Genomic DNA, 113,675 nt, shown 5'->3' on the forward strand with positions numbered 1-113,675 from the left:
CAGGGAGGTGTGCCGCCGTCTTGTGTCAACCGTCGCTCCTGAATGGGAGGAGACGAAGCGCCAGTCTGGATCGGACCTCGGGCCTATTGGGAGGAGGAGCCCTCGATCCGGTTATCCCGGCCGCAATGGGAGGAGAGCGGCGGGAATTCTGTCTTTGCCGGCGTCACGCATGAGGCGTGGCGGCGGGCCGGAGCCCTGAAACTCGTGCCCTCGGGGGGTAAGACGGCGGCACAGGGAGGTGTGCCGCCGTCTTATCACCACCGGCGCTCCTGAATGGGAGGAGACGAAGCGCCAGCAAGGGTCGGACCTCAGGCGATTTGGGAGGAGGTGCCTTCGGTCCTGGTATTCCCGGCCGCAAAAGGGAGGAGAAACGGCGGGAATTCTGTAAGGGCCAATCGTGGGGCCCGGAATAAAAGGCGGCGACATCAGGGAGGAGGAGAGATGTCGCCGCTGAGACACAGAAGACTCAGGGAGGAGGAGAGAGCCTTCTGATTCCTGATCAGTTGTAGGCTGCGTGATAGGCCACGCGGCGGATTTCGCTGCGGCTCAGGCCGAGATCGGCGAGCTCGCGGTTCGAGAGGCCTTGCAACTCGTTCATGGTTTCCCGATACACGCGATACTGTGCAAAACGTGCGGAAAGGGACTTCAGCGCAGCCTGAATGCGGTTGTTCGGTCCAGCCTGAACGGGAGTGTTCGTGGTGATGTCTGCCATGGCGTTGAGCCTTTGTTGTCGTCGGTGTGTATGTTCGTTTCGTTGACCTCAATCTAGTCGAATGCTGCGTGTGCACAATCCCCGGCATGGGCAATGCTGCTATGCAGCAAATGCAAGGCGTCTGGCATTGACGCGAGGATTTTACGACCAAGGTCGCAAGAATTCACCCGAGGGTTGCAAATAGCCGCTTGCAGTCTGTCTGTGGTTCGCGATGTGAAAGGAAAGAGCAGGGCTCCGATGCAGGAAAAAATCCGAAAACTATTGGCAACATTCGAGATTCCCGGCGGTGGCGACCTTGTCTCGCGGGATTTGATTCGAGCGCTGAGCGTCGAGGGCGGCATTGTGCGCTATGTGATCGAGGCGCCCACGCCCGAGATCGCGCGCCAGATGGAGCCCTTGCGCGCCGCCACCGAGCGCGCCGTGGCGAGCCTCGAGGGGGTGCGCGAGGTGCATGCCGTGCTGACCGCGCATGAGGCCAAGGCGCCGCCGAGCCTCAAGATCGGCGGTCATCCCAAGGCCCAGGCCGGTCCGATGAAGCCCGCCGGCGTCAAACGCATCATTGCCATTGGCTCCGGCAAGGGCGGGGTGGGCAAATCCACCGTCTCCTCGAACCTCGCCGTGGCGCTGGCGCGCGCCGGCAAGAAGGTCGGACTGCTGGATGCCGACATATACGGTCCGTCGCAGCCGCGGATGATGGGGGTCAGCCAGCGCCCGGCCAGCCCAGACGGCAAGACGATCGAGCCGCTGGTGGCGCATGGCGTCACGCTGATGTCGATCGGGCTGATGCTTGACCCGGCCAAGGCGGTGGTCTGGCGCGGGCCGATGCTGATGGGCGCGCTGCAGCAGATGCTCGGGCAGGTGGCATGGGGTGAGCTTGACGTGCTGCTGGTCGATCTGCCGCCCGGCACCGGCGACGTGCAACTGACGCTGTGCCAGAAATCCGAGCTTTCCGGGGCCATCGTGGTCTCGACGCCGCAGGACGTGGCGCTGCTCGATGCGCGCAAGGCAGTGGACATGTTCCATACGCTGAAGACGCCGATCCTCGGGATGATCGAGAACATGTCGCTGTTCCATTGCCCGAGCTGTGGCTTCGAGGCGCATATCTTTGGTCATGGCGGCGCGGCGAAAGAGGCGCAGGACATGGGCGTGCCACTGCTGGCGCAGCTGCCGATCGATCTCGACACGCGGCTGGGCGGCGACAATGGCACGCCGGTGGCCGCTGGCGAAGGACCGATGGCCGCGGCTTACGGCCAGCTTGCACAAGGCATGATCCGCGGCGGGCTGGTCTGAGACCGGCGCAGCGCTGACATGATATACCTGACCCTGCGCGCCCGATGCGCGCGGGGCCCGTCCGGTGCCTCCTATATGTGAGGGACCTGCGCGCCTGACGGGCACAGGCCTCGCGCCGCGCCTCGGAGCGCCGGCGCGGCTTCTTGGACCGCCTCTCTTCTCTCTCCTTCGATCAACCGCCGAGCCCGGGGCCGTCACCTGGCGGGAAACCGTGGGCGCGGCGGGAATTCATGGGACCTACGGGAAATCGTGGGACGGATGGGAATTCATGGTCCGGCCGGTCCCGACTGTGGCGGCGACTCGTGGCGAAACCCTCTCGATTCCGTGATTCGGATGTGATTCATTGGGTGTGACAGGGAATTTCTGCCGCCACCCCGGTGCGGTTGACTGGGAAACTGCGGGCAGATTGCGGCACGCCTGAAAATGTTCCGGGATTTCGTGGGAAAAAAGCCACAGCGCTTAGATCACTATATATAGTGTAGGCAAATTCCCGCTTCCGCTACAATTTCCAAAAACATGACAAATTTACCCCCAAGATGTTGTTTTCCACAGGGGGTGTGGACAATATGATGTGGGTGTTTCCCAATTTTGCCTGTTGATTTCCATAAATTCCCATGGCATCCCTTATACCACGATGAGGGACGGAGACAGGGGCACCAAACGACCCCGCAACCAACTCCGAACAAAAGCAAAAACAAGGTTTCATACAGGCATCCGCCTTTCATCGTGAACAAGAGATCCGGCGCGCGGGCGAGCAGACATCCCCCCAGGTGGCGCGCGCAGCTGGACATCCCGCAAGAGCGGGACAGGCGGCGGGTTGATCAGTGGCAGCAGATCAACCCGCCGTTTTTACATCCAAAATCCGGGGGGTTTCGCGGGGGCGCGAGCAAAGGACGGCAGGACAGTGAGCCGCAGGTTCAGAGGCGAGAGCCACCACAAGGTGGATACGAAGGGCAGGGTGTCTATCCCGGCCTCGTTTCGCCGTGTGCTGGAAGCCGCCGACCCGAACTGGAAATCCGGTGAAAATCCCGAGCTCGTAATCGTCTATGGCGATCACCGCCGCAATTACCTCGAATGCTACACGATGGAGGCGATCGACGAGGTCGACGCCAAGATCGATGCCCTGCCGCGCGGCTCGATGCAGCGCAAGATGCTGCAGCGGCTGTTTCACGGCCAATCCTATCCCACCAATGTCGACGAGACCGGCCGCCTCGTGCTGCCGGCCAAGCTGCGCGAGAAGATCGGCCTCCAGAAAGAAGCCTTCTTCATCGCCGCCGGCGACACCTTTCAAATCTGGCACCCGGACACCTACGAGAAGGAAGAGCTGGCCAAGACCGAGGAATGGCTCGACGAGCTGCCTGAGGACTTCGATCCGCTCTCCTTCCTCGACGCTCCGGCAGAGGGAGCCTGACCGATGGCCGCCGCTCAGACCACACCCCCCGCGGCCCCGCATATCCCCGTACTGATCCGGCCGCTGATCGCAGCGGTCGCGCCGGTGGAAGGCACCTGGATCGATGGCACCTTCGGCGCCGGCGGCTATACCCGTGCATTGCTCGAGGCCGGTGCGGGCGAGGTGGTGGCGATCGACCGCGACCCGCTGGCCTTTGAACTGGCCGCCGACTGGATGCGCGACTACGGCGACCGAATCCGCCCCGAGCAGACCGTGTTTTCCAAGATGGACGAGGTCGCCAGCGCGGTCGAGGGCGTGGTGCTCGATCTCGGGGTCTCCTCCATGCAGCTCGACCGCGCCGAGCGCGGCTTTTCCTTCATGAAGGACGGCCCGCTCGACATGCGGATGAGCCAGGACGGCCCCAGCGCCGCCGATCTGGTCAATTCCGCCTCAGAGCAGGAACTGGCCGAGATCCTCTTTGTCTTTGGCGAGGAACGCGCCTCGCGGCGGATCGCCAAGAACATCGTTCGCGCGCGCGCCGAGGCGCCCTTCGAGACCACGCTGCAACTGGCAGGGGTGATCGAACGCTCTTTGCCGCGCTCGAAGCCCGGTCAGAGCCATCCCGCCACGCGCTCGTTCCAGGCGCTGCGAATCGCCGTCAACGACGAATATACCGAGCTTTTCGAGGGGCTGATGGCCGCAGAACGGGTGCTGAAACCCGGCGGTCTGCTGGCGGTGGTGACCTTTCATTCCATCGAGGACCGGATGGTCAAACGCTTCCTGCAGGCCCGCGCCGGCCATTCCGGCAACTTCAACCGCTATGCGCCGCAGGTCGCGGCGGTGCCGGCGCAATTCGAGATTGTCACCCGCAAGGCCGCCGGCCCCGACAAGCAGGAATTGGCGGAAAACCCGCGCTCGCGCTCGGCCCGGCTGCGGGTGGCCCGGCGCACCGAGGTGCCGGCCGGCGAGGTCGACGCCAAATCCATCGCCATGCCGCAACTCAAGGGGACAAGGTAATGCGGTCCATTCTCTATGTCATGACAGCGCTCACCGTGATCGGACTGGCCTTCTGGGCCTACCACGAGAACTACAAGACTCAGGAAGCGATTGAAAAGACGTCGAAACTGCAGCGAGAGATTGGCGCGGCGCGGGTCCGCCTCTCGGTGCTGCGGGCAGAATGGGCTTATCTCAACCGCCCCGACCGGCTGCGCGACCTGGCCGAGTTGAACTTTGACCGGCTGGGTCTGTTGCCGCTCAGGCCGCGGCATTTCGGCAATGTCGATCAGGTCGCCTTTCCGCTGCCGGTGTTCGATGATCTCGAGCCGATTACCAACCCGATCGCCACCTCGTCGCAGGGCGCAGACCAGGAGCAACAGCCATGATCCGCACCCCGCTGCGCCCGCTGGCCCGCATCCTCGACGCCCGTCAGAGGGGCGAAAACCCCGACGCCATCGAACGCGAGAACATCCGCCTGCGGCACGAAGAAATGCGCGACCGGCTGCGGCTGCGCGCCGAGCAGCGGCTGTTGCTGCTGGGGATCATGTATTTCTGCGCCTTCCTCGTGATTGCCGTGCGCATGGGCGGTCTGGCCGCCTCTGAGGCGACCGAGCCGCGCGCCGCCACCAATGGCGCCTCGATTGTCGCCCAACGCGCCGATATCGTTGACCGCAAGGGCCGGATCCTCGCCACCAACATGGAGGTGCACAGCCTCTACGCCCACCCGCACCAGATGATCGAACCGCTGCGTGCGGCCGAGGAACTGGGCAAGATCTTCCCCGAGCTCGACGTCGCCGACCTCAAGAAGCGCTTCACCTCTGATCGCAAGTTCATGTGGATTCGCAAGAAGCTGAGCCCCGAACAGAAGCAGGCGGTGCATGACATCGGCGAGCCCGGCCTGTTGTTCGGCCCGCGCGAGATGCGGCTCTATCCCAATGGTGCGCTGGCGGCGCATGTGCTGGGCGGCTACGGTTTTGGCCGTGAGGGCGTGCATTCGGCCGAGGTGCTGGGCACCGCCGGCATCGAGAAGTTCCACGACGATCTGCTGCGCGACCCGGCCCGCGAAGGCGCGCCGCTCGAGCTGTCGATTGACCTGACGTTGCAGGCGGCGGCGGAAAAGGTGCTCTACGGCGGCATGAAGATCATGGGGGCCAAGGGCGCCACCGCGATCCTGATGGATGCCAACAGCGGCGAGATCCTGTCGCTGGCCAGCCTGCCGGACTTCGACCCCAACGACCGGCCGCTGCCGGCGCTCGGCGACGATCCCTCGATCAGCCCGCTGTTCAACCGCGCGGTGCAGGGGGTCTACGAGCTGGGCTCGACCTTCAAGATTTTTGCCGCGGCGCAGGCGATGGACCTCGGCATCGTCAACCCGAACACCATGGTCGACATTCGCGGCCCGCTCACCTGGGGCCGCCACCGCATCCGCGATTTCCACAACTACGGCAAGGAGTTGTCGGTCACCAAGGTGATCGTCAAATCCTCCAACATCGGCACCGCGCGGCTGGCACAGATGATCGGCGCCGACCGGCAGAAGACCTTCCTCGAAAAGCTGGGCTTTTTTGATGTGACCCCGGTCGAGCTGCAGGAGGCCAAGCGCGCCAAGCCGCTACTGCCGCCGAACTGGTCCGAGCTCTCGACCATGACGATCTCCTACGGCCACGGTCTCTCGGCTTCGCCGTTGCACCTGGCCACCGCCTATGCCGCCGTCGCCAACGGCGGCCGCATGGTGACGCCGACGCTGCTGCGCCAGAACGGCCCGAACCTGGGCGAGCGGGTGATGTCGGAGAGCGCTGCAGCGGCCTCGCGTGCCATGTTGCGGCTGGTGGTCAGCCACGACGAGGGCACTGCGAGCTTTGGCGACGTGCGCGGCTATGCGGTGGGCGGCAAGACCGGCACCGCCGACAAGCCCATGCCCAAGGGCGGCTATTACAAGGACAAGGTGATCGCCACCTTCGCCTCGATCTTTCCGATCCACGATCCGAAGTACGTGCTGGTCGTCACCCTCGACGAGCCCGAGATCCACGCCGCCGGCGAGCTGCGCCGCACCGCCGGCTGGACCGCGGTGCCGGTGGCCGCCGAGATGATCGAACGCCTCGCGCCGCTGCTGGGCCTCAGACCCACGATTGAACCCGACACGCTGGCTGGTATAACGCTCACCAGTCAGTAGACGGGGTCCTTCATGAGCAGAACGAAATCGCTTGCCGATCTGGGCCTCAGCGCCCGGGGCGGCGCAGAGACGCGGATCACCGGCATCACGGTCGACAGCCGCGAGGTCAGGGAGGGCGCCCTCTTTGCCGCGCTGCCGGGCAGCCGGGTGCATGGCGCGGAATTCATCCAGTACGCCCTGCGCATGGGCGCCGGCGCGGTGCTCACCGATGCCGAGGGTGCGCGGATCGCCGCCGATGTGCTCGACGCCAGCCACGCTGCGCTGATCGTCGCCGAGGACCCGCGACAGGTGCTGGCCTATACCTCGGCGCTGTGGTTCGGCAGCCAGCCCGAGACCGTGGTCGCGGTGACCGGCACCAACGGCAAGACCTCGGTCTCGACCTTCTGCCGGCAGATCTGGCGGGCGCTCGACATCCCGGCGGTCAACCTTGGCACCACCGGCGTTGAAGGCGCCTGGGAGGCGCCGCTCGCCCATACCACACCAGAGCCGGTTACCCTGCACCGCACCCTGTCGGCCGCGGCCGAGGCCGGCATCACCCATGCCGCGATGGAGGCCTCCTCGCACGGGCTGGCGCAGCGGCGGCTCGACGGCGTCCACCTCAAGGCCGCGGGCTTCACCAACTTCACCCAGGACCACCTGGATTATCACCATTCCTTCGAGGCCTATTTCGAGGCCAAGGCCGGTCTCTTCCTGCGGGTTCTGCCCGAGGATGGCACCGCCGTGCTCAACATGGACGACCCCAAGGTTGCCGATCTCGAGCCGGTCTGCGCCGCCCGCGGCCAGTCGGTGCTGACCGTCGGTCGGGGCCAGGGCTGCGACCTGCGGCTGGTGGCGCAACGGTTCGATGCCACCGGGCAGGACCTGCGATTCGACTGGCTGGGGCAGACCTACCAGACCCGGCTCAAGCTGATCGGCGGTTTCCAGGCGGCCAACGTGCTGCTTGCCACCGGATTGGTGATCGCCGCCGGCCAAGCGCCCGAGCGCGTCTTCGAGGTGATGAGCGATCTTGGCACCGTGCGCGGCCGCATGCAGCTCGCCGCGACCCGCGCCAATGGCGCCGCCGCCTTTGTCGATTACGCTCATACCCCCGACGCGGTGAAGACCGCCCTTTCGGCCCTGCGCCCGCATGTCATGGGCCGGTTGATTGCCGTGGTCGGCGCCGGCGGCGACCGCGACACCGCCAAACGCCCGCTTATGGGGCAGGCCGCGCGCGAGAATGCCGATATCGTCATCGTCACCGACGACAACCCCCGCACCGAGGACCCGGCCGCGATCCGCGCCGCGGTGCTGCAGGGCGCCGGTCCCGAGGCCATCGAAGTGGGCGACCGCGCCGAGGCGATCCTGCGCGGCGTCGACATGCTGCAACCGGGCGATGCGCTGCTGATCTGCGGCAAGGGTCACGAGAGCGGCCAGGTGGTCGGCGACACCACCTATCCTTTCGACGATGTGGAACAGGCCAGCGTCGCGGTCTCGGCGCTTGACGGGGTCAACCCGTGAGCCTCTGGACCGCGGCCGAGGCCGCAGCGGCCACCGGCGGGCGCAGCACGACCGACTGGCAGGCCGGCGGCGTCTCGATCGACACCCGCACGCTGCAGCCCGGCGATCTCTTCGTCGCGCTCAAGGCCGCCCGCGACGGTCATGACTTCGTGGCCCAGGCGCTGGAGAAGGGTGCGGCGGCCGCGCTCGTCACCCACCGCCCCGAAGGCGTGGCCGAGGATGCCCCACTGCTGATCGTCGAGGAGATCATGCCGGCGCTCGAGGCGTTGGGCCGCTCCGGTCGCGCCCGCACCGCCGCCCGGGTCGTCGCCGTCACCGGTTCGGTCGGCAAGACCTCGACCAAGGAGATGCTGCGCGAGACGCTGCAGGCCTTTGGCCGCACCCATGCCTCGGTGGCGAGCTACAACAACCATTGGGGCGTGCCGCTCACGCTGGCGCGGATGCCCGCCGACACCGAATTCGCGGTGATCGAGATCGGCATGAACCACCCCGGCGAAATCGCGCCCCTGTCGGCCATCGCCCGGCCGCATGTGGCGATGATCACCACCGTCGCCCCGGCGCATCTCGAGGCCTTCGGAAAGATCGAGGGCATCGCCGCGGAAAAGGCCAGCATCCTCGCCGGGCTCGAAGCCGGCGGCACCGCGGTCTTCAATGCCGAAGTCGGCACCGCCGATCTTCTGCGCGACGCCGCCCGCGCGGCGGGGGCCGCCTATGTCGGGTTCGGCGAGGCGCCGCAGGCGCAGTACCGTCTGACCGGCGTCGAGATGGCCCATGGCGTGACCGTCGCCCATGCCCGCGTCCGCCACGCCGACCGGCATTTCAAGATCGCAGCCACCGGGCGGCATTTCGCGATGAACGGTCTCGGCGTTCTGGCGGTCACCGATGCGCTGGGGCTCGATCCGGCGCTGGCGGCGGCGGCGCTGTCGCGCTGGGCCCCGGTCAAGGGCCGCGGCGCGCGCCAGAGCATCGCCCTCGATCCGGCCGATCCGGCCAAGACGCTGGAAGTGATCGACGACAGCTACAACGCCAACCCGGCCTCGATGGAGGCCGCGCTCACGGTGCTGGCCGCCACCCCCAAGGCCCAGCGCGGCCGCCGCATCGCCTGTCTCGGCGACATGGCCGAACTGGGCGAGACCGCCCCCGAGCTGCATGCCGCGCTGGCCCGCCTGCCGGCGATGGAGGCGATCGACCGGGTGCATTGCGTCGGCCCGCTGAGCCGTCACCTCTGGCAGGCGCTGCCGGCCGACCGGCGCGGCAACTGGCAGCCCCGGGTCTCCGACATCCTGCCGGAGGTCCGCCACGAGCTGCGCCCCGGCGATGTTCTGCTGATCAAGGGATCGAATTCCATCGGCCTCTCGGCGCTGGTTGACGCGATCCGCAAAATGGGCGATGGCGACCCCCAATAAGTAGCAGGCCACTAAAAGGCGGGAAGGGGCATGAGATGCTCTACTGGTTGACAGCTTTGTCCGATGGCGGGGATTTTTTCAATCTTTTCCGCTATATAACCTTCCGGGCAGGCGGCGCCTTCATGACGGCGCTGATCTTCGGCTTTCTCTTCGGCAAGCCGTTGATCAACGTGCTGCGGCGCAGCCAGGGCAAGGGCCAGCCGATCCGCGACGATGGTCCGGAGGGCCATGTCGCCAAGGCCGGCACCCCCACCATGGGCGGTCTGCTGATCCTCAGCGCGCTGCTGACCTCGACCCTGCTCTGGGCGCGGCTCGACAACCCTTATGTGCTGATGGTGCTCTTCGTCACCTTCGCCTTCGGGCTGATCGGCTTTGCCGACGACTATGCCAAGGTCTCGAAACAGAACACCAAGGGCGTGCCGGGCCGGGTGCGGCTGTTGCTGGGCTTCTTGATCGCCGGCATCGCCGCCTATTGGGCCGCGATCTACCACCCGGACGATCTGCAGTTCCGCCTCGCGCTGCCGGTGCTCAAGGACACCCTGCTGAACCTCGGCTGGCTGTTCCTGCCGTTTTGCATGTTCGTCATCGTCGGTGCTGCCAATGCGGTCAACCTGACCGACGGGCTTGACGGGCTGGCGATCATGCCGGTGATGATCGCCGCCGGCACGCTCGGCGTCATCGCCTACGCGGTGGGCCGGGTCGACTTCACCGAATACCTCGACGTGCACTACGTCCCCGGCACCGGCGAGATCCTGATTTTCACCGCAGGCCTCTTCGGCGGGGGCTTGGGCTTTCTGTGGTACAACGCGCCGCCGGCGGCGGTCTTCATGGGCGACACCGGCAGCCTCGCACTCGGCGGCGCGCTCGGCGCCATCGCCGTGGCCACCAAGCACGAGATCGTGCTCGGCGTGGTCGGCGGGCTCTTTGTGGTCGAGGCGCTCTCGGTGATCATCCAGGTGCTCTACTTCAAACGCACCGGCAAGCGGGTCTTCCTGATGGCGCCGATCCACCACCATTACGAAAAGAAGGGCTGGGCCGAGCCCACCATCGTGATCCGCTTCTGGATAATCTCGCTGATCCTCGCCATCATCGGCCTCGCCACCCTGAAGGTCCGCTGAGGGCAAGCGCGTCCAGGGCTCCTTCTGGCCGAACATATTCCCGGGCGTCCGGGGGCAGCGCCCCCGATCCTGACCGCCCCACGAGGAGCGACCCATGATCCCAGTCACCGGTTTCGAATCCCATCGCATCGCTATCCTCGGCCTCGGCCGCTCGGGCCTCTCGGCCGCCCGCGCCCTGCGCGAGGGTGGCGCCATCCCGGTCTGCTGGGATGACAACCCCCAGGCCCGTGAGCGCGCCGAGGACGCGGGCTTTGAGGTCAGCGACCTGATGAGCCCCGGCATCTTCGCCGAGATCGCCACGCTGATCGTCTCGCCCGGCATCCCGCATCTCTATCCAACGCCCAACCCGGTGGTGGCCGCGGCACAGGCGGCTGGCGTGCCGGTCGACAATGACATCGGCCTGTTCTTCCGCTCGCTGGCCCAGACCGGATGGGAGATGCATGACAGCCCGCCGCGGGTGGTGGCGGTGACAGGCTCGAACGGCAAATCCACCACCTCGGCGCTGATCCACCACATCCTCGAGGCCTCTGGCCGTGAGGCGCAGCTCGCCGGCAACATCGGTCGCGGCGTGCTCGACATCGACCCGCCGGGCGATGGCGGCGTGGTGGTGCTCGAGCTCTCGTCCTACCAGACCGAACTGGCCCGGGCGCTGACCCCCGACGTGGCGGTGTTCACCAACCTCAGCCCCGACCACCTCGACCGTCACGGCGGCATGGGCGGCTATTTCGCCGCCAAGCGCCGGCTGTTCGCCGAAGGCGGGCCGGACCGCGCGGTGATCGGTGTCGATGAGGCCGAGGGCCGCTTCCTTGCCGGCCAGCTCAGCGAGGGGCCGGGCGACGACCGGGTGATCCGCATCTCGGTGACCGGCAAGCTCACCGGGCCGGGTTGGCACGTGTTTGCCCGCAAGGGGTTCCTCTCGGAGTATCGCAAGGGGCGGCAGGCCGGCTCGATCGACTTGCGGGCGGTCAAGGGGCTGCCCGGCGCGCACAATCACCAGAATGCCTGTGCCGCCTATGCCGCCTGCCGGACCCTGGGGCTGGCGCCGCGGGTGATCGAACAGGCGTTCCACAGCTTTGCCGGTCTGCCGCACCGGTCGCAGCTGATCGCCGAGGCGGGCGGGGTCACGTATGTCAACGACAGCAAGGCCACCAATGTCGACAGCGCCGCCAAGGCGCTCGCGGCTTTCGGCAAGATCCGCTGGATCTGCGGCGGGTTGCAGAAGGACGGCGGGCTCGGGGGCTTGGCCGAAGGGCTGGCCAATGTGGTCAAGGCCTATGTGATCGGCCGCGAGGCGGCGGGCTTTGCGCTGGGGCTTCCCGGCGTCGAGGCCGAGGTCTGCACCGAGATGTCGGCCGCGGTGGAACGCGCCATGGCCGAGGCGCAGCCCGGCGAGACGGTGCTGCTGGCGCCGGCGGCAGCGAGTTTCGACCAGTATGACAATTTCGAGCAGCGCGGGGTGGATTTCACCCAGAACGTGCTGGCGCGTCTGACCGAGAGCTAAGGGATGGGGGCTCTGCCCCCGTCGCCTTTGGCGACTCCCCCGAGGGTATTTTCGAACAGAAGAAGGGCTGGACCCGCGCGTTTGCTTCAGCCGTGGATCGAGTGGCGCAGACGGTCAAGGTGGCCGTTCCTGAGGGCGTCGATGTGGATCACCCCGGGCTGCACCGGGATTTCCGGCAGGTCGAGGATGCGGGCGATGGCGTAGCGGTGTTCGCCGCCGCCGCGACGCAGGGCGCGTCCGTTGCGGTCGATATGGACGAAGATGCCGCCGTGTTCGCGGCGGAAATAGCCCGGCACCTCCTTGCGCGGGCGCAGGCGGCGGGTGCGGCTGACCTCGTCGTAGAGCGCGTCGATGCGGGCATAGCGGCGCTTGAGGTCGTCGAGGGTGCGGCAGCCGTCGGACTGGCCGTGCCGGGCGATGTTCTGCAGGTGGCGCTCGTAGACGCCGGTCTCTTCCCAGGGCAGACCGTCGACGAAATGCAGGCGGATGGCCGCATGCTTGAAGGACTCCTCGAGCGGCCTTGTCGAGAGGTCCCAGTTGCCGCCGCGCACCAGCCCGCTGTGACGGCGGCGGAAAGCCGGGGCGCCCTGTTTGGGATCGGGGGCATAGGCCGCGTGGACGTCGGCCAGCGGCACGAAGAGCGCCTCGTCAGACAGCGGCGCCTGGCCGCGGAAGCGCAGGCGGTTGAGGATGTCGCGGGCAAACTTCTGCGGCACCTTGGCCTCGAGCGCGCGAAGCAGGTTGGCGGGCTTCAGAGGCGGATATTCGATCAGGGCCATCCGGCACTCCGTTCAACGTGACGATTGTGTAACGGATATGTGGCGGCGCTGTAAATATTCCAGTGGCGCTCAGCCGCGCGCCGCGAGCGCCGTGCCCGCGGCATGGCCCGAGGCCCAGGCCCACTGGAAGTTGTAGCCGCCGAGCCAGCCGGTGACATCCACCGCCTCGCCGATGGCATAAAGACCGGGCACGTCCCTGGCCTGCATGTCGCGCGAGTTCAGCCCGTCGGTGTCGATGCCGCCCAAGGTGACCTCGGCGGTGCGATAGCCCTCTGACCCGGTGGGCTTGTGGCGCCAGTCCGACAGCGTCTCGCAAAGTGCGCGCAGCCGGGCGTCGGACTGGTCGGCGAGGTTGCCGGTGAGTTGCAGGGGGCCCGCGAGATGCTCGACCAGCCGCGCCGGCAGGTGGCGCGCCAGCGCGGTGGTGAGGTTGACGCGGCCGGCCTCTTGCCGGGCCGCACGCAGATCGTCGTAGAGCGTGGGCGGCGCGAGGCGCAGGGCGATCTCGTCGCCTTCGCGCCAGAACGACGAGACCTGCAGGATCGCCGGGCCCGAGAGCCCGCGGTGGGTAAACAGCAGCGCCTCGTCGAAACTGGTGCCATTGGTGCGGGCCGTGGCCGGCAGCGAGACGCCGGAAAGCGGCGCGAAGCGCTGGTCGGAAAAGGTCAGCGGCACCAGGGCAGGGCGGGTCTCGGTGACCGCGAGCCCGAATTGCCGGGCGATGTCATAGGAGAGCCCGGTGGCGCCCATCTTGGGGATCGACTTGCCGCCGGTGGCGAGCACCAGGTTGCTGGCGGTGACGACTGTGCGGCGGCCCTCGCGGTCGAGGATCACGGAAAACCGGCTGCCGTCATGGCTGACGCCGACCACGCTGGTCTGCAGCCAGAGATCGGCGCCGGCCGCGCGCATCTCGGCGGTCAGCATCTCGACCACCTGGGTGGATTTGCCATCGCAGAACAGCTGGCCCAGGGTCTTTTCGTGCCAGGCGATGCCGTGGCGGTCGACCAGCGCGATGAAATCCCACTGGGTATAGCGTTTCAGCGCCGATTTGCAGAAATGCGGGTTCTGCGACAGGAAGTTCCCGGGCGCGGTGTACAGGTTGGTGAAATTGCAGCGACCGCCGCCGGAAATGCGGATCTTTTCGCCCGGGGCCTTGGCATGATCGATGACCAGCGTGCCGGGGCCGGCATGGGCCGCGCACATCAGGCCGGCGGCGCCGGCGCCGAGGATGAGGGTGGTGACATTCATCCGCCAGCGGTGCCCCGAAATGCCGGCAAGCGCAAGGGGCGGGCGGGGGCGTTTTCCCTAGCCTTGTCACGGGGTTTGCGGTAAACTTCTGGCCAGACCCCGAAAAACGGGGCACCCGAGGCAGATTGAGTGGCAGATTCCCATGACTGAAATGGTCTATGGCGCGGCCCCCGTGAGGGACGTCGAGCCTGTGCTCCCGAAATGGTGGCGCACGATCGACAAGATGTCGATGTCCTTTATCCTGATCCTGTTCACCATCGGCATCTTGCTGGGGCTTGCCGCCTCGCCGCCGCTGGCGGCCAAGAACGGGTTCGAACCTTTTCACTATGTCACCCGGCAGGCGATCTTTGGCGGTGCGGCTCTGGTGGCGATGCTGGTCACCTCGATGATGACGCCGGTGCTGGTGCGCCGTCTGGCGGTGGTGGGCTTTGCGCTGGCCTTCGTGGCGCTGGCGCTGCTGCCGGCCTTCGGCACCGATTTCGGCAAGGGCGCGGTGCGCTGGTACAGCCTGGGCTTCGCCTCGGTGCAGCCGTCGGAGTTTCTCAAGCCCGGGTTCGTGGTGATCGCCGCCTGGATGCTGGCCGCCAACCAGGAGATCAACGGCCCGCCGGGGCGGCTGTGGTCGTTCGGGCTTTGCGTGACCATCGTGCTGATGCTGGCCCTGCAGCCCGACTTCGGCCAGGCCTGCCTGGTGCTGTTTGGCTGGGGGGTGATGTATTTCGTCGCCGGTGCGCCGATGCTCCTGCTGGTGGGCATCGCGCTCCTGGTGGTGCTGGCCGGCACGCTGGCCTATTCCAGTTCAGAGCACTTCGCCCGCCGCATCGACGGCTTTCTGACCGCGGACGTCGATCCGACCACCCAGCTGGGCTATGCCACCAACGCGATCCGCGAGGGCGGGTTCGTCGGCGTTGGCGTCGGCGAGGGGCAGGTGAAATGGTCGCTGCCGGACGCCCACACCGATTTCATCATCGCCGTGGCGGCCGAGGAATACGGGCTGATCCTTGTGCTGGCGATCATCGCGCTCTATGCGGGGGTGGTGCTGTCGTCTCTGCTGCGCCTGATGCGCGAACGCGATCCCTTTATCCGGCTGGCCGGAACCGGGCTTGCCTGCATGTTCGGCGTTCAGGCGATGATCAACATGGGTGTCGCGGTGCGGCTCTTGCCCGCCAAGGGCATGACGCTGCCCTTCGTCAGCTACGGCGGCTCCTCGCTGATTGCCACCGGCATCGCGGTGGGCATGCTGCTGTCGTTCACCCGGACACGGCCGCAGGGCGAGATCGGAGACATTCTGCGGGGCCGCGTCAGGTGAGCCCCGCCGCAAGGCATAAGGGCACGGACTGATGGAGCGGCAGAGGCTACTCGTCATTGCGGCAGGCGGCACCGGGGGGCATATGTTCCCCGCGCAAGCCCTTGCGGAAGAGATGCTGGCGCGCGGCTGGCGGGTCAAGCTCTCGACCGATGCCCGCGGCGCGCGCTATACGCAGGGCTTTCCCCATACCGTCGAGATCGACCAGATCAGCTCGGCCACCTTTGCCCGTGGCGGCATCGCCGGCAAGGTGGTGGCGCCGTTCCGCATTCTTGGCGGGGTCTGCTCGGCGGTCTTCGGCTTTCTGCGCGACCGGCCTGACGCGGTGGTGGGCTTTGGCGGCTACCCGTCGATCCCGGCGCTCTCGGCGGCCTGGCTGATGCGCCGGCCGCGGATGATCCATGAACAAAACGGCATCCTCGGCAAGGTCAACACGCTCTTTGCCAGGCGCGTCGACGCCATGGCCTGCGGCACCTGGCCCACCGAGCTGCCCGAGGGGGTCGACGGCCATCACACCGGCAACCCGGTGCGCGCTGCCGTCCTCGAACGCGCCGGGGCCAGCTATATCACGCCGGGCGACTACCCGATGTCGATCCTGGTGATGGGCGGCAGCCAGGGCGCGCGCATCCTGTCGGACGTGGTGCCGCCGGCGATTGCCGGCCTGCCGATGCGGGTGCTCGAGAACATCCGCGTCAGCCACCAGGCCCGCGGAGAAGATCACGAGCGGGTGGCGAAATACTACGAAGAACACAATATCGACGCCGATGTGCAGCCGTTCTTTCAGGACGTGCCGCGGCGGATGTCCGAGGCGCAGCTGGTGATCAGCCGCGCCGGCGCCTCCTCGATCGCCGATCTCGCCGTGATCGGCCGGCCGGCGATCCTGGTGCCCTATGCGGCCGCCACCGGCGACCACCAGAGCGCCAATGCCCGCGGCCTGTCAGAGGCCGGCGCGGCGGTGGTGGTGCCCGAGACCGACCTGCACGTAGAACCGCTGACCGCGGCGATCCACGATATTCTCAGCCAGCCCGAAGAGGCGCGCCGCATGTCGCAGGCCGCGCTGGCGCTAGGCAAACCCGATGCGGCCCGCGAACTGGCCGCCATGGTCGAGACGCTGGCCGAAGGCCAGAGGCCACAGCCCGGAAAGGACCCCGAATGAACGCTGCCGCCGTCACCAAACTGCCCACCGATGTCGGGCCGATCCACTTTGTCGGCATCGGCGGCATCGGCATGTCGGGCATCGCCGAGGTGCTGCTCAACCTGGGCTACCGGGTGCAGGGGAGCGACCTCAAGGGCTCGAAGATCACCGACCGGCTCGAGCGCCTCGGCGCCAGGATCTTCGTCGGCCAGAAGGCCGAGAACCTGGCCGAGGCCGAGGTCGTCGTGATCTCGACCGCGATCAAGCCGGGCAACCCCGAGCTTGACGAGGCGCGCGCCCGGGGCCTGCCGGTGGTGCGCCGGGCCGAGATGCTGGCCGAGCTGATGCGGCTGAAATCCAACATCGCCATTGCCGGCACCCACGGCAAGACCACCACCACCACGATGATGGCCGAGCTGATGGTCGCCGGCGGGTTCGATCCGACGGTGGTCAACGGCGGCATTATCCACGCCTATGGCTCGAACGCCCGCATGGGGCAGGGCGAATGGATGGTGGTCGAAGCCGACGAAAGTGACGGCACCTTCAACCGCCTGCCCGCCACCATCGGCGTGGTCACCAATATCGACCCCGAGCACATGGAGCACTGGGGCGATTTCGACCGGCTGCGGCAGGGCTTTCTCGATTTCGTCTCGAACATCCCGTTCTACGGGCTGGCGGTCTGCTGCACCGACCACGAAGAGGTGCAGCGGCTGGTCGGCAAGGTCACCGACCGCCGCGTGGTGACCTATGGCTTCAACTCGCAGGCCGATGTGCGCGCGGTCAACCTGCATTACGAGGCCGGGGTGGCGAAGTTCGACATCGCGCTGCAGGCCGAGGGCCGGATGATCGAGGGCTGCGCCCTGCCGATGCCGGGCGATCACAACGTCTCGAATGCGCTGAGCGCCGTGGCGGTCTGCCGTCATCTCGGGATGAAGATCGACGAGATCCGGGCTGCATTGGCGAATTTCGGCGGTGTTAACCGCCGGTTCACGAAAGTCGGCGAAGTTGACGGCGTGACGATCATCGATGACTACGGCCACCACCCGGTAGAGATTGCCGCCGTGCTGCGCGCGGCGCGGCAGGCCTCTGAGGGGCGGGTGATCGCGGTGCACCAGCCGCACCGCTATTCGCGGCTGTCGAACCTGTTCGAGGATTTCTGCGCCTGCTTCAACGAGGCCGATGTGGTCGCCATTGCCGATGTCTTTGCCGCCGGCGAGGACCCGATCGAAGGCGCGTCGCGCGACGACCTGGTCGACGGGCTGCGCCGCCATGGCCACCGCCACGCCACCGCGCTGTCCGGCGAAGAGGCGCTGGCCGATTTCGTGCGCGAGAATGCGGGGCCGGGCGACATCGTGGTCTGCCTCGGTGCCGGCACGATCAGCGCCTGGGCCAATGCCCTGCCGGAGCAGTTGACGGCATGACCCTGTCGCTGATCCTTGCCTGCCTCTGGGCGCTGGCGGCCAATGTGCTGGCGGCGATGCCCTCGCGCGACAATCACTGGCGCCGCGCCTATGTGCTGATCGCCCTCGGCGTGCCGCTCCTGGGGTTCGTGACCTATCAGAACGGCCCCTGGGTCGGTCTGCTGGTGCTGATCGCCGGGATGAGCGTGCTGCGCTGGCCGGTGATCTACCTCAGCCGCTGGCTGCGGCAGCGGGTCCAGGGCAGCGCCGGGTCCGAGAGCGAGGCACAGGGCTGACGACCGCTTGCCCGGGGCCGGGTCCGGGCGATAGGCTCTGCCTGAACACACCCGGGCGGGAGCGCGGCGGATGGAGCCGTCACAGATCAGAGTCCTCCTCATCATGGCCGCCGTCCTTCTGGGCGCGGCTCTGCTGGGGTATGTCCTCATTCGGCAAGATGCGCGCCGGTGGTTTTTCGGGCTGATCGCCGCCGGTCTGGCCTGTGGCGCCTGGCTCATGGTCAAGGCGCAGACGGCTCAGGGCTGGGATGCGCTGGCCTATTTCATCATCGTGCTGATCTTTGTGGCGCCGTCTGTGGTGGGCCTGGGGATCGGTGGCGGGCTGGCTTGGTGGCGCCGGCGCAGAGGGCGGTGATCGGGCCTTTTCGTTGGCCGCGTTCCGTCCTATGACGGGGAAAACCGAGGCGAGGCAGGCAATGGACGATCACTTTCACATGCCACAGGTGCGCGGGCGGCTGACCGAAGGCCGCGCGCTTGCCGATCTCACCTGGCTGCGCGTTGGCGGGCCGGCGGACTGGCTGTTCCAGCCGGCCGATACTGCCGACCTCGCCGATTTCCTGCGCGTGCTGCCGCAGGAGGTGGCGGTCTTTCCCATGGGCGTCGGCTCCAACCTGATCGTGCGCGATGGCGGGCTGCGGGCGGTGGTGATCCGCATGGGCCGCGGCTTCAACACCATCACGAGCGAGGGCAACCGGGTCACCGCGGGCGCCGCAGCGCTTGATGCCCATGTGGCGCGCAAGGCGGCCGAGGCCGGTATCGACCTGACCTTCCTGCGCACCATCCCCGGCGCCGTGGGCGGCGCGGTCAGGATGAACGCCGGCTGCTATGGCTCTTATGTCGCCGATCATTTCGTTTCGGCCGAGGTGGTCACCCGGGAGGGTGAGGTGGTCACCCTGAGCGCCGGGGACCTGAACTTCCGCTACCGTCAGACCGATCTGCCGGAGGGCTGGGTGATCACCGGTGCCACTTTCGAGGGCACGCCCGGCGATCCCGAGGCGCTTGCACAGAAAATGGCCGACCAGCTGGCCAAGCGCGATGCCACGCAGCCCACCAAGGACCGCACCGCCGGCTCCACTTTCCGCAATCCGGCCGGGTTTTCCAGCACCGGTCGCGCCGACGATACCCATGATCTAAAGGCCTGGAAGCTGATCGATGACGCCGGAATGCGCGGTTTTACCATCGGTGGCGCGCAGATGAGCGAGAAGCATTCCAACTTTCTGATCAATACCGGGGCAGCGACGGCGGAAGATCTCGAATCCCTTGGCGAGGAAGTGCGAAAAAGGGTTTTTAATACCAGTGGAATAGAGTTACACTGGGAAATCATGCGGGTCGGCGAAAAAGCCTGATCCGCCAAGGCCGAATTGGCCAGTTTTCGCACCCAAGCTCGATCGGGCCGGGGCGAAGGCGACAGGAACCGGCAGGTTCAGCATAAAAACGCGCCGCAAAAGGCGCGAGAACGTAAGAGGGACCGGGCAGGTCCAGACAAGTTGAGGCACGAGTGGGCATGTCGAGCAGGGCAGGCTCCCGAGTAGCGATGTTGATGGGTGGCCCCTCCGCCGAGCGCGAGGTGTCACTGTCTTCGGGGCGCGAATGCGCCGCGGCGCTCAGGGGCGAAGGCTTTGAAGTCATTGAAATAGACGCCGCGGAGGACCTCTCTGCACGGCTCGCGGACGTTCAGCCCGACGTGGTGTTCAACGCGCTGCACGGCCGCTGGGGCGAGGATGGCTGCGTTCAGGGCCTGCTCGAATGGCTGCGCCTGCCTTACACCCATTCCGGCGTTCTGGCATCGGCCCTGGCGATGGACAAGCAGCGCTCGAAAGAGGTCTACCGCGCCGCTGGTCTGCCGGTGGTCGAGAGCGTGATCGCCAAGGCCTCAGAGGTGCGCGAGCGCCACGTGCTGGCGCCACCCTATGTGGTCAAGCCCAACAACGAAGGCTCCTCGGTCGGGGTCTACCTTGTGGACGCGGAGAACAACGGCCCGCCGCAGCTGTCAGATGACATGCCCGACGAGGTGATGGTCGAGACCTTCGCGCCGGGCCGCGAGCTGACCACCACGGTGATGGGCGACCGTGCGCTGACCGTGACCGACATCCTCACCACCGGCTGGTACGACTACGATGCCAAGTACAAGGCCGGCGGCTCGCGCCACGTGGTGCCCGCCGAGGTGCCGGCCGAGATCTTCGACGCCTGCCTCGACTATGCCCTGCGCGCCCACCGGGCGCTCGGCTGTCGCGGGGTGAGCCGTACCGATTTTCGCTGGGACGAGGGCAGGGGCCTCGACGGGCTGATCCTGCTCGAGACCAACACCCAGCCCGGCATGACGCCGACCTCTCTGGCGCCGGAACAGGCTGCGCAGGCCGGCATCTCCTTCGGCAAGCTCTGCGCCTGGATGGTGGAGGACGCCTCATGCCATCGCTGACCGGCGTCACCCGCGGCCGTATCCAGCGCGCCTACCATCCCGCCCACGGCGGCGCCGAGCTGCCGCCGGGCACCCGCGTCAAGGCCGATCCCGCGCCCTCGCGCTGGGCCTACCGGATGCAGCGCCTGATGCTGACGCCGCTGTTCCGCCACGGGCTGCGGCTCGGCCTGCCGCTCGCCGCGGCTTTTTTGATCGGCAGCATCTATTTCGCCAGCGACGCCCGCCGTACCGCCTTCAACCAGACCCTGAGCGACATGCGCGATGCCATCGAGCAGCGCGAGGAATTCATGGTCAAGCTGATGAAGGTCGACGGCGCCGGCGAAGAGGTGGCGCAGGACATCCGCGAGATCCTGCCGGTGGAATTCCCGGTCTCCTCCTTCCATCTTGAGCTCGACCACATGCGCGACACCATTGCCGGCCTCGACGCGGTCGAAAAGGTCAGCCTGCGGATCAAGCCCGGCGGCGTGCTTCAGGTCGACGTGACCGAGCGCATTCCGACGGTGGTCTGGCGCTCGGCGCGCGGGCTCGAACTGCTTGACGAGGGCGGCTACCGGGTGGCGCCGATTGCCAGCCGCTACGACCGGCTCGACTTGCCGGTGATCGCCGGCGAGGGCGCTGACAAACACGTGGCACAGGCGCTGCGGCTGATCGCTGCGGCGGCGCCAGTGGCGCCCCGGCTGCGCGGTCTGGAATGGGTCGGCCAGCGGCGCTGGGACGTGGTGCTCGATCGCGGGCTGCGCATCCTGCTGCCAGAGGACAAGCCGGTGCAGACGCTGGAGCGGGTGCTGGCGCTCGATACTATCACGCCCAACGGCATGCTGGAACGCGACCTCGCGGTCGTCGACATGCGCCTGCCGCAGCGGCCCACCATCAGATTGAATACCAACGCAGTCGAAGAGCTGCGGAAAATCAAGGCAGACGAGCTTGGAGTGACGTCACGATGATCGAGCTGTACGAATCCCAACGCGCGATGCGCAACATGCGCAAGGCGGCGATGCAACGTGGCGTGATCGCCGTCCTGGACGTCGGCAGCGCCAAGATCGCCTGCCTCGTCCTGCGGTTCGACGGGACCGAAAAGGTCTCTGACGCCGGTGTCGGCTCGCTTGCCGGCCAGTCGGGCTTTCGCGTCATCGGTGCCGCCACCACCCGCTCTCGCGGCGTCCGCTTCGGCGAGATCGCGGCGATGGGCGAGACCGAGCGCGCCATCCGCACCGCGCTGCAATCGGCGCAGAAGATGGCGGGCATCCGCGTCGACCACGTGATCGCCTGTTTCTCGGGCGCCGAGCCGCGCTCCTACGGGCTGGCCGGTCAGGTCGAGGTGCATGCCCAGACGGTGGACGAACAGGACGTGGCCCGCGTGCTCTCGGCCTGCGACGTGCCGGACTTCGGCCATGGCCGCGAGGTGCTGCATGCCCAGCCGGTGAACTTCGCGCTCGATCACCGCTCGGGCCTGTCCGATCCGCGCGGCCAGATCGGCCACACGCTGTCGACCGACATGCACATGCTGACGGTCGACAGTCAGGCGATCCAGAACCTCGCCCATTGCGTCAAGCGCTGCGATCTCGAACTCGCGGGCCTGGCCTCTTCGGCCTACGTCGGCGGCATTGCCGCGCTGGTCGAGGACGAACAGCAGCTCGGCGCCGCCTGCATCGACATGGGCGGCGGCTCGACCGGCATCTCGATTTTCATGAAGAAGCACATGATCTATTCCGATGCGGTGCGCATGGGCGGCGATCACGTCACTTCCGACATCTCGATGGGCCTGCAGGTGCCGATGACCATGGCCGAGCGCATCAAGACGGTGCACGGCGGGCTGGTCGCCACCGGCATGGACGACCGCGAGATGATCGGCATCGGCGGCGAAACCGGCGATTGGGAACACGACCGCCGCACCGCAAGCCGCGCCGAGCTGATCGGCATCATGCGGCCGCGGGTCGAGGAAATTCTCGAAGAGGTACGCGTGCGCCTCGATGCCGCCGGCTTCGAGCACCTGCCAAGCCAGCAGATCGTGCTGACCGGCGGTGCCAGCCAGATCCCCGGGCTTGATGCCCTGGCCAGCCGCATCCTCGGCCATCAGGTGCGTCTGGGCCGGCCTCTGCGCGTCCATGGCCTGCCCCAGGCCGTCACCGGGCCGGGCTTTTCGGCGGCGGTGGGGCTCTGCCTGTTTGCCGCCCATCCGCAGGACGAGTGGTGGGATTTCGACCTGCCGGTCGATCGCTATCCGGCGCGCTCTCTGAAACGCGCGGTGAAGTGGTTCCGCGACAACTGGTAAGCGCCGGAGCGGCGCAGCCTGTGGACGATTCGGTGGATAAGGTGGTCGTTTTTCGGGCCGCCTAGTGGCCATTGCACTGCATTCCCGCCATATCTGGCAGGCGCTTCGATATCGGGGCGGATGTGGCAAGAAATTGCCCACATTTTGCGGCGATTTCTGGTTTTTTACGTGACGCCCGGGTATCGCTTCGGCATAATGAAGGATAATAGGCAGCAAAATGCCCGGTCAGGGCGTGTAAAGCAGGCGGACAAGGCGGACAGCATGACATTGAATCTTTCGGTACCCGGACACGATGAACTGCGCCCCCGGATCACGGTATTCGGCGTGGGCGGTGCAGGCGGCAACGCGGTCAACAACATGATCGAGAAGCAGCTTGAGGGCGTCGAGTTCGTGGTGGCCAACACCGATGCGCAGGCATTGCAGCAATCCAACGCCGAGGCCCGCGTGCAGCTGGGCGTCAAGGTGACCGAGGGTCTGGGCGCCGGCGCCAAGGCCTCGATCGGCGCCGCCGCTGCCGAAGAGAGCATCGAGCAGATCGTCGATCACCTGGCCGGCGCGCATATGTGCTTTATCACCGCCGGCATGGGCGGCGGCACCGGCACCGGCGCGGCGCCGATCATTGCCCAGGCCGCGCGTGAGCTTGGCGTTCTGACCGTCGGCGTGGTGACCAAGCCGTTCCAGTTCGAGGGCGGCAAGCGGATGAAACAGGCCGAGGACGGCGTCGAGGCGCTGCAGAAGGTCGTCGACACGCTGATCATCATTCCCAACCAGAACCTGTTCCGGCTGGCGAATGAAAAGACCACCTTCACCGATGCGTTCAGCATGGCCGACGACGTTCTGTATCAGGGCGTCAAGGGCGTGACCGACCTGATGGTGCGTCCGGGCCTGATCAACCTCGACTTCGCCGACGTGCGCGCGGTGATGGACGAGATGGGCAAGGCGATGATGGGCACCGGCGAAGCCGATGGCGAGGATCGCGCAATCCAGGCGGCCGAGAAGGCGATCGCGAACCCGCTGCTCGACGAGATCTCGCTGCGCGGCGCCAAGGGCGTGCTGATCAACATCACCGGCGGCACCGACCTGACGCTGTTCGAACTCGACGAAGCGGCCAACCGCATCCGCGAGGAAGTGGACGCCGACGCCAACATCATCGTCGGCTCGACCCTCGACGAAGCCATGGGGGGCCAGATGCGCGTCAGCGTCGTCGCGACCGGCATCGACGCCTCGGGCGTGCAGCATGACATTCCCGTGCCGCGCCGCTCGCTGGCCGAGCCGCTCAAGCAGGTGCAGGCTCCGGCCGAAGAGCCGATCGAAGAGCAGGTCACCGCCCGCGTCGAAGAGCACCAGGAGCCGGCCTACGAAGAGGTCCAGCCGCAGGTGGCCGAAGCCGAGGAGCCCTCGCTCTTCGAGGGCTTCGACCAGCGCGCCGATGCTGTGGTCGAGGACGACGTGCCGCCGCCCGCCTACCAGCCTGAGCCGCAGCAGTACGACGCCCGCGCCCAGGCCTACGAGGAAGACGAGGCCGAGAGCTTCGTTGCCCCCAAGGCGCCGGCAACCGGCACCCCGTCGCCCGAGGCAATGGCGCGTCTTCAGGCCGCCGCAGCCCGCGCCGGCGGTGGCTTCCCCAAGGAGCAGCAGGCCGCCCCGCAAGAGCCGGCAGAGGTCGAGCGCCCGCGCTTTGGCATCAACTCGCTGATCGGCCGCATGACCGGCAACGGCCAGGACAACCAGGGCCAGGCCCGTCGCCAGCAGCCGCCGGTGCAGTCGCCAGCGACCAACTATGCGCCGGAACCGCAGGCCGACCCCGAACAGGAGCGGATCGAGATCCCCGCTTTCCTGCGTCGCCAGGCCAACTGATCTCAGCCCGTCCCGACGCGCGCTGATCCATGTGACTTGCAAGGGGCTCCCGTACGGGGGCCCCTTCGCTGTTTCGCGCCGCCCCCGCAGCGGCGCCTGTTCGGAATCTGCCCTGACAGGTGTTAACATTCCGTTACGACAGGGCAGGGGGCATCTGGCGAAACGCTGTCACACAGGCCGAAAACGCGGGTGTTACCGGTCACATTCGGGCCTGAAACACCCTGTCGCAGGCTCAGGAAAGTGACACGATTACAGTGTCTTGACCGAAAGATGCGGGTTCTCGCCGATACTGTGACGGTTATGTTTCATAGCGTTGCAATACGTTATTTGAGGATATCCCCCCGAGATCCTAATTCACTCTCATCGCCGGACCGCAGTGGACCCTTGCCGGCTTGTCACACCAGCCACCCACTGCAGCTTCGGGCACAGGGCCCGGACACGACGATGAAGCCGAAAGGAAGACCCATGCAGGCCACGATCAAGAATACAGTCCGTTTCGATGGCATCGGCCTGCACTCCGGCCGCCCGGTCCGCATGGTGATCCTCCCCGCCTCGGCCGGCTACGGCATCTGGTTCAAGCGCACCGACATCCGCTTCGGCGATGCCATGGTTCCGGCCCGCTGGGACGCGGTCGAACGCTCGCCGCTCTGCACCCGCATCCGCAACGCCGCCGGTGTCGAGGTGAGCACCATCGAGCACGTCATGGCGGCGCTGGCCGGCTGCGGCATCCACAATGCACTGATCGAGATCGACGGCCCCGAAGTGCCGATCCTCGACGGCTCGTCCGCGCCCTTCGTCGATGCCATCCTTGCCCGCGGCATCCGCCATCTCGACACCCCGGTGATGGCGATCAAGATCGACCGCAGCGTCACCGTCGAGACCGACAGCGGCTGGGCCCGCCTGTCGCCGGCCGAGACCTTTACCATGTCGTTCCACATCGATTTCGCCGATGCCGCGATTGGCAGCCAGGACAAGCGTCTGGTGCTGTCGAACGGCACCTTCGTGCGCGAGCTCTGCGACAGCCGCACGTTCTGCCGCCAGTCCGACGTCGACACCATGCGCGCCCACGGCCTGGCCCTCGGCGGCACGCTCGACAACGCGGTGGTGGTCGATGGCGACCGGGTGCTGAGCCCCGGCGGTCTGCGTCACCGCGACGAGCCGGTGCGCCACAAGATGCTCGACGCGCTCGGCGACCTGGCGCTGGCAGGCGCGCCGATCCTTGGCCATTACACCGGCCACCGCGCCGGCCACGCGATGACCAACATGCTGCTGCACGCGCTCTACAACACCCCCGGCGCCTTCCGCCTGGTCGAGGTCGAGGGCATGGATGCGGCGCGTCTGCCCGGTGTCGGCGTGGTGCCGCAGGACATGCCCGCCGTGGCGTGAAATCCGCGTTCACCGGTTTTTGCGCCCGCCCGGCCCCGGCGGGCGTTTCCATCTTTGGCGATGTGTCGTATGCCCTTTCAGAGGCTTGACGCTTCGTGTTAGGACGTGACGCAACCCGGGACCGCACACCCCGCGAGACTGAACCGGGACATTGGGTGAGGAAGTGACAGGCATGACGGGCGACAGACCGCTGAGAGGCAGGACATCGCAGGCCATCGTTGTTGCGCTGGTGGCCGGTCTCACGCTGGCGAGCTGTTCCGGCGGCACCTTTCGCAACGCGCGCGGCAACATCGGCTTCTCCAACACGCCGATCGAATCCTATACCGCCAAACAGATCTTCGAACGCGGCGAATACGAGATCGCCCGCAACGATTACAGCGAGGCGGCGCGGTTCTTTTCCGAGATCGAGCGACTCTATCCCTATTCCGAATGGGCCAAGCGGGCGCTGATCATGCAGGCCTTTGCTCATCACAAGGACAAGGAATACGAAGATGCCCGCTCGGCGGCGCAGCGGTATGTCGATTTCTATCCGGCCGATGACGACGCCGCCTATGCCCAGTACCTGCTGGCGCTCAGCTATTACGACCAGATCGACGAGGTCGGCCGCGACCAGGGGCTGACCTTCCAGGCGCTGCAGGCGTTGCGCACGGTGATCGAGCGCTACCCTGACAGCGAATACGCCCGCTCCGCGATCCTGAAATTCGACCTCGCCTTCGATCATCTCGCCGGCAAGGAGATGGAGATCGGGCGCTACTATCTCAAGCGCAAGCATTTCACCGCGGCGATCAACCGGTTCCGCGTGGTGGTCGAGGATTTCCAGACCACGACCCACACCGCCGAGGCGCTGCACCGCCTCGTCGAGAGCTATCTGTCGCTGGGTCTCACCCAAGAGGCACAGACCGCGGCGGCGATCCTCGGCTACAACTACCAATCGACCGAATGGTACGAGGACAGCTATCGTCTGCTCACCGGGCAGGGGCTGGAACCCGAGGTCTTTGACGGCACCTGGCTGGGGGCGATCTATCGCCAGATGGTCAAGGGCGAATGGCTATAGGTCAGCGGTGGGCAGGCTGCCCACCCCACGGGGCATCTGATGCTGCGCACGCTTGATATCCGCGACATGCTGATCATCGATCACCTCGAGCTGGCCTTCCAGCCGGGGTTGAACGTGCTCACCGGCGAGACCGGCGCCGGCAAGTCGATCCTGCTCGACTCGCTGGGCTTCGTGCTGGGCTGGCGCGGCCGGGCCGAGCTGGTGCGGGCGGGCGCGCCACAGGGCGAGGTGGTGGCCGAGTTCGACCTGCCGCCGGGCCACGCCGCCTTTGCCGTGCTCGAGGAGGCCGGGCTGCCGGCCACCGACGAGCTGATCCTGCGCCGGGTCAACACCGCCGAGGGGCGCAAGACCGCCTGGGTCAACGACCGCCGCTGCTCGGGCGAGGTGCTGCGTCGGCTCTCCGAGACGCTGGTGGAACTGCACGGTCAGCATGACGACCGCGGGCTGCTCAACCCGCGTGGCCACCGTCGCATTCTCGATGCCTTTGCCGGGGTCGAGGCCGAGCTTGCGGCGACGCGCACGGCCTGGAAGGCGCTGTCACAGGCGCGCAAGGCGCTGGCCGAGGCCGAGGCGGGGCTGGCGGCGATGCGCGAGGAAGAGGACTTCCTGCGTCATGCGGTGGGTGAGCTCGAGGCGCTTTCGCCGCAACCTGGCGAGGATGCCGAGCTCGACGCGAAACGCCGGATGATGCAGCAGTCCGAACGCATCCGCGAAGACATCCAGCGCGCCGGCCAGGCGCTTGGCACCGACGGGGCCGAGGGCGCCATGGGCGACGCCATGCGCTGGCTCGACGGCGTGGCCGACCGTGCCGAGGGCCAGCTCGACGCGCCGCTGGCGGCGCTGGCGCGCGCCATGGAAGAGCTCGACCAGGCCGCACGCGGGGTCGAGGACACGCTGGAGGCGCTGGCCTTCAACCCGCATGAGCTGGAAGAGGCCGAGGAGCGTCTCTTCGCGATCCGCGGCCTCGCCCGCAAGCATCAGGTGACGCCCGAGGAGCTGCCCGAGCTGGCCGAGACCCTGTCGAAAAAGCTCGCCCGCCTCGACGCCGGTGACGCCGGCATCGCCGATCTGCGCAAAGCCTCCGCCGCAGCCGAGACCGCCTATGACGCCGCCGCCGGCGCGCTCAGCGAGGCCCGCGCGGCCGCCGCCCGGAGGCTCGACGCGGCGGTGACCGCCGAGCTGGCGCCGCTCAAGATGGAGCGCGCGGTCTTTGCCACCAAGATCACCGCAGAGGCGCCGGGCCCCGAGGGCCGCGACGCGGTGGCCTTCACCGTCGCCACCAACCCCGGCGCCCCCGCCGGCCCGATCGGCAAGATCGCCTCAGGCGGCGAGCTCAGCCGCTTCCTGCTGGCGCTCAAGGTCTGCCTCGCCGAGGGCAATTCCGGCATCACCCTGATCTTCGACGAGATCGACCGCGGCGTCGGCGGCGCCACCGCCGATGCGGTCGGCCGCCGGCTGGCGGCGCTGGCGCGCGAGGGGCAGGTGCTCGTGGTCACCCATTCGCCGCAGGTCGCCGCCTTGGGCGCGCATCACTGGCGGGTCGAGAAACGCGTGGCCGACGAGCAGACGCTGTCCAGCGTGGTGCCGCTCGACGCCGGCGACCGCGTCGACGAGATCGCCCGCATGGTGGCCGGCGACACTGTCACCGACGAGGCCCGCGCCGCCGCCCGCGCGCTGCTGGCCGGCTGAGCTGGCCCTTCTGAGCCAGGCCGCCACACTCTCTCCAACAGCGCGACGCCGCCGATCGCATCACCAAGACCAGCGCCCGTCACGGCCGGCCCGCCCCGAAACCACCGCTCCTGTCTTCATCTTGCCAGATAAACCTCCGGGGGTGAGGCCGCAGGCCGAGGGGGCTGGCCCCCTTATCCCCCGTTGCCAAAAGCGCACGCGCCCGAGATCACCCGAGCGGCGGCACCACCTTGCCCGGATTGAGGATGTTCTTCGGATCAAGCGCCCGCTTGATATCGCCCATCACCTGCCAGCCCGCGCCATGTTCGCCCGCCATGAACCCGAGCTTGCCCATCCCGACCCCATGCTCGCCGGTCGAGGAGCCGCCAAGCGCCAGCGCCCGCCGCACCATCCGGTCCGACAACGCCTTGGCCTCTGCCAACTCCGCCGGGTTGGCGTCGTCGATCAGCAGGATGGCGTGGAAATTGCCGTCGCCCACGTGGCCGAGGATCGGGCCGGGGATCGAGGCGGCGGCGATATCGGCCTGGGTCGCCTCCACCGCCTCGGCCAGCCGAGAGATCGGCACGCAGATGTCGGTGACCAGCGCCCGCGCGCCGCGCCGCGAGGCGAGGATGGCGTAATAGGCGTTGTGCCTCATCGACCAGAGCGCCTTGCGGTCCTCGGGTTTCACCGACCACTCGAACCCCAGCGAACCGTGATCTGCGGCAATCTCGCCGAACTGCTGCGCCTGTTCCGCCACCGCGGCCTCCGAGCCGTGAAACTCCAGCAGCAGATGCGGCAGGAGCGGCAAGCTCATCCCGGCATAGGCATTCACCGCCGCCGCGCTGGCCGCGTCGACGAATTCGATCCGCGCCATCGGCAGGCCCATCTGGATGGTATCGGTCACCGCCGCCACTGCCGCCGCCATGTCGGGAAAGGCGCAGACCCCGGCGCTGATTGCCTCTGGCTGGCCATGCAGCCTCAGGGTCAGCTCGGTGATCAGCCCCAGCGTGCCCTCGCTGCCCACCATCAGCGCCGTCAGGTCGAAGCCGGCCGAGGATTTGCGCGCCCGGGTGCCGGTGCGGATCACCCGGCCGTCGGCCAGCACCACCTCGAGCGCCAGAACGTTGTCGCGCATGGTGCCATAGCGCACCGCCGTGGTGCCGCTGGCGCGAGTGGCCGCCATGCCGCCAAGCGCCGCATTGGCGCCGGGATCGACCGGAAAGAACAGCCCCGTCGCGCGCAGCTCCTGGTTCAGCGCCTCGCGCGTCAGGCCGGGCTGCACCGTCACATCCATGTCCTCGGGGCGCACCTCGAGCACCCGTGCCATGCGCGAGAAATCCACCACCACGCCGCCCGCGACCGCCAGCGCATGCCCCTCGAGCGAGGTGCCGGTGCCCCAGGCCACCACCGGCAGGCCATGTTCGGCACAGATCGCCACCAGCGCCGCGACCTCTTCGGTGGTCTCGGGATAGGCCACCGCATCAGGCGGGGCAGGGGTAAAATAGCTCTCGGAGCGGCCATGCAGGGCCAGATCCGACTTGGACCGGGACAGTCTCTGGCCTAACAAGGCCGTGAGGGCCTCGATGGCCTTGTCGTCCTGCGCCCTTTGTCTGGTCATGGCTCCCACCGCCTGATTTCGGAAATCGCGCATTCCTACCGCAGCGGCCCCAGCGCGCAAAGACGTGATCGAGCGATATGGCAAATAACCCAAAAAATCCCGCCATCCGCCAGCTGAGCGAAATGCGCGCGGTCTTTGGCCGGGGCTGGCAGCTGTTGCGTCACCGGGGGCCGAGCCAGGTCCAGTTCTGGTTCATCGCCCTGATGATCGGCATCGCCGCCGGTTTCGCGGCACTGCTGTTCCGCCGGGCGATCGAATGGCTGCAGGCCACGCTCTATGGCACCGACGACATCACCCAGCTGCACACATTCGCCCATTCGCTCGACTGGTTCTGGGTGCTGATCATCCCGATGGGCGGCGGCGTCACCGTCGGGCTGATCCTCTATTTCTTCACCGACGACGGCCGGGTCCGGGCGGTGGCCGACGTGATCGAAGGCGCCGCGCTCAACGACGGGCGGGTCGAGAAGAAGGCGGGCCTCGCCTCGGCCGCCTCCTCGCTGATCACGCTGTCGACCGGCGGCTCGACGGGGCGGGAGGGGCCGGTGGTACATATCGCGGCGATGATCTCGTCTTGGGTGTCGAACGTGCTGCATGCCGACGGCATTACCGGCCGCGACCTTCTGGGCTGCGCCGTCGCCGCCGCGGTCTCGGCCAGCTTCAACGCGCCGATCGCCGGCGCGCTCTTTGCGCTCGAGGTGGTGCTGCGGCATTTCGCGCTGCACAGTTTCGCGCCGATCGTCGTCGCCTCGGCCGCCGGCACGGTGATCAACCGGCTGGCCTTCGGCGATGTCACAGAGTTCACGCTGCCCGGCACCACGGCGCTCGAGTTCTACCTCGAGCTGCCGGCCTTCCTGATCCTCGGGCTGGTCTGCGGGCTGGTCTCGGTGGTGATGATCCGCGGCATCTTCTGGGCCGATGACCTCGAGAGCCGGATCCAGAGCCGCATCGGCCTGCCGTACTGGATCCGCCCGATGCTGGCGGGCGCGATCCTCGGCGCCATGGCGATCTACTTTCCGCATATCATCGGCGTCGGCTACGAGACCACCTCGCTGGCGCTGACCGGGCAGCTGCTGCTCTGGCAGGCGATCGTCTATGCAGTGATCAAGGTCATCGCCGTCGCCGTCACCATGGCCGGCCGGATGGGCGGCGGCATGTTCTCGCCCTCGCTGATGGTCGGCGCGCTGACCGGTCTGGCCTTCGGTCTGATCGCCACCTCGCTCTTTCCCGAGCACTCCGGCGCCTTCACGCTCTATGCCCTTGCCGGCATGGGGGCGGTGGCGGCGGCGGTGCTGGGCGCGCCGATCTCGACCACGCTGATCGTTTTCGAGCTGACCGGCGACTGGCAGACCGGTCTGGCGGTGATGGTCTCGGTCTCGATGTCAACGGCGCTGGCCTCGCGGCTGGTCGACCGGTCGTTCTTCCTCACCCAGCTGGAACGCCGCGGCGTGCACCTGGCGGCGGGCCCGCAGGCCTACCTGCTGGCGATGTTCCGGGTGGCGCAGGTGATGCGGCCGATGGACCATCCCAAGGCGCCGTCAGAACCGGCCTGCTGGGAGATGGTGGAAACCGGCGTCTACCTCGACGCCAATGCGACGCTTGAAACCGCCCTGCCGATGTTCGAGACCTCGGCCGTCTCCTTCCTGCCGGTGGTGGCGATCCGCGGCGAGGGCCAGCCGCCGGAACTGCGCGGCGCGCTGTTCCACGTTGATGCGCTCAAGGCCTACAACCGCGCCCTTGCCGCCACCGCGGAAGAGGAACACAGCTAGTCAGAGCTCTTCGACCTGCAGATACTCGCCGGGCTGGAACGCCAGATAGCCCTTGATCGCGGCCACGTCTTCCTTGGGGTCCTCGTAGGACCAGACCGCATCGGTCAGCGTCCGGTTCTTGGCCTCGATGGTGTAATAGCTGGCCTCGCCCTTGTGCGGGCAGGTGGTTTTCGTGTCAGACGGGTCCAGCATCGCCATGGCGATATCCTCGCGCGGGAAATAGATCACCGGCTTGTGGCCATCCTCCAGAAGCTCGAGCGCATTCGAGCTTTCGCCCAGAACCGCGCCGCTGGCGCGTATCACCCATTTGCCTTCGGCCTTAACAATCCTGATCGACATTCTCTTCTCCCAATACGGCTTTCGCGCTACATGGCCTGTGCCCTGTAACAGCCCTGTGTCAGATTTGTGCAGTTGCGGCATCCAACCACATCGCCGCCCGCTTGCCCAGACTCGGAAGCAGCATGTGTCGGCAGGTCGCATGATACCGGTTGAGCCAGTCGCGTTCCGCCGCCGTCAGCCGCTCGACCAGGATCAGCCGCCGGTCGATCGGCACCCAGGTCAGCGTCTCCCACTCCAGCATCCCGGCGACGGTGCCCTCGGGCAGGGGGGCGGCTTCGCGTACGGCCATCAGGTTCTCGATCCGGATGCCGAAGGCACCCTCCTTGTAGAACCCCGGCTCGTTCGACAGTACCATGCCGGCGCGCAGCGGCTCGGTGCCGGTGCGCGACAGGCGCTGCGGCCCCTCGTGGACGCACAGATAGGCGCCGACGCCATGGCCGGTGCCATGGCCGTAATCCTGCCCCGCCAGCCACAGCGGCAACCGCGCCAGAGCATCGAGATCGCGGCCGGCCAGCCCCTTGGGCCAGCGCGCCCGGCTCATCGCAATCATGCCCTGCAGCACGCGGGTAAAGGCCGCTTTCGCGTCGTCCGGCGCCTCGCCCACCGCCAGGGTGCGGGTGATGTCGGTGGTGCCGTCGAGATACTGGCCGCCACTGTCCACCAGCAACAGCTCGCCCGCGGCCAGCTTGCGGTTGCTCTCCTCGCTCACCCGGTAATGCACGATGGCGCCATTGGGCCCGGCGCCGCTGATCGTTTCGAACGAGATATCGAGCAGCACGCCGGTGTCGCGGCGAAAGCCTTCCAGCGCCCGGGCAACGTCGATCTCGGTCAGATCGCCGGGCGCGGTCTCGTCGAGCCAGGCGAGGAATTCGCACATCGCCACCGCATCGCGCGCATGGGCCGCGCGCATGCCGGAGAGTTCGGCCTCGGTCTTGCAGGCCTTGGGCAGAACGCAAGGGTCACGCCCCTCGATCACCTCGGCGGTGAGCGCATCAACCACCGCCACCGGCACCGAGTCCGGGTCGACCAGCACCGGTCCCTCCACCTCCGCCAGCGCCGCAGCAAACCCCTCCGGCTCGTGCCGGCGGACCTCTGGTCCGAGATCCACGCCCGCCAGCTTCTCGCCTGCCATGAAGAGGTCGACCGTGCCATCGTCCGACAGCAGTGCAAAGCCATGCGCCACCGGGTTGCGGGGAATGTCGCTGCCGCGGATGTTGAGCAGCCAGCAAAGCGAATCCGGCAGGGTGATCACCGCCACCTGTGCCCCCAGCCCGCGCAGGTCCTCGGCCAGCGCCGCGCGCTTCTCGGCAGAGCTGCGCCCGGCCAGCGCATCGGGATGCCTCCGCACCGCGGCCCGCGGCGGTCCGGGCTGGTCCGGCCAGACCTGGTCCACCAGGTTCTCCACCCGCCGCAGCGTCACGCCGGAGCCGGTGAACCCATCCTCAAGCGCCCGCAGCTGCTTGAGCGTGTGCAGCCAGGGATCGATCCCCAGAGCGCCCTTGATCCCGCTCTCCTTGACCCAATCGGTCAGCGCCACCTCCGGCCAGTCCACCGGGGTGAAGACTTCCGCCAGCTGCTGGCGGGCCTGCACCCGGTAGCGGCTGTCGACGAACACCCCGGCCACCTCGGCCAGCACCACGGCAAAGCCAGCCGAACCGGTGAACCCGGTCAACCAGGCCAGCCGATCATCGCGCGGCGCGACGTATTCACCCTGGTGCACATCGGCCTTGGGCACGACGAAGCCCGCCAGCCCCTCGGCCGCCATCACCTCGCGCAGCGCCGCCAGCCGCGGCGGGCCCTGTTCCGGCCGTGCCGTTACCTCAAAGCTCTGAAACATCGCGCTCCCCGGTCTTCTTCTGTTCACAAATACCCTCGGGGGAGGCCGCAGGCCGGGGGCAGAGCCCCCAAGCCGGCACCGGCCACACCCCGGCTCGCCCGCGGGGTCACCCTGCCTTGCGCATCCCCATCACCCGGGCGCGGGCCCGCGGATCGGTGTCGAACAGGGCCGCCAACTGCTCGGTCATTGCGCCGGCAAGCTGCTCGACGTCGGTGATCGTCACCGCGCGATCGTAGTAGCGCGTGACGTCATGGCCGATGCCGATTGCCAGCAGTTCCACCATGCGGCGCCGCTCGACCATGGCGATCACGTCGCGCAGGTGCTTCTCGAGGAAATTCGCCGGGTTCACCGAAAGCGTCGAATCGTCCACCGGCGCGCCGTCGGAGATCACCATCAGGATCTTGCGCGCCTCGGGCCGCCCGACCATCCGCCGATGCGCCCATTCCAGCGCCTCGCCGTCGATGTTTTCCTTGAGCAGACCTTCCTTCATCATCAGGCCCAGATTGGGCCGCGCCCGGCGCCAGGGCGCATCGGCGCTCTTGTAGACGATGTGGCGCAGGTCATTGAGCCGCCCGGGCTGCTGCGCGCGGCCTTCGCCGAGCCACTTCTCGCGGCTCAGCCCGCCTTTCCACGCCCGGGTGGTAAAGCCCAGGATCTCCACCTTGACCGAACAGCGCTCCAAGGTCCGCGCCAGCACATCGGCACAGATCGCCGCGATCGAGATCGGCCGGCCGCGCATCGAGCCGGAGTTGTCCAGAAGCAGCGTCACCACGGTGTCGCGAAACTCGGTGTCCTTCTCGACCTTGAAGCTCAGCGGTGTCGTCGGGTTGGCCACCACACGGGCCAGCCGCCCGGCGTCGAGCGTGCCTTCCTCGAGGTCAAACTCCCACGACCGGTTCTGCTGCGCCTGAAGCCTTCGCTGCAGCTTGTTGGCCAGCCGGCTAACCGCGCCCTTCAGCGGTTCGAGCTGCTGATCCAGATAGGCGCGCAGCCGCTCCAGCTCGGCCGGATCGGCAAGGTCCTGGGCATGGATTTCCTCGTCGTGTTCGGTCGCAAAGACGGTGTAGTCGGGGTCCGCCTCAGAGACCGGCGCCGGGGCCGGCGGCTCGAGCGGCGCCTCGCCCTCGGGCAGTTCGGTCTCCTCGCCGGCCTCGGTGTCGGACATGTCGTCCATCGTCACCTGCGCCTGGCTCGGGTCCTGCTGCTCTTCCTGGCTCTGCTCGGGGCTGGCGTCGGACTGGTCGTCCTGGTCCTCGTCCTGGCCGGTGCTGTCGGGATCGCGGTCGTCGTCCTCGCTGTCCTCGGCCTGGTCCTCGGACTCCTCCTCAAGGTCGTCGGGGTCCTCGCCCAGCTGGTCGCCGTAGCCCAGATCCTGGATCACCCGCCGCGCCAGCTTGGCGAACTGGCTCTGGTCAGACAGGGTCTCCTGCAGATCGCCGAGCTGGCCGCCGGCCTGGTCCTCGATGAAGCCGCGCCAGAGCTCCATCACGTTCGCCGCGCCCTGCGGCATGTCACGCCCGGTGGCAAGGTGGCGCACCAGATATCCGGCGGCGACCGACAGCGGCGCGTCAGAGGCCTGGGTGATCTCGCCGTAGCCGCGCTTGGCGGCCTCGGCGCTGATCTTGGCGTCGATATTGCCGGCGGTGCCCGGCATGTCGCGCGCGCCCATCGCCTCGCAACGGGCGGTTTCCATCGCCTCATAAAGCTCGCGCGCCATGTCGCCCGGCGGGGCGTAACGGCTGTGCGTCGCGGTGTCATGGTACTTGTGCTTGAGTGCCAGTGCATCCGCGGTGCCGCGGGCCAGCAGCACCTCGTCACGGGTCATCCGCCGGCTGACCTGCGGCAGCCGCATGGCATCGCCCGACACGCCGGAGGGGTCAACGGAATAGGACACCGTCAGCTCGGGATCGTTGGCCATCACCTTGGTGGCCTCGGCCAGCGCCTTCTTGAACGGATCTGCGGGATTGTCGGTCTGCGCCATGGGGTGCCTGCGATCGGGATTGAAACAGCGTCAACGTAATCGCTCGCGCAGGCAATGGCCAGAGAGGAGGGCCGCGGATTTCAGGCGCTCCCTGGCGGTGGCCATGCGGAGCTGGTCGGACGAGGCCTGGCCGCACGAGGTCTGGCCGCACGAGGTCTGGCCGGACGAGATGGGCCGGGAAAAGGGATCGATCCACCGTACTTTAGTTGCGCCCTCAGCCCACGCCGGAGAGGGCCAAGGAATGCCAGCACATCACCGGTTCGACCGGGACGTCGCGCCAGGCATCGACGCGCGCGCGCCGTCTTGGGCACGGCCCCGAACCGCGCACCTGTCACCGACCGAGGATCATCCGCCGGCAGGTGTCGATCCGCTGCGCCATGCGCACTGCTGCCAGGTCCCGTCTTCGCGGGGTGTCGGCGTACTGGTTGCGTGCCAGCAAGTGCGCGATCTGCAGCCAGCCGTCGACCCTCCAGCGCTGCGCCTGCGTGTCGCTGTCGGCCTCTGGCAGCACGGCGGCGAGCAGCATGTCGAAATCGGCGCTCATCTGACCGGTCACCGCCGAGGCCGGATCGCCCTCGGCCGCTTGCCGCACCGAGAGCGCCGAGAGCCGCCCGGCGCAGACCGCAAAGGCTTCGGCCCGGTCGCCCGCGGGCGGCGGGGCGGCAAGTGCGGCGGTACAGGTCATGACAACCAGAAAACCCACCGCCAGGCAGGGGCGGTACATGAGGATCATCCTCTCAGGCTAAGCCGGCCGTCCCGCTGCGGTCAACAAAAAAGCATATACAAAGTATATAGGATTCTATCGGTCCATGCGGCTCAGCTCAGCAGCATCCCGGTGCATTCCGCCAGCCGCAGCCCGGCCAGCGCTCCGGCCCTGACGGCATCCTCGGCATCGTCGTTAAAGCGGGCCCGTGCCAGCAGCGCGGCCTGGGCAAACTTGGCCTCGAGCCTGAGATGCAGCACCTCGCGGCCCAGCTCCGCCGGCATGACCGCCTCCAGCAGAGAGATCATCGCCGCCCGCTGCGCCTCGGTCCGTTCCGAGCCCGGGCCGTCAAACATCCACTGGTGTTCCATCGTCGCTGAGAGCCGCCCGGCACAGGTGGCAAAGGCGATCACCGGATGATCCGGGGCCAAGGGCAGGGCGCGCGCCGGCGGCGGCAAAACGAGCGCCGCCAGCGCGAAACACAAGGCTAAAGTTTTCATACCGCTCATGATTTGAGCGTAACACTAATATTTCGTGTCACAAATCAGGCAGAATGAAAACTTTCTGTTGCGTCGTTCCAAAGTCACGGCTGCAAACGCAGAAACGGCGCCCGAAGGCGCCGCTGCTCAATGTCGCGAAGAGGGGCGGCCAGGGCCCGAAGAGCTAGCCGAGGCTCAGGCTCGCCGCGCTTTCCGGCAGTTCCTCGTCAAAACAGCGCTGGTAGAACTCGGCCACGGTCTGGCGCTCGAGCTCGTCGCATTTGTTGAGGAAGGACACCCGGAAGGCATAGCCCACGTTGCGGAAGATCTCGGCGTTCTGCGCCCAGGCAATCACCGTCCGGGGCGACATCACCGTCGAGAGATCACCGTTCATGAAGGCGGTCCGGGTCAGATCGGCCACGGTGACCATCTGCTTGACCTTCCGGCGGCCCTTCTCGGTGTTGTAATGCGGGCATTTCGCCAGAACGATGGCGCATTCGGCATCGATCGAGAGGTAGTTCAACGTCGCCACCAGGCTCCAGCGGTCCATCTGGCCCTGGTTGATCTGCTGGGTGCCGTGATAGAGGCCCGTGGTGTCGCCGAGGCCCACGGTATTGGCGGTGGCAAAGATGCGGAAATAGGGGTGCGGGTGGATCACCTGGTTCTGGTCGAGCAGCGTCAGCTTGCCGTCAACCTCGAGCACCCGCTGGATCACGAACATCACGTCGGCGCGGCCGGCGTCATACTCGTCAAACACTATGGCGGTGGGCGTGCGCAGCGCCCAGGGCAGGATGCCTTCCTGGAACTCGGTGACCTGCTTGCCCTCTTTCAGCTTGATCGCATCCTTGCCGATCAGGTCGATGCGGCTGATATGGCTGTCGAGGTTGACCCGCACCGCCGGCCAGTTGAGCCGCGCGGCCACCTGTTCGATATGGGTCGACTTCCCGGTGCCGTGATAGCCCTGGATCATCACCCGGCGATTGTGCGAAAACCCCGCCAGAATGGCCAGCGTGGTATCGGGGTCGAACTTGTAGGTGCTGTCGACGTCGGGCACCCTCTCGCTGCGGTCGGCAAAGCCCTTGACCACCATGTCGGTATCGATGCCAAAGACATCGCGGACCGAGATCTCCTCGGAAGGTCTGGTATTGGGGTCCATCTGCCCGTCCGCCATGGCTGCGTCCTTTCCGGTGCCTGATCGCCTGTTCTGCGCTCCGGTTGGTGCACCATATTCGTCGCAGTGGCAAGGGGAGGGGGTGGCGAAATCGATCCACCCTTGCCTCGCGGGGGCGAGCGCCTATCCTGAAGTCCTTGTGTGGAAAGGATCGATCCCGTGGCGGCCCAAGACCTAGAGAGATTGCTGACCCGGGTCTCGCTGGCCGACCGCAAGGCCTTTGCCGAGCTCTATTCGGCCACCTCCGCGAAACTCTTCGGCATCTGCCTGCGTATCTTGTCTGACCGAGCCCAGGCAGAGGATGCGCTACAGGATGTCTACGTGAAGATCTGGAACCGCGCCGATGCCTATCAGCCCGGCCGCGTGCAACCGATGACCTGGCTGATCACCATCGCCCGCAACCATTCCATCGACCTGCTGCGCAAACGCCGCACCGCCGCCACCGACAACGCCGATGGCGACGAGACCGTGATCGACCGGCTCGAGAGCCACGCCCCCGGCCCGGCCGAGAGCCTGCAGCAGAAGGATGAGCGCGCCCGCATCGCTGCCTGTCTCGAGGAACTGGCCGAGGACAAGGCCGATGCGGTGCGCCGCGCCTACTTGCAGGGCGCCACCTATGCCGAGTTGGCGACGCATTTCGCGGTGCCGCTCAACACCATGAGAACCTGGCTGCGCCGCAGCCTGCTGAGCCTGAGAGCCTGCCTGACCCGATGAGCGAGATGACAGACATCCCCGACGACGACAGCGTGCTGGCCGCGGAATACGTGCTTGGCCTGCTGTCGGAGCCGGAAGAGGACGCCTTCGCCGGCCGGCTGTTTCTCGAGCCCGACCTGCGCCGCGCCTGCGATCTCTGGGCCGAGCATTTCGCAACCCTGGCCGACGCGGCCGAGGCGGTGCGCCCGCCCGCCAGCCTCTGGCCGGCGATCCGCGCCCGCGCCTACGGTCCGCATGTGCCGTTCTGGAAGCGGCTCAACCTCGGCACCGCGGTGATCGGCACGGCGCTGGCCGCGGGGCTTGCCTTTGCCGCCCTGCGCTTCGGCTGGCTCGAGCCGGTGCCGCTGCCACTGACCGCCGAGCTCAGCAGCGAGACCGCGGGCCAGGTCGCCCGCATCGCGCTCGACCCCGAGAGCGGGGCGATCGAGGCCGAGCTGGTCGGGCTCTTCCCGGACGCCGGCCGCGCCCGCGAGCTCTGGCTGATCCAGGGCGGGAACCCGCCGGTCTCGCTCGGCCTGCTCGATGCCGGCACGGTGGTGAGGCTCGATCTGCCGGCGGATCTGCGGGCCAGCCTCGAAGGCGCGGTGCTGGCGATCTCAGACGAACCGGCCGGCGGCTCGCCCACCGGTCAGCCCACCGGCGCGGTGCTGGCGACAGGCGCCGTCACCGCTTTGTGACCGCTGCGGCGCGGCGAAACGGAACTTCCACCGCCCGCCGCACGTCTATCCAGACGAGGCGGCCTCAGGGCCGGGCCGCCCGCGCCCCGACACAGGAGAGACCGATGTCCCTCGACCGACGCCATTTTCTGCTGACCAGCGCCGCCGCGCTCGGCCTGCCTGCCGCCGCACGGGCGCAGGAGCAAACCTTCGAGATCACCCGCACCGAGGCGGAATGGCGCGGCATGCTGACCGAGCTGCAATACGCGGTGATGCGCGAGGAGGATACCGAGCCGCCGTATTCCTCGCCGCTGCACGACCAGACCGCACCCGGTACCTATCTCTGCCGCGGCTGCGACCTGCCGCTCTATGCCTCCGAGCACAAGTACGACAGCGGCACCGGCTGGCCAAGCTTCTGGATGGCGCTGAACGATGCGATCCGCACCAAGCGCGACCGCAAGCTCTTCATCAGCCGCACCGAGTGCCATTGCCGCCGCTGCGGCTCGCATCTGGGCCATATCTTCGACGACGGCCCGCAGCCCACCGGCAAGCGTCACTGCCTCAACGGCGTCTCGCTGAAATTCCGCCCCGCCTGACACAGTGTCCACAAATGAAAAAGGACCGGCCCGCGCGCCCCGCGGGTCCAGCCCTTCTTCTGTTCACAAATACCCTCGGGGGAGTCGCCAGCGGCGACGGGGGCAGAGCCCCCATCAGGCCTCACTTGTCGGGAAAGCTCCGGCTGTCCTTGACCTGCTCCCAGGCCCACATGACCTCGCCCAGCTGGTCTTCCTGGCTGCGGTCGCCGCCGTTCATGTCCGGGTGCAGCACCTTGATCAGCGCCTTGTAGGCCTTGCGAATCTCGACCTTGGTCCAGTTCTCCTTGGCCTCGAGGATCTCGATCGCCCGGCGCTCGGTCGGCGGCAGACGGCGGCCACCGGCGGCGGCACCGCGACCGGGGTTGCGGGTGGCGTTCTGGCCCAGCACCTGGTGCGGGTCCTCGATGCCGAGCCGGGCCCAGGCCTTGGCCTCAGGATCGCGCCAGCCTTTGGTCTTGCGTTCCCAGACCTTGTCGGCGCTTTCCTGCGCGTTCATCTCGGCCTCGGTCTTGCCGTCGAAGAAGCTCCACTTCGCATTGTATTCGCGCACGTGATCCTTGCAGAACCAGAAGAAATCATCGAGCACATCAGGCGCCTTGGGGGCGCGATAAAGGCCCCGTTCCGCGCAGCCGTCGTGGTCGCAGACGCGTTGCGAGGTCTCTGACGCCCCCGACATGCCGCGCCGGCCGCGCGGATTTTTCTTCTTGGCTGAGGACACGGACATATCAAATCCGAAGGGGTCTGATTTACTCATGGTTCGCACCTTTTCGACTCGGACGTGGCAGTTTAGACCATCGGCAACCAGAGGGAAGGGGCCGGGGCCAAAATGATGACGAGATCAGAGGAAATTCGCCAAAGGCTGACGCAGGCCTTCGCGCCGGCCGAACTGCATGTGGAAGACGAAAGCGAGGCCCATCGCGGCCACGCCGGGTTTCAGGAAGGCGGCGAAAGCCACTTCAAGGTACGGCTGCGCGCCGAAGCCTTTGCCGGCCAGTCGCGCCTGGCCCGGCACCGTGCGGTTCACGCCGCCCTCGGTCCCGAACTGATTGCCGCCATCCACGCCCTCGCGCTCGACCTCGACACCCCGTAGGGTGGGTTTTCCACCCACCTGCCGTTCACGACCGAGACAACGCGTCGTAGGGTGGGTTTGCAACCCACCTGCCGCTCACGACCGCGAGAACGCGCCGTAGGGTGGGTTTTCCACCCACCTGCCGCCCACGACCGCGACAACGCGTCGTAGGGTGGGTTTGCAACCCACCTGCCGCTCACGACCGCGACAACGCGCCGTAGGGTGGGTTTGCAACCCACCTGCCGCTCACGACTTGGAAGGCGCCTCGCGGTCCTGTTCGACCGCTGCATCCTCCGTACCGACCGCATCCTCCGGCGCATCGGAACCGGCTGCCTCGGGCACAGCCTTCGCCTCACCTTCCTCGAACCGTGCGTCCTGCCCGGACCGCGCGTCGCGGCCGTCATCGGCCTTCAACGCCCGCGCCGCATCGAGCACGGGGATCTCTTTCGGTGGGTCGAGCAGACGCGGTGCAAAGGCCTCGACCTCGTCCTCGCGCGGCCGCCGGAAAACCAGCAGGTTGCGGAACACCGTGGTCCGGCCCGACAGCCCCTGGCGCTCTTCGCTGGGCAGCGTCTCGGCGCGGACATATTCCCAACCGTCGCCGGCCAGATCGTTCATCACGCATTCCAGCGCAAAGGCGAAGCGTGACTCCGCGCCCTTCACGCCCCTGGCCTTGCGCCCCTGGACCGGGGCGGGAACCACCTTGTAATCATATCTCGTCATGGCCGCCCAAGAGCATATTTCCCGCCCGAGCGCAATCGCTCTCGGCGGGGGTCGGCGGCCGTCAGGGGCCGGTCGGGACACTGGGCGCGGGCCAGACTGAAAACGGGGCAGGGGCCAGACCAACGCCAGCGGCCGGGCCGGCCGGTGTCAGGTCACGAAAGCGGGGCGACGCGCGGCAAAGCGCAGCCTCTGGTCATTCGGCAGCCTCCGGTCATTCGACCGGGGGGCTCACTCGGCGGGGTGGCGGTGGCGGGCGCGTTCGAGGCGCGCGTCAAGCCGCCGGGTGTCACGCTTGAGAATGAGGATACCCACGCCCACGACCGCGAGGGCCATCAGGGGGACTGCGATCTCAAAGCTCATCATCGGGCTCCTCCTTGCGAAGCATACCCAGAATATAGTGCGAAAGCCCGTGAATTGCCAGTCCGATGCTGCCCCAGACCGCGGTCAGACCGTCGAAACGCAGGGTCCCGGCGGTCAGCGGCCGCAAAATGGCAAAGGCGATCAGCCCCAGCGCGATGGCATTGGCGAAGCTGGCCAGCAGCTTCACCCGCTCGTTGTGGATCAGCAGGACGTCGCGCAGGCGCATGGGCTCAGAGCCCGAGCTTGGCGCTCACGATCTCGTTCACCGCCTTGGGGTTGGCCTTGCCGCCGGTGGCCTTCATCACCTGTCCGACGAACCAGCCGGCGAGCTTGGGGTTGGCCTTGGCCTTCTCCACCTGCGCCGGGTTGGCGGCGATCACCTCGTCCACCGCGGTCTCGATGGCGCCGGTGTCGGTGACCTGCTTCATGCCGCGGTCCTCGACGATCTTGGCCGGGTCGCCGCCCTCGGTATAGACGATCTCGAAGAGATCCTTGGCGATCTTGCCGGATATCTCGCCCTTCTGGATCAGCGCGATTATGCCGCCGAGCTGCTCGGGGCTGACCGGGCTGTCGGCGAGGCTGTGGTCTTCCTTCTTCAGCCGGCCGAAGAGCTCGTTGATCACCCAGTTGGCGGCCATCTTGCCGTCGCGGCCGTCTGCCACCTTCTCGAAGTAGTTGGCCGAGGCGGTCTCTGAGGTCAGCACCGAGGCGTCGTAGTCCGACAGGCCGTAATCCTTGATGAACCGCGCCTTCTTCTCGTCGGGCAGCTCCGGCAGGTTCTTCTCGATGTCGTCGACCCAGGCCTGCTCGATCTCGAGCGGCAGCAGATCGGGGTCGGGGAAATAGCGGTAGTCATGCGCCTCTTCCTTCGACCGCATCGAGCGGGTCTCGCCCTTGTCCGGGTCGTAGAGCCGGGTTTCCTGGTCGATCGCGCCGCCGGCTTCGAGGATGCCGATCTGGCGCTTGGCCTCATAGTCGATCGCGGCCTGGATAAAGCGCATCGAGTTCATGTTCTTGATCTCGCAGCGGGTGCCGAGGTGACCGAAATCCTGTGTCGCCTGATACTTTTCGTACTGGCCGGGCCGGCAGACCGAGACGTTAACGTCGGCCCGCAGGTTGCCGTTCTGCATGTTGCCGTCGCAGGTGCCGAGGTACTGCAGGATTTGCCGCAGCTTGACCACATAGGCCGCCGCCTCCTCTGGGCCGCGGATGTCGGGGCGCGAGACGATCTCCATCAGCGCCACGCCGGTGCGGTTGAGGTCGACGAAGGACATGTTCGGGTCCATGTCGTGGATCGACTTGCCGGCGTCCTGCTCGACGTGGATACGCTCGATCCGCACCAGCCGGGCTGTGCCGTCGCCAAGCTCGACAAGCACTTCGCCTTCGCCGACAAGCGGCTCGTAGAGCTGGGAAATCTGGTACCCCTGCGGCAGGTCGGGGTAGAAGTAGTTCTTGCGGTCGAAGGCCGATTTCAGGTTGATCTGCGCCTTCAATCCCAGCCCGGTGCGCACCGCCTGCTCGATGCAGTACTCATTGATCACCGGCAGCATGCCGGGCATGGCGGCATCGACGAAGGCGACGTTGGAATTGGGTTCGGCGCCGAATTGCGTCGAGGCACCGGAAAACAGCTTGGCCTGAGAGGAGACCTGGGCATGGACCTCCATGCCGATCACCAGCTCCCAGTCGTGCTTGGCCCCGGCGATCACCTTGGGTTTGGGGGTCTCATATGTCAGGTCCAGCATGGCCGTCTCCTTGCTTTCGGAACGAAACGGGTTCTAGGGCAGGGGCGGGAGGGGGGCAAGTGCAGTCTCGTCCCGACGGGCGCAAGAGTTCCTGCTTGATGCCGGCCGGGCGAGAGACCTTGCGGTGCAAGACGGTCAAGGCTCGGGTTGCATGGACCGCTCGGGTTGGCCTTTCGGGGCGTCAGCGGTCGCACGCGCCTCCCGTCCCGCGGTTGACCCGGGACCTCGCGGTCCCGGGGGCGGTCAAGGCTCGGACTGCAGGGACAGCGGGAGGGTGTGGTTCCGGGCCGTCAACGGTCCCGCGCGCCCCCGTGCCTGGCTTGACCCGGGATCTCGACCGTGCCGCGCGACACGCATTCGGTGGGACGGGCAGAAAGGCCTCCGATCTGGCTCGGGGCGGGGTGGCAGGACCGGCGGAGCGCGGCCGAACTACAGGCCTGCGCGGCACCCCTCACGGCGCCGGGCTGGGCCGGGTCGAGATCCGCCGCAGATCGCGAGACAGAACCGTGCTCAGCGCCGCCCAGGCGTGATGCGCGCCGGTCTCGGCGTCGGTGCGGGCGCCGCCGTGGCTGCTGCCGGGGGTGGCATAGCCGATGTCGGTGAGCGACCAGACCCAGCCATGGGTCTCGGTCATCTCGGCCCGGATCAGCCGGTTGCGCATCTTCTCCAGCAACCGGCGCTGGCTGCGGTCCGGGCCGGTCTCGCGGGCGAGGATCTGGCTTAGGAAGGCGGCCAGCAGGTTCACCATGTGCTGATCGGGATGGCGGGTGAGGATGTCGTCGATGGCTTCGATCAGGAACTCCGCATCCAGCGCGGCAAAGGCGTCGCGGTCCTGCAGCAGCGCGTCGAACCAGACCCAGGCATAGGCGCCGCAGCCCCAGGTCGCACCGGTGGCGGCGGCCATCCGGCGGGCGGCGAGGTCGAGCGCCGCGTAGCTGCCGAACCAGCAGGGCAGCAGGTGCAACCCGAAGGCGCGCATATGGCCCGGCACGGTCGGTGCCTGGGCGATCAGGGTCTCATAGGCACCCACCACATGTGCCTCGGCGCCGGGCTGGCCGGCCAGCAACGCGCAGCGGGTCGAGGCGATCAGGGGCGAGCCGGCGGCCTGATCGGCAAAGGGCGCAAGGATCTCCTCGGCGCGGGCAAAGGCGGCGCGGAACCGGTCGAGATGCTGCTCCGGCCGGCCACGCTGCCAGCCCTGCTTGTACCAGGCCCAGCCGGCGTCCATGTGGCTCAGCGCCACAACCGCGGCAATGCCGGCGTCGCCGGCGAACTCAGACACCAGGTCATCCATCGCCTGCAGCCCGGCAAACATCCGGTGGCCCCGCGACAGCGCCCCGGCAGAGGAGGCGGTGTCGAGCGCGCGGCTCAGGTCGGAGCGGGCGCCAGCGGCCAGAAGCTCGGCCTCCGGCGTGCCGGCGAAGGTGGTCTTGCGGGTGCCATCGGCCTGGGCAATCAGCGTGCCCAACCGCTCCCAACGGTCCTGACGGGCCAGGTCGCGGCCCCAGTCGAGCAGCGCCTGGCATTCCGAAAGCTCGCGGGTCTCGTCGCAGAGCGGCCGGCCCAAGCGGCCGAGCAGGGCCGAGGACAGCCCGCCGGGCTGGACGGCCGCGGGCGGCGCGGCGCGGCTGCGGCCGGTGGCCTGCTGCACCGCGGTGCGGGTCTTTCGGGTCAGTGCGGAGAGGGCCTGCAACATATGTATCAACCAGTCGTGTATTTTCGCTGAGGCCAAACTGGCTGGCGTTTTGGGCGCTGTCGTGGCAGGACAAAGATAGAGAATGGCAAATTTTACGCAAAGGCCGCTGCATTGCGGCATCGATTTGTCATTTGTCGCGCGTAATGCTGGGGTTACGACCATGCGCCAAGGATTGCTGTCGATTCCGTTCCTGCTGTTGCCGCTCGGCGCGCTGGCCGAAACGCCGGTCGCAGCGGCCACGCTCCCCGAGGTGACGAAGATTTCCGCACTCGCCCCGGATGCCAGCCTGCGCCCGGCGCCGCGCGCGGTGCGTGCGCCGCGCATGCGCTGGCCCTCGGGCACGCAGCAGGCGGCGCTCTGGACCCGGGTGATGCTGAGCGCGCTGGAACAGGGCCACGCCCGCCCGCTGGTCGAAACCGTGCCGCGCGACATCGAACATTGGTGCCCGGCCTATCCCGACAACCCGCCGCGGGCGCGGGCGGCGTTCTGGGCCGGGTTCGCCTCGACCCTCGCGAAATACGAGAGCACCTGGCGGCCGCAGGCGGTGGGCGGCGGTGGTCTGTGGCACGGGCTGTTGCAAATCCTGCCCGGCACCGCGCATTTCAACAAATGCGCGGCCACCACCGGGGCGGAGTTGCGCGACGGTGCCGCCAATCTCTCCTGCGCGCTCAGGATCATGGCGCGCACCGTGCCGCGCGACCAGGCGATCTCGCTCAAGGACAGCCGCTGGCGCGGGGTGGCGGCCGATTGGGGGCCGATGCGGTCAGAGGCCAAGCGCCGCGACATGGCGCATTGGCTGGGCCAGCAGAGCTATTGCCAGCCGATCGAGACCACGCGGCCGCGGCTGCGCCCGGCGCACTGGCCGCCGACCGCCTGAACCCCGGCCCGTGTCAGTGATTTCAGGCGCTTGCCCGTATCGGCCGGCGCGCCTCGGACCAGGCGCGCACGGCGTCGCCGAAGGCCGTGAACAGCGGCCGTGACACCGGGTCATTGGCCGCGTCCCACTCCGGATGCCATTGCACCGCGAGGGTAAAGCCCGGCGCATCGCTGATATAGGCGGCCTCCGGCGTGTCATCCGGTGCCCAGCCATCGATGACAAAGCGTTTGCCCGCCTGCATCACGCCCTGGCCGTGCAGGGTGTTGGTCATCACCTCCGGCGCGCCCATCAGCCGGTGAAAGACGCCGCCTTCGGTAAAGCGCACCTTGTGACGCAGGGCGAATTTCTCCTCGATGGTGCCGTCCGGCGGCATCCGGTGGTTCATCCGCCCGGGCAGATCGCGGATCTCGGGGTGCAGGGTCGAGCCCATCGCCACCGCCACCTCCTGATAGCCGCGACAGATGCCGAGGAACGGCTGGCCACGCTCGACACAGGCCCGCACCAGCGGCAGGGCAATGGCATCGCGGGCGCGGTCAAAGGCGCCATGCGCCTCGGTTGCGGCCTCGCCGTATTCCTCTGGGTGGACATTGGGCCGGCCGCCGGTGAGCAGGAAGCCGTCGCAGGTCTCGAGCAGCTCGGCGACTGACAGAAACCGCGGATCGGCCGGGATCAAGAGCGGCATGCAGCCCGAGACCAGCGAGATCGCCTCGGAGTTCATCGTGCCGCCCGCATGCGCCGGGTATTGATCGTTGATCAGGTATTGGTTGCCGATGATGCCGACAATGGGGCGCGTCATGCGGGGCCTCACTCACAGGGTTCGGCCCAATATAGGGCCGGCGGCCGCGAGTTTACAACGCCCAACGCCGGGTCAGCGCGGCCGGCGGGGTCAAGCTGCCCGGCGTTTGAGCGCAAGGGCTGGCCCGCCCGGACGGCCTCGGTCGGCGGCGGTCCGCACGTCCGCTGCGATATCTTCGGGGGCCGTGGAACCTTGGCCGACAGGTGGCGTTCGCCGGAGGTAACCAATGAAAGGGTTTGTCATGAAAACGCTGTCGGATGCCTTCGAGCACACGCTGCAGGACATTTACTACGCCGAGAACCAACTGGTGAAGGCGCTGCCGAAGGTCGAGGACTCGGCCAACGGCAAGAAGCTGAAATCGGCGATCTCGGAGCACCTGAAAGAGACCAAGGGTCAGGTCAAGACGCTGGAGAAGGTCTTCAAGAGCATCGGCAAGAAGCCCAAGGGCGAAAAATGCGATGCCATCGACGGTCTGATCAAAGAGACCGAGGGCATCATGAAGGAGATGAAGGGCGAGGCCAAGAACGCCGCGCTGCTGGCGGCCTGTCAGGCAGTGGAGCATTACGAGATCGCCCGCTACGGCACGCTGCGCGAATGGGCCAAGGTTCTGGGCCAGTCCGAGGCGCATGACCTGCTGACCGAGATCCTCGATCAGGAAAAGGCCGCGAACTCCAAGCTGACCAATCTGGCTGTGTCCGAGATCAACAAGGGCTAAGCCCGGCGGCAACGGGGTGCGCAGGACATGCGCACCCTAGAGGCGTTTGCGCAGCGCGTGCGCCGCCGAAACCTAACCCTGCGCCGCCTTCAGCTCCAGCCGCCGCGCGTGCAGCACCGGCTCGGTATAGCCCGAAGGCTGCTCGCGGCCCTTGAACACCAGATCGCAGGCGGCCTGAAAGGCGATGCCGTCGAAATCCGGCGCCATGGGCCGATAGGCGGGGTCATCTTGGTTCTGGCCGTCGACCACCGCCGCCATCTTCTCCATCGCCGCGCGCACCTGCGCCTCGCTGACCACGCCGTGGTGCAGCCAGTTGGCGATGTGCTGGGCCGAGATCCGGCAGGTCGCCCGGTCCTCCATCAGCGCCACGTCGTGGATATCGGGTACCTTGGAGCAGCCGACCCCCTGATCGATCCAGCGCACCACGTAGCCGAGGATGCCTTGCGCGTTGTTCTCGACCTCGCGCTGCACCTGGTCATCGGTCCAGGCGCGATAGGAGGCCATCGGAATGTCGAGGATGGTCTCGACAAAGGCGCGGCGGCCGGCCTTCTTCAGCTTGTCCTGCACCGCGAAGACATCGACCTTGTGGTAATGCAGCGCGTGCAGCGTGGCGGCAGTCGGCGAGGGCACCCAGGCGCAGTTGGCGCCGCTCTTGGGGTGCTCGATCTTGGCCTCCAGCATCGCGGCCATGGCGTCGGGCATCGCCCACATGCCCTTGCCGATCTGCGCCTTGCCCTGCAGCCCGCATTCGAGGCCGATATCGACGTTCTGGTTTTCGTAACCGGTGATCCAGGCCTTGCGCTTGATGAAATCCTTGCGCGAGAACGGCCCGGCCTCCATCGAGGTGTGGATCTCGTCGCCGGTGCGGTCGAGGAAGCCGGTGTTGATGAAGGCCACCCGGTGCTTGGCGGCACGGATGCATTCCTTGAGGTTCACCGTGGTGCGGCGCTCCTCGTCCATGATCCCGATCTTGACGGTGTGCTGCGGCAAACCCAGCGCTTTCTCGACCTGGTCGAAGATCGCGTCGGTGAAGGCCACTTCCTCAGGTCCGTGCATCTTGGGCTTGACCACATAGACCGAGCCCTCGGTCGAGTTGCCGCCCTCGCGGTTCAGGTCGTGCTTGGCGATCAGCACCGTCACCATCGCATCCATCAGCCCTTCGAAAATCTCCTCGCCATCGCGGGTCAGGATCGCCGGGTTGGTCATCAGGTGGCCGACGTTGCGCACCCAGAGGAGGGCGCGGCCCTTGACGGTGATCTCGCCCCCATCGGGCGCGGTATAGGTACGGTCCTCGTTCAGCCGGCGGGTCTGGGTCTTGCCGCCTTTCTGAAAGCGCGCCTCCAGATCGCCCTTCATCAGCCCCAGCCAGTTTCCATAGGCCAGCACCTTGTCTTCGGCATCGACGCAGGCCACGCTGTCTTCGCAATCCATGATCGCCGAGACCGCGCTCTCGATCACCACGTCGGCCAGCCCCGCCTGGTCACGGGCGCCGATCATTGCGGTGCGGTCAAAGACCAACTCGACATGCAGCCCGTGGTTGCGCAGCAGCACCGCCTCCGGTGCCTTGGGGTGGCCGCGGTAGCCGGCGAACTTGTCAGGCTCGGCCAGCGGCATGTCGTCGATCAGCAGCGCGCCGTCCTGCACGTGGTAGCGCCGCGCATCGGCGTGGCTGCCGCCTTCGATCGGGAAGGCCTCGTCGAGAAACACCCGGGCGCGCGCCACAACCCGCGCGCCACGGCCGCGGTCATAGCCACCCTTGGGCGGCAGCGCGCCCATCGCATCGGTGCCGTAGAAGGCATCATAGAGCGAGCCCCAGCGGGCATTGGCGGCGTTGAGCGCAAAGCGCGCATTGGTCACCGGCACCACCAGTTGCGGGCCGGGCACCAGCGCGATCTCGGGGTCCACATTGGTGGTCTCGATCTCGAAATCCGCGCCTTCCGGCAGCAGATAGCCGATCTGTTCGAGAAACGCCTTGTAGGCCTTGGCATCATGCGGCTGGTTGGCGCGGCCCTTGTGCCAGGTGTCGATCTGGGTCTGGATCTCTTCGCGCTTGTCCAGCAGCGCGCGGTTTTTCGGACCCATGTCATGCGCAAGGTCCGACAGCCCTTGCCAGAAATCCTCGGCCGAGACACCGGAGCCAGGCAGGGCCTTGTCCTCGATGAACGCCGCCAGAACCTCGTCGACGGCCAGTCCGGCCCTGTCAACACGTGTGCTCATGCTCTTGGTCTCCGCTGTGGTGCGCAATGGTATACCACTTCCAATAAGCCAACTGCGACCATGCGGGCAAGCTCTGTCGGGCGCCGCCGGCCAAATGGACCTTTCGGCTTTCCCGAAGAATGCACCGGACGCTGTTTTTCACAGCCTAAGTGCTGCAAATCATTGCATGAGGTCGGGTTCCGGCGAATAGTCGGCCGATCGCAATCGCTGGCAGTGGAGGGCCACCATGCAACTCGACCCTGAAACCGATCTGAGCTTTACCCGCACCCTGCCGATCCCGCCGGCGCTGGTCTGGACGTGTTGGACCTCACCCGAGCACATCCCGCATTTCTTTGTCCCCAAGCCGCACAAGGTGGTCGGGTGCGACATCGACCTGCGGGTCGGCGGAAAGTTCAACACCACCTTCGAGGTCGAGGGCAACCGGATGGACAACGATGGCGTCTATCTTGAGATCGTGCCGGAGCGGCGGCTGGTCTTTACCGACACGTATACCGAGGGCTGGAAACCGGCCGAGGACCCCTTCATGACCGCGATTCTCGACCTGGAGCCCACCGAGGACGGCGGCACGGTCTATACCGCGACCGCCCGCCACCGTACGGCGGAAAAGGCCCAGGCGCACAAGGACATGGGCTTTTACGAGGGCTGGGGCGTGGTGGTCGACCAGCTGGTCGACTACGCCCAGGGGCTCAAGCGCTAGAGCGCGCGCCAGCCGATGTCGGAGCGGTAGAAGCCGCCCGGCCAGTCGATCGCCTCGACCATGGCATAGGCACGCTCGCGCGCCTCTGCCAGCGTCGCGCCACGGGCGGTGACGTTCAGCACCCGGCCGCCGGTCGCAGTGATCTGCCCGTCCTTTGCGGTGGTGCCGGCGTGAAACACCATGTTGCTGCTGTCCTCGGGAAGCGCGTCCAGCCCCTTGATGACGCTGCCTTTTTCATAGGCACCGGGATAGCCGTTGGCGGCCATCACCACCGTCATCGCATGGTCGTCGGCCCAATTGACCTGTGCGTCCGCCAGCCGCTCTTCCGCCGCCGCATGCATCAGGTCAAGCGCCTGCGCGCCCAGCCGCAGCATCAGCACCTGGCACTCCGGATCACCGAAGCGCACGTTGTATTCCACCAGCCGCGCGCGGCCGTCCCTGATCATCAGCCCGGCATAGAGCACGCCCTGGTAGGGCATGCCGCGCTCGGCCATCACCTTGAGCGTCGGCTTGACGATCTCGTCGAGTGCCTGCTGCGCGATCGCGTCGGTCAGCACCGGGGCCGGAGAATAGGCCCCCATGCCGCCGGTGTTCAGCCCGGTGTCGCCTTCGCCGACCCGTTTGTGATCCTGCGCCGTGCCGATCGGCAGGGCGGTCTCACCGTCGCAGAGCAGGAAGAAGCTCGCCTCCTCGCCGTCCATGAACTCCTCGATCACCACCTCGGCGCCGGCCGCACCAAAGGCGCCGCCGAACATGTCGTCGATGGCGTCGAGCGCCGTCTCGACGTCCATCGCCACGATCACCCCCTTGCCGGCGGCCAGACCATCGGCCTTGACCACGATCGGCGCGCCTTGCGCACGTATGTAATCCTTGGCTTTTTCCGCATCGGTGAAATGCGCGTAGCCGGCGGTCGGCGCTTGCGCCGCGTCGCAGATCTCCTTGGTAAAGCTCTTCGAGGCCTCGAGCCTTGCGGCCTCTTTCGACGGACCAAAGACCAGCAGCCCGGCGTCGCGCAGCCGGTCCGCCACGCCCTTGGCCAGCGGCGCCTCGGGGCCGACGATGACGAAATCGATGGTCTCGGCCTCGGCCAGCGCCAGCACCGCGCCGGCGTCCTCGATATCGACATTGGCGCAGGTGGCGATCTGGGCGATGCCGGCATTGCCCGGCGCCACGATCAGCTTGTCGCATTTCGGGTTCTGCAGCGCCGCCCAGGCCAGGGCGTGCTCGCGCCCGCCGCTTCCGAGAATGAGGATGTTCATGGGCGCTCTCCGCTTGGCCTTTGTTGCGTGGCGTTTTAGGGTCAGCCCCGAGCAGATACAAGCGAGCCAGAATGTCAGACCTGATCGATGATGCGCCAGACGGGCTGAACGCACCGGAATTCAGTGTCTCCGAGATCTCGGGGGCGATCAAACGGGTGATCGAGGGCGAGTTCGGCCATGTCCGCATCCGCGGCGAAGTGGGCCGGGTCTCGCGGCCAAGATCGGGCCATATCTATCTGGATCTCAAGGATGATCGCGCGGTGATGTCGGGTGTGGTCTGGAAGGGCGTGGCGGCCCGGCTGACCACCTTGCCCGAGGAAGGCATGGAGGTGGTCGCCACCGGCCGCGTCACCACCTTTGCCGGCCAGTCGAAGTACCAGATGGTGATCGAGGACATCAAGCCGGCCGGCGTCGGCGCGCTGATGGCGATGCTGGAAAAGCGCAAGGCGCTGCTTGATGCCGAAGGTCTCTTTGCCGCGGATCGCAAGAAGAAGCTTCCGTATCTGCCTGAAATCATTGGCGTTGTCACGTCGCCCAGCGGGGCAGTGATCCGCGATATCCTGCACCGGCTGCGCGACCGGTTTCCGCGCAAGGTGCTGATCTGGCCGGTGGCGGTGCAGGGCGCGAAATGCGCCCCGGAGGTCGCCCGCGCCATCGCCGGATTCAATGCGCTCAAGCCCGGCGGCGCCTTGCCGCGGCCCGACCTGCTGATTGTGGCCCGCGGTGGCGGGTCGATCGAGGATCTCTGGGGCTTCAACGAGGAAATCGTCGCCCGGGCGGCGGCGGCCTCTGAGATCCCGCTGATCTCGGCGGTGGGTCACGAGACCGACACCACGTTGATCGACCATGTCGCCGACCGGCGCGCCCCGACCCCCACCGCAGCGGCCGAGATGGCGGTGCCGGTGCGGCTGGAACTGCTGGCCTGGCTCGAGGGCCAGGGCGGCCGGCTGGCGCAGGGGCTCTCCGGTGCGATGTCGCAGCGCGGCCAGCGCCTGAGGGACCTGTCGCGCGCCCTGCCACGCGCCGAGAGCCTGGTCGAAGGGCCGCGCCAGAGGCTCGACACCTGGGGCGACCGGCTGCCGGTGGCGCTGGAACGCGGGGTTGCGCGGCGGCGGGTGATGCTGTCGGATTGCGCCGGCGCGCTGCAGGCTTCTGCACTGCGGCGAATGCTGACGAACGAGCGGCGGCGGCTTGACCAGCTGGCGGTACGGCTTGCGCCGGCGTTACAGCGCGGGGTGACGCAGAAGGCCGACAAACTGGCCAGTCTGAAGCTGTCCACGCGGGCTGTGGAGAAAGATATTTCTGCGCATAAAGAAAAGGTTGATCGCGCTTTCTCACGCATCACCGAAGCTGGCGCACGGCAGGTGGGCGATCTGCGGACGCGGCTTGAGGCAACCGACCGCCTGCGCGAAACCCTGGGCTACCGCGCCACGTTGCAGCGCGGCTATGCGGTGGTGCGCGGCGATGCCGGCGTGGTGACGAGCAAGGCCGCGGCCGAAGAGGCCACCGGCCTTGAGATCGAGTTTGCCGACGGCCGGCTGAAGCTCGGCGCCGGCAAGCCGTCACGCGCCAGACCACTCCGGAAGCCGCCGGAGCAAGGCTCGCTTTTTTGACCGGACAGCGCGCTTTGTTCATGGTATGTTCACGAAGCCTTAACCTCTGGAGATCAAGATGGAACAGCGCGTATCCCTGATAACCCTCGGTGTGCAGGACATGGCAACCACCGCGGCCTTCTACGAACGGCTGGGCTGGACCCGGGTCGAAGCGCCCGATTGCGTGGTGGCCTTTGACCTGATCGGCCAGACGCTGGGGCTCTATCCGCTGGAGGCGCTGGCCGAAGAGATCGGCGTGGCCGCAGGCACCCTGGGTCGCGGCGCGATGACCCTGGGCCACAACCTGCGCAGCAACGAGGAGGTTGAAGACCTGATGCAACGGGCCGAGGCGGCGGGTGCCACCGTGCTGAAGACCCCGCAAGAGACGCCCTGGGGCGGCTATCACGGCTATTTCGCTGATCCAGAGGGCACGATCTGGGAGGTGGCTTACAACCCGTTCTCGCCGCTGGCCGACGATGGTGCCTTTTGCTGGAACGGTTTTGGCTGAGGCCGCCGGGGCCTTGTGGCCGGTCGCTTGTGACCGGCGCAGAGGGCTGTCCTGATGCGCAAGCCGGTCAGCATGTGGAGCCTCGAGACCCTCGGGCGCGCGCGGCTGAGCCGGTATTTCTACATGCGGGAGTTTCTCTACTCCGAGATCGGCAATGTTCACCGCATCCCGAACATCCCCGAACGCCCCGATCTGGCGCTGCGGCGCGGCCGGGCGTTCTGCACCGAACTGCTCGACCCGCTCGAGGAGACCTTCGGGCGGGTTGCGATCCGGTCAGGATACCGGTCGCCCGAACTCAACCGGTTCGGCAACGAAAACCGGCTCAACTGCGCCCGCAACGATCACCCGCTGGAGTGCCACATCTGGGACATCGCGGCGGTGCCGGTGGCCGGGGCGAGCCTCGTCATCCCCTGGTTCGCCGATCACTACGCGGCGGGGCGTGACTGGCGCGACCTGGCCTGGTGGCTGCACGATCACATCGACTATTCCGAGATCTGGTTCTTTCCCAAGCTCTGCGCCTTCAACCTGTCCTGGCGGCCGAACCCCCGGAAGACGATCTCCAGCTACATCGCGCCGCGCGGCCTGCTGTTGCGCCGCGGCACTGACCCCGCAGAGCGCCGGGCCGAGCGTGAAGCACGCTATGCGGATTTCCCGCCGTTCCGGGGGCTGCGGCTGCCTGATACCGGCCAGTGAGCGGGACCCGCCGGCGTCTCTCAGGGGCCGTCGGCGGAGGTCCACCGGCGGCCAAGGCTTTGGCGAATCGCCGGTGTCATTCGGGCGCGCTTGCGATAGTCTCGGCGCAGACCTCGCGGCCAACGTGGGGCAGGGGATGAGAGGCAGGACCGGCGATGCGCGAACCGCTCGTATTTCTACCGGGGTTCATGTGTGACGCGCGGGTCTTTGGCCCGCAGGTCGCGGCGCTGAGCTTTGACACGCCGATCATGGTGGCGCCGGTCACCCAGGGCGAACGCATCGAGGAGATCGCCTCGGCATTGCTGACCGCCGCGCCGGCCAAATTCGGCGTGGCAGGCATGGGCTTTGGCGGCGCGGTGGCGATGGAGCTGATGCGCCGGGCGCCGGACCGAGTGACGCGGATCGCCCTGCTCGATGCCTCGCCGCTGGCCGAGACGCCGCAGGATGCCTCGGCGCGCGAGGGCCGGATCATCCGCGCCCGCACTGGCCGGCTGCGCGAGGTGCTGCAAGACGACATCACTGCCGCCGGGCTGGCGGTCGCGCCGTATCGCAACGATGTCATGGGGTTGGCGCTGGACATGGGGCTGCATCTCGGGTCCGAGATCTACACCCGCCAAAGCCGCGCGCTGATGCGCCGCAAGGACCAGCAGGCGGTGATGCGCAAGTGCAAGGTGCCGGCGCTGGTGCTCTGCGGCGCCGAGAATGCGGCGCTGCCGGTGAAACGCCACCAGTTCCTGTCGACCCTGATCCCCTGCGCCCGGCTCGAGGTGATCGAAGGCGCGGGGCATCTGCCGGCATTGGAGCAGCCCGAGGCGGTGATCAATGCGCTCAGGGCCTGGCAGCGCCAGCCTTACGTCTTGCAGTGATCAATCGGCTTTTTCGAAGTCGGTGCCGTTGCGGGCCTCCGCCACCACGGTGAGGATCAACATCGCGGCCACGGCGATGACGGCGGATTCGATCAGCAGGCCAAAGCCCACGCCGATGCCGACCACGCCCACCAGCCAGATCGCCGAGCCGCTGGCGACGCCGCGCAGCCGGCCGGTTTCATTGCGGCTGATGATCGCGCCGGCACCGAGAAAGCCGATGCCGCCGACGATGCCCTGCACCGCCCGCGAGAGGTCAAAGTCGAGCCCGTCGGTCTCGGCCTTGGCCGCCATGTTGATCGACATCATGCAGACCGCCGCCGCGCCGAGGGCGACCAGCATGTAAGCCCGCAGGCCCAGAGGCTTTTTCTTGATCTCGCGGTCGATGCCGATGATGCCGCCAAGCACGACGGCGATCAGCGCGCGCAAAAGAAAGGTCTGGGTGTCGATCATCTGCAAGGTCCGCTTGTGGCCGATGTGCGAACCTAACACGCGAAAAGCGCTTTGGGTCCGAAGAATCGCGCGGCCTGATGCCTCAGGCGAGCCCCGCGGCCTCGAGATAGGCGCGGACGGCACTTTGCACATGACGAAAACGGTCGCCGCCCAGGTGCTTGCCGCCGTACCAGCGGGTGACGATCACCAGGTGATTGCGGATGTCGTCGCGCTCCAGCATCCGCAGGATCACATTGCCGGCGCCGGCCTCGCCATCGTCGCTCTTGATCGGTGTGTCGGCAAGCAGAAGCCCCCAGGTGTTATGCGTGGCCTTGGCAAATTTCTTTTGCTTCTTGAGGGTCTTGAGGATTTTTTTTCCTCTTGTTCCGAGCCGCAGGGCGCGCCGGAGACGGCGTATTTCGACCCCCGGTCGGTGAGGATATTGTCGAGCGTCAGCATGGGGTGTTTGTGGCGGTCGCTCTGGCTTTTGTCGAGGGGCGCGGGGCAAAGCATTTCCATGGACGCGACAGGGCCCAGGGTCCGGCCCGGGACAAGGCCGAAGGCCGTCGGGCCAGTGGCAGCTTTGCTTGCGGGTGGCTATCCATATAGAGGGTCTACGGGCCTGGCCGGGATATAGAAGGCGATCGAACCCGAAGCCCGGCTTCCCGCGAGCAGCCGCCGCCCCGGATATCGCGGCAAACAGTGGAAGAGGCGGGGCGAAGATACCCCGCCGCACCCGTCAGTCTTCCATCGCCTCGAGCTCGTCGATCATGCCTTCGATCATCGACAGCCCCTTGTCCCAGAAGGCTGGGTCCGAGGCGTCGAGGCCGAAGGGGGCGAGCAGCTCCTTGTGGTGCTTCGACCCGCCGGCCTTGAGCATGTCGAAGTACTTCTCCTGAAAGCCCTCCGGTTCCGCCTCGTAAGCGGCGTAAAGCGCGTTCACCAGCCCGTCGCCGAAGGCATAGGCATAGACGTAGAACGGCGAATGCACGAAATGCGGGATATAGGCCCAGAAGGTCTCGTAGCCCTCCATGAAGTCGAACACCGGGCCGAGGCTCTCGGCCTGCACCGACATCCACAGCGCGTTGATGTCCTCGGGCGTCAGCTCGCCGCCGCGCCGCGCGTCATGCAGCTTGCACTCGAAATCGTAGAAGGCGATCTGCCGGACCACGGTGTTGATCATGTCCTCGACCTTGCCGGCGAGCAGGATCTTGCGCGCCTCCTTGGTCTCGGCCTTTTCCAGCATCTTGCGGAAGGTCAGCATCTCGCCGAAGACCGAGGCGGTCTCGGCCAGGGTCAGCGGGGTCGAGGAGAGCATCTCGCCCTGGTCCGCCGCCAGCCGCTGGTGCACGCCGTGACCCAGCTCATGCGCCAGGGTCATCACATCGCGCGGTTTGCCGAGGTAGTTCAGCATTACATAGGGGTGCACGTCGGTGACCGTGGGATGGGCAAAGGCACCGGGCGCCTTGCCGGGTTTCACCCCGGCGTCGATCCAGCCGTCGGTAAAGAACGGCTCCGACAGCTCGGACATGCGCGGATCGAAACCGGCATAGGCCTCCTGCACGATCGCGCGCGCCTCTTCCCAGCCGACAATCTTGGTCTCTTCCATTGGCAGCGGCGCGTTGCGGTCCCAGACCTGCATGCGGTCGAGGCCGAGCCATTTGGCCTTGAGCGCGTAATAACGGTGCGACAGACGCGGGTAGGCGGCGACCACGGCATTGCGCAGCGCTTCGACCACCTCGGGCTCGACGTCGTTTGACAGGTGCCGGCCGGCCTGCGCCGAGGGCATCTTGCGCCAGCGGTCGATGACCTCCTTCTCCTTGGCCTGGGTGTTGTGCACGCGGGAGAAGATCCGGATGTTCTCTTGGAACACCCGGGCCAACTCGCGGCTGGCGGCCTCGCGCTTGGCGCGGTCCTGTTCGGTCAACAGGTTGAGCGTCGCCTCGATGCCCATCTCCTCGCCATCGACCTCGAACTGCAGCCCGGCGATGGTCTCGTCGAAGAGCCGCTCCCAGGCGTCGCCGACGACGCCGAGATCATGCAGGAACTTCTCCAGCTCGTCCGAGAGCTGGTGGTCCTTCATCGCGCGGATGCGGCGGAAGACCGGCGCATAGCGGGCGAGATCGCGGTTCTGCTCGAGCAGGCCGGCGAGGTGGTCATCCTCCAGCCGGTTCAACTCGAGCGTGAAGAACACCAGCGGGGTTGTGTAATCGGTGATCTTTTCCTGACAGTCCGACATGAACTTGGCGCGGCCGCCATCAGTGGTCTGCTGGTAGTAGCGCAGCCCGGCGTAGGACATGATGCGGCCGGCGATGGCGCTGATCTTTTCGTTGCGCTGAACGCAGGTGAGGAATTCTTCGGCCGAGAGCGCGGCGAGCTTGCCTTCGTAGTCGGCGGCAAACGCGGCGCACTCCTGTTCCAGCCAGTCAAGATCGCGGGCGAGTTCGGGGGCGTCCTCTGCGCCATAGAGGTCGGTCAGGTCCCATTCGGGCAGATCGCCGAGGTCGCGCGCGCCGCCGCCTGCCTGGGCGTCACGGACGGGAAAGGGGAGGTGCAGCATGTATCAGGCCTTCTGTTCTGGTTGGACACAGATAAGCCCGGCAGGGGGCAAGGTTCAAGGGAGGCTCAGGCCGGGGTGGCCCGCGCGCCGGCCCCGGCCCGGTCCACATGCGCGAGGGCGGTGGCAAGGATCTGCCGGCGCAGATCGGCGCCCTCCATCAGCACCTCGTGCTCGCCGCCCTCGATCACTTCGAGCCGCCCCTGCGGCCAGCCCGCCATGCGGCTGTGGATCTCGGGCGCGCTGACGATGCGCTCGTTGCTGCCGAGAAAGGTGATGCAGGGCAGATCGGGCGCCGGCAGCGCGGCCAGTGCCCGGCATTCGCGCAGCGCCTCATGCAGCCAGTGCAGCGAGGGGCCGCCGAGCTGCAGCTCGGGATGGGCCCGCACCTGCGCGCGCATGTGTTCGAACATCTCGCGGTCTCGGGTCAGCACGTTGTCCGCGAAGGGCGCGGTGGCGACATAGCTGGTGGCCCCGGTCGAGGGAGCATAGAGATGCGACAACCCCAGCTTGCGGCTGGTCCAGCCCATCGCCCAGGCGGCCGGGCGCGCCGCGCCGGCAATGCGGATGCCCCACATCGGACCGGAAAAGACCGCGCCCCTGACCGGCAGATCGTTGCACAACGCGCGAAGCCCGATGCAGCCGCCCATCGAATGGCCGAGCAGGAACAGCGGCTCTGGCAGGCCCAGTGCCGGCAGGGCGGCCAGAACCGCCCGCACATCGCGCTGGTAGTCGTCGAAGATATCGACATGGCCGACGCGGGCATCTGGCAGCAGCCGGTCGGCCAGGCCCTGACCGCGCCAGTCCACCGCGACGACCTCGTAGCCCAGAGCCGTGAGGTCCGAGGCCAGCACGCCGTATTTCTCGACATATTCGGTGCGGCCGGGAAAGATCAGAAAGCTCCCCTTTGGCGTGGCCCCGCTCGGCCAATGGCCGATCCGAATGCGGGTGCCATCGTCAGCCGTCAGCCAGACACAGCGCCCGCCGGCAGGGGCGCGCGCCAGATCTTTGAAATAGGGGGCTGGCCTCAGGCTCATCGCGTGGCGGCGCTCATGACAGCGCCTGGCCCAGTTTCATCGCGGTGCCCATGTCGCCGTCAACGGCCAGCTTGCCCGACATGAAGGCCGAGGTCGGGTCGAGATCACCGGCGAGGATCGATTCGAAGGTCTCGGCATCGGCGGTCATGGTCACCTCGGCCTCTTCGTCGCCGGCCCGCGCGCCGGCCTCGTCGACCATGATCGCGCCCTCGTCTTCGATGACGAATTTCGCGGTACCGTCAAAGCCGCCGTCGATCTTTGCGTTCAGCGCCTTGACCGCCTCGGCCACTACATCACTCATTTGCACGCTCCCTTGTGTGTTCGCGGGTGGTATTCCAGCCCCGCTGCGCTACATTGAGGTCACTATGGTCACGATCCCACAGCACATCAAATGTAGCGTTGCGGCATTTCTCGTTCTGGTCACGTATTCCCTGCCAACCGGCGGGCGCGCGGCCGAGATGGAGACGCTGCTGCAGCAGCTGCGCGAGGCCGAACCGGCAGAGGCCGGGCGGCTGGTCACCGATATCAGCCGGGAATGGTCGAAAAGCGGCTCGGCGGCGATGGACCTGCTGCTGAAACGCGGCCGCGATGCGATGGACGTCGGCGATCTGGAGGCGGCAATCGCGCATTTCACCGCGCTGATCGACCATGCGCCGGACTTCGCCGAAGGCTATCACATGCGCGCCATGGCCTATTACAACGCCGATCGCATCGGTCCGGCGCTTGGCGACCTCGAAATGGCGCTGCGCCACAATCCCGATCATTTCGGCGCGCTGCGCGGGCTGGCGGTGATCTTCGAGACGCTGGGCGATGCCCAGAGGGCCCTGCGCGGCTATGAAATGGTCCTGGCCTTGCATCCCAACGACGAAGAGGCGCAGAACGGCGTCGAACGTCTCTTGGTCGAAGCACGCGGCCGCGACATCTGAAAATCTCAACAGCCCGGGGAGTGACCGGATGGCGATGGAACAGCGGACCGTGGCGGTCCTTGGGCCCACCAACACGGGCAAGACCCATTACGCCATCGAGCGGATGCTGGGCTACCGCACCGGCATCATCGGCCTGCCGCTGCGTCTGCTCGCGCGCGAGGTCTATGACCGGATCGTCGGCATCCGCGGCCCCGGGGTGGTGGCGCTGGTCACCGGCGAAGAGCGGATCGTGCCGCCGCGGGCGCAATACTGGGTCTGCACCGTCGAGGCGATGCCAGAGGGCATGGGCACCGATTTCGTCGCCATCGACGAGATCCAGCTCTGTGCGGATCCCGAGCGCGGCCATGTCTTTACCGACCGGCTGTTGCGCATGCGCGGCACCCATGAGACGCTGTTTCTGGGCTCTGACACCATGCGCGGACCAATCGCGGCGCTGGTGCCCGGTGTCGAGTTCATGCGCCGCGAGCGGATGAGCCAATTGAGCTATCTAGGTTCGAAAAAGATAAGTCGGCTGCAGGCCCGGAGCGCCGTGGTCGGGTTTTCGATTGAAAATGTCTATGCGATTGCCGAGCTGCTGCGGCGCCAGAAGGGCGGCGCGGCGGTGGTGATGGGGGCGCTCAGCCCGCGCACGCGCAATGCGCAGGTTGATCTCTACCAGAACGGCGACGTCGATTTCCTTGTCGCCACCGATGCCATCGGCATGGGGCTGAACCTCGATGTGAACCACGTGGCCTTCTCCGGGCTCAGCAAGTTCGACGGCCGCCGGATGCGCCCTCTGGCCCCCAATGAGCTGGCGCAGATCGCCGGCCGGGCCGGGCGGGGGATGCGCGACGGCACCTTCGGCGTGACCGGCGAGGCGCCACCGCTCGACGAGGGCACCGTTGAAGCGATCACCAGCCACCAGTTCACCCCGCTGAAAAAGCTGCAATGGCGCAATGCGGCGCTCGAGTTCGGCAGCATCGACCGGCTGATCGCGGCGCTCGAACGGCCACCCGAGGACCCGATCCTGCTCAAGGCGCGCGAGGCCGATGACCTGCGCGCGCTGCGCACCCTGTCGCAGGACGATATGGTCTTTGCCCGCGCCTCAAGCCCGCAGTCGGTGCGGCTGCTCTGGGACGTCTGCCGCATTCCCGATTTCCGCGGCATCTCGCATGCGGAACATGCGGGGCTCTTGGGGGTTATCTTCGGCTACCTGCACGAGAGCGGCCGCGTCCCCGACGACTGGCTGGCGCGCCAGGTGCGGCGGATCGACCGGACCGACGGCGACATCGACACATTGTCGAAACGTCTGGCCTACATCCGCACCTGGACCTATGTGGCTCAACGAAAGGCGTGGGTCACGGACGAAAGCCATTGGCGCGGGGTCACGCGCGCTGTAGAAGACAGGCTGTCGGATGCGCTGCACGACCGTCTGACCCAGAGATTTGTTGATCGCCGCACATCCGTGCTCTTGCGGCGGTTGAAACAGAAGGAGGCCCTCTTGGCCGATGTAAACGAAAACGGTGAAGTGACTGTCGAAGGTGAATTCGTCGGCCGTCTTGAGGGGTTCCGCTTCCGGCAGGACAAGGATGCGACAGGGCAGGAGGCCAAGACGCTGAAGGCGGCGTCGCTTCAGGCCCTGACCCCGCATTTCCACCTGCGGGCCGACCGGTTCTACAATGCACCCGATACCGAGATCGACTTTACCGAGCAGGGTGGCCTGATGTGGGGCGATCAGGCGGTGGGCAAGCTGGTCAAGGGCGCCGATCCGCTGAAACCCGAGGTCAAGGGCTTCGTCGATGACGAGGCCGGCCCGGACGTGGCGCAGAAGGTGCAGCGCCGGCTGCAGCACTTCATCGACCGCAAGATCGCGACGCAGTTCGAACCGCTGGTCGGGCTTGGCCGCGACGAGGCGCTGAGCGGTCTGGCCAAGGGCTTTGCCTTCCAGATGGTCGAGAACTTCGGCGTGTTGCCGCGCGCCAAGGTGGCCGATGACGTGAAAGCGCTCGATCAGGACGCCCGCGGCGCGCTGCGCAAGCATGGCGTGCGCTTCGGACAGTTCACCATCTTCATGCCGCTGCTGCTGAAACCTGCGCCAACCCGTCTTAGGCTGGTGCTTTGGTCGATCTGGCAGGGGCTCGATGATTTCCCCGAGGCACCGCCGCCGGGGCTGGTCACCGTGCCGTCGGATCAGGGCGCGCCAGAGGGCGCCGACACCATGTCGGGCTATCGCAAGGCCGGGGCGCGGGCGATCCGTATCGACATGCTGGAGCGCCTTGCCGACATGCTGCGCGCCGAGGACACCCGAGGTGGTTTTGAGGCCAAGGCCGACATGCTGTCGATCACCGGCATGACGCTGGAGCAGTTTGCCGACCTGATGCAGGGGCTTGGCTACCGTGCCGAGAAGGGCGAACGCGCCAAGGTGAAGCCCGCCGACGCCGTGGTGTTGGAGGAAGCGACCGACGAAGCGGTGGCCCCCGACACCCCGGTGATGGACGTGGCCCAGCCCGGTCCGGCGCCGGGCACCGAGGCCGCGCCGCAGATCGATCCGTCCGTCGAGGCCGAGCCGGTCGCGCCGACAGAGACCCCAGACATTCCCGAAGCCACTGATGCGGTGCCGGAGGTCCAGGCCTCCGACAGTACCGAGGCGGCGGCCACCGTGGCGCCTTCCGAGATCGCCGCCAACGAGGACCCGATCCCGGCGGTCGACGACTCTGCTGGCGAGCTGCGTCCGGGTGAAACCCCCGACGCCGAAGACGCCGGTCCGGAAATGGAGGTGTTCTACACCTTCACCTGGGGTCGGGGCCCGCGCGGCGAACGCAAGCCGCGGGGTGGCCAGCGCGGCGACCGGGATGGCGGCAGGCCGCAAGGCAAGGGCCGTCGCAATGACAAGGGCAAGGGTCCGAAGGGCGCCAAGGGCAAGGGTCCGCGGCGCGACGAGGGGGCCAAGACCTATCAGTCGCGTCCCGACAAGAAGGATCGGATCGATCCCGACAACCCGTTTGCCGCCGCTCTGATGGGGCTCAAGGGCAAGGACTGAGCCTTGTCGGGCGACAATCTCCGGCTGGACAAGTGGCTCTGGCAGGCGCGGTTCTTCAAGACCCGCACGCTGGCCGCCCGCACCATCTCGACCGAGGGGGTGCGGGTAGACGGCACCCGGGTCTCGAAACCCGGGCGCACCATCAGCCCCGGCAACGTTCTGACCTTTGTCCAGGCCAAGCGGGTGCGGATCGTGCGCATCCTCGAGCTTGGGGCCCGGCGCGGGCCGGCCGCCGAAGCGCAGGCGCTCTACGAGGACCTGTCACCGCCTGAACCGCCAAAGGAGGACAGGCCGCCTGCGAATCCGGCTTACGAAGGAAAAGGTCGCCCGACCAAGCTTGATCGCCGCAACCTTGATCTTAACCGCCGACGCACGCTTGAATGATCCGGCGGGCTGGATTAGCAAACACCCGCGTCAGCAAGAAAGTCCTGTCCCATGACCTATATCGTCAACGATGCCTGCATCGCCTGCAAATACACCGACTGCGTCGAGGTCTGCCCCGTGGATTGCTTCTACGAGGGCGAGAACATGCTGGTGATTCACCCCGACGAATGCATCGACTGTGGTGTCTGCGAGCCGGAATGCCCGGCCGACGCGATCCGCCCCGACACCGAGCCGGACATGGAGAAATGGGTCGAGTTCAACCGCAAGTACTCCGAGATGTGGCCGGTCATCATCACCAAGAAGGACCCGCTGCCGAAGGCCGAGGAACGCGATGGCGAAGAGGGAAAGCTGGAGAAATACTTCTCCGAGGCCCCCGGCGAGGGCGGCTGAGCCAAAAACGCTTGACCCTGCGTCAGTGATTCGGGTCAGACGTGTCAAAGCGGTTGGAATTGACCTCAACTGCGCGATATAACCCCTTAGCGACAGGGGCCTAATCCGTCTGATCACGGAAATATGCTGGAAACCGCACCCTTTTTGTGCTATATTCCTGTCATATGATTTACTCTTCTCACTCAGAACAGGATCGTCTGCACCTGTTCGTCTGATTGCGACAATGTGAAAACCGGGAACGGAGATGCAAATCCCCGTCCGGTTCTTTTGTCGCTTGAGGTGTGGGAGCATGCGAGGAAGGACTGCATGACCAAATCGAAGAAATCCGAGTTCCGCCCGAACGACTATGTCGTTTATCCGGCCCATGGGGTGGGCCAGATCGTGTCGATCGACAAGGAGGAAATCGCAGGCATCCCGCTGGAGCTCTTCGTCATTTCCTTCGAAAAGGACAAGATGACGCTCCGGGTGCCGACCAACAAGGCCTCAGAGATCGGCATGCGCAGCCTCAGCTCGCCCGACGTGATCGAGAAGGCGCTCACCACCCTCAAGGGCAAGGCCCGCGTCAAACGCGCCATGTGGTCGCGTCGCGCCCAGGAGTATGAACAGAAGATCAACTCCGGCGACCTGATCTCCATCGCCGAGGTGGTGCGCGACCTGCACCGCAACGACGAGCAGCGCGAGCAGAGCTATTCCGAGCGTCAGCTCTATGAAGCTGCGCTCGAGCGTCTGACCCGCGAAGTTGCCGCCGTCGCCGGTGGTGACGAGGTGGCCGCGGCCAAGCAGGTCGACGAGGTGCTGCTGTCACGCGCGGCCTGAAAGCCCGACGACTGACGTCAGCCAGCTGATCGAAATTCGAAAGCCCGCGCAAGAGATTGCGCGGGCTTTTTCATGCGATGGATGAGCCGGTTCAGGCGGCGTCGTCCTTTTGCAGCTGGGCCTGTAGCAGCGCTTCGAGTTCGCGCTCGAGCTCTTTGGCGCGGGCAATGTAGGGCTCGTTGTCGACCGAAGGGATATCGTCGCGCCAGAGCTTGGCGAGCTCGGCCACCGAATGGCGGTCGTGGTGATAGAACACACGCTCGGCCTCGGCCGCCTCGTATTCCGTCAGGCCGATGTTTTCCAGCACGTAGCGCCCGGCGCGCAGCGAGCTGTCGAACATCTCGCGCACGATGTCATTGGCGCCGGCCTGGTAGAGCGTGAAGGCATGGGTGCGGTCATGGGCGCGGGCGACGATATGCAGGTCGGCGCGCTCGCGCCGGGCAAAGCTCACCAGCCGCAACGTCGCCGCCGGATCGTCCAGCGCCACCACCAGCACCCGCGCCTCGGCCAGCCCCGCCGCATGCAGCAACTCTGGCCGCGTCGGGTCACCGTAGAACCCCTTGAAGCCGAAGCGGCGCATCAGCTCGATGGTCTTCATGTTGTGGTCGAGCACCACGGTCTTGAAGCCCGAGCTTTGCACCAGCCGGTTGACGATCTGCCCGAAGCGGCCGATGCCGGCGATGATCACCGGTCCCTGTTCGTCGATCTCGTCAGGCTCGAAGGCCTCGCCCAGCTCGGAGATCCGCCGCGACAGCATCTCGTAGAGGATGAAGAGCAGGGGGGTGATCAGCATCGACAGCGCCACCACCAGCAAAAGCGTCTGCGACAGGCCCACCGGCAGGATGCTCTGGCTGACGGAAAAGGAGATCAGCACGAAGCCGAACTCGCCCGCCTGCGCCAGCCCCAGGGTGAACAGCCAGCGGTTGCGGCCGCGCAGCCCGAAGACCAGCGCCAGCAGCAGCAGCACCGCGCCCTTGGCGGCAATCACCAGAAGCGTCAGCCCGAGTATCTTGATGGGGGCCGCAAAAAGCGTGCCAAAGTCGATGCCGGCCCCGACGGTGATGAAGAACAGTCCCAGCAGCAGGCCCTTGAACGGCTCGATGTCGCTTTCCAGCTCGTGACGGAACTCCGAGTTGGCCAGCACTACCCCGGCAAGGAAGGTGCCCAACGCCGGCGACAGGCCCACCATGTTCATCAGCGTGCCGATGCCCACCACGATCAGCAGCGCCAGCGCGGTGTTGAGCTCGCGCAGCCGGGCGGTATGGACGAACTGAAACAGCGGCCTCACCAGATAGATGCCGGCGAGGATCACCGCCGCCACCGCGCCCAGCGTCACCAGCGTCACGCCCCAGCCCGGCAACCCCTCGACCAGCGACATGGAGGCATGGGCGGCATCCTCGGCCTCCTTGGCGGGCAGGGTGATCGCCCCGTCGGGCGCGATCACGGCGGGCGGCACCACCGCCAGCAGCGGCAAAAGCGCCAGCATCGGGATCACCGCGATATCCTGGGTCAAAAGCACCGCAAAGGTCGACCGGCCGCCGCCGGTCTGCATCAGGCCTTTCTCGCTCAGCGTCTGCAGCACGATCGCGGTTGACGACAGCGCAAAGATCAGCCCCACCGCCAGCGCCACCTGCCAGACCAGCCCCAGCACCATCGCCCCCACCATGATCAGCACGGTCGACAGCCCGATCTGCAGCCCGCCGAGACCCACCAGCTTGTGGCGCATGTCCCAGAGCGCCCGCGGCTCGAGCTCGAGCCCGATCAGGAAGAGCATCATCACCACGCCGAACTCGGCGAAATGCTGTAGCTCCTGGGTCTCGTGCCCGCCCACCAGACCAAAGACCGGGCCGATCAGAATGCCGGCGGCGAGGTAGCCCAGCACCGATCCCAGCCCCAGTCTTGCCGCCAGCGGTACGGCGATCACCGCCGCGGCAAGGAAGATCGAGGCCTGCAGGAGAAAGCTTTCCATGATGTCCTGTCCCGTTAAGTCGCCCTACTGTGCAGGCGCGGCACGGGTTGAACAAGGCGACACTGGCGCGCTGCCGCCACTTTTCCCCTGAAGACATTCACAGCGGCAGCGGGGCGTCGTGTTTCAGCTGGTCCATCACGATCTGGCTCTGCACCCGCGCCACCGCGCGATGTGGCAACAGCACCTCGTGGATCAGCCGGTTGAGCGCCGCCAGATCGGCACAATAGACCCGCAGCAGGTAGTCCGCATCGCCGGTCAGCGTCCAGGTGCTGACCACCTCGGGTTGGGTGGTGAGCAGCCTGGCAAAGCTCTGCGCGTCCTCGGGCCGCTGGCTGGCCATCTGCACCTGCACGAAGGCCTGCACCCCCAGCCCCAGCCGTGCCGCGTCGAGCTTGGCGGCATAGGCGCGGATATAGCCCTCGGCCTCGAGCCTCTGCCGCCGGCGCCCGGCCTGACTGGCCGAGAGGTTGAGCGCCTCGCCCAGATCGCTGGCGGTGAGATGGGCGTTCTGTTGCAAGAGGCCAAGGAGCTTGCGGTCGGTGGAATCGAGCATATGCGTGATCTCCGCGTTTGTGAGCCATATTGCGCGGGATCGCCGCGAAAGTGAAGCGTCGCATGCCTCAGAACGCGCACATCCCCCGCCGGACTGGCGCTATCGTCGGGCCAAGAGAAATACAGGAGGAGAAGCACCATGGGTCCTTTCCCGCATGACGCACCGAAATCAACCATCACCGAAGACAACCCGGCCGGAACCGACGGCTTCGAGTTCGTCGAGTTCGCCCATCCCGAACCGCAGCAGCTGCGCGATCTCTTCGGCCGCATGGGCTACGAACATGTCGCCAACCACAAGAGCAAGCAGATCGAGCTCTGGCAGCAGGGCGACATCACCTATGTGATCAACGCCGATCCGAACAGCTTTGCCGCGAAGTTCGTCGAAGAGCACGGCCCCTGCGCGCCCTCCATGGCCTGGCGTGTCGTCGACGCTCAGCACGCCTTCGACCATGCGATTGCCAAGGGCGCCGAGCCCTACGAGGGCGATGACAAGACCATGGACGTGCCGGCGATCAAGGGCATCGGCGGCAGCCTGATCTACTTCATCGACCAGTATTACGAAACCTCGCCCTATAACGAGGAATTCGAGTGGATCGCGCAGTCCAAGCCGCGCGGCGTGGGCTTCTATTACCTCGACCACCTGACCCACAATGTCTTCAAGGGCAACATGGACAAGTGGTTCAATTTCTACGGCAACCTGTTCAACTTCCGCGAAATCCGCTTCTTCGACATCGAAGGCAAGTTCACCGGGCTGTTCTCGCGCGCGCTGACCTCGCCCTGCGGGCGCATCCGCATTCCGATCAACGAGGACCGCGGCGAGACCGGTCAGATCGTGGCCTACCTCAAGAAGTACAACGGTGAGGGCATTCAGCACATCGCGGTCGGCTCGCATGACATCTATGACGCCACCGACGAGATCGCAGCGCGCGGCATCAAGTTCATGCCCGGCCCGCCCGAGACCTACTACACGCTCTCCAAGGACCGGGTGAAGGGCCACGACGAGCCGCTCGACCGGATGAAGAAACATGGCATCCTGATCGATGGCGAAGGGGTGGTCGACGGCGGCGAGACGCGGATCCTGCTGCAGATCTTCTCCAAGACCGTGATTGGCCCGATCTTCTTCGAGTTCATCCAGCGCAAGGGCGATGACGGCTTCGGCGAGGGCAACTTCAAGGCGCTCTTCGAGTCGATCGAACAGGAGCAGATCGACAGCGGCGAGCTCGACGCCGTCAAGTAACGGCCCGATCCCCCCACACGTCCCGGCCCCCGCGCCGGGACCTCACGCCACACACCCACCGTCCCGGCCCCCGAGCCGGGACCTCATCGCAAGCCAAACAAAACCCCAGCCCCCTCCACCACAGCTTCCCGCGTGACACCCAGCCGCGCCGCCCTATGATCTCGACCGGAATCACAACACCAGAGCAGGGGGCCGCCATGACCGATCTCGAAACCCGCATCGCGCAAGGCCGCGGCGATCAACCGGCCGACACGGTGCTGCGCGGCGGCCAGGTCTTCTGCCTCGTCACCGGCGAGAGGATCGCCGGCGACGTCGCGATCTGCGGCGACCGCATCGTCGGCATCGGCGCCGATTACGAGGGCCGCGAGGTGGTCGACGTCTCCGGCCTCACCCTGGTGCCCGGCTTCATCGACACCCACCTGCATATCGAAAGCTCGCTGATCACGCCGTTCGAGTTCGACCGCTGCGTCGCGCCGCGCGGCGTCACCACCGCGATCTGCGACCCGCATGAGATCGCCAATGTCATCGGTCTCGACGGCATCCGTTACTTCCAGCAGGCCTCCGAGCACACGCTGATGGACATCCGCGTGCAGCTCAGCTCCTGCGTGCCCTCGACCGACATGGAAACCGCCGGCGCGCAGATCGAGGCCGCGGATCTCGAAGCGGTCAGGCACCATCCCTCCGGCATCGGTCTGGCCGAGTTCATGAACTATCCCGGCGTGATCCACCGCGACCCGCGCGCCATGGCCAAGCTGCGGCTCTTCGAAGGCGGCCATATCGACGGTCATTGCCCGATGCTGTCTGGCCGCGACCTCAACGCCTATATCGCTGCCGGCATCCGAACCGAGCACGAGGCCACCACCGCCGCCGAGGCGCGCGAAAAGCTGCAGAAGGGCATGCGGGTGCTGATCCGCGAAGGCTCGGTCTCCAAGGATCTTGAGGCGCTGGCCGAACTGCTGACCGAGCGCACCTCTGCCTACATGTGCCTGTGCACCGACGACCGCAATCCGCTCGATATCGCCGAACACGGCCATCTCGACTACATGATCCGCCGGCTGATCGAAAAGGGCGTGGCCCCGCTCGCCGCCTACCGCGCCGCGTCGCTCTCGGCCGCCGAAGCCTTCGGGCTGAAGGATCGCGGCCTCATCGCGCCCGGCCTGCGTGCCGATATCGTGGCGCTGGACAGCCTCGAAGACTGCCGCGCCGCCCGGGTGTTCTGCGCCGGTCGGGACGTCACCGACGCAGCCTTCGCCGCGCGTCACACCATCGAGGTGGTCGGCCGCAACTCGGTCAAGGCGCCACAGGTCGAGGCCGGCGATTTCCGCAGCACCGGCAATCGCAGCGCGACCGATGTCATCGGCATCATCGAAGGCAAGATCATCACCGATCACCTGTCGGAAGAGATCGCCATCGCGGACGGCGACAAGCGTCCCGATGCCGCCCGCGATCTGGCCCGCATCGCAGTCATCGAGCGCCACGGAAAGAACGGCAATATCGCCACCGGCTTCGTGCGCGGCTTCGGCCTCACCGCCGGCGCCATCGCCTCCACCGTCTGCCACGATCACCACAACATCGCCTGCGTCGGCATGGACTACGCCGACATGGCGCGTGCCGCCAACCGCCTGTCGGAGATCGAGGGCGGCTTCGTCGTCGCCCGAGACGGCGACATTCTCGCCGAGCTTTCGCTGCCGGTCGCCGGCCTTATGAGCCTCGCCCCCTTCGAGACGGTCCACCGGCAGCTCGTAGAGCTCCGCGACGCCGCCAAAACCCTTGGCGTTACCCTCGAAGAGCCCTTCCTGCAGCTCGCCTTCCTTGCCCTCCCGGTGATCCCCGCGCTCAAGATCACCGACCGTGGCATGGTCGACGTGATGAAGTTCGAAATCATCCCCGGCTGACCCAAGACACCCCCCAGGGCTTTATCTGGTCGAAAATGTTCCCGGGGGGCGCGGCCTGCCGCGGCGGGGCCAGCGCCCCCGAGGCCCGCTCTCACCCCGCGACACGTCCGCGGCAGCGCTCGGTCATGAACTCGACGAACCGCCGGATCTTCGGATCCTGCAACCGCCGGTGCGGATAAAGGCAGCCAAAGATCGACGGCTTCGGCGGCACTTCCCGCAACACCTCGACCAGCGCCCCAGAGGCCAGCTCCGCTGCAATCAGGAACCGCGGGATATTGGCAATCCCACGGCCGGCCAGCGCCCAGGAGATCAACACGTCGCTGTCGTCGGCGTCGAATTGACCCGCCACCTCGAGCTTGCGCGGCCCGGCCGGGGTCTCGAGCACCCAGAAATACTCCGGCGAGCGCGGGTAGCGCAGCAGCAGGCAATTGTGCCGCAACAGATCGTCAGGCCCCTCGGGCACGCCGCGCTGCGTCAGGTAGTCCGGGGCGGCGCAGAGCACCCGGTCGCATTCGGCGATCTTGCGCAGGGTCAGGCCGGATTCCTTGGGGATGCCGACGAAGAACGCCACGTCGAGCCGCTCGCCCAGCATGTCGACGGCGCGGTCAGACAGGCGCATCTGCACCTGACAGTCCGGATAGAGATCGGTGAATTCCGGCACCAAGGGCGCGATGATCCGCCGGCCGGTGACCAGCGGCGCGGTGACCCGGATCACCCCGCGCGGCGTGTCGGAGAAATTCGCTACCACCGCCTCGGCCTCGTCGAGCGCCGCCAGCGCCTGACGCGCGTGGTCATAGAACACCCGGCCCACCTCCGTGGGCGTCAGCGACCGCGTGGTCCGGTTGAAAAGCCGCACGCCCAGATGCCGCTCCAGCTCCTTGATCCGCTTCGAGGCCACCGCCGGCGTCAACCGCAGGTCGCGCCCGCCAGAGGTGATCGAGCCCAGTTCCACCACGCGGACAAAGACTCGCAGGCTTTCGACATAGGGCATGGGCAGGGCTCGCGCTGGGGGATCACGCGCACAGTAACGCCCATCGCCGGGCATTATCAACGATCTGTATAAAGTATTTGTCGAATGTGCCCGTATTCGTTGAAGGGGAAGAGGCGTAGAACCGATCCCAGAGCCATGCACGCTTCGGGAGGAATGAGATGCACAGCCGCAACCAGATCCGTTTTCTGCTCAACGGCAGGCAGGTCGCGCTGCCCGATGTCGGCGCCTCGCAGACCCTGCTTGATTTCCTGCGCCTCGACCGGCGCCTGACCGGCACCAAGGAGGGCTGCGCCGAGGGCGATTGCGGCGCCTGCACCGTGCTGGTGGGGCGGCTCGCGGAGGGCGTGCTGCGCTATGAGGCGGTCAACGCCTGTATCCGGTTCCTCGCAACGCTCGACGGCTGCCACGTGGTGACCATCGAGCATCTGCGCGGGTCCGACGGCGCGCTGCACCCGGTGCAACAGGCGATGGTCGACCATCACGGCAGCCAATGCGGCTTCTGCACGCCGGGCTTCGTGATGTCGCTTTACGCGCTCTGGATGGCATGCCCCGAGCCCAGCCCCGAGCAGGTCGAGACCGCGATCCAGGGCAACCTCTGCCGCTGCACCGGTTACGCGCCGATCATCCGCGCCGCCGTGGCCGTCAGCCGCTACGGCACCCCAAGTGCCGATGCGCTGACACAGGAACGCACCCGGGTGACCGCGGCGCTCGAAACCCTGCGCGACGGCGCAAGGGTCGAGACCGGCCCAACAGACAACCGCGCCATCCTGCCGGCGGATGTGGAGGATTTCGCCACGGTCTATGCCGCGCAACCACAGGCCACGGTGGTGGCTGGCGCCACCGATGTGGGCCTCTGGGTCACCAAGTTTCTCAAGCCGATCGGCCCGGCGATCTTCATCGGCCATCTCGACGGTCTCCGCCGGATCGAGACCGAGGGCGAGACCCTGCGCATCGGTGCCGGCGTCAGCTATTCCGAGCTCGGCCCGGTGATCGCCGAGCGCTTTCCGTATCTGGCCGAGTACTGGAACCGCATCGCCGGCTGGCAGGTGCGCAACATGGGCACCATCGGCGGCAATATCGCCAATGGCTCGCCGATCGGAGACACCCCGCCGGTGCTGATCGCCATGGGCGCCGAAGTGGTGCTGCGCCACGGCGACACCCGCCGCACCCTGCCGCTCGAGGATTTCTTTATCGACTATGGCAAGCAGGACCGCAGGCCCGGCGAGTTCGTCGAGGAGATCCGCCTGCCGCTTTCGCAGGCAGGTCAGCGCCACGCTGCCTACAAGATATCCAAACGCCGCGACGAGGACATTTCCTCGGTGGCCGCAGGCTTTCGCGTGACGGTGGCGGACGGCAGGATCAGCGAAGCCAGGCTGGCCTTCGGAGGCATGGCCGCCACGCCGAGGCGGGCGGTTGCGGCGGAAGCTGCACTCGTGGGTCAGGCCTGGCACGAACCGGCGTTCGAGGCCGCGGCCCGGGCGCTGGCCGATGATTTCACCCCGCTCACCGACTGGCGCGCCAGCGCCGAATACCGCGCCGCCGCCGCCGCCAACCTGCTGCGCCGCTTCTACCACGAGCAGGCGGGGCAGACGCCCGTCCGGCTGGCCGTGGCGTAAGGGAGGGACCATCATGAAAGACCAGATCACCAGCCGCGACGAGATCGAGGGCGCCGTTCACCACGACCTGCGCCACGACAGCGCCATCAAGCATGTCACCGGCCGCGCCGAATATTGCGACGATATCGCCGAGCCTGTGGGCACGCTGCATGCCTATCTCGGCGTCTCGAATGTCACCCATGCGGCGATCAGATCGCTCGACCTGAGCGCGGTGCGCGACGCCCCCGGCGTCATCGGGGTGCTGACGGCCGCGGACATTCCCGGCGCCAATGACATCTCGCCCACCGGCCGCAATGACGAGCCGGTGTTTCCCACCGACAGGATCGAGTTTCACGGCCAGCCGCTCTTTGCGGTGGTGGCCGAAACCCGCGATGCCGCCCGCCGTGCCGCCGAACTGGCGCAAATGGAGATCGAGGCGCTGCCGCATGCGCTCGACCCGGTGGCCGCCATCGACGCCGGCTACCCGCATGTCACCGACCCGCTGAAGCTCGAGCGCGGCGACGTGGCGGCGGGCTTTGCGGGCGCGGCGCATCGCCTGCAGGGCCGGCTCAACGTCGGCGGGCAGGATCACATGTACCTCGAGGGGCATATCTCCTTTGCCATTCCGGGCGAGGATGACGACGTGGTGGTGCATTGCTCGACCCAGCACCCGAGCGAGGCGCAGCACATGGTCGCGCATGTGCTTGGCGTGCCGTCGAACGCGGTCACGGTCAATGTGCGCCGCATGGGCGGTGGCTTCGGCGGCAAGGAAAGCCAGATGAACCTCTTTGCCTGCGTCGCGGCGCTGGCGGCGAAGAAATGGAACCGCCCGGTCAAGATCCGCCCCGACCGCGATCAGGACATGACCGCCACCGGCAAGCGGCACGACTTCGTCATCGACTATGACGTGGCCTTCGACGACAGCGGCCGCATCCAGGCGGTCGAGAGCCAGTTCGCCGCCCGCTGCGGCTGGTCCTCGGACCTCTCCGGGCCGGTCACAGACCGCGCACTCTTCCATGCCGACAACGCCTATTTCTATCCGCATGTGCGCCTGACATCACGGCCGATGAAGACCAACACCGTCTCCAACACGGCCTTTCGCGGCTTTGGCGGGCCGCAGGGGGTGGTCGCCGCGGAGCGGATGATCGAGGAGATTGCCTACAGGCTGGGCAAGGACCCGCTGGAGGTGCGCAAGGCCAATTTCTATGGCGATGAGGGCCGCGACCTGACGCCCTATCACCAGCAGGTCACCGACAATATCCTCGAGCGGCTGGTGGGCGAACTGGAGACAAGCGCTGACTATCAGGGGCGGCGCAAGGACATCCTCGCGTTCAATACCGCGAACCGCTTCATCAAGCGCGGCATCGCGCTGACGCCGGTGAAATTCGGCATTTCCTTTACCGCTACCCATTACAATCAGGCCGGTTCACTGATCCATGTCTACTCGGATGGTTCGATCCATTTGAACCATGGCGGCACCGAGATGGGGCAGGGGCTCAACACCAAGGTGGCGCAGGTGGTGGCGGATGCCTTTCAGGTGGATGTCAGCCGGATCAAGATCACCAAGACCACCACCGAGAAGGTGCCCAACACCTCGGCCACCGCGGCGTCCTCGGGGTCGGACCTCAATGGCATGGCGGCGCTCGATGCCGCGCAGCAGATCAAGGCGCGGCTGGTGGGCTTCGCCGCCGAGCACTGGGGTGTAAGCGAAACGGAGGTCGCCTTCCTGCCCAATGCGGTCAGGGTCGGCACAGAGGTCATGGGCTTCGACGCGCTCATCAAGGCGGCCTATATGGCGCGGGTGCATCTCTCGGCGGCGGGCTTCTACAAGACGCCCGACATTCACTGGGACCGCGCGGCGGGCAAGGGGCGGCCGTTCTACTACTACGCCTATGGTGCCTCCTGTTCCGAGGTCTCGGTCGACACTTTGAGCGGCGAATACAAGGTCGAGCGCACCGATATCCTGCATGACGTCGGCCGCTCGCTGAACCCGGTGCTTGATCGCGGTCAGGTGGAGGGCGCCTTCATCCAGGGCATGGGCTGGCTCACCACCGAAGAGCTGTGGTGGGACGACGCAGGCCGGCTGCGCACCCATGCGCCTTCGACCTACAAGATCCCGTTGGCCTCTGACGCGCCGCGGATCTTCAACGTCGATCTCGCCCAGTGGTCGGTGAACCCGGAGCGCACCATCAAGCGCTCCAAGGCGGTCGGCGAGCCGCCCTTCATGCTGGGCATCTCGGTGCTTGAGGCGCTGTCGATGGCGGTGGCGAGCGTTGCCGACTATCGCGAATGCCCGCGCCTCGATGCGCCGGCCACGCCAGAGCGCGTGCTGATGGCGGTGGAGCGGTTGCGGGGGGCGGTGTGATGCCGATCACAGCGAAACTCCGCGATTTCCTCGCCGCCGATCCGGTGGCGCGGGTCAGGCTGACCGGGGTGAAAGGCTCCTCGCCGCGCGCGGCGGGAACCGAGATGTATGTCGGCCCCGAGGCGCTCTTTGGCACCATCGGCGGCGGCCAGCTCGAGCATATCGCCATCGAGGCCGGCCGCGCGCTGCTGGCCTCGGGCGATCTGGCGCAGGTGCTTGACGTACCGCTGGGGCCGGAGATCGGCCAGTGCTGTGGCGGTCGGGTCGAGGTCTCGCTGCAGCGGATGCGCGAGAGCGACCGTCGGGCGGCGCTGCGCCGGGCCGAGGCGCAGGATGCGGCGGAGCCTTCGGTCTTTATCCTCGGTGCCGGCCATGTGGGGCGCGAGCTGGCCAAGCTGTTGCAGCATCTTCCGGTCAACTGCGTGCTGATCGACCAGCGCGCCGGGGAACTGGCGCTGAACACCGCCGCTGTCGAGACCCGCCAGAGCGCGATCCCCGAGATCGACATCATGACCGCGCCGCCGGGCAGCGCCTTCATCGTGTTGACCCATGACCACGGGCTCGATTTCCTGCTCGCCTCGGCGGCGCTGGAGCGCGGCGACGCGGGCTATGTCGGGCTGATCGGCAGCGCCACCAAGCGGGCCCGGTTCCGCAGCTGGTGCCTCAAACACTGCGACGGGCTGAGCATTGACCGTCTGATCTGCCCCATCGGGGCAGGCGGCAGCCGCGACAAGCGGCCCGCCGTGATCGCCGCCTTTGTGGTGGCAGAGGTGATCGCGGCGCTGACCGCCGAGACTGCCGAAACGGCCCCGCTTCGGGGCGCTGCACCGCTGATCGCGGCGCAATAGCGCGTGTCCCGGCCACGGAGGAGAGGCCGGGGGATGCTTTCAAAGGAGGAGGTCCCGATGCGGGATGGGAGTTACACGTACAAGCTGGTGTCGCGCAGCGATTTCAGCGCCTTCTGGGCGCTGTTCACCGACAACCTGATCAACCTGATGGTGCTGGCGGGCGTCTGCCAGTTTGTCTTCCAGATGCCGGCCGAAATCGTCTTTGGCCGCATCGTGCCGGGCGCCGCGGTGGCGATCATCGCCGGCATCGCGGTCTATGTGGCTTTGGCGAAACGCGCGGCGGAAAAGACCGGGCGTGATGTCACCGCGCTGCCCTATGGCATCTCGACGCCGGTGATGTTCGTCTATCTGTTCGGCGTCATCGGCCCGATCTACTGGGCGACCAATGACCCGGTGCTGGCCTGGCAGGTGGGCATCGGCGCCGGCTTCATGGGCGGCATCGTCGCCGCCATGGGCGCCATCGTCGGCCCGTGGCTGAAACGGGTGACCCCGCGCGCCGGTATGCTCGGCACGCTTTGCGGCATCGCGCTGGTGTTCATCGGCACCGTGCCGCTGGCAACTGTCTTCGAGAACCCGTTCGTGGGCTTTGCCTCGATGATCATCATCCTCTGGGGCCTCGTCGGCCGGTTCCGCCTGCCGTTCAACATCCCCGCGGGCCTGCTGGCGCTGATCGTCGGCACGCTGGTGGCGCTGTCGATCGGCGAGGCGAAAATCAGCTTTGCCGGTGTCGGCTTCTATCCGCCGGTGCCTTATGTCGGTGACCTGATCGCCGGCATCCAGCACCTGTTTGCCAACCCCGAACTGTTCCTCGTGCTGGTACCGGTGCAGATCTACAACTTCATTGAGACCATGAACAACGTCGAGAGCGCCGAGGCGGCGGGCGATCACTACCCGGTCGCCACCTGTCAGGTCACCGATGGCGTCGGCACGATGATCGGCGCGCTCTTCGGTTCGCCGTTCCCGACCACTGCCTATATCGGCCATCCGGCCTACAAGCGGATGGGGGCGCATGCCGGCTATATCATCGGCGTGGCGGTGGTGATCCCCTTGGCGGCGATCTTTGGCCTCTTGGCCTTCCTTAACGACCTGATCCCGGTGGCCGCGGCCGCGCCGGTGCTGGTCTTCGTGGCGCTCTCGCTGATCACCAACACCGCGCAATCGGTGAAGCCTGCGCATATGGCGGCGGTGACCATCGCGATGATGCCGCATGTCTCGGCCTTCCTGATGGTCAAATGGGGCTCGCTGATGGGTGCGCTCGGGGCCTCGGGTGTCGAGGGCCTGCCGCGGCTGGGCGACGAGGCGCTGACCGCAGCGCTGCTGCAGCAGGGCGCGCATTTCCAGGGCCACCTGGCGCTCTCGCAGGGTGCGATCCTGACCGGGCTGATCTGGGGCGCGATCGTGGCCTCGGTGATTGACGGGCGGTTCCGCAATGCCGGCGGCTTTGCGCTGGCGGCGGCGGGGATGTCGCTCTTTGGCGTGATCCACGGCGCCAGCCTGCACTGGCCGGACTTCAACCCGGTCTCCATGGGCTACCTGATCGCCGCCGGCTTCCTCTTTATCTACCCGCGTTTCCACACCGCGGAGGACCGCATCGAGGAGGAGCTGCCGCTGGCACCCGGGCAAACGCCCGCCGAGTAGACGGCCCGTCGCGGTCGCCACAGTGCGGGTCCTGCCACCTCTCCCCGGCAGGGCCCGCGCCCCTTTGAGAGATGAGACAGAGACGATGCTTCAGACAAGTGACAAGACGCTGCTGCGCGGCCGGGTCCTGACGTTCCACGCCGCACCGCAGGACGAGAGCGACACCGCCGCCTACAGCTATCACGCCGATGGCGCGATCCTGATGGCCGGCGGGCTGATCGAGGCGATGGGCGATTACGCCGAGGTTGCGTCCCTGGCGCCGGGGGCGCGGCTTGTCGATCATCGGCCCTGCCTGCTGATGCCCGGCTTCATCGACAGCCACATCCATTTCCCGCAGGTGCAGGTGATCGCGTCGTGGGGGGCGCAATTGCTGGACTGGCTGAACGACTATACCTTTCCGGCCGAGACCGGCTTTGCAGATCCGGCCCACGGCGCGGCGATGGCGACGCGCTTTTACGACCTGCTGATCGGTCATGGCACCACCACGGCGGTGGCCTTCTGCTCGGTGCATGCCGCATCCGCCGAGGCGTTCTTTGCCGAGGCCGCGCGCCGCGACATGCGGATGATCGGCGGCAAGGTGATGATGGACCGCAACGCGCCGGAGGGGCTGACCGACACGGCGCAGCAAGGCTATGACGAGAGCACGGCGCTGATCGCGCGCTGGCACGGACGCGGGCGGGCAGAATATGCCATCACCCCGCGCTTTGCCATCACCTCGAGCCCGGCACAGCTCGAGGCGGCCGGTGCTCTTGTGGCCGAACACCCCGGCTGCCATGTGCAGACCCATCTGAGCGAGAACCGCGACGAGATCGCCTTTACCCGGTCGCTTTACCCCGCGGCGCCGGATTATCTTGGCGTCTACGAGCAGTATGGCTTGCTGCACGCGCGGACGCTGCTCGGCCATTCCATCCATCTCGAGCCGCGCGAGGTCGCCGTGCTGGCGGAGACCGGGGCCAAGCCGGTGTTCTGCCCGACCTCGAACCTGTTTCTGGGGTCGGGACTGTTCGACGATGCCGGGCTGCGGGCGCGGGGGATCGCGGCGGGGATCGCCACGGATGTGGGTGCCGGGACCAGCTATTCGATGCTGCAGACGCTGAACGAGGGCTACAAGATCCTGCAGTTGCAGGGCCAGAAGCTGCATCCGCTGGCAGCCTTCCACTGGATCACCCGCGGCAACGCAGTGGCGCTGGGGCTTGAGGACCGGATCGGCACGCTTGACGCTGGGACCGAGGCGGACGTGGTGGTGCTGAACCCTGCTGCCACCCCGGCGATGGCGCTCAGGGCCGAGGCGGCAGAGACGCTGTCGGAGGAGCTCTTCATCCTGCAGATCATGGGCGATGACCGGTCGGTGGCAGAGGTCTATGTGGCCGGGCAGGCACAGAAAACGCGGACCGGGGCGTTGGTGGCCGCCTGACCCGCTCTGGATTGAGAGGCTGCTGGCGTCAGAGGTCCCGGATCAAGTCCGGGACGGGGTGTCCAGTCCCGGAACAAGGGCGCAGCCCGCCGGTCTCTCGGCGTCTGCAGGGCAAACGCCTGCCGACAGCACTTTGCAAGCAAAGTGCGAGAGGCCAGCGGCTGCCCGCCCCGTCGCACCGAAGGTGCGCCGATGAGAGTGGCACGCCTTTGGCGTGACGGGCTGCGGCAAGCGCATAGATCAGAGGTTCTGCGGAGTTTGCTGGGATAAAGTGGCAGCCAAGCCTGTCGGAGCGGCACCGGCCAGCCGCTGGCCCGACTTGCGTCAGGAGATTTCGCCTCCGGGGCGTCAACCCCGGAGGCCGTGGCTTACACCGAAGTGCAGATGTACTTCATCTCCATGAACTCATCCATCCCGTGGCGGCTGCCCTCGCGGCCCAGCCCCGACTGTTTGACCCCGCCGAACGGCGCCACCTCGGTCGAGATCAACCCGGTGTTCACGCCCACCATGCCGTATTCCAGCGCTTCCTGCACCTTGGTCACCCGGCTCAGGTCCTTGGCGTAGAAATAGGATGCCAGCCCGAAGATCGTGTCATTGGCCAGCTCGATCACCTCGTCGACGGTGTCGAACTTGTAGAGCGGCGCCATCGGGCCGAAGGTCTCGTCGTGCGAGAACACCATCTCCTTGGTCGCGCCGGTGATCACCGTCGGCTCGAAGAAGGTGCCGCCGAGCTCGTGGCGCTTGCCGCCCTGGATCACCGTGCCGCCCTTGGACTTGGCGTCGGCGATATGGTCCTCGACCTTTTTGACCGCATCCTCGTTGATCAGCGGACCGACCGAGGGCTCGCCCGAGAGGCCGTCGCCGACCTTCATCTCGGAGACCGCCTTGGCCAGTTTCTCGGCAAAGGCGTCATAGACGCCGGCCTGCACGTAGATCCGGTTGGCGCAGACGCAGGTCTGGCCGTTGTTGCGGTATTTCGAGATCATCGCGCCCTCGACCGCGGCATCGAGATCGGCGTCGTCGAACACGATGAAGGGCGCGTTGCCGCCCAACTCCATCGAGCATTTCATCACCTGGTCGGCGGCCTGTTTCAGCAGGATGCGGCCGACCTCGGTCGAGCCGGTGAAGGTCAGCTTGCGCACCTTGGGGTTCTCGCAGAATTCCTTGCCGATCTCTGACGAGCGCGACGAGGGGATCACCGAAAACACGCCATGCGGGATGCCGGCACGTTCGGCCAGCACGCCCAAGGCCAGCGCCGAAAGCGGGGTTTCGGCGGCGGGGCGCGAGACGAAGGCACAGCCCGAGGCCAGCGCCGGGCCGGCCTTGCGGGTGATCATCGCGTTGGGGAAGTTCCACGGTGTGATCGAGGCGGCGACGCCGATCGGCTGGGTGATCACCGTGATCCGCTTGTCGCGCTGATGACCGGGGATGGTCTCGCCATAGGCGCGTTTGGCCTCCTCGGCGAACCACTCGATGAACGACGCGCCATACATCACCTCGCCCTTGGCCTCGGCCGCCGGCTTGCCCTGTTCGGCGGTGAGGATCTTGCCCAGGTCCTCGGCATGTTCGACCATCAGGTCGAACCACTTGCGCAGCACGGTGGCGCGTTCCTTGCCGGTCCATTGCGCCCAGTCCTTCTGCGCCACATAGGCTGCGTCGATCGCCTCGGCGCATTCCTCGCGCGAGAGGTCGGCCACCTTGGCGATCACGTCGCCGCGCGCCGGGTTGGTCACGTCGAAGGTCGCGCCGTCCTTGGCATCGCGCCATTCACCGGCGAGATAGGCCTTGGTGGCGATCAGCTCGGGATCGTTCAGCAGGGAGGCGAGGTCGGTCTGTTGGTCGAGCATGGGAGGGACTCCACTTCTCAGTTGTCGGTTTCAAGAAAGGGGCGCGCCGCCAGTTCGCCGGCGATGTCATCGTCGAGCGGCGTGCCGCAGGTTTTCAGGATGAAGCCCAGGGTGGAATAGAAGCCGACCGTCGCCATCAGGTCGAACATCCCTTCCTTGCCATGGGCCGCCACCAGCGCCTTGGCCGTCATCGGCGAAAGCTGCTTTTCGTCGAACAGCTCGTCCACCGCGCGGGCCAGCAACGCGTCGGCCGGGGCCATCTCGTCGATGGTGCCGCGGATCGAGCCGATGCGGGCATCATCGAAGCCCACCGTGCGGGCGCGAGAGATATGCTGCTGCCATTCGTAGCGCGAGTTCAGCCGCACGCCGGTGCGCAGGATCACCACCTCGACCAGCTCGAGCCCGAGCGCGCTGTCGAGCACCACATGCTGGCGCAGATCGGCCCAGGCGCGCAGCAGTGCCGGGTCATGGGCCATGGTGCGATAGACGTTGAGCCCGGTGGCGAAACCGCCCGACATCTCGGCGATCTCCTCGGGCCAGTCGGCGTCGGAGATCGGGGGCAGGGGATAGGCGGCAGTCATCGGCGGGGTCCTTCGGGACAGGGACGAACGGAGCAGGGTCTGACGAGGCAGGGGCGATCTTGCATCAGATAGAGGCCGAAATGGCGCGGTCCAGCTTGTCGACCAATTCGTCGAGCTGCGCCTCCTCGATGATGAAGGGCGGCGCCAGCAGCACATGGTCGCCGCGCTGCCCGTCGATGGTGCCGGACATCGGATAGCAGATCAGCCCCTCGGCAAAGGCCGCTTTCTTGATCTTGGCGGCTAACCCCTTGGCGGGATCGAACGGCTCCTTGGTGTCGCGGTCGGCTACCAGCTCGACCCCGCGGAACAGCCCGCGGCCGCGGATGTCGCCGACATGCGGATGCTGGCCGAAGCGCTCGGTCAGTTTCTCCTGCAGCTTTTCGCCCATCTCCTGCACCCGGGGCAGCAGCCCGCGGTCGAGGATGGCCGAGACCACCGCCTTGCCCGCCGCCGCCGCCGCCGGGTGACCCATGTAGGTGTGGCCGTGCTGGAAGAAGCCGGTCCCATTGGCGATGGTGTCATAGATCTCGGAGGTGCAGAGCATCGCGCCGATCGGCTGATAGCCGGCGCCCAGCCCCTTGGCCACGCAGAGGATATCGGGCGAAACGCCGTCCTGCTCGCAGGCAAAGAGCGTGCCGGTGCGGCCCATGCCGCACATCACCTCGTCGAGGATCAGGAGCACGCCGTGGCGGTCGCAGATCTCGCGGATGCGCTGGAAATACCCCGGTGCCGGGGCCAGCGCGCCGGCGGTGGCGCCAACCACCGGTTCGGCCATGAAGCCCATGACGTTCTCCGGCCCGAGCCGTTGGATCTCGTCTTCCAGAGCATCGGCGGCGCGGCGGCCGTAATCCTCGGGACTCTCGTCTTCGCGGCGCAGACGGTATTCGTAGCAGGGGTCGATGTGGCTGACGTCAAGCAGCAGCGGGGCGAACTGCGCCCGGCGCCATTCGTTGCCGCCGGCCGAGAGCGCGCCGATGGTGTTGCCGTGATAGCTCTGCTTGCGGGCGATCAGCTTGCCGCGCTGCGGCTCGCCTTTTTCGACCCAATACTGCCGCGCCAGCTTGATTGCCGCCTCTGTCGCCTCTGACCCGCCGGAGACGAGGTAGACCCGGTCGATCCCCTCCGGGGCGTTCGCGACCAGCAGGTCGGCCAGTTCCTCGGCCGGCTCGGAGGTGAAAAAGCCGGTATGGGCAAAGGCCACCTTGTCGAGCTGCGCCTTGATGGCGTCGATCACCGCGCTGTCACCATGCCCGAGGCAGGAGACCGCGGCACCGCCGGAGCCGTCGAGATAGCGCTTGCCGTCGGCGTCGATCAGGTAGCAGCCCTCGCCGCCGACGGCGGTGGGCAGCTTGGCCTTGCTGTGGCGGGGAAAGACGTGATTCATTGTCGGAGCTCCTGATGCGGCGGCCGGGTCTGGGCCCGGCGCGGGGACATGTCCGGCCTCCGGGGTACTCCTGAAATCAGGGGCAAGCAAGGCTGGCGGCGGGAAATTCCACCGCCAGCCAATGGGGGCTTACTCCGCCGCCAGCGCCTGTTCCTCGGCGATGGCCTCGGCCAGCGCGGCCTCGAAGATCGCCATGGCCTCGTCGAGGATCGCGTCAGAGGCGGTCAGCGGCACCATGATGCGCAGCGCGTTGCCGTGCATGCCGCAGGCCAGCAGGATCAGGCCTTTGTCCAGCGCCTTGGCGATCACCGATTTGGTCAGCGCGGCATCCGGCGTGGCGGTCTCGAAGTCGGTGACGAACTCGACCGCGATCATCGCGCCGAGGCCGCGGATGTCCCACATGCGGAACGGTGCGGTGCGGGCGCCGATCTCGGCGAAGCGGGCCTTGAACATCTCGCCCAGGGCAGTGGAGCGGGCGAGCAATCCCTCACTTTCGATCGCCTCGATGGCCGCAAGCGCCGCGGCACAGGCCACCGGGTTGCCGCCATAGGTGCCACCCAGACCGCCGGGAGCCATGGCGTCCATCACATCCGCACGGCCGATCACGCCGGCAATCGGATAGCCGCCGGCCATCGACTTGGCGCAGGTGATCAGGTCCGGCGCGACGCCGGAATGCTCGATCGCGAACCACGTGCCTGTGCGGCCGAAACCGGCCTGGATCTCGTCGGAGATCAGCAGGATGCCGTGCTTGTCACAGATCGCGCGCAGCGCCTGGAACATCTCGGTGGGCACCGGGTGATATCCGCCCTCGCCAAGCACCGGCTCGAGGATGATCGCCGCCACCCGCTCGGGCTGGGCGTCGGTCAGGAACAGCATCTCGAGCGCCTTGAGGCTGTCCTCGACGGTGACGCCCTGGCGCACATCGGGGAACGGCGCGCGGAAGATGTCGGACGGGAAGGGGCCGACGTCCTTCTTGTAGGGGCTGATCTTGCCGGTCATGCCGAGCGTCAGCAGGGTGCGGCCATGGTACGAGCCGTTGAAGGCGATGACGCCGGGGCGGCCGGTATGGGCGCGGGCGATCTTGACCGCATTTTCCACGGCCTCGGCGCCGGTGGTGACCAGCAGGGTCTTCTTGGCAAAGTCACCCGGGGCCAGCGCGTTCAGCTTCTCGGCCAGCGCCACGTAGGGTTCATAGGGCACCACCTGAAAGGAAGTGTGGGTATAGAGGTCTTCCTGCGCCTTGGCGGCGGCGACGACCTTGGGGTGCCGATGCCCGGTGTTGAGCACCGCGATGCCGCCGGCAAAGTCGATGTAGCGCTTGCCCTCGACATCCCAGAGTTCGGCATTCTCGGCGCGGGCGGCAAAGACCGGCGCGGCAGAGGCCACACCGCGCGGCACCGCGGCTTCGCGCCGCGCCAGCAGGGCGGCGTTGCTCCCGGTGGCGTCCACGGCGGCGGCCGGCTTGGCGGCGGGCTGTTTGCGCGCGGTGGTCTGGCGCGGCGTGGTCTTTCTGTCCTTGTTCGCGGCCTTGGCAGCGCGCGGTTTGGTGCTGGCGGTCATGGGCTCTACCCTCCCGGTGAATGATTAAAAAATTAGTACGCCGTGTTCATTATTTTTGTCAATCCTGACCGACGGGCTTTGCTCGGAAAATTGGCAACCCCTTGGGAAACCCCATGTAAATATGGGTAAACACGCGGTGATTGGCGCTTTTCGGCTGCGAATACCGGTTGACCACGGACGAAAACGGCGCTTACAATTTCAAACACGCACTCAAAATAAGGCGACGCATTGGATATCGGCGGAAGACTGAAGGCAGCGCGCGAGTCGCGTGGCATGTCACAGCGGGAACTGGCAGCGCGGGCCGGGATGACCAATGGCGCGGTCTCGATGATCGAGCAGAACAAGACCAGCCCCTCGGTCTCGTCACTCAAAAGCCTGCTCGACGCGGTGCAGACCCCGCTGTCGGCGTTCTTCTCCGAGGTCGAGGACGCGGGCACGCCGAAATACTTCTATACCGCGGATGAGTTCATCGAATTGTCGCCGCAGGATATGGGCTTGGGCAAGGACGCCTCGCGGGTTTCGCTGCGCCAGCTGGGCAATGCCTCGTCGCACAGCCTGCAGGTGCTGCACGAGACCTATCCCCCCGGCGCCGACACCGGCGAGCAGATGCTGAGCCACCAGGCAGAAGAGGCCGGGGTGGTGATCGCCGGCATCATCGAGATCACCGTCGGCGATCAGGTGCGGGTGCTCAACCGGGGCGACGGCTATCTGTTCGACAGCCGGCTGCCGCACAAGTTCCGCAACATCGGCGACCAGGACTGCGTGATCATCAGCGCCTGCACCCCGCCGACGTTTTGACTCTGCCCGCAAAACGGACGCGGCGCGTGATAAAACGGCAGACGCGTTTTGCGGGAGTTGAATGTGAAGGTGCCGAAGCTATGCTCACCAAACGGGAAAACCGCCCGGCCGGGGGCAGACCGCTTCGGGCCCAAGCGGCGCCGGTGAGGGCAGGAGGGAGCGACATGGCCAAGTTCCGCAACAGGGCGACGTCTCGCGACAGGGCGACCGGATTGCGCCTGACGGCACGTTCCCGCGCGGCACCCGGCGATCGTGCTTCCCAGAGCGGGCGAAGGCTGACAAGGTGACACTCCGGACAACGGGCCAACCAGAAGGCCAGACCACAGGGCCCGGCACGGGCCAGACGATCATTCCGGCAGGGGGCGCGAGCCGGGCAGAGACCCGCCGCGCCCGCCGGACAGGGGGGAGACCGAACAACCCGGTGCAGGAGAGGCCCGCACCGTTGAAGGAGACAGAAAGCAGATGACCCCTTTCGCAATCGCCGGCGTGCAGATGCATGTCGCGGCGCTGCATTCCAACGTCGATGGCATGAAACAACGGCTCGACGTGCTGATGGCCCGGTTTCCCTGGACCCAGATGGTGGTGTTCTCGGAGCTGGCGGCCTTTGGCCCGCTGCACCACTATGCCCAGACCTTTCCGAACGACACGCTCAAGAGATTTCAGGATGAGGCCCGGCGCCACCGGATCTGGCTGATCCCCGGCTCGATGTTCGAAAAGGCCGAGGACGGGCGGATCTACAACACCTCGGTGGTGATCAACCCCGACGGCGAGATCATCCGCCAGTATCGCAAGATGTTCCCGTTCAAGCCCTACGAGGCCAATATCGCTTCGGGCACCGAATTCTGCGTCTTCGATGTTCCGGATGTCGGCCGCTTCGGCCTGTCGATCTGCTATGACATCTGGTTCCCGGAAACCACCCGTCAGCTGACCTCGCAGGGCGTCGAGGTGCTGCTGCACCCGGTGCTGACCGGCACCACCGACCGCGACGCCGAGATTGCCATCGCCCGCGCCACCGCGGCGCAGTTCCAGTGCTACGTGATCGACGTCAACGGGCTGGGCGCCGGCGGCGTTGGCAAGTCGCTGGTGGTCGACCCGACCGCGACGGTGCTGCACCAGTCGGCGGGCCAGGAAGACATGTTCCCGATCGAGGTCGATCTCGACATGGTGCGCCGCCAGCGCGAGACCGGGATGAAGGGGCTGGGGCAGGTGCTCAAGAGCTTCCGTGACCGCGAGGCCGATTTCTCGGTCTACGACCGGACCAGCGGCACCGATGCCTACCTCAAGACGCTGGGGCCGCTCGAGATCCCGCAGCAGGGCTCTCAGGCCGGGGTGAACACCGCCGATCCGCGCAGCGCTCTGGGGCTCGATCCGCAAGCCAATGCGCCGGAAGACAACCTGCCGATCTACAGGACGGTGACCGGCACCGGCTGACCGGCGCCCCCGACAGGATGGCAGAACAACACGCAGCGTCGCAAAGGCGCCAACAGGGAGAACGAAATGAACCTACCTGCAAGTGAGAAGGGTCTGCCATCCATCGGGGATTACTACAGCGCCACGCAGCTGCGCGCCGACCGCTGGAGCGCGTTGCGCGAATGTGTCGAGAGCCTGCGGCTCAAGGGCGTCGAGGGGCGCGCGGGCCAGCGGCTGGTCGAGACCGCCGAGGGGCTGTTCCGCTCGCTGGCGCCGATCGAGACCTACTGGGCCTTTCCCGGCCACGCCAATTTCGAGCACCTGCGCCGGTTGCTCGAGATGCGCAATATCGACGACCTGTCGATCTCGGTGCGGCGGGTGGCGCGGGCGCTGACCTCTGGTGCCTATCGCCGCCGCCACATCCCGCTGGGCGCCGATGATTTCGACAGCGAGGATTACGAGGACGAGAGCGCCATCTCGCCCGAGGCCCGCGCGCTGGGCCGGCCCTATTTCGAGGTGATGATCGTCGACAGCGTCAACGAGCAGCAGGAGCGTTTCCTGCGCAATGCGCTGCACCGGGCGCGCCGGCCCGAGGATCCGTTCCACTACGAGCCGGTGGTGGTGCCCTCGGTCGAGGATGCGCTGATCGGCATCCTGTTCAATCACAACGTTCAGGCGGTGGTGGTCCGGCCCGGGCTGGTGCTGAAATCGCCCAACGAACTGCCGCTGCTGAAGAAGTATCTTGATACCCTGGGCACCGAGGGCGAGGTCGAGCATCTGTCGCCCAGCGAATACGGTCCGGAGGCCTGCCGGCTGATCGCCAAGCTGCGGCCCGAGCTCGATGCCTATCTGGTGACCGACCGCTCGGCCGAAGAGATTGCCGGGCTCGACCTGGGGCGCTGCCGCCGGGTGTTCTACAACCAGGAAGACTTCATGGAACTGCACCTCAACATCCTCAGGGGTGTGGCGGCGCGGTTCAAGACGCCGTTCTTCACCGCCCTCAAGGAATATTCCCGCCAGCCCACCGGCGTGTTCCACGCCATGCCGATCAGCCGCGGCAAATCGATCACCCGCTCGCACTGGATCCAGGACATGGGGGCGTTCTACGGTCCCAACATCTTCCTTGCCGAGACCTCGGCCACCTCAGGCGGGCTCGACAGCCTGCTCGAGCCGCGCGGGCCGATCAAGGAGGCGCAGGTGATGGCGGCGCGGGCCTTCGGCTCGAAACAGACCTTCTTTGCCACCAACGGCACCTCGACCTGCAACAAGATCGTGGTGCAGGCGCTCTGCAAGCCGGGCGATATCGTGCTGGTCGACCGCGACTGCCACAAGTCGCACCACTACGGCATGGTGCTGTCGGGGGCGCATGTGGTCTACATGGACAGCTATCCGCTGCACCAGTACTCGATGTACGGCGCAGTGCCGGTGCATGAAATCAAGCACCAGCTGCTCAATCTCAAGGCCGCCGGCAAGCTCGACAAGGTGCGCATGGTGCTGCTGACCAACTGCACCTTCGACGGCATCGTCTACAACGTGCAGCGGGTGATGGAGGAATGCCTCGCCATCAAGCGCGACCTGATCTTCCTGTGGGACGAGGCCTGGTTCGCCTTTGCCCGGTTCAACCCGACCTATCGCCAGCGCACCGCGATGGACGTGGCCAACACCCTGCGCGAAAGTCTGCGCACACCCGAGACCCAGGCCGCTTGGGAGCAGCAGCAGAAAGAGCTCGAAGGCGCGGATGACGAGACCATCCTGAACACCCGGCTGGTGCCACCGCCGGATGCGCGGGTGCGGGTCTATGCCACCCAGTCGACCCACAAGACGCTGACCTCGCTCAGGCAGGGCTCGATGATCCATGTCAACGATCAGGATTTCAAGGGCGAGGTCGAGCAGGCCTTCCACGAGGCCTACATGACCCATACCTCGACCTCGCCGAACTATCAGATCATCGCTTCGCTCGATGTCGGCCGGCGGCAGGTCGAGCTCGAGGGCTTCGAGTTCACCCAGCGTCAGGTCGAGAGCGCCATGGCGATCCGCCGGGCGGCGGCCAGCCATCCGCTGTTGCAGAAGTATTTCAAGGTGATCACCGCCGGCGACATGATCCCCGAGGAGTTCCGCGAGAGCGGGGTCAGCAGCTACTACGAGGCGCATCAGGGCTGGACCGACATTTCCAATTCCTGGACGGTCGATGAATTCGTTCTCGACCCGACGCGGGTGACGCTGGCGGTGGGCGGCACCGGCTGGGACGGCGATACCTTCAAGACCAAGATCCTGATGGACAAATACGGCATCCAGATCAACAAGACCTCGCGCAATACCGTGCTGTTCATGACCAATATCGGCACTACGCGCAGCTCTGTCGCCTATCTGATCGAGGTGCTGGTCGAGATCGCCAAGGAGCTTGACGAGCTGCTCGACGATGCGTCGAAGATGGAGAAACGCTCGTTCGAGAACCGGGTCTCGGCGCTGGTCGAACATGTGCCGCCGCTGCCGGATTTCAGCCATTTCCACCCCGCCTTCCGTTATGGCGATGAGACCCCTGAGGGCGATATCCGCGCCGCCTTCTTCCTCGCCTATGACGAGGAGAAATGCGATTATCTGCCGCTCGACGACACCTTGCAGAAGCGGCTTGAGGACGGCGAGGAACTGGTCTCGACCTCATTCATCATCCCCTATCCGCCGGGCTTTCCGATCCTCGTGCCGGGCCAGGTGATCAGCCCCGGCATCCTCAGCTTCATGCGCGCGCTCGACGTCAGCGAGATCCATGGCTTCCGCGCCGATCTGGGGCTCAGGGTGTTCACCAAGGAGGCGCTGAAGGGCTTTTCCTGCACCACGACCTGAGCGAGGAGGACACGACCATGGCCAGAAAGACCCTGCGCAACATCTCCGAGATACGGCGCTTCTTTCACACCAACACCGACCCGGTCTATTTCGTCTCGGCGACCAACTTCAACCTGCTGGGGCTTGATGAATGGGTGCGGAACTTCAAGTACATCTGCTACATGGATTGCTTCGACGGCCGTCACCCCAACGTGATCGTGCCGTCGGACATGCCGCATGACGAGTTCCAGTCGATCGAGGACATCAACAACTATCTGCTGCAGCACAAGGAGGTGGTGGATTACGTCACCGCGCGCGGCGGCAAGCCCAAGTTCGTCTTCCTGATGTTCGACGAGACCACCGAGCGGCTGGTCAAGGAACTGGGCGGCGAGTTGTGGTTTCCCAAGGCCAAGCTGCGCCAGAGCATGGACAACAAGATCGAGACCGTGCGCATCGGCAACAAGGCGGGGGTGCCCTCGGTGCCCAACACGCTTTCGGAGGTGCACGACTACGCCCATCTGCGCGAGGTCTGCGAGGCCGCCGGCCTCGGCCATGACGTGGTGCTGCAATCGGCCTATGGCGACAGCGGCCACACCACGTTCTTCATCGCTTCCGAGGCCGATTTCCGCAAGCATGAGCACGAGATCGTCGGTCAGGGCGAAATCAAGATCATGAAGCGGATCGATTGTCGTGGCTCGGCGATCGAGGCCTGTGCCACCAGACAGGGCACCATCGTCGGTCCGCTGATGACCGAGCTGGTGGGGTTCAAGGACCTCACCCCCTATCGCGGCGGCTGGTGCGGCAACGAGATCTTCGCCACAGCCTTTCCACCCAAGACGCGAGAGAAGGCGCGCGAGCTGACCTTCAAGTTCGGCGAGCAACTGCGCCGCGAGGGCTATCGCGGCTATTTCGAGCTCGATTTCCTGATCGACAAGAAGACCGGCGAGATCTGGCTGGGCGAACTCAACCCGCGGATCACCGGCGCCAGCTCGATGACCAACCACGCGGCCTTTGCCCATGCCGATGCGCCGCTGTTCCTGTTCCACCTGCTGGAGTTCTCGAAGAAGCCGTTCGAGATCGACGTCGAGGAGCTGAACGCCCGCTGGTCCGACCCCGACATGATCGACAGCTGGTCGCAGATGGTCATCAAGCACACCGACGACAGCGTCGACATCATCACCGAGGCGCCGCAGTCCGGCATCTACCGGATGGACGCCGAGGGCCGGGTGGAGTTTGCCCGCTTCGACTATCACCGCCGCGCGGTCGAGAGCGAGGAGGAGGCGTTTTTCCTGCGCATCCTCAAGCCCGGCGATTACCGCTACGAGGGCGCCGACCTGGGCATTCTGGTCACGCGAGGGCGGTCGATGACCAAGGGCTTCGAGCTGACCGAGAAGTCGCGGCAATGGATCGCCGGCATCAAGGCCGCCTATCACGCGCGGCCCTTGCCGGCGGCGCAGGTGCTCGAAGATCCCGCCTTCAAGATCCTCTAGGCCGATGCCGCCGTGACCCTGCTGTTCCGCGCCATTGCCGAAGACACGCCCGGCCCGAAGTGGGCCGGTCTCTTTGCGCAGTACTGGCCCTCCTACCACGGCTGGTGGGCGCGAGAGGGGCTGGTGGCGCGACCGACCTATCTGGACTGTCGCCGGGCGCTGCGCGAACACATGCCCGAGATCGTGCCGCTCTGGGAGGCGCTTTGCGAACTGGCGGGCGGCGGCGATGCGGCGGCGCGGTTTCTCAGCTTCTATGGCCCGCCGGCGTACCTGTCGGCCTGTTCGCAGGCGATCTGGCCGGGCGATGCGCCGCTTCTGGTGCGCAACTACGATTACGCCCCGCTGGCGTTTGACGCGGTGGTGCTGAAGACCCGCTGGCAGGGCCGGGGGGTGATCGGCATGTCTGACGGGCTGTTCGGGCTGGTCGACGGGATCAACGATGCCGGGCTCGCGGTCTCGCTCACCTTTGGCGGAAGGCGCAACATCGGCCGCGGCTTTGGCGTGCCGCTGATCCTGCGCTATGTGCTGCAGACCTGCACCAGCGCCGAAGCGGCCGGCCGCGCGCTGGCCCGCATCCCCTGCCACATGAGCTACAACGTCACGGTGATCGACGCCGAGCGCCAGTTTCTCACCGCCTATCTCGCGCCAGACCGCAAACCGGTGCTGAGCCATGCGGCAGTGGCCACCAACCATCAGGAGCGGGTCGAATGGTCGAGCCACGCGCGCTTTACCGCCACCGTCGAGCGCGAGCGCTTCCTGTTGCAGCAGCTCACCCTGCATCCCAAGACCGACGACCGCTTCATCGCCGCCTTCCTGCGTCCGCCGCTCTATTCCACCGCCTTCGACGCCGGGTTCGGCACGCTCTACACCGCCGCCTACCGCCCGCGCGACGGGCGGCTCGAACTGCATTGGCCGCATCGCCGCTGGCTCAAGAGCTTTGACGATTTCGCCGAGGACAGCGTGCAGGTGATGACCCCGAGCGGCGGGCTGGTCTGACCGGCCGAGGGGGTTTACCGGCCTCGCGGTCTGGAATACTAGTCATCCAATACCCCCTTTGCCAGAGGCCAGCCCCCGTGACCCAGATCGCCCCGCATTTCCCCGATGTCGACGCCAGTGCCGAGGCTTGGGTCGACTGGTTCTGGGCAGAATTCCTGCCGGCCTGGGCCGTGCACGCAACTGACGCCGAGGGGATCGGATTTTACGATGTTCTCGACGCCGAAGCGCGCCCGGTCGATCTCTCCCGCCGCACCTTGCTGGCGCAGGCGCGGCTGCTTTTCACCTTCTCGCACCTTGCGCTGCTCTCTGACCGGCCGGAGTGGCAAGCGGCCGCAGCCAAGGCGCGGGCGGCTCTGCCGGCCTTTCGCAAGGCGCCGGGCCTGTACTGTCGCGCCACGCTGCGCGACGGCACGCCCGCCGCGCGGCCCGAGGACCGGCTGACCACCAGCTATGACCAGAGCTTCGTGATCCTCGGTCTGGCCACCTGGGGCCGGTTGCACCCCGAGGAAGACGTCTCGGATGAGATTGAGGCCTGCTGGCAGGCGCTCGAGACCCGGCTGACCGACCCCGCGACCGGCCTGCTGCTCGAGCATGACGGGCTCGCCGATCCGGCTGCGCCCGAGGCACCGCCGCGCGCGCAGAACCCGCATATGCACAATTACGAAGCGGCGCTGCAGGCCTTCGAGATGACCGGCAATGCCGTCTGGCTGACCCGGGCGCAGGCGATGCGCGGCAAGGGGCTGGCGTATTTCCTCGACGTCGAAAGCGGCACGATCTCCGAGTTCCTCGCCCCCGATCTCTCGGTCCAGCCAGGCCGTGACGGTCAGCGGCGCGAGATCGGCCATCAATGCGAATGGGCCTGGCTGCTGCTGCGTGAGGTCGAACTTGGCGGCGATCCGGACATGGCAAATGTGGCGGCGCGGCTGCTGGCCTTTGCCGATGCGCATGGCTTTGCCGAAAGCGGCGTGATGCAGGGCGCGGCCTTTGATGCGGTCTCGGCCGATGCCGCCTGGCGCGAGGACCGCTTCCTGCTCTGGCCGCAGACCGAGGCGATCAAGGGGTTTGCCGTGCGCGCGACAGACCCGGCCCAGGCGCAGCGCGCACGCGATCTGGCGCGGCTGATCTTTCGCCGCTACTTCGCCGGCCGGCCGGGGTTTGCCAACCAGCTCGATGCCGAAGGCCGGACGACCTGGCCGGAGGGGCTGAGCCGGCTGCACTATCACTTGGTATTGGCCTTGACCGAAGGCGCACGCGCCGGTCTCTGGCGCGGCCCGGTCTAGGCGCCGTCCGGTCGGAGGCAGGCGCAGGGCACGGCGCGCGCCGGGGGGATCTGATCCGCCGGGCGGGGGGGGGCACGGGCCATAGCACAGGGGGCGTCACGGCAGTTCTGGTCAAACCCCAAGACCTGCCCTACCTGTATCCGGTCAGCGGGCGCCAGACAGAAGCACCCGGGGGCCAGAGGTTGCGCAGCAGAAAGGGCCGGCAGTGGCAGGCATGGCAGAGAACCGATTCGATCCGATGGATTTCCTCGCCGGCGAGGGCGAGATGGCGCAGCGCATCCGGGCCCATGACTGGTCAGACCACGCCCTGGGTCCGGCGCCACAGTGGCCGCAATCACTGCGCGCGGCGCTGTCGATCTGCCTGAACTCGGCCTTCCCGACGGCGATCTACTGGGGCCCGGACCTGCGGCTGCTCTACAACGATGCCTGGGCCCCGATCCCCGGCCCGCGCCACCCCGATGCGCTGGGCCAGCCGGCGCACGAGGTCTGGTCCGACATCTGGCACATCATCGCGCCGCAGTTCGCTCAGGTGATGGAGCAGGGCAAGGGGCTGTTTGCGCAGGAGCAGATGCTGCCGATGCGCCGGCTCGGCGTCGAGGAAGAGACCTGGTGGAACTATTCCTTCACCCCCCTGCGCGATGAGGACGGTCGCATCACCGGCGTGTTCAACTCCGGCAGCGAGATCACCGAGAACGTGGTCCAGCGCCGCAACGCCGAGTTTCTGGTCTCGGCCAACAACGCCTTTCGCACCGCGAGGTCACCTGACGAGGCGCTGGGGTTTTCCCTGGCGCAACTGGGCGCACTGCTCGGCGCGGCGCGGGTGGGCCTGCGCGAACGCACCTTGTCAGGCGGCGAGGTGGCCTTTGCGCTGTTGCATGAATGGTGCGCCGAGGGCACGTCCAACTCCGAGAAATTCGCCCTGCCAAGCCGCGTGGGCGCGAGCCTTCAGGAAAAGTTCATGTCCGGGGCGGTGACCTCGGTGGCGTTGCGCGATCCCGATATCGAGCCCGAAAGCCGCGCCTATCTCGAGTCTCTGGGTGTGGTGCAGGGACTGGGGGTGCCCTGGGTCGAGAACGGCGAGGTGACCTCGGCCATCGCGGTGCAATGGCACAAGGACCGGATGATCCGATCGCTCGACATCTCGGCCATCGAGCGGGTGCTCGAGACCACCATGGGCTGGATTGCCCGCGAGCGCAGCCGCGAACGCGAGCGGGTGATGGCGAGCGAAATCGACCACCGGGCGCGCAACCTGCTTGCGGTGGTGCAATCGGTGACGCGGATGACCGACGGCGCCGACGTGGCGCAGGTCAAGGCCGATCTCGAGGGCCGTTTCGAGGCGCTGTCGCGGGTGCATGGTCTGCTGGGCCAGAAACGCTGGAGCAATGTCACCTTTCAGGAACTGGCCGAGGAAGAGCTGGCGCCCTTTGGCCCGGACGTCTTTGACCGCATCGACATGACCGGCCCGCGGGTGGCGCTCAGCCCGTCAGAGGCGCAGGTGATCGCGATGATCCTGCACGAGCTGACCATCAATGCGCTCAAACACGGGTTTCTCGGTGCCGCCGAGGGCCAGCTCTCGCTGAGCTGGACCGCATCCGAGGACGGCCGGCTCGAGGTGATCTGGCGCGAGACCGGGGTGCCCACCGAAGCCGGGGCCGGGGCCGAGGGGGGCGACGGCTATGGCTCGGTGCTGCTGTCTGACGTGGTCAAGGGCCAGCTCGGCGGCGAAATGCGGCGCAGCCTCGAGCCCACGGGCATCCGCTACGAGCTGAGTTTTCCACGGCAGGCTGATGAGGCGACGGCAGGCCCGTCTGACGTGACCCAGCAGCCGCTGAAACGGCGGGCGCAGGCGAAATCGGTGATGATCCTCGAGGATGACGTGATCATCGCCATGGACCTTGCCGCGACGCTCGAAGAGGCGGGCTATGCCCGCTACGGCGAGTTCCGCGATGCCCGCAGCGCGATGGCGCGGATCGAGGCGTCACCGCCCGATCTGGCCATCCTCGACTGGAACCTCGTCGGCGAAACCTCGGAACAGGTGGCCGGTTGGCTGAAGGCGCGCGGCGTGCCCTTCGTGGTGGTCTCTGGGCAGGAGATCTCGGACGCGCCCGACGATCCGCGCCGCGGCGCGCCGCTCCTGATCAAGCCGATCTCCTATGCGGCGCTGCTGAGCGCGCTGCACCGGCTCTGAGCGTCGGTCACTCTGGCAAGGGCCGCAGAAAGGTCACCCGGTCTGGGCCAATTCGGCGATCACCACGCTGCCCGCATCGCAAACGCCGGCCGGGCAAGATCGCGGGTGCCGGTGTCCGCGGGCGGGGCTGGCCAATCGACCCGCCGCGGCCTATGCCTCACAAGACGGGCACCGAGGCCGGAACGCATACCGGCAGGAGCGGGCTGCGACGAAGGGTGAGGGACATGCGCATCGATCTGAACGCCGACCTGGGCGAGAGCTTTGGCCCCTGGCAGATGGGGGATGACGCGGCGATGCTGGACGTCGTGACCAGCGCCAACATCGCCTGCGGCGGCCATGCCGGCGACCCCGAGACAATGTATGCCACGCTGAAACGCGCCGCCGCGCGCGGTGTGGCGGTAGGGGCGCATCCCGGTTTCAACGACCGCGAGGGCTTTGGCCGCCGGGTGATCCCGATGGCGCCCGACGAGATCGGCCGCATGGTCGCGGCGCAGGTCGGCGCGCTGATGGCGGTGGCACGGCTGGTGCCGGTGGCGGTGCGCTACGTCAAGCCGCATGGCGCGCTGGGCAATCTCGCGGCGCGTGACATTGACGTGGCGCAGGCCGTCGCCGCGGCGGTGCGGCAGGTCGACCCGAGCCTGGGGATCCTGGCCATTTCCGGCACCTGCAGCGAGGTGGCGGCCCGTGCGGCGGGCGTGCCGGTCTGCTCAGAGATCTTTGCCGACCGCGGCTACCTGTCCAGCGGCCAGCTGGTGCCCCGCGGCCAGCCCGGCGCGATGATCGAGGATGCCGCTGCGGCGGCCGAGCGGCTGGTGGGCTTTCTGAAGACCGGGCTGATGCCGGTGACCGACGGCGCCCCCATCGCGCTTGCGGCGCAGTCGATCTGCGTGCATGGCGACAGCCCCGGCGCGGTCGCCATGGCCCGCGCCATCCGCGCCCGGCTCGAGGCGGAGGGCGTCACCTTTGCCCCGTTCGGAGAGGTCTGATGGCGGAGGCGGTGTTTACCCCGGTGGCCGACCATGCCCTGCTGGTGCAACTGGGCGAAGAGATCGGCGACGCGTTGACCGCCCGGGTGCAGCGCCTCGACCGAGCGATCAATGACGCGGCGCCCGAGGGGCTGCTCGAAACGGTGCCGGCCTTCGTCAATCTGATGGTCGAATTCGACCCCTTGCTGACCGATCATGCCGCGATGGAGCAAGCGGTGCGCGCGCTGCTTGACGACGGCGCCTCTGACGAGGTCGCGGGCCGCGAACGCGAGGTGCTGGTGTGTTACGACGATGATCTCGCGCCCGATCTGGAGGCCGTCGCCCGCGCCACCGGCCTGAGCCCCGAGGCGGTGATCGAGGCGCATCTGTCGGCCGAGTACCGCGTCGGCATGTACGGTTTTGCGCCCGGCTATGCCTACCTCTCGGGAGTGGCGCCGGCGCTGCAGCTGCCGCGCAAGCCGCAAGCCTTGCGCGATATTCCTGCCGGCAGCGTGCTGATTGCCGGGCCGCAATGCCTGGTGACGACGCTGACCATGCCGACCGGCTGGTCGATCATCGGCCGCTCGCCCACCGAGATCCTGCGCCGCGACCTCGAGCGGCCGTTTCTCTTCGACGTTGGCGACCGGGTGCGGTTCACCCGCATCGACCGCGACCGGTACGACCGCCTGCACAAAGGAGACCGCACATGAGCCGCGCCAGACTGACCGTGCGGTTTGCCGGGCCGCTGGTTACCTATCAGGATGGCGGCCGGGTCGGGCAGATGCGCTTTGGCGTGGCCGCCTCCGGCCCGATGGACCGGCTTTCGGCGCAGGCGGCGAACGTCGCCTTGGGTAATGCGCCCGGGGCGACGCTGATCGAGATCTCGATGGGCGGGCTGATGCTCGACTGCACCGAGGGGGCGCTGTCGGTGGCGGTGACCGGCGGCGACTTCGCGGTCACCTGCGGCGGCACGACCCATGGCAGCTGGACCATCCTCGCGCTGGAGGCGGGCGAGACGCTGGCGATCCGGCCGGGCAAGCGCGGCAGCTGGGCCTATCTGGCGCTGGCCGGCAGGGTCGAGGCCGACAGCTGGCTGGGCAGCGTGGCGACGCATTCGACCTCTGGGTTCGGCGGCGGGGCGCTCAGCTCGGGACAGCAGATCGTGGTCGAAGAGGCGGGCCTGCGCCCGGAGCGCCACGGCGCCATCGCGCGGCCCGAATTTCTGCCCGACGACCGACGGATGCGGGTGGTGCTCGGGCCGCAGGACCGGCATTTCGCGCCCGAGGCGTTGGCGGCTTTCAGGTCCGAGCCCTATGCGCTGACCAATGCTTTCGACCGGATGGGCCTGCGGCTCGAGGGGCCTGAGCTGCCACTGGCGGGGGCGCTCTCGATCCCCTCCGAGCCGATCACCCGCGGCGCGGTGCAGGTCGCCGGTGACGGGGTGCCGACGGTCTTGCTGGCCGATCATCAGACCACCGGTGGCTATCCCAAGATTGCCACGGTGATCGCCGATGACATCGCCCGCCTGAGCCAGCTGCGCGCCGGCGACCGTATCCGGTTCGCGCCGGTCAGCCCGGTCGACGCGGTGCAGATCGCGCGGCAGACCGCCCGCGCGCGTGCGGCCTATCTGCAGGCGATTGCCAAGCCGAAGGGGACACTGTTGCAGCGGCTGATGCGCGCCAACCTGATCAGCGGCGCGGTTACGGGCGGCGAGGGCGGTCCGGGAGCGGCGGGAGAGCCGCTCGGCTGATGCTGCTGTCGTGAAGCGCCAGCCGGGTGGAGGGCGGGATGCCGGGCGGTTTGGCCGGTGCACTCACTTGGGCAGTCATGCGCGTTGACAGCGGGCTGAAGGCCCGCCGCACCTCGTCATGCCGGAGGCATGCCCGGGGCATGACGCCGCCCCCAGGCACGGCGATTTGGCAGCCGACAGCGCTACGATTTGAGGTTCTACGGACTTTGCCGGGATAAACCGAGACACTGACAGGTCGGATCGCCGCACCGCGGCCCGGCGTTGCGCGGCTCATCGACCGGTCGCAAAATATGGGCTCCACCTTGGCGGCGGCACGCGCATTCACGACCTCGGCCGAACACGCCACGCAGTCCCGCCGCGCGCCTCTCAGGACAAGGCGACGGTGCGACCGGACAGCCCCACCGTCAGGCTCAGCGAGCCTTCGTTGACCAGCCATTTGCGCAGGGTGAAGCGCCGTGCGCCGACCTTGTGCATCGGGTCGTCCTCGGCCAGCCGGCGCGCGTCCTCGAGCGAGCCGGCGCGGTAGACGATCAATCCCATCCCCTCCATCAACGTGCCGCTCTCGTCCGACATCGGGCCGGCCAGCGCCAGCCGTCCCTCGGCCTCGAGCTGCGCCTGATAGGCAAGGTGGTCGGGCAGGGCGGATTTCACGGCGGCGCCGTCACCCGCCGGCACCGAGTGCACTACGTAGAGCTCGAGCGCCAGCGCACCGCGGCCGCGCGCCTCTGACTTGTAGCTGTCCCATGCCGGCATGACGAAACTCCCTACGAAAAAATAATCGATTTTATTTGACCTATCGATTTTTTATCGGCAAAATCGAGGTCAGTCAAGTTGGAGGAATCGATGCGCCTGCTGGTCGGAAGCGTTTCAGGGAAGCAAAGTGTCTTTGCGGTAGAACAGGAAAAAGCGGTCAATCTCACCGAGGTTGTGCCGGAGATCGGGAGCGATCTGTCGGCGATGATCGCCGACCCGGCGCTGATGGCGCGCGCGGCGCAGGCGGCGCAGGGCGACAAGACGGTGGCGGTGTCAGAGATCACCCCGGCGCTGCCGGTCACCACGCCGCCGACGATCATCTGCCTCGGTCTCAATTACACCGATCACATCAAGGAAGGCGGCTACGACATTCCCGACTACCCGGCGCTGTTCATGCGTGGGGCGCAGTCGATCATGGCGGCGGGTCAGCCGATGGTGCGGCCGAACTGCTCTGAGCGGCTGGACTACGAAGCCGAGCTCATGCTCATCATCGGCAAGGGCGGCCGGCATATCTCCGAGGCCGATGCGCTCGAGCATGTCTTCGGCTATACGGTGTTCAACGACGGGTCGGTGCGCGACTACCAGCGCAAGACCCACCAGTGGACGCCGGGCAAGAACTTCGACGACACCGGCGCCATCGGCCCGGTCGTGGTCACCCCGGACGAGCTGCCCGAGGGCGCTTCGGGCCTCAAGATCGAGAGCCGGGTGGGCGAGGAAATCCTGCAGAGCTCGAACACCGCCAACATGATCTGGTCGGTGGCGCAGACCATCGCCACGATCTCGGAATACACCACGCTTCAGCCCGGCGACCACATTGCCATGGGCACGCCGCCGGGTGTCGGCCATGCCAAGAAACCCGAGCCGCGCTGGCTGCGCCCCGGCGAGACGGTGGAGGTCGAGATCGAGAACATCGGCATCTGTGCCAGCCCGATCGTCGACGAGGACGAAGCCGGGCGGGCGGCGGCAGAATGACCGCCGGCGCGCTCGACAACAGGCGCGCCAGGGCGCAGGACGCGGTCCGCGCCCTGCGCGGGCGGGTCGAGAGGCTGGACGATGATGCCATCGACCTGATCCTGCGCGATGCCCGCTCGCATTACGCCTGGACCGACCGGCCGGTGAGCGACGCGCTGCTGCGCGATCTCTTCGAAATCACCATCGCGGGGCCGACCAGCATGAACACCTGCCCGGCGCGGTTTGTCTTCGTAACCTCAGAGGCGGGCAAGGACCGGCTGGCCAAGTCGCTCAAGGCCAAGAACATCGACAAGATGCGCGCCGCCCCGGTGACCGCCATCGTCGCCTGGGACCCGCAGTTCTGGCGGCGGCTGGATTTCCTGTTCCCGCATGAGGACCGCAAGCCGCATTTCGAGGGCAAGGCAGCCCATGCCGAGACCACGGCGTTTCGCAATTCCACCCTGCAGGGCGCCTACCTGATGATCGCGGCGCGGGCGCTGGGGCTGGACGTGGGCGCGATGTCGGGCTTTTCCAACGCGATCGTCGACGAGGAATTCTTTGCCGAGAACGGCTGGAAGTCCAACTTTCTGGTCAACCTTGGCTATGCCGACGAGAGTGCGCTGTTCCAGAAGCTGCCGCGCTTTTCCTTTGACGATGTCTGCAAGATCGAGTGAGGCGCCATGGCAGTCCGACAGAAGACCCAGATGACCATCAAGCTGCAGGGCAGGGGCACCAGCCATTCCCGCAGCGAGACCGAGATCGACGGCAACACCGTGGTGATCGACGAGCCCGTGGCACGCGGCGGCACTGGTGAGGGGCCGTCGCCCACTGCCACCGCCTATGCGGCGCTGATCGGCTGCACCAATGTGATCGGCCACAAATGCGCCCACAAACTGGGCCATGACATCGGCAACCTGGCCTTCGAGATGGAGGTCGATTTCGACCGCCGCGGGGTGCTGCTGATGGAGGAGGTGGCGGTGCCCTTCACCGCCATCCGGCTCGATGTCACCGCCGACGGGCCCTGCAGCGCAGAGGCGCTGCAAGAGGTCGCCGGCGAGACCGCGAAGTTCTGTGCCATCTCGAAGATGTTCGAGGCGGCCGGCACGGCCCTGCGTATCACCTGGCGCAAGGCTGACTAAACAAAAGCAGGTTTGTTAGGGAGGAGACTTACATGTTCACATCATTCGCGAAACGCGCCGCATTGGGACTGGCGCTGAGCACCGTGGCGATCCCGGCGTTTGCCACCGAGACGATCAAGGCGGTGGTCATCGACGGCTATCCGGCGCGCGCACTCTGGGTGCAGGAGTTCACCAACTTCTTCATCCCCGAGGTCGACAAGCGGCTGGCCGAGGCCGGCAACTACCAGATGGACTGGCAGGAAAGCTATGGCGGCACCATCGTCAAGCCCAAGGGCGTGCTCGAGGGCATCAAGCTCGGGCTGGGCGACATCGGCATCGTGACCACGATCTTCCACAACTCGAAACTGCCGAGCCAGGCGCTGTCGGCGGCGACACCCTTCGTGTCGTCGGATGCCCGTGCGGTGGCCAAGGCGGTGGACGAGATCGCCAAGGAATTCCCCGCCATGCAGGCCGAGTTCGAGAAACAGAACCAGGTCTATCTCGCCACCGGCGTGGTGCTTGACACCTATCAGATCTTCTCGCGCGAGCCGGTCGAGACCCTGGCCGACATCGAGGGCGAAAAGGTCGCCGGCGCCGGCATGAACCTGCGCTATCTCGAAGGGATCGAGGGCGCGGCCGGCGTGCGTGGCGGTCTGACCGATTTCTACAACATGGTGCAGACCGGTCTGGTCGATCACGCCATGCTCTGGCCCGAAGCCGCCGCCACCTTCAAGATTGCCGAAGTGGCGCCCTACATGCTCGAGGCCGATCTTGGCGCGGTCAACACCAAGACCGTCACCGTGAACAAGGACTACTGGGAGGGGCTGCCGTCCGAGGTGCAGGAGGTCCTGCAGGAGGTCGCCGTGCTCTACCGCGACCACGTGGCCGGCATTGCCATGGACCGCGCCGAGGAAAGCCGCACTGCGTATACCGAGGCCGGTGGCACCATCACCAAGCTCTCTGATGACCAGCGCGCGGCGTGGGCGCAGGCGATGCCCAACATCGCCCAGGAATGGGCTCAGGGCCTGAACGACGCCGGTCAGCCGGGCACCGAAATGCTCGAGGCCTACATGGCCAAGCTCAGGGACGCGGGCTTTACCCCGGTGCGCGACTGGGCCGCCGACGCGGCGACGAACTGAGCACGGGCTGAACCAGACCGTGACCGGTACTGTGAAACGTATCGCCGACGGCATCGCGATGGCCGCGAATGCCGCCGGCACCCTGGTGGTCGTCGTGCTTGTGGCGGTGGTGAACTACGACATCATCGCCCGCGGCCTGTTCAATCGCCCCTTCCTCGGGGCGGTCGAGGTGGTGCAATTCGCGATGGTGCTCATCGTCTTTCTGCAACTGCCAGATGTCATCCGGGTCGGAAGGCTGACCCGCTCAGACGGATTTCTCGGCCTTGTCGCCACGCGCGCGCCGCGCAAGGGCCGGGCGCTCAGCCGTGCCATCGACCTGCTTGGCGCGGTCTTCATGGGGCTGGTGGTCTATGCGATGTGGCCCGAGTTCCTCGAGATGTGGGAAACCCGCGACTATTTCGGCGTACCCGGCGTGTTCACCGCGCCCTGGTGGCCGGTCAAGCTCGTCATCCTGCTCAGCGCGGGGCTTTGCGCGGTGCATTTCCTGCTGCATGTCGCCCGTCCGCTGATTGATAAAACCCACAACATGGAAGGCGGATCATGACGCCGGTCGAAATTGGCCTCTTGTCGATCGTCGCGATCATCGTGCTGATCTACCTCGGGGTCTATATCCCCATCGCGCTGGGCATGGTGAGCTTTCTCGCCATCTGGATCATGCGCGACAACATCGACCTCTCCTTCGCGCTGCTGAAGATCGCCATTGGCGACAGCGCGATGGAATACACATTTGCCACCATTCCGCTCTTTACCTTCATGGGGCTGATCGTCTCCAAGGCGGGGTTGGGGGCGGATATCTATTCGGTGATGAACCAGGGCTTTCGCCGCATCACCGGCGGCATCGGCATGGCGACGGTCGGGGCCAATGCGGTCTTTGCCGCGGTCACCGGATCGTCGATCGCCAGTGCCTCGGTGTTTTCCAAGATGTCGGTGCCCGAGATGATGAAGTTCGACTACAACCCGCGGTTCGCCGTCGGCGTGGTGGCGGGCTCGTCGGTGCTGGGGATGATCATCCCGCCCTCGGCGATGCTGATCATCTATTCCTTCGTCGCCGAGCAGTCGGTGGGCGAGATGTTCCTCGCCGGCGTGGTGCCGGGGCTGTTGCTGGCGGCGGCCTATGTGCTGGCGATCTGGCTGATGGCGCGCTTCACGCCGGGGTTCGTCGGCGGCCGCAAGGTCGAGGTCGCAAACCTCATGCCCTGGTCCGAGATCGCGCTCAAGCTGGGGCCGATCGCCGTCCTCATCTTCGTCGTTCTGGGCGGCATCTACACCGGCTGGACCACCCCGGTCGAGGCCGGCGCGGCCGGCTCCGCACTGGGCATCCTGATCGCGGCGCTCAGAGGCCGGATCAACTGGCGCAGCTTCTGGGAAACGGTGATCGAGACCGGCCACATCACCGCCGCGATCCTGTTCCTGATCACTGCCGCCTCGATGTATGCCCGGATGCTGGGCATCGCCGGGCTGCCCAACGAATTGCAGACCATCCTCGCGGCGAACGAGTTCTCGTTCTTCTGGATCATGGTGCTGCTGGTGGTGCTGATGCTGTTTCTCGGCACCATCCTCGACACCGCGTCGATCATCCTGATCGTGGTGCCGCTGTTCCTGCCGCTGATCGAGGCGCTGGGCCTGAGCCTGGTCTGGTTCGGCATCGTCGCCGTGGTGGCGGCCGAGATCGGCCTGCTGACGCCGCCGCTGGGGCTGTCGTGCTTTGTCATCAAGGCGACGCTCGACGACGACCGGATCACCCTCAAGGACGTCTTCCTCGGCGCGCTGCCCTTTGCCGCCGTCATGCTGGTGGTGCTGGTGTTGCTGATCCGCTTCCCCGCCCTCAGCCTTGCTATTCTGAACTAGAGGTTCGCGTCATGCGCAATGTTACCAAAGACAATATCACCGAGGCCTTCATCAACTACATGGGGGAGGAGACCGACCCGCGGCTGCGCGAGGTGATGACCAGCCTGGTCCGCCACCTGCATGCCTTTGCCAAGGAGGTGAACCTGACCCACGCCGAATGGCAGGTGGGCATCAACTTCCTCGAACGCGCCGGCGAGATCTCGGATGCCGAGCGGCACGAGTTTGTGCTGCTGTCGGATGTGCTGGGCCTGTCGTCGCTGGTCGACATGCTGCATTCGACACCGGAGGGCACCTCGTCCTCGGTGCTGGGGCCGTTCCACATCTCCGGCTCGCCGCCGCTGTCGGTGGGCGGCGACCTGCGCGGCGAGACCGACGCGCAGGTGGTGCTGGTCGAGGGCCGCGTCAAGGACCCCGAGGGCAACCCGATCGCCGGTGCCACGCTGGATATCTGGCAGACCGCGCCCAACGGGCTCTATTCCAGCCAGGACCCGGACCAGGACACCTATGATTTTCACGGGCTTCAGACGGTGGGCGAGGACGGGCGCTATGCCTTCACCACCGTCAAGCCGGTGGAATACACCGTGCCCTCCGACGGGCCGGTGGGCGACATCCTGCGCGCCTGCGGGCGGCACCCCTGGCGCCCCTCGCATCTGCATTTCATTGCCGAGGCCGAGGGCTTCCGGCCGCTGGTCACCGAGGTCTTTCCCGAGGACGACCCTTATCTCGACCAGGACACGGTGTTCGGCGTGCGCGAGGACCTGGTGATGCGCTATCAGACGATGCCGGCAGGCAGCTTTCCGGAGGGCGGCTTCGATCTCTCGGGCAAGGTGGCCGAGGACTATCTGAAGGTGGAGTTCGACCTGACGCTCGTGCCGGCGTGAAGGGCCGGTCACCGGTGTGACGGGGCGGTGGGTTGAAAAACCCACCCTACGCCCGGCCGACACCGTAGGGTGGGTTTCCAACCCACCCTGCCACAGGCGAGGCCCCGCGCCAGAGCCTCACCCCAGCGTGCCGTCTCCCAACAGCCCCGACAGGAACGCCCCGGTCAGCTTGTAGTGATCGAGCAGCCGCGCGCTGGCGGTATCGGCATCCTGCGCCAGCGCGGCGGCGAGGATCCCCGCATGTTCCTCGCGGACGTCGCGCCGCTGGTAGGCCAGCGCGCTGCCGGCGAGATAGCGGTAGCGGATGTTCAGATCGTAGAGTTGCGAGCAGAACTTGAGCAGGATCGGCGAGCGGGCATTGGACAAGAGTGCCATGTGGAACGCCTTGTGCAGGTCCTCGAAGCTCTCGGCCTTGTCCGCCTGCGCCCGCTGCATCCGGTGATGCGCCAGCACCGCCGCCTCTTCCCAGTCCTGCGAGTAATTGGCGATGCTCTCTCGCAGGGCCAGGTCCTCGAGCACGCAGCGCAGTTGCAGGATCTCGCTGAAATTCTCGGCACTGACCTCGGCGGCGCGAAAGCCGCGCTGGTCGATGCGCTCGACCAGGTTGTCGGAGGTCAGCAGGCTCAGCGCCTCGCGGATCGGCGAGGCGCCGGTGTCGAGCACCTTGCGCAGCCCGTCGATCTTGAGCTTCTCGCCCGGCCGCAGCGCGCCGGTGACGATCATCGAGCGCAACCGGCGATAGGCCTGCTGAGTCGCCGAGCCCTCTGGCGCATTCACGGCAGGTTCGAAAATGTTCATCTGGGCCTCCTGCAGGACTGGCATCGATATTCCGGCGCCAGAACCGCGCCCGGCCGTCAGGGAGCGCCACGCCGGGGCAGGCGTCTCCGACTGACAAGGTCACTTTAGCGATATATGTAAGAAAAATCAAAGATAATCGATAAAGTCATGCCGCGACGATGAAATCCGCAAGACAGGTGTTAGCGCCGGTCGAAGAGTGGCGCCATCCCCCTCAAACAGGGTCGTCGAAAAAAATTGTCGATTTAAATGGAAATTTACTCAAAAATCGATTTAACTGAGTCTTGCGGCGGCCGGGGTGGACGCGGCCGCGCGCTCAGGAGGAGGATAACATGAAAAAGATCATTCTTGCGGCGACGCTTGCCGCGTTCGGTGCCGGCGGCGCCATTGCCGAAGAAATGCGGGTCGGCACGGCAAGCCTTGGCGGTGCCTTCTATCCGATCGGTCAGGGTATCTCGAACCTGGTCAACAAATATGCCGAGGGCGACATCTCGATGGTGCCCGTGGTCACCGGCGGTTCGGTGCAGAACCCGCGTCTGGTGGCCTCCGGCGAGGTCGAGATCGCAATCACCAACAACAACCTCGCCAAGCTGGCGGTGGCGGGCAAGGGGCCCTACAGCGCCGGCGCGCTCGACATCAAGGCAGTGGCGGCGCTGCACCCCTCGGTGCTGCACATGATCACCCTCGAGGGCTCGGACATCGAGACCTTCGAAGACCTCAAGGGCAAGCGTGTGGCGGTCGGACCGGCGGGCGGTGGCACGCTGGGGTTCCTGAACTTCCTGCTGCCGCTGCATGACATGGCCGTGGATGACATCACCCCGAGCTTCCTGAGCTATGCCGACGGCTTCAGCCAGCTCACCGATGGCAACGTTGATGCGGCGCTGGCGCTGTCGGGCTATCCGGCGGGTGCCGTGATGCAGGCTTCGGCCGGCGCGACGCTCAACCACATCGGCTTTTCCGAGGGCAAGCTGGAAGAGGCGCTGGCGGCCAATGCGGCCTACAACGTTGTGACCATCCCGGCCGATGTCTATGGCACCGCGGCCGACGGCACGGTGATCGGCGTCAACAACATGCTGATCGCGCCCGCCAGCGCGGATGCCGACACCATCGAGGCCATCGTGCGCGCGGTGTTCGACAATCTCGAGGAGTTCAAGGCCGAGAACGCCAACGCCCGTCAGATCACCCCCGAGGCGTCCAAGACGCTCGCGATCCCGCTGCATGAAGGTGCGGCGCGGTACTTCGGCGAATAAGACCGATGGCTGTTCCCCGTCCATCGGCCTTGGGGTGGAAGGCTGTCACCGATCCGGGCATGTTGCTCGCGGTGGCGGCCTTCTGCCTCGGCATCTTTCACCTCGCGGTGGTGTCCGGCCTGCTTCAGATGTCGACGCTGCCGATGCGGATCATCCATCTGGCGCTGGCCTTTTCGCTGCTCTTTGCGATCAAGCCGCTGAGCCAGAGCACTGCCGGCAGCCGTCTCGACCTGGGTGTCAGGCTGGGGCTGATCTTGGCGATCCTCGGCGCCTCGTGGTGGATGCTGACCCGGTGGAAGGCGATCGCCTTTTCCGGCGGCATGACCGAACCCGGGGATTTCTGGGCCGGGCTGGTGATCCTGGTGGTGGTCTTCGAGGCCGCGCGCCGCGGCATCGGCCTGATCCTCGCCTGCATCGCGCTGCTGTTTTTCTCCTACGCCTTCGTCAGCCCCTGGCTGCCCGGGGTGCTCGAGGGGCGGGGCTACAGTCTGGAGCGGATGGTGCTGTTTCTGACCACCGACACCGCCGGGGTCTATGGCATTCCGGTCGGCGTGGCGGCGACCTACATCATCGTCTTCACCATCTTCGGCGCGCTGCTGTCGAACTTCGGTGCCGGCGAGTTCTTTTTCGAGGTCTCGATGCGCGCCACCCGCGGGCTGCGCGCCGCCAGCGCCAAGTCGGCGGTGCTGTTCTCGACCCTGATCGGCATGGTCTCGGGCTCGGCCGCGGGCAACGTGGCGGTCACCGGCGTGGTCACCATCCCGATGATGAAACGCGAGGGCTATGCGCCGCACCAGGCCGGCGCGGTCGAGGCCGTGGCCTCAACCGGCGGCCAGCTGATGCCGCCGGTGATGGGGGCGGCGGCCTTCATCATGGCCGAGATCGTCGGCGTGCCCTACACTCAGGTGATGGCGACGGCGATCCTGCCGGCGCTGCTGTTCTTTGCCTCGGCCTTCTTCATCGTCCACCTGCAGGCGGTGAAATCCGACATCCAGCCCACGACCGAGGGCACCGGAGACGACCGGTCGCTGTCGCTGGTGCTGTGGCAGGGGCTGCCCTTCATCGCCGCCTTCGTGACGCTGATCGTGCTGATGCTCTGGGGCTATTCGCCGTTCAAGGCCTCGCTCTGGGCGATGGCGGCGCTGCTCGGCGGCGACCTTGTGATCCGTCGCAAGATCGACCGCGACTACCTGGCGCGCATTGCCACCGGCGTCTCTGAAGGCGCGCGCGGCGTGGTGACGATCTCGGCCGCCTGCGCGGCGGCGGGGGTGATCGCCGGCACGCTGGGGATCACCGGCCTCGGCTCAAAGATCGCGTTGCTGATCGAGACCGCCTCTGGCGGCTGGCTGCTGCTGGCGCTGTTGTTCACCATGATCACCTCGATCATTCTGGGCATGGGCCTGCCCACCACGGCGGCCTATCTCATCCTTGCAACCGTGGTCGCGCCCGCCCTGGTCAAGCTCGGTGTTCCCACACTCACGGCGCATTTCTTCGTGTTCTACTACGGCTGCATCTCGACGATCACCCCACCGGTGGCGCTGGCCGCCTATGTGGCGGGGGGGATCGCCGGGGCGGATGTGAACAAGGTCGGCTGGACCGCCGCCGCCTATGCGATCACCAGCTTCGTGCTGCCCTTCGCCTTTGTTCTGGCCCCGGCGCTGACCCTGCATGGCGGGCTGGTCGAGAACACCATGGCGGTGATCACCGGCTTCGCCGGCATCGGCGCGGTGGCGGTGGGGGTGGTCGGCTGCCTGACGCACCGGCTCTCGGCGCCGCTCAGGGCGGTGGCGCTGCTGGCCGGCGGCTGCCTGTTGTTTCAGGGCTGGCTGTCGGCGCTGATCGGCGTCGGCCTGATGGCGGTGGTCTTTGTCGCCGACCGCCGCGTGCTTCAAACCAAGGAGATCTGACATGAGAGAGTTTCGCAGGGTGGTCACCGGCCATGACGAGAACGGCAAATCCGTCGTCGTCAGCGACCAGACCGCCACGCAGTTTCTGGAACGACCCAACCGCCCCGGCGTGCGGCTGACCAACTTCTGGATCGAGCGCGGCAGCCCGGCCGAATACGACGGCCCGACCGAGACCTGCAGCGGCGATTTCGTGCTGCACCCGCCGGCGCTGGGCTCGACCTTCCGCTGTGTCGAGTTCCTGCCGGAAGACCCCGAGGTGCTGGCCACGCTCGACGGCAAGTCGGCCTTTGCCGAGATGGGCGCCGGCGACAATATCGTCGAGGACGCGCGGCACCCGTTCTTCCACCGCACCAATTCGCTGGACTATGCCATCGTGCTGTCGGGCGAGATCTGGATGGTGATGGACACCGAGGAAGAGGACACCCACCTCAGGGCCGGCGACGTGGTGATCCAGCGCGGCAACAACCACGCCTGGTCGAACCGCGGCACCGAGCCCTGCGTCATCGCCTTCGTGCTGATCGACGGTGTCACCCGGCGCGATGCGCCCGAAGACGAACAAAAGGGCATTCCCCGGCGGCCATGACGCTCCAGACAGGGCTGCGAGGGACGCGGCCGGGCCGGCGGATCATCCGCCGGCCCGGCCGGTTTCATTTTGGCGCCGGGCCCAGCGAGTCGCGCAGCATCAGCACCGCCTCGAGCTCGACGCTGGGGCCGGGGTCTTCGCCGGCGCGCATCGCCAGCAGCAGATCGGCCGCGCCCTTGCCCATGTTGCGATGCGGCACATGCACGGTGGTCAGCCCCGGCGTCACGATCTCGGCAATCTCGATGTCGTCGAAGCCGGTGATCGACAGATCGCCCGGCACGTCGAGCCCCATCCGCCGCGCCTGTGTCAGGGCGCCGGCGGCCAGCACGTCGTTGCCGCAGAGCACCGCGGTGGGGCGGGGGGTGCGTTGCATGAGCTGCTCGAGCGCCCGCGCGCCATGGGCAATCGAGTAGTGGGTCTCGATGACGCTGAGGCTCTCGGGGTCGAGCCCGCGCGCCACCATCGCATCCGTCACCCCCTGCGAGCGCTGCCGGGCGCGGTCATTGCCGCGGCGTTCGGCCGTAATGAGCGCCAACCGGCGGTGGCCGTGGTCAAGCACCGCCTCGGTCAGCGCCTTCATTGCCTTGCGGTTGTCGAAGCCGATCGAAATCCGGTCCTTGTCGTCATCATAGACCCAGGCGATCACGTAGGGCACCTGGCGCTTTTTCAGAAAGCTGTAGCAGCGTTCCGGCCGGTCATGGCCGATCAGCAAGAGCGCATCGGCGCCGCGCGCCACCAGGCTGTGGATCTGCTGCTCCTCGAGTTCGGGGTCATAGGAGGACGACGCCACCAGCAGGGTGATGCCCTGGCGTTGCAACTCTTCCTGAAAGGCCTGCAAACCGCGTGCAAAGATCGCGTTTTCCATCGTGGGCAGGATCGCGCCAAAGGTATTGGTGCGGCGCCCGGCCAGCGCCTGTGCGCCGAAATTCGGCGCATAGCCCAAGGCCTGTACCGCCGCGAGCACCTTCTTGCGGGTCGCCTCTGACACCACCGCGGGATTGTTGAGACAACGCGAGACGGTGGCGGTGGACACGCCGGCCCGTGCCGCCACGTCCTCGAGCTTGGGCGTGTCGCTGCGGCTGTCCTGACGTCTGTTCGGCGAATTCTGCATCTGTCGGTCCGGGTGTCCTTCTTTGGTGAGCGCTAACAAGCCCTGCCTTGCCAAGCCTATATCAAAAAGTTAGGCGCTCCCCAATGTAAGCGCTTGCATCGCAACCATGCAAGCGCTTACATTGATCTTGCCCGAGTCGTGGAAAGGACCTGACAGTGTTTCTGATCACAGCAGCCATCTTGTTTGCGGTCTTTGTCGCGAACGTGCTCGTCGGCGCTACGGGAGGCGCACAATTCCTTGGGGATGTGGGGGAGGCTCTGTTGCTGTTCGCGGCATCGGTGGCCTTCGTTCTCGCGATCCTGAGGCGGGAAGCGGCGGAGAAGAACCGCAACACCTAACGAACCATTCTGGGAGGAAAACATGGATCGTGACATTCTTGAACGCGCCGCGATGGGGCGCCGCAACTTTCTCAAGCTCGCCGGATCCGGCAGCTTCACCGCGGCGCTGGTTGCCGGCGCCGGTGGCATGCTCTGGTCGAGCGAGGCGGCCGCACAGACCGCCCGCGAGGAAAAGGACCGCATGGCCGCGGCCGACCACGTGATGACGCTGGCCACCGCCTATGTGCTGGGCGCCTCGCGCAGCTATCCGATCATGCAGCTCGACCTGAAGGAAAACATCCAGAACGCCTCCAACGGCAAGGTCTATGTCAAGCTCGCCCCCGGCGGCCAGCTCGGCGCCGGCGGGGCGCTGGTGCAGGCGGTGCAGACCGGCACGATCCAGTGCGCGCAGCATTCGCTGTCGAACTTCGCGCCCTATGCCAGCGCCGTCGACCTGATCAACATGCCGTATTTCTGCGGTTCCAACCAGCGCTTCACCAACCTGGTGACCTCCGATGCCTGGAAGGACGAGGTCCACCCCGGTGTCGAGGCCGCCGGCTTCAAGCCGCTGTTCTACGTGGTGATCGATCCCCGGGTCGTGGCGATCCGCAAGGGCGGCAACAAGGTGATTACCCCCGGTGACCTCAAAGGGGTGAAGTTCCGCGTGCCCGGCTCGAAGATGCTGCAGCAATATTACGCCATGGTCGGGGCCAACCCGACGCCGGTGGCCTGGGGCGAGACGCCCTCGGCGATCAAGCAGGGCGTGGCGGATGCGCTCGATCCCTCGGTCGGCGCGCTCTATGTCTTTGGCTTCAAGGACATCCTGAGCCATGTCACCTTCACCCAGGCGGTGCCCGACAGCCAAGTCTATTCGGTCAACCTCGAATGGTTCAATTCCCTGCCGGCCGACGTTCAGGAAGCCATTGAGTTCGCCGGTGAAATGACCGCGCAGCAGAACCTCGCCAAGGTGCCGGCGGCGCGGGCCCATGCGATGTACGAGCTGACCAAGTCCGGCGTCGAGTTCCATACGCTGACCGACGATCAGCTCGCCGAATGGAAGGAGGCGGGCGGCTACCAGCGCTCGGAATGGGACGAATTCAAGGTCGAACTGGCCGGCTCGATGGAGGTCTTCGACCGCCTCGTGGAAGCGGCCGGCACCATGGGCCGCCACTACGTCCACGACGCCTGAGGCGCCGGGCAGGGGGCCGGCGTAGGCGCGGCCCCCTTCCTCCCTCTACTGACTGCAAACCCCGAATGGCCGGCGGCGTCTGACGCGTCGCGGGACCGCAGGAGACGTCCATGTCGAACCTCCTCAGGA

Annotated in this window: 102 protein-coding genes and 1 pseudogene (1 of these 103 running past the window's edge); 69 read left to right on the top strand and 34 right to left on the bottom strand. The window is 66.7% G+C overall.

From position 1 onward, the window contains the following. Positions 1–499: 499 nt before the first annotated feature. The gene (locus VOI27_RS10350) at positions 500–712 is read right to left on the bottom strand and encodes a DUF1127 domain-containing protein (protein ID WP_323765264.1); all 213 of its coding nucleotides are present in this window, start codon (positions 710–712) and stop codon (positions 500–502) included. Positions 713–949: 237 nt separating this feature from the next. Between VOI27_RS10350 and VOI27_RS10355 the strand changes: the two genes are divergently transcribed. The 9 genes from VOI27_RS10355 (at position 950) to murD (ending at position 12,080) form a co-directional block, all read left to right on the top strand. Next, positions 950–2,002: an Mrp/NBP35 family ATP-binding protein gene (locus VOI27_RS10355; protein WP_323765265.1), complete on the top strand. Its 1,053-nt coding sequence runs from the start codon at positions 950–952 to the stop codon at positions 2,000–2,002. 904 nt (positions 2,003–2,906) lie between these two features. Beyond that, positions 2,907–3,413, top strand: coding sequence for a division/cell wall cluster transcriptional repressor MraZ (mraZ, locus tag VOI27_RS10360; protein ID WP_323765266.1), 507 nt, complete (start codon positions 2,907–2,909; stop codon positions 3,411–3,413). A gap of 3 nt (positions 3,414–3,416) precedes the next feature. Beyond that, complete coding sequence (gene rsmH, locus VOI27_RS10365; protein WP_323765267.1) at positions 3,417–4,409, top strand: 16S rRNA (cytosine(1402)-N(4))-methyltransferase RsmH; 993 nt, start codon at positions 3,417–3,419, stop codon at positions 4,407–4,409. Continuing rightward, a complete protein-coding gene (gene ftsL / locus VOI27_RS10370) occupies positions 4,409–4,774 on the top strand; it encodes a cell division protein FtsL (RefSeq protein ID WP_323765268.1) in 366 nt (121 codons plus the stop codon). The genes rsmH and ftsL overlap by 1 nt, the downstream gene beginning before the upstream one ends. After that, positions 4,771–6,558 carry a penicillin-binding protein 2 gene (locus VOI27_RS10375; RefSeq protein ID WP_323765269.1) on the top strand — a complete coding sequence of 596 codons (1,788 nt, stop codon included), beginning with the start codon at positions 4,771–4,773 and terminating at the stop codon, positions 6,556–6,558. The genes ftsL and VOI27_RS10375 overlap by 4 nt, the downstream gene beginning before the upstream one ends. 12 nt (positions 6,559–6,570) lie before the next feature. After that, entirely contained in the window at positions 6,571–8,055 is a 1,485-nt protein-coding gene (locus VOI27_RS10380; RefSeq protein ID WP_323765270.1) for a UDP-N-acetylmuramoyl-L-alanyl-D-glutamate--2,6-diaminopimelate ligase, read from the top strand. Continuing rightward, entirely contained in the window at positions 8,052–9,461 is a 1,410-nt protein-coding gene (locus tag VOI27_RS10385; RefSeq protein ID WP_323765271.1) for a UDP-N-acetylmuramoyl-tripeptide--D-alanyl-D-alanine ligase, read from the top strand. Before VOI27_RS10380 ends, VOI27_RS10385 begins: the two co-directional genes overlap by 4 nt. A gap of 35 nt (positions 9,462–9,496) precedes the next feature. Next, on the top strand, positions 9,497–10,579 hold the full coding sequence (gene mraY, locus VOI27_RS10390; RefSeq protein WP_323765272.1) for a phospho-N-acetylmuramoyl-pentapeptide-transferase: 1,083 nt from the start codon (positions 9,497–9,499) through the stop codon (positions 10,577–10,579). Positions 10,580–10,673: 94 nt separating this feature from the next. Next, on the top strand, positions 10,674–12,080 hold the full coding sequence (gene murD, locus VOI27_RS10395) for a UDP-N-acetylmuramoyl-L-alanine--D-glutamate ligase (protein ID WP_323765273.1): 1,407 nt from the start codon (positions 10,674–10,676) through the stop codon (positions 12,078–12,080). 86 nt (positions 12,081–12,166) lie between these two features. Here murD and VOI27_RS10400 read toward each other — a convergent pair whose 3' ends face one another. Next, positions 12,167–12,859 carry a hypothetical protein gene (locus tag VOI27_RS10400; protein ID WP_323765274.1) on the bottom strand — a complete coding sequence of 231 codons (693 nt, stop codon included), beginning with the start codon at positions 12,857–12,859 and terminating at the stop codon, positions 12,167–12,169. A gap of 69 nt (positions 12,860–12,928) precedes the next feature. Then, positions 12,929–14,107, bottom strand: a complete 1,179-nt coding sequence (locus VOI27_RS10405; protein ID WP_323765275.1) for an NAD(P)/FAD-dependent oxidoreductase — start codon at positions 14,105–14,107, stop codon at positions 12,929–12,931. Between the two features lie 142 nt (positions 14,108–14,249). Between VOI27_RS10405 and ftsW the strand changes: the two genes are divergently transcribed. The 13 genes from ftsW (at position 14,250) to recN (ending at position 28,921) form a co-directional block, all read left to right on the top strand. Next, the gene (ftsW, locus tag VOI27_RS10410) at positions 14,250–15,416 is read left to right on the top strand and encodes a putative lipid II flippase FtsW (RefSeq protein WP_323765276.1); all 1,167 of its coding nucleotides are present in this window, start codon (positions 14,250–14,252) and stop codon (positions 15,414–15,416) included. 82 nt (positions 15,417–15,498) lie between these two features. Further along, the gene (locus tag VOI27_RS10415; protein ID WP_416374666.1) at positions 15,499–16,569 is read left to right on the top strand and encodes a UDP-N-acetylglucosamine--N-acetylmuramyl-(pentapeptide) pyrophosphoryl-undecaprenol N-acetylglucosamine transferase; all 1,071 of its coding nucleotides are present in this window, start codon (positions 15,499–15,501) and stop codon (positions 16,567–16,569) included. Next, positions 16,566–17,969, top strand: a complete 1,404-nt coding sequence (murC, locus tag VOI27_RS10420) for a UDP-N-acetylmuramate--L-alanine ligase (protein ID WP_323765278.1) — start codon at positions 16,566–16,568, stop codon at positions 17,967–17,969. Before VOI27_RS10415 ends, murC begins: the two co-directional genes overlap by 4 nt. Further along, positions 17,966–18,244 (top strand): DUF2484 family protein, encoded by a 279-nt coding sequence (locus tag VOI27_RS10425; RefSeq protein WP_323765279.1) that lies wholly within the window; start codon positions 17,966–17,968, stop codon positions 18,242–18,244. Before murC ends, VOI27_RS10425 begins: the two co-directional genes overlap by 4 nt. A 103-nt stretch (positions 18,245–18,347) precedes the next feature. Next, positions 18,348–18,599, top strand: a complete 252-nt coding sequence (locus VOI27_RS10430; protein ID WP_323765280.1) for a hypothetical protein — start codon at positions 18,348–18,350, stop codon at positions 18,597–18,599. 61 nt (positions 18,600–18,660) lie between these two features. Further along, entirely contained in the window at positions 18,661–19,590 is a 930-nt protein-coding gene (gene murB, locus VOI27_RS10435) for a UDP-N-acetylmuramate dehydrogenase (RefSeq protein WP_323765281.1), read from the top strand. Positions 19,591–19,784: 194 nt separating this feature from the next. Further along, a complete protein-coding gene (locus tag VOI27_RS10440; protein WP_416374667.1) occupies positions 19,785–20,663 on the top strand; it encodes a D-alanine--D-alanine ligase in 879 nt (292 codons plus the stop codon). After that, complete coding sequence (locus VOI27_RS10445) at positions 20,651–21,607, top strand: cell division protein FtsQ/DivIB (RefSeq protein ID WP_323765282.1); 957 nt, start codon at positions 20,651–20,653, stop codon at positions 21,605–21,607. Before VOI27_RS10440 ends, VOI27_RS10445 begins: the two co-directional genes overlap by 13 nt. Beyond that, positions 21,604–22,935: a cell division protein FtsA gene (gene ftsA / locus VOI27_RS10450; RefSeq protein WP_323765283.1), complete on the top strand. Its 1,332-nt coding sequence runs from the start codon at positions 21,604–21,606 to the stop codon at positions 22,933–22,935. The genes VOI27_RS10445 and ftsA overlap by 4 nt, the downstream gene beginning before the upstream one ends. Positions 22,936–23,196: 261 nt before the next feature. After that, positions 23,197–24,792 carry a cell division protein FtsZ gene (ftsZ, locus tag VOI27_RS10455; RefSeq protein WP_323765284.1) on the top strand — a complete coding sequence of 532 codons (1,596 nt, stop codon included), beginning with the start codon at positions 23,197–23,199 and terminating at the stop codon, positions 24,790–24,792. Between the two features lie 465 nt (positions 24,793–25,257). Then, positions 25,258–26,178, top strand: a complete 921-nt coding sequence (gene lpxC / locus VOI27_RS10460) for a UDP-3-O-acyl-N-acetylglucosamine deacetylase (RefSeq protein ID WP_323765285.1) — start codon at positions 25,258–25,260, stop codon at positions 26,176–26,178. A gap of 172 nt (positions 26,179–26,350) precedes the next feature. Next, a complete protein-coding gene (locus tag VOI27_RS10465) occupies positions 26,351–27,232 on the top strand; it encodes an outer membrane protein assembly factor BamD (protein ID WP_323765286.1) in 882 nt (293 codons plus the stop codon). A gap of 39 nt (positions 27,233–27,271) precedes the next feature. Then, a complete protein-coding gene (gene recN / locus VOI27_RS10470) occupies positions 27,272–28,921 on the top strand; it encodes a DNA repair protein RecN (protein ID WP_323765287.1) in 1,650 nt (549 codons plus the stop codon). A 208-nt stretch (positions 28,922–29,129) separates the two neighbouring features. Here recN and VOI27_RS10475 read toward each other — a convergent pair whose 3' ends face one another. Beyond that, positions 29,130–30,521 carry an FAD-binding oxidoreductase gene (locus VOI27_RS10475; RefSeq protein ID WP_323765288.1) on the bottom strand — a complete coding sequence of 464 codons (1,392 nt, stop codon included), beginning with the start codon at positions 30,519–30,521 and terminating at the stop codon, positions 29,130–29,132. A 77-nt stretch (positions 30,522–30,598) separates the two neighbouring features. Here VOI27_RS10475 and VOI27_RS10480 point away from each other — a divergent pair, with 77 nt between their 5' ends. After that, positions 30,599–32,287: a chloride channel protein gene (locus VOI27_RS10480; RefSeq protein ID WP_416374668.1), complete on the top strand. Its 1,689-nt coding sequence runs from the start codon at positions 30,599–30,601 to the stop codon at positions 32,285–32,287. On the opposite strand, the gene VOI27_RS10485 is transcribed toward VOI27_RS10480, so the two are convergent. From VOI27_RS10485 to cobS, 6 genes are all read right to left on the bottom strand, one after another. Next, positions 32,288–32,626: a DUF427 domain-containing protein gene (locus tag VOI27_RS10485; protein ID WP_323765289.1), complete on the bottom strand. Its 339-nt coding sequence runs from the start codon at positions 32,624–32,626 to the stop codon at positions 32,288–32,290. 58 nt (positions 32,627–32,684) lie between these two features. Continuing rightward, a complete protein-coding gene (locus VOI27_RS10490) occupies positions 32,685–34,463 on the bottom strand; it encodes an aminopeptidase P family protein (RefSeq protein WP_323765290.1) in 1,779 nt (592 codons plus the stop codon). Between the two features lie 106 nt (positions 34,464–34,569). Beyond that, positions 34,570–36,444, bottom strand: coding sequence for a cobaltochelatase subunit CobT (cobT, locus tag VOI27_RS10495; RefSeq protein ID WP_323765291.1), 1,875 nt, complete (start codon positions 36,442–36,444; stop codon positions 34,570–34,572). A 331-nt stretch (positions 36,445–36,775) separates the two neighbouring features. Then, positions 36,776–37,168, bottom strand: coding sequence for a hypothetical protein (locus VOI27_RS10500; protein WP_323765292.1), 393 nt, complete (start codon positions 37,166–37,168; stop codon positions 36,776–36,778). A 92-nt stretch (positions 37,169–37,260) separates the two neighbouring features. Beyond that, on the bottom strand, positions 37,261–37,647 hold the full coding sequence (locus tag VOI27_RS10505; protein ID WP_323765293.1) for a hypothetical protein: 387 nt from the start codon (positions 37,645–37,647) through the stop codon (positions 37,261–37,263). A 163-nt stretch (positions 37,648–37,810) separates the two neighbouring features. Continuing rightward, a complete protein-coding gene (gene cobS, locus VOI27_RS10510; RefSeq protein WP_323765294.1) occupies positions 37,811–38,797 on the bottom strand; it encodes a cobaltochelatase subunit CobS in 987 nt (328 codons plus the stop codon). A gap of 159 nt (positions 38,798–38,956) precedes the next feature. Here cobS and VOI27_RS10515 point away from each other — a divergent pair, with 159 nt between their 5' ends. The 3 genes from VOI27_RS10515 (at position 38,957) to msrB (ending at position 40,763) form a co-directional block, all read left to right on the top strand. Continuing rightward, entirely contained in the window at positions 38,957–39,511 is a 555-nt protein-coding gene (locus VOI27_RS10515; RefSeq protein WP_323765295.1) for a sigma-70 family RNA polymerase sigma factor, read from the top strand. Next, positions 39,508–40,188 carry an anti-sigma factor domain-containing protein gene (locus VOI27_RS10520; protein ID WP_323765296.1) on the top strand — a complete coding sequence of 227 codons (681 nt, stop codon included), beginning with the start codon at positions 39,508–39,510 and terminating at the stop codon, positions 40,186–40,188. Before VOI27_RS10515 ends, VOI27_RS10520 begins: the two co-directional genes overlap by 4 nt. A gap of 104 nt (positions 40,189–40,292) precedes the next feature. After that, the gene (gene msrB / locus VOI27_RS10525) at positions 40,293–40,763 is read left to right on the top strand and encodes a peptide-methionine (R)-S-oxide reductase MsrB (RefSeq protein ID WP_323765297.1); all 471 of its coding nucleotides are present in this window, start codon (positions 40,293–40,295) and stop codon (positions 40,761–40,763) included. Positions 40,764–40,884: 121 nt separating this feature from the next. Here msrB and VOI27_RS10530 read toward each other — a convergent pair whose 3' ends face one another. Continuing rightward, a complete protein-coding gene (locus VOI27_RS10530; protein WP_323765298.1) occupies positions 40,885–41,517 on the bottom strand; it encodes a DnaJ domain-containing protein in 633 nt (210 codons plus the stop codon). A 75-nt stretch (positions 41,518–41,592) separates the two neighbouring features. Here VOI27_RS10530 and VOI27_RS10535 point away from each other — a divergent pair, with 75 nt between their 5' ends. Beyond that, a complete protein-coding gene (locus VOI27_RS10535) occupies positions 41,593–41,853 on the top strand; it encodes a BolA family protein (protein ID WP_323765371.1) in 261 nt (86 codons plus the stop codon). A 225-nt stretch (positions 41,854–42,078) separates the two neighbouring features. Here VOI27_RS10535 and VOI27_RS10540 read toward each other — a convergent pair whose 3' ends face one another. The 5 genes from VOI27_RS10540 to VOI27_RS10560 form a co-directional block, all read right to left on the bottom strand. Further along, positions 42,079–42,555, bottom strand: a complete 477-nt coding sequence (locus VOI27_RS10540; protein WP_323765299.1) for a DUF4177 domain-containing protein — start codon at positions 42,553–42,555, stop codon at positions 42,079–42,081. Positions 42,556–42,783: 228 nt separating this feature from the next. Continuing rightward, positions 42,784–42,915: a hypothetical protein gene (locus tag VOI27_RS10545; RefSeq protein ID WP_323765300.1), complete on the bottom strand. Its 132-nt coding sequence runs from the start codon at positions 42,913–42,915 to the stop codon at positions 42,784–42,786. Beyond that, the gene (locus VOI27_RS10550; RefSeq protein WP_323765301.1) at positions 42,905–43,141 is read right to left on the bottom strand and encodes a hypothetical protein; all 237 of its coding nucleotides are present in this window, start codon (positions 43,139–43,141) and stop codon (positions 42,905–42,907) included. The genes VOI27_RS10545 and VOI27_RS10550 overlap by 11 nt, the downstream gene beginning before the upstream one ends. A gap of 4 nt (positions 43,142–43,145) precedes the next feature. Next, the gene (gene gatB / locus VOI27_RS10555) at positions 43,146–44,657 is read right to left on the bottom strand and encodes an Asp-tRNA(Asn)/Glu-tRNA(Gln) amidotransferase subunit GatB (protein ID WP_323765302.1); all 1,512 of its coding nucleotides are present in this window, start codon (positions 44,655–44,657) and stop codon (positions 43,146–43,148) included. A 451-nt stretch (positions 44,658–45,108) separates the two neighbouring features. Then, positions 45,109–46,353, bottom strand: a complete 1,245-nt coding sequence (locus VOI27_RS10560) for a hypothetical protein (protein ID WP_323765303.1) — start codon at positions 46,351–46,353, stop codon at positions 45,109–45,111. A gap of 160 nt (positions 46,354–46,513) precedes the next feature. On the opposite strand from VOI27_RS10560, the gene VOI27_RS10565 reads away from it, so the two are divergent. Then, positions 46,514–47,230, top strand: a complete 717-nt coding sequence (locus VOI27_RS10565; RefSeq protein WP_323765304.1) for a hypothetical protein — start codon at positions 46,514–46,516, stop codon at positions 47,228–47,230. A 22-nt stretch (positions 47,231–47,252) separates the two neighbouring features. Here the strand turns inward: VOI27_RS10565 and VOI27_RS10570 are convergent, their stop codons facing one another. Beyond that, positions 47,253–48,026 carry a gamma-glutamyl-gamma-aminobutyrate hydrolase family protein gene (locus VOI27_RS10570; RefSeq protein WP_323765305.1) on the bottom strand — a complete coding sequence of 258 codons (774 nt, stop codon included), beginning with the start codon at positions 48,024–48,026 and terminating at the stop codon, positions 47,253–47,255. 226 nt (positions 48,027–48,252) lie between these two features. Between VOI27_RS10570 and VOI27_RS10575 the strand changes: the two genes are divergently transcribed. After that, positions 48,253–48,741: a ferritin-like domain-containing protein gene (locus VOI27_RS10575; RefSeq protein ID WP_416374669.1), complete on the top strand. Its 489-nt coding sequence runs from the start codon at positions 48,253–48,255 to the stop codon at positions 48,739–48,741. Between the two features lie 72 nt (positions 48,742–48,813). Here the strand turns inward: VOI27_RS10575 and VOI27_RS10580 are convergent, their stop codons facing one another. Next, on the bottom strand, positions 48,814–50,958 hold the full coding sequence (locus VOI27_RS10580; protein WP_323765306.1) for a malate synthase G: 2,145 nt from the start codon (positions 50,956–50,958) through the stop codon (positions 48,814–48,816). 226 nt (positions 50,959–51,184) lie between these two features. Here VOI27_RS10580 and VOI27_RS10585 point away from each other — a divergent pair, with 226 nt between their 5' ends. Beyond that, positions 51,185–51,655 carry an SRPBCC family protein gene (locus VOI27_RS10585; RefSeq protein WP_323765307.1) on the top strand — a complete coding sequence of 157 codons (471 nt, stop codon included), beginning with the start codon at positions 51,185–51,187 and terminating at the stop codon, positions 51,653–51,655. Here the strand turns inward: VOI27_RS10585 and purD are convergent. Then, positions 51,652–52,914, bottom strand: a complete 1,263-nt coding sequence (purD, locus tag VOI27_RS10590; RefSeq protein WP_323765308.1) for a phosphoribosylamine--glycine ligase — start codon at positions 52,912–52,914, stop codon at positions 51,652–51,654. The genes VOI27_RS10585 and purD overlap by 4 nt on opposite strands. 71 nt (positions 52,915–52,985) lie before the next feature. Here purD and xseA point away from each other — a divergent pair, with 71 nt between their 5' ends. The 4 genes from xseA (at position 52,986) to VOI27_RS10610 (ending at position 56,573) form a co-directional block, all read left to right on the top strand. Further along, entirely contained in the window at positions 52,986–54,527 is a 1,542-nt protein-coding gene (gene xseA, locus VOI27_RS10595) for an exodeoxyribonuclease VII large subunit (protein WP_323765309.1), read from the top strand. 58 nt (positions 54,528–54,585) lie between these two features. Further along, positions 54,586–55,014 (top strand): VOC family protein, encoded by a 429-nt coding sequence (locus VOI27_RS10600; RefSeq protein WP_323765310.1) that lies wholly within the window; start codon positions 54,586–54,588, stop codon positions 55,012–55,014. A 72-nt stretch (positions 55,015–55,086) separates the two neighbouring features. After that, positions 55,087–55,707, top strand: coding sequence for a hypothetical protein (locus VOI27_RS10605; protein WP_323765373.1), 621 nt, complete (start codon positions 55,087–55,089; stop codon positions 55,705–55,707). A 155-nt stretch (positions 55,708–55,862) separates the two neighbouring features. Continuing rightward, complete coding sequence (locus tag VOI27_RS10610; protein ID WP_323765311.1) at positions 55,863–56,573, top strand: alpha/beta fold hydrolase; 711 nt, start codon at positions 55,863–55,865, stop codon at positions 56,571–56,573. On the opposite strand, the gene VOI27_RS10615 is transcribed toward VOI27_RS10610, so the two are convergent. From VOI27_RS10615 to VOI27_RS10635, 5 genes and pseudogenes are all read right to left on the bottom strand, one after another. Beyond that, on the bottom strand, positions 56,574–57,023 hold the full coding sequence (locus VOI27_RS10615; protein ID WP_323765312.1) for an MgtC/SapB family protein: 450 nt from the start codon (positions 57,021–57,023) through the stop codon (positions 56,574–56,576). 82 nt (positions 57,024–57,105) lie between these two features. Beyond that, positions 57,106–57,461 (bottom strand): annotated as a pseudogene (locus VOI27_RS10620) (YigZ family protein). Positions 57,462–57,741: 280 nt separating this feature from the next. Continuing rightward, positions 57,742–59,562, bottom strand: a complete 1,821-nt coding sequence (locus VOI27_RS10625) for a M3 family oligoendopeptidase (protein WP_323765313.1) — start codon at positions 59,560–59,562, stop codon at positions 57,742–57,744. Positions 59,563–59,627: 65 nt separating this feature from the next. Then, a complete protein-coding gene (locus tag VOI27_RS10630) occupies positions 59,628–60,596 on the bottom strand; it encodes an alpha/beta hydrolase (RefSeq protein ID WP_323765314.1) in 969 nt (322 codons plus the stop codon). A 13-nt stretch (positions 60,597–60,609) separates the two neighbouring features. Beyond that, a complete protein-coding gene (locus VOI27_RS10635; protein WP_323765315.1) occupies positions 60,610–60,897 on the bottom strand; it encodes an SCP2 sterol-binding domain-containing protein in 288 nt (95 codons plus the stop codon). 64 nt (positions 60,898–60,961) lie between these two features. On the opposite strand from VOI27_RS10635, the gene VOI27_RS10640 reads away from it, so the two are divergent. From VOI27_RS10640 to VOI27_RS10660, 5 genes are all read left to right on the top strand, one after another. Further along, positions 60,962–61,522, top strand: a complete 561-nt coding sequence (locus VOI27_RS10640; protein WP_323765316.1) for a tetratricopeptide repeat protein — start codon at positions 60,962–60,964, stop codon at positions 61,520–61,522. Positions 61,523–61,550: 28 nt separating this feature from the next. Further along, positions 61,551–64,541, top strand: a complete 2,991-nt coding sequence (locus VOI27_RS10645; RefSeq protein ID WP_323765317.1) for a helicase-related protein — start codon at positions 61,551–61,553, stop codon at positions 64,539–64,541. Between the two features lie 3 nt (positions 64,542–64,544). Further along, on the top strand, positions 64,545–64,925 hold the full coding sequence (locus VOI27_RS10650) for an RNA-binding S4 domain-containing protein (RefSeq protein ID WP_323765318.1): 381 nt from the start codon (positions 64,545–64,547) through the stop codon (positions 64,923–64,925). Between the two features lie 51 nt (positions 64,926–64,976). Continuing rightward, positions 64,977–65,315, top strand: a complete 339-nt coding sequence (gene fdxA, locus VOI27_RS10655; RefSeq protein ID WP_323765319.1) for a ferredoxin FdxA — start codon at positions 64,977–64,979, stop codon at positions 65,313–65,315. A gap of 306 nt (positions 65,316–65,621) precedes the next feature. Next, a complete protein-coding gene (locus VOI27_RS10660) occupies positions 65,622–66,131 on the top strand; it encodes a CarD family transcriptional regulator (RefSeq protein WP_323765320.1) in 510 nt (169 codons plus the stop codon). Between the two features lie 91 nt (positions 66,132–66,222). Here VOI27_RS10660 and VOI27_RS10665 read toward each other — a convergent pair whose 3' ends face one another. Then, on the bottom strand, positions 66,223–68,100 hold the full coding sequence (locus VOI27_RS10665; RefSeq protein ID WP_323765321.1) for a monovalent cation:proton antiporter-2 (CPA2) family protein: 1,878 nt from the start codon (positions 68,098–68,100) through the stop codon (positions 66,223–66,225). A gap of 97 nt (positions 68,101–68,197) precedes the next feature. Then, the gene (locus VOI27_RS10670) at positions 68,198–68,653 is read right to left on the bottom strand and encodes an Lrp/AsnC family transcriptional regulator (RefSeq protein WP_323765322.1); all 456 of its coding nucleotides are present in this window, start codon (positions 68,651–68,653) and stop codon (positions 68,198–68,200) included. Positions 68,654–68,791: 138 nt separating this feature from the next. On the opposite strand from VOI27_RS10670, the gene hppD reads away from it, so the two are divergent. Together hppD and ade are read left to right on the top strand one after the other, a co-directional pair. Then, the gene (hppD, locus tag VOI27_RS10675) at positions 68,792–69,889 is read left to right on the top strand and encodes a 4-hydroxyphenylpyruvate dioxygenase (RefSeq protein ID WP_323765323.1); all 1,098 of its coding nucleotides are present in this window, start codon (positions 68,792–68,794) and stop codon (positions 69,887–69,889) included. Positions 69,890–70,086: 197 nt separating this feature from the next. After that, a complete protein-coding gene (ade, locus tag VOI27_RS10680) occupies positions 70,087–71,784 on the top strand; it encodes an adenine deaminase (RefSeq protein ID WP_323765325.1) in 1,698 nt (565 codons plus the stop codon). Positions 71,785–71,875: 91 nt separating this feature from the next. Here ade and VOI27_RS10685 read toward each other — a convergent pair whose 3' ends face one another. Then, positions 71,876–72,775 carry a LysR family transcriptional regulator gene (locus VOI27_RS10685; protein WP_323765326.1) on the bottom strand — a complete coding sequence of 300 codons (900 nt, stop codon included), beginning with the start codon at positions 72,773–72,775 and terminating at the stop codon, positions 71,876–71,878. A gap of 158 nt (positions 72,776–72,933) precedes the next feature. Here VOI27_RS10685 and xdhA point away from each other — a divergent pair, with 158 nt between their 5' ends. The 5 genes from xdhA (at position 72,934) to guaD (ending at position 80,635) form a co-directional block, all read left to right on the top strand. Next, positions 72,934–74,391, top strand: coding sequence for a xanthine dehydrogenase small subunit (gene xdhA / locus VOI27_RS10690; protein ID WP_323765327.1), 1,458 nt, complete (start codon positions 72,934–72,936; stop codon positions 74,389–74,391). Between the two features lie 13 nt (positions 74,392–74,404). Further along, positions 74,405–76,735, top strand: a complete 2,331-nt coding sequence (gene xdhB, locus VOI27_RS10695; protein WP_323765328.1) for a xanthine dehydrogenase molybdopterin binding subunit — start codon at positions 74,405–74,407, stop codon at positions 76,733–76,735. Continuing rightward, positions 76,735–77,583: a xanthine dehydrogenase accessory protein XdhC gene (xdhC, locus tag VOI27_RS10700; protein ID WP_323765329.1), complete on the top strand. Its 849-nt coding sequence runs from the start codon at positions 76,735–76,737 to the stop codon at positions 77,581–77,583. The genes xdhB and xdhC overlap by 1 nt, the downstream gene beginning before the upstream one ends. Before the next feature lie 57 nt (positions 77,584–77,640). Further along, a complete protein-coding gene (locus tag VOI27_RS10705) occupies positions 77,641–79,221 on the top strand; it encodes a xanthine/uracil/vitamin C permease (RefSeq protein WP_323765331.1) in 1,581 nt (526 codons plus the stop codon). A gap of 85 nt (positions 79,222–79,306) precedes the next feature. Then, entirely contained in the window at positions 79,307–80,635 is a 1,329-nt protein-coding gene (gene guaD, locus VOI27_RS10710; protein ID WP_323765332.1) for a guanine deaminase, read from the top strand. Between the two features lie 368 nt (positions 80,636–81,003). Here the strand turns inward: guaD and VOI27_RS10715 are convergent, their stop codons facing one another. The 4 genes from VOI27_RS10715 to gabT all read right to left on the bottom strand — a co-directional run bounded on the left by VOI27_RS10715 (position 81,004) and on the right by gabT (position 86,007). Further along, a complete protein-coding gene (locus VOI27_RS10715; protein WP_323765333.1) occupies positions 81,004–82,482 on the bottom strand; it encodes an NAD-dependent succinate-semialdehyde dehydrogenase in 1,479 nt (492 codons plus the stop codon). Between the two features lie 17 nt (positions 82,483–82,499). Beyond that, positions 82,500–83,063, bottom strand: a complete 564-nt coding sequence (locus VOI27_RS10720) for a carboxymuconolactone decarboxylase family protein (RefSeq protein ID WP_323765334.1) — start codon at positions 83,061–83,063, stop codon at positions 82,500–82,502. A gap of 64 nt (positions 83,064–83,127) precedes the next feature. Then, entirely contained in the window at positions 83,128–84,447 is a 1,320-nt protein-coding gene (locus VOI27_RS10725) for an aspartate aminotransferase family protein (RefSeq protein ID WP_323765335.1), read from the bottom strand. 129 nt (positions 84,448–84,576) lie between these two features. Beyond that, on the bottom strand, positions 84,577–86,007 hold the full coding sequence (gabT, locus tag VOI27_RS10730; RefSeq protein WP_323765336.1) for a 4-aminobutyrate--2-oxoglutarate transaminase: 1,431 nt from the start codon (positions 86,005–86,007) through the stop codon (positions 84,577–84,579). A 228-nt stretch (positions 86,008–86,235) separates the two neighbouring features. On the opposite strand from gabT, the gene VOI27_RS10735 reads away from it, so the two are divergent. The 10 genes from VOI27_RS10735 (at position 86,236) to VOI27_RS10780 (ending at position 99,704) form a co-directional block, all read left to right on the top strand. Then, complete coding sequence (locus VOI27_RS10735) at positions 86,236–86,805, top strand: cupin domain-containing protein (protein ID WP_323765338.1); 570 nt, start codon at positions 86,236–86,238, stop codon at positions 86,803–86,805. A gap of 462 nt (positions 86,806–87,267) precedes the next feature. After that, positions 87,268–88,236: a carbon-nitrogen hydrolase family protein gene (locus VOI27_RS10740; protein WP_323765339.1), complete on the top strand. Its 969-nt coding sequence runs from the start codon at positions 87,268–87,270 to the stop codon at positions 88,234–88,236. Between the two features lie 66 nt (positions 88,237–88,302). Beyond that, positions 88,303–91,056: a beta-eliminating lyase-related protein gene (locus VOI27_RS10745; protein WP_323765340.1), complete on the top strand. Its 2,754-nt coding sequence runs from the start codon at positions 88,303–88,305 to the stop codon at positions 91,054–91,056. Between the two features lie 17 nt (positions 91,057–91,073). Next, on the top strand, positions 91,074–92,525 hold the full coding sequence (locus tag VOI27_RS10750) for a biotin carboxylase (protein WP_323765341.1): 1,452 nt from the start codon (positions 91,074–91,076) through the stop codon (positions 92,523–92,525). An 18-nt stretch (positions 92,526–92,543) separates the two neighbouring features. Further along, entirely contained in the window at positions 92,544–93,521 is a 978-nt protein-coding gene (locus tag VOI27_RS10755) for a C45 family peptidase (RefSeq protein ID WP_323765374.1), read from the top strand. Between the two features lie 77 nt (positions 93,522–93,598). After that, positions 93,599–94,801 (top strand): AGE family epimerase/isomerase, encoded by a 1,203-nt coding sequence (locus VOI27_RS10760; RefSeq protein WP_323765342.1) that lies wholly within the window; start codon positions 93,599–93,601, stop codon positions 94,799–94,801. A gap of 214 nt (positions 94,802–95,015) precedes the next feature. After that, a complete protein-coding gene (locus VOI27_RS10765) occupies positions 95,016–96,989 on the top strand; it encodes an HWE histidine kinase domain-containing protein (RefSeq protein WP_323765343.1) in 1,974 nt (657 codons plus the stop codon). Between the two features lie 224 nt (positions 96,990–97,213). Then, positions 97,214–97,975, top strand: a complete 762-nt coding sequence (locus VOI27_RS10770) for a 5-oxoprolinase subunit PxpA (protein WP_323765344.1) — start codon at positions 97,214–97,216, stop codon at positions 97,973–97,975. Beyond that, complete coding sequence (locus VOI27_RS10775) at positions 97,975–98,664, top strand: allophanate hydrolase subunit 1 (RefSeq protein WP_323765345.1); 690 nt, start codon at positions 97,975–97,977, stop codon at positions 98,662–98,664. The genes VOI27_RS10770 and VOI27_RS10775 overlap by 1 nt, the downstream gene beginning before the upstream one ends. Then, a complete protein-coding gene (locus tag VOI27_RS10780) occupies positions 98,661–99,704 on the top strand; it encodes a biotin-dependent carboxyltransferase family protein (RefSeq protein ID WP_323765346.1) in 1,044 nt (347 codons plus the stop codon). The genes VOI27_RS10775 and VOI27_RS10780 overlap by 4 nt, the downstream gene beginning before the upstream one ends. Before the next feature lie 366 nt (positions 99,705–100,070). On the opposite strand, the gene VOI27_RS10785 is transcribed toward VOI27_RS10780, so the two are convergent. Next, the gene (locus VOI27_RS10785) at positions 100,071–100,457 is read right to left on the bottom strand and encodes a YciI family protein (protein WP_323765347.1); all 387 of its coding nucleotides are present in this window, start codon (positions 100,455–100,457) and stop codon (positions 100,071–100,073) included. Between the two features lie 90 nt (positions 100,458–100,547). Here VOI27_RS10785 and VOI27_RS10790 point away from each other — a divergent pair, with 90 nt between their 5' ends. The 7 genes from VOI27_RS10790 to VOI27_RS10820 are packed head-to-tail and all read left to right on the top strand — an operon-like array spanning position 100,548 to position 106,394. Continuing rightward, complete coding sequence (locus VOI27_RS10790; RefSeq protein ID WP_323765348.1) at positions 100,548–101,429, top strand: fumarylacetoacetate hydrolase family protein; 882 nt, start codon at positions 100,548–100,550, stop codon at positions 101,427–101,429. Then, complete coding sequence (locus tag VOI27_RS10795; protein ID WP_323765349.1) at positions 101,426–102,082, top strand: malonic semialdehyde reductase; 657 nt, start codon at positions 101,426–101,428, stop codon at positions 102,080–102,082. Before VOI27_RS10790 ends, VOI27_RS10795 begins: the two co-directional genes overlap by 4 nt. Before the next feature lie 30 nt (positions 102,083–102,112). Next, positions 102,113–102,547: an OsmC family protein gene (locus VOI27_RS10800; RefSeq protein ID WP_323765350.1), complete on the top strand. Its 435-nt coding sequence runs from the start codon at positions 102,113–102,115 to the stop codon at positions 102,545–102,547. A gap of 32 nt (positions 102,548–102,579) precedes the next feature. After that, entirely contained in the window at positions 102,580–103,665 is a 1,086-nt protein-coding gene (locus VOI27_RS10805; protein WP_323765351.1) for a C4-dicarboxylate TRAP transporter substrate-binding protein, read from the top strand. 31 nt (positions 103,666–103,696) lie between these two features. Further along, positions 103,697–104,209: a TRAP transporter small permease gene (locus tag VOI27_RS10810; RefSeq protein WP_323765352.1), complete on the top strand. Its 513-nt coding sequence runs from the start codon at positions 103,697–103,699 to the stop codon at positions 104,207–104,209. Continuing rightward, complete coding sequence (locus VOI27_RS10815; protein ID WP_323765353.1) at positions 104,206–105,513, top strand: TRAP transporter large permease subunit; 1,308 nt, start codon at positions 104,206–104,208, stop codon at positions 105,511–105,513. Before VOI27_RS10810 ends, VOI27_RS10815 begins: the two co-directional genes overlap by 4 nt. Positions 105,514–105,524: 11 nt before the next feature. Next, positions 105,525–106,394: a dioxygenase gene (locus tag VOI27_RS10820; protein WP_323765354.1), complete on the top strand. Its 870-nt coding sequence runs from the start codon at positions 105,525–105,527 to the stop codon at positions 106,392–106,394. Positions 106,395–106,511: 117 nt separating this feature from the next. Here the strand turns inward: VOI27_RS10820 and VOI27_RS10825 are convergent, their stop codons facing one another. Further along, complete coding sequence (locus VOI27_RS10825; protein ID WP_323765355.1) at positions 106,512–107,192, bottom strand: GntR family transcriptional regulator; 681 nt, start codon at positions 107,190–107,192, stop codon at positions 106,512–106,514. 329 nt (positions 107,193–107,521) lie between these two features. On the opposite strand from VOI27_RS10825, the gene VOI27_RS10830 reads away from it, so the two are divergent. Genes VOI27_RS10830 through VOI27_RS10840 form a run of 3 tightly spaced genes read left to right on the top strand, consistent with a single transcriptional unit; the run spans position 107,522 to position 110,929 of the window. After that, positions 107,522–108,439 (top strand): TAXI family TRAP transporter solute-binding subunit, encoded by a 918-nt coding sequence (locus VOI27_RS10830; RefSeq protein WP_323765356.1) that lies wholly within the window; start codon positions 107,522–107,524, stop codon positions 108,437–108,439. A 5-nt stretch (positions 108,440–108,444) separates the two neighbouring features. Then, a complete protein-coding gene (locus tag VOI27_RS10835) occupies positions 108,445–110,346 on the top strand; it encodes a TRAP transporter fused permease subunit (protein WP_323765357.1) in 1,902 nt (633 codons plus the stop codon). 1 nt (position 110,347) lies between these two features. Continuing rightward, positions 110,348–110,929, top strand: a complete 582-nt coding sequence (locus VOI27_RS10840; protein WP_323765358.1) for a cupin domain-containing protein — start codon at positions 110,348–110,350, stop codon at positions 110,927–110,929. Between the two features lie 64 nt (positions 110,930–110,993). Here the strand turns inward: VOI27_RS10840 and VOI27_RS10845 are convergent, their stop codons facing one another. Next, a complete protein-coding gene (locus VOI27_RS10845) occupies positions 110,994–112,040 on the bottom strand; it encodes a LacI family DNA-binding transcriptional regulator (protein ID WP_323765359.1) in 1,047 nt (348 codons plus the stop codon). 155 nt (positions 112,041–112,195) lie between these two features. Here VOI27_RS10845 and VOI27_RS10850 point away from each other — a divergent pair, with 155 nt between their 5' ends. The 3 genes from VOI27_RS10850 to VOI27_RS10860 all read left to right on the top strand — a co-directional run. Next, complete coding sequence (locus VOI27_RS10850; protein WP_323765360.1) at positions 112,196–112,378, top strand: hypothetical protein; 183 nt, start codon at positions 112,196–112,198, stop codon at positions 112,376–112,378. A gap of 22 nt (positions 112,379–112,400) precedes the next feature. Continuing rightward, a complete protein-coding gene (locus VOI27_RS10855) occupies positions 112,401–113,546 on the top strand; it encodes a TRAP transporter substrate-binding protein (RefSeq protein WP_323765361.1) in 1,146 nt (381 codons plus the stop codon). Between the two features lie 110 nt (positions 113,547–113,656). Beyond that, positions 113,657–113,675 carry the start of a TRAP transporter small permease gene (locus VOI27_RS10860; protein ID WP_323765362.1) on the top strand. Its footprint extends 497 nt past the window's final position, so only the first 19 of its 516 coding nucleotides appear in the window; the start codon lies at positions 113,657–113,659; its stop codon lies off the right edge, out of view.

The sequence above is a fragment of the Marinovum sp. genome (assembly GCF_034669705.1).
In the GTDB taxonomy this organism is placed as follows: Bacteria; Pseudomonadota; Alphaproteobacteria; order Rhodobacterales; family Rhodobacteraceae; genus Marinovum.

Bases quoted from the DNA above. Each gene is read 5' to 3' on its own strand.
- VOI27_RS10350 (WP_323765264.1), bottom strand. From the start codon at position 712: ATGGCAGACATCACCACGAACACTCCCGTTCAGGCTGGACCGAACAAC.
- VOI27_RS10355 (WP_323765265.1), top strand. From the start codon at position 950: ATGCAGGAAAAAATCCGAAAACTATTGGCAACATTCGAGATTCCCGGC.
- rsmH (WP_323765267.1), top strand. From the start codon at position 3,417: ATGGCCGCCGCTCAGACCACACCCCCCGCGGCCCCGCATATCCCCGTA.
- ftsL (WP_323765268.1), top strand. From the start codon at position 4,409: ATGCGGTCCATTCTCTATGTCATGACAGCGCTCACCGTGATCGGACTG.
- VOI27_RS10375 (WP_323765269.1), top strand. From the start codon at position 4,771: ATGATCCGCACCCCGCTGCGCCCGCTGGCCCGCATCCTCGACGCCCGT.
- VOI27_RS10380 (WP_323765270.1), top strand. From the start codon at position 6,571: ATGAGCAGAACGAAATCGCTTGCCGATCTGGGCCTCAGCGCCCGGGGC.
- mraY (WP_323765272.1), top strand. From the start codon at position 9,497: ATGCTCTACTGGTTGACAGCTTTGTCCGATGGCGGGGATTTTTTCAAT.
- murD (WP_323765273.1), top strand. From the start codon at position 10,674: ATGATCCCAGTCACCGGTTTCGAATCCCATCGCATCGCTATCCTCGGC.
- VOI27_RS10400 (WP_323765274.1), bottom strand. From the start codon at position 12,859: ATGGCCCTGATCGAATATCCGCCTCTGAAGCCCGCCAACCTGCTTCGC.
- VOI27_RS10405 (WP_323765275.1), bottom strand. From the start codon at position 14,107: ATGAATGTCACCACCCTCATCCTCGGCGCCGGCGCCGCCGGCCTGATG.
- ftsW (WP_323765276.1), top strand. From the start codon at position 14,250: ATGACTGAAATGGTCTATGGCGCGGCCCCCGTGAGGGACGTCGAGCCT.
- VOI27_RS10415 (WP_416374666.1), top strand. From the start codon at position 15,499: ATGTTCCCCGCGCAAGCCCTTGCGGAAGAGATGCTGGCGCGCGGCTGG.
- murC (WP_323765278.1), top strand. From the start codon at position 16,566: ATGAACGCTGCCGCCGTCACCAAACTGCCCACCGATGTCGGGCCGATC.
- VOI27_RS10425 (WP_323765279.1), top strand. From the start codon at position 17,966: ATGACCCTGTCGCTGATCCTTGCCTGCCTCTGGGCGCTGGCGGCCAAT.
- VOI27_RS10430 (WP_323765280.1), top strand. From the start codon at position 18,348: ATGGCCGCCGTCCTTCTGGGCGCGGCTCTGCTGGGGTATGTCCTCATT.
- murB (WP_323765281.1), top strand. From the start codon at position 18,661: ATGGACGATCACTTTCACATGCCACAGGTGCGCGGGCGGCTGACCGAA.
- VOI27_RS10440 (WP_416374667.1), top strand. From the start codon at position 19,785: ATGGGTGGCCCCTCCGCCGAGCGCGAGGTGTCACTGTCTTCGGGGCGC.
- VOI27_RS10445 (WP_323765282.1), top strand. From the start codon at position 20,651: ATGCCATCGCTGACCGGCGTCACCCGCGGCCGTATCCAGCGCGCCTAC.
- ftsA (WP_323765283.1), top strand. From the start codon at position 21,604: ATGATCGAGCTGTACGAATCCCAACGCGCGATGCGCAACATGCGCAAG.
- ftsZ (WP_323765284.1), top strand. From the start codon at position 23,197: ATGACATTGAATCTTTCGGTACCCGGACACGATGAACTGCGCCCCCGG.
- lpxC (WP_323765285.1), top strand. From the start codon at position 25,258: ATGCAGGCCACGATCAAGAATACAGTCCGTTTCGATGGCATCGGCCTG.
- VOI27_RS10465 (WP_323765286.1), top strand. From the start codon at position 26,351: ATGACGGGCGACAGACCGCTGAGAGGCAGGACATCGCAGGCCATCGTT.
- recN (WP_323765287.1), top strand. From the start codon at position 27,272: ATGCTGCGCACGCTTGATATCCGCGACATGCTGATCATCGATCACCTC.
- VOI27_RS10475 (WP_323765288.1), bottom strand. From the start codon at position 30,521: ATGACCAGACAAAGGGCGCAGGACGACAAGGCCATCGAGGCCCTCACG.
- VOI27_RS10480 (WP_416374668.1), top strand. From the start codon at position 30,599: ATGGCAAATAACCCAAAAAATCCCGCCATCCGCCAGCTGAGCGAAATG.
- VOI27_RS10485 (WP_323765289.1), bottom strand. From the start codon at position 32,626: ATGTCGATCAGGATTGTTAAGGCCGAAGGCAAATGGGTGATACGCGCC.
- VOI27_RS10490 (WP_323765290.1), bottom strand. From the start codon at position 34,463: ATGTTTCAGAGCTTTGAGGTAACGGCACGGCCGGAACAGGGCCCGCCG.
- cobT (WP_323765291.1), bottom strand. From the start codon at position 36,444: ATGGCGCAGACCGACAATCCCGCAGATCCGTTCAAGAAGGCGCTGGCC.
- VOI27_RS10500 (WP_323765292.1), bottom strand. From the start codon at position 37,168: ATGTACCGCCCCTGCCTGGCGGTGGGTTTTCTGGTTGTCATGACCTGT.
- VOI27_RS10505 (WP_323765293.1), bottom strand. From the start codon at position 37,647: ATGAAAACTTTAGCCTTGTGTTTCGCGCTGGCGGCGCTCGTTTTGCCG.
- cobS (WP_323765294.1), bottom strand. From the start codon at position 38,797: ATGGCGGACGGGCAGATGGACCCCAATACCAGACCTTCCGAGGAGATC.
- VOI27_RS10520 (WP_323765296.1), top strand. From the start codon at position 39,508: ATGAGCGAGATGACAGACATCCCCGACGACGACAGCGTGCTGGCCGCG.
- msrB (WP_323765297.1), top strand. From the start codon at position 40,293: ATGTCCCTCGACCGACGCCATTTTCTGCTGACCAGCGCCGCCGCGCTC.
- VOI27_RS10530 (WP_323765298.1), bottom strand. From the start codon at position 41,517: ATGAGTAAATCAGACCCCTTCGGATTTGATATGTCCGTGTCCTCAGCC.
- VOI27_RS10535 (WP_323765371.1), top strand. From the start codon at position 41,593: ATGACGAGATCAGAGGAAATTCGCCAAAGGCTGACGCAGGCCTTCGCG.
- VOI27_RS10540 (WP_323765299.1), bottom strand. From the start codon at position 42,555: ATGACGAGATATGATTACAAGGTGGTTCCCGCCCCGGTCCAGGGGCGC.
- VOI27_RS10545 (WP_323765300.1), bottom strand. From the start codon at position 42,915: ATGAGCTTTGAGATCGCAGTCCCCCTGATGGCCCTCGCGGTCGTGGGC.
- VOI27_RS10550 (WP_323765301.1), bottom strand. From the start codon at position 43,141: ATGCGCCTGCGCGACGTCCTGCTGATCCACAACGAGCGGGTGAAGCTG.
- gatB (WP_323765302.1), bottom strand. From the start codon at position 44,657: ATGCTGGACCTGACATATGAGACCCCCAAACCCAAGGTGATCGCCGGG.
- VOI27_RS10560 (WP_323765303.1), bottom strand. From the start codon at position 46,353: ATGTTGCAGGCCCTCTCCGCACTGACCCGAAAGACCCGCACCGCGGTG.
- VOI27_RS10565 (WP_323765304.1), top strand. From the start codon at position 46,514: ATGCGCCAAGGATTGCTGTCGATTCCGTTCCTGCTGTTGCCGCTCGGC.
- VOI27_RS10570 (WP_323765305.1), bottom strand. From the start codon at position 48,026: ATGACGCGCCCCATTGTCGGCATCATCGGCAACCAATACCTGATCAAC.
- VOI27_RS10575 (WP_416374669.1), top strand. From the start codon at position 48,253: ATGAAAGGGTTTGTCATGAAAACGCTGTCGGATGCCTTCGAGCACACG.
- VOI27_RS10580 (WP_323765306.1), bottom strand. From the start codon at position 50,958: ATGAGCACACGTGTTGACAGGGCCGGACTGGCCGTCGACGAGGTTCTG.
- VOI27_RS10585 (WP_323765307.1), top strand. From the start codon at position 51,185: ATGCAACTCGACCCTGAAACCGATCTGAGCTTTACCCGCACCCTGCCG.
- purD (WP_323765308.1), bottom strand. From the start codon at position 52,914: ATGAACATCCTCATTCTCGGAAGCGGCGGGCGCGAGCACGCCCTGGCC.
- xseA (WP_323765309.1), top strand. From the start codon at position 52,986: ATGTCAGACCTGATCGATGATGCGCCAGACGGGCTGAACGCACCGGAA.
- VOI27_RS10600 (WP_323765310.1), top strand. From the start codon at position 54,586: ATGGAACAGCGCGTATCCCTGATAACCCTCGGTGTGCAGGACATGGCA.
- VOI27_RS10605 (WP_323765373.1), top strand. From the start codon at position 55,087: ATGTGGAGCCTCGAGACCCTCGGGCGCGCGCGGCTGAGCCGGTATTTC.
- VOI27_RS10610 (WP_323765311.1), top strand. From the start codon at position 55,863: ATGCGCGAACCGCTCGTATTTCTACCGGGGTTCATGTGTGACGCGCGG.
- VOI27_RS10615 (WP_323765312.1), bottom strand. From the start codon at position 57,023: ATGATCGACACCCAGACCTTTCTTTTGCGCGCGCTGATCGCCGTCGTG.
- VOI27_RS10625 (WP_323765313.1), bottom strand. From the start codon at position 59,562: ATGCTGCACCTCCCCTTTCCCGTCCGTGACGCCCAGGCAGGCGGCGGC.
- VOI27_RS10630 (WP_323765314.1), bottom strand. From the start codon at position 60,596: ATGAGCCTGAGGCCAGCCCCCTATTTCAAAGATCTGGCGCGCGCCCCT.
- VOI27_RS10635 (WP_323765315.1), bottom strand. From the start codon at position 60,897: ATGAGTGATGTAGTGGCCGAGGCGGTCAAGGCGCTGAACGCAAAGATC.
- VOI27_RS10640 (WP_323765316.1), top strand. From the start codon at position 60,962: ATGGTCACGATCCCACAGCACATCAAATGTAGCGTTGCGGCATTTCTC.
- VOI27_RS10645 (WP_323765317.1), top strand. From the start codon at position 61,551: ATGGCGATGGAACAGCGGACCGTGGCGGTCCTTGGGCCCACCAACACG.
- fdxA (WP_323765319.1), top strand. From the start codon at position 64,977: ATGACCTATATCGTCAACGATGCCTGCATCGCCTGCAAATACACCGAC.
- VOI27_RS10660 (WP_323765320.1), top strand. From the start codon at position 65,622: ATGACCAAATCGAAGAAATCCGAGTTCCGCCCGAACGACTATGTCGTT.
- VOI27_RS10665 (WP_323765321.1), bottom strand. From the start codon at position 68,100: ATGGAAAGCTTTCTCCTGCAGGCCTCGATCTTCCTTGCCGCGGCGGTG.
- VOI27_RS10670 (WP_323765322.1), bottom strand. From the start codon at position 68,653: ATGCTCGATTCCACCGACCGCAAGCTCCTTGGCCTCTTGCAACAGAAC.
- hppD (WP_323765323.1), top strand. From the start codon at position 68,792: ATGGGTCCTTTCCCGCATGACGCACCGAAATCAACCATCACCGAAGAC.
- ade (WP_323765325.1), top strand. From the start codon at position 70,087: ATGACCGATCTCGAAACCCGCATCGCGCAAGGCCGCGGCGATCAACCG.
- VOI27_RS10685 (WP_323765326.1), bottom strand. From the start codon at position 72,775: ATGCCCTATGTCGAAAGCCTGCGAGTCTTTGTCCGCGTGGTGGAACTG.
- xdhA (WP_323765327.1), top strand. From the start codon at position 72,934: ATGCACAGCCGCAACCAGATCCGTTTTCTGCTCAACGGCAGGCAGGTC.
- xdhB (WP_323765328.1), top strand. From the start codon at position 74,405: ATGAAAGACCAGATCACCAGCCGCGACGAGATCGAGGGCGCCGTTCAC.
- xdhC (WP_323765329.1), top strand. From the start codon at position 76,735: ATGCCGATCACAGCGAAACTCCGCGATTTCCTCGCCGCCGATCCGGTG.
- VOI27_RS10705 (WP_323765331.1), top strand. From the start codon at position 77,641: ATGCGGGATGGGAGTTACACGTACAAGCTGGTGTCGCGCAGCGATTTC.
- guaD (WP_323765332.1), top strand. From the start codon at position 79,307: ATGCTTCAGACAAGTGACAAGACGCTGCTGCGCGGCCGGGTCCTGACG.
- VOI27_RS10715 (WP_323765333.1), bottom strand. From the start codon at position 82,482: ATGCTCGACCAACAGACCGACCTCGCCTCCCTGCTGAACGATCCCGAG.
- VOI27_RS10720 (WP_323765334.1), bottom strand. From the start codon at position 83,063: ATGACTGCCGCCTATCCCCTGCCCCCGATCTCCGACGCCGACTGGCCC.
- VOI27_RS10725 (WP_323765335.1), bottom strand. From the start codon at position 84,447: ATGAATCACGTCTTTCCCCGCCACAGCAAGGCCAAGCTGCCCACCGCC.
- gabT (WP_323765336.1), bottom strand. From the start codon at position 86,007: ATGACCGCCAGCACCAAACCGCGCGCTGCCAAGGCCGCGAACAAGGAC.
- VOI27_RS10740 (WP_323765339.1), top strand. From the start codon at position 87,268: ATGACCCCTTTCGCAATCGCCGGCGTGCAGATGCATGTCGCGGCGCTG.
- VOI27_RS10745 (WP_323765340.1), top strand. From the start codon at position 88,303: ATGAACCTACCTGCAAGTGAGAAGGGTCTGCCATCCATCGGGGATTAC.
- VOI27_RS10750 (WP_323765341.1), top strand. From the start codon at position 91,074: ATGGCCAGAAAGACCCTGCGCAACATCTCCGAGATACGGCGCTTCTTT.
- VOI27_RS10765 (WP_323765343.1), top strand. From the start codon at position 95,016: ATGGCAGAGAACCGATTCGATCCGATGGATTTCCTCGCCGGCGAGGGC.
- VOI27_RS10770 (WP_323765344.1), top strand. From the start codon at position 97,214: ATGCGCATCGATCTGAACGCCGACCTGGGCGAGAGCTTTGGCCCCTGG.
- VOI27_RS10775 (WP_323765345.1), top strand. From the start codon at position 97,975: ATGGCGGAGGCGGTGTTTACCCCGGTGGCCGACCATGCCCTGCTGGTG.
- VOI27_RS10780 (WP_323765346.1), top strand. From the start codon at position 98,661: ATGAGCCGCGCCAGACTGACCGTGCGGTTTGCCGGGCCGCTGGTTACC.
- VOI27_RS10785 (WP_323765347.1), bottom strand. From the start codon at position 100,457: ATGCCGGCATGGGACAGCTACAAGTCAGAGGCGCGCGGCCGCGGTGCG.
- VOI27_RS10790 (WP_323765348.1), top strand. From the start codon at position 100,548: ATGCGCCTGCTGGTCGGAAGCGTTTCAGGGAAGCAAAGTGTCTTTGCG.
- VOI27_RS10795 (WP_323765349.1), top strand. From the start codon at position 101,426: ATGACCGCCGGCGCGCTCGACAACAGGCGCGCCAGGGCGCAGGACGCG.
- VOI27_RS10800 (WP_323765350.1), top strand. From the start codon at position 102,113: ATGACCATCAAGCTGCAGGGCAGGGGCACCAGCCATTCCCGCAGCGAG.
- VOI27_RS10805 (WP_323765351.1), top strand. From the start codon at position 102,580: ATGTTCACATCATTCGCGAAACGCGCCGCATTGGGACTGGCGCTGAGC.
- VOI27_RS10815 (WP_323765353.1), top strand. From the start codon at position 104,206: ATGACGCCGGTCGAAATTGGCCTCTTGTCGATCGTCGCGATCATCGTG.
- VOI27_RS10820 (WP_323765354.1), top strand. From the start codon at position 105,525: ATGCGCAATGTTACCAAAGACAATATCACCGAGGCCTTCATCAACTAC.
- VOI27_RS10825 (WP_323765355.1), bottom strand. From the start codon at position 107,192: ATGAACATTTTCGAACCTGCCGTGAATGCGCCAGAGGGCTCGGCGACT.
- VOI27_RS10830 (WP_323765356.1), top strand. From the start codon at position 107,522: ATGAAAAAGATCATTCTTGCGGCGACGCTTGCCGCGTTCGGTGCCGGC.
- VOI27_RS10835 (WP_323765357.1), top strand. From the start codon at position 108,445: ATGGCTGTTCCCCGTCCATCGGCCTTGGGGTGGAAGGCTGTCACCGAT.
- VOI27_RS10840 (WP_323765358.1), top strand. From the start codon at position 110,348: ATGAGAGAGTTTCGCAGGGTGGTCACCGGCCATGACGAGAACGGCAAA.
- VOI27_RS10845 (WP_323765359.1), bottom strand. From the start codon at position 112,040: ATGCAGAATTCGCCGAACAGACGTCAGGACAGCCGCAGCGACACGCCC.
- VOI27_RS10855 (WP_323765361.1), top strand. From the start codon at position 112,401: ATGGATCGTGACATTCTTGAACGCGCCGCGATGGGGCGCCGCAACTTT.